Origin of the sequence: Sphingomonas sp. 37zxx, from assembly GCF_000786205.1 — a bacterium.
In the GTDB taxonomy this organism is placed as follows: domain Bacteria; phylum Pseudomonadota; class Alphaproteobacteria; order Sphingomonadales; family Sphingomonadaceae; genus Sphingomonas.
Genome location: NZ_JROH01000010.1, coordinates 1 through 114,463, shown reverse-complemented (window position 1 = coordinate 114,463; position 114,463 = coordinate 1). Strand labels below are relative to the sequence as shown.

Annotated in this window: 104 protein-coding genes and 3 pseudogenes (1 of these 107 cut by a window edge); 47 read left to right on the top strand and 60 right to left on the bottom strand. The window is 64.4% G+C overall.

Translation table 11 applies throughout. The features are described 5' to 3' along the window. From rplN to QU44_RS06670, 20 genes are all read left to right on the top strand, one after another. Window positions 1-191 carry the 3' portion of a 50S ribosomal protein L14 gene (gene rplN, locus QU44_RS06765; RefSeq protein ID WP_033921107.1) on the top strand. The gene continues 178 nt to the left of window position 1, outside the view, so only the last 191 of its 369 coding nucleotides appear in the window; its start codon lies off the left edge, out of view; it ends in the stop codon at window positions 189-191. Continuing rightward, window positions 191-508 carry a 50S ribosomal protein L24 gene (gene rplX / locus QU44_RS06760; protein WP_033921105.1) on the top strand — a complete coding sequence of 106 codons (318 nt, stop codon included), beginning with the start codon at window positions 191-193 and terminating at the stop codon, window positions 506-508. The genes rplN and rplX overlap by 1 nt, the downstream gene beginning before the upstream one ends. After that, window positions 501-1,082: a 50S ribosomal protein L5 gene (rplE, locus tag QU44_RS06755; RefSeq protein ID WP_037526463.1), complete on the top strand. Its 582-nt coding sequence runs from the start codon at window positions 501-503 to the stop codon at window positions 1,080-1,082. Before rplX ends, rplE begins: the two co-directional genes overlap by 8 nt. 161 nt (window positions 1,083-1,243) lie before the next feature. Beyond that, on the top strand, window positions 1,244-1,549 hold the full coding sequence (gene rpsN / locus QU44_RS06750) for a 30S ribosomal protein S14 (protein WP_033921104.1): 306 nt from the start codon (window positions 1,244-1,246) through the stop codon (window positions 1,547-1,549). A gap of 9 nt (window positions 1,550-1,558) precedes the next feature. Next, window positions 1,559-1,954 (top strand): 30S ribosomal protein S8, encoded by a 396-nt coding sequence (gene rpsH / locus QU44_RS06745; RefSeq protein WP_033921102.1) that lies wholly within the window; start codon window positions 1,559-1,561, stop codon window positions 1,952-1,954. Continuing rightward, on the top strand, window positions 1,954-2,487 hold the full coding sequence (rplF, locus tag QU44_RS06740; protein WP_033921101.1) for a 50S ribosomal protein L6: 534 nt from the start codon (window positions 1,954-1,956) through the stop codon (window positions 2,485-2,487). Before rpsH ends, rplF begins: the two co-directional genes overlap by 1 nt. Then, a complete protein-coding gene (gene rplR, locus QU44_RS06735) occupies window positions 2,487-2,843 on the top strand; it encodes a 50S ribosomal protein L18 (RefSeq protein WP_033921100.1) in 357 nt (118 codons plus the stop codon). The genes rplF and rplR overlap by 1 nt, the downstream gene beginning before the upstream one ends. Before the next feature lies 1 nt (window position 2,844). After that, on the top strand, window positions 2,845-3,573 hold the full coding sequence (rpsE, locus tag QU44_RS17150; protein ID WP_037526460.1) for a 30S ribosomal protein S5: 729 nt from the start codon (window positions 2,845-2,847) through the stop codon (window positions 3,571-3,573). A gap of 5 nt (window positions 3,574-3,578) precedes the next feature. After that, window positions 3,579-3,755 (top strand): 50S ribosomal protein L30, encoded by a 177-nt coding sequence (gene rpmD, locus QU44_RS06725; protein ID WP_033921099.1) that lies wholly within the window; start codon window positions 3,579-3,581, stop codon window positions 3,753-3,755. Window positions 3,756-3,859: 104 nt separating this feature from the next. Next, a complete protein-coding gene (gene rplO, locus QU44_RS06720) occupies window positions 3,860-4,417 on the top strand; it encodes a 50S ribosomal protein L15 (protein ID WP_033921097.1) in 558 nt (185 codons plus the stop codon). Window positions 4,418-4,643: 226 nt separating this feature from the next. Beyond that, window positions 4,644-6,017 carry a preprotein translocase subunit SecY gene (gene secY, locus QU44_RS06715; protein WP_033921096.1) on the top strand — a complete coding sequence of 458 codons (1,374 nt, stop codon included), beginning with the start codon at window positions 4,644-4,646 and terminating at the stop codon, window positions 6,015-6,017. 32 nt (window positions 6,018-6,049) lie between these two features. Next, on the top strand, window positions 6,050-6,697 hold the full coding sequence (locus QU44_RS06710) for an adenylate kinase (RefSeq protein WP_033921094.1): 648 nt from the start codon (window positions 6,050-6,052) through the stop codon (window positions 6,695-6,697). 20 nt (window positions 6,698-6,717) lie between these two features. Beyond that, a complete protein-coding gene (locus QU44_RS06705; protein ID WP_156141000.1) occupies window positions 6,718-7,329 on the top strand; it encodes a Uma2 family endonuclease in 612 nt (203 codons plus the stop codon). Window positions 7,330-7,487: 158 nt separating this feature from the next. Then, window positions 7,488-7,856 carry a 30S ribosomal protein S13 gene (rpsM, locus tag QU44_RS06700; protein ID WP_033921093.1) on the top strand — a complete coding sequence of 123 codons (369 nt, stop codon included), beginning with the start codon at window positions 7,488-7,490 and terminating at the stop codon, window positions 7,854-7,856. Between the two features lie 63 nt (window positions 7,857-7,919). Further along, entirely contained in the window at window positions 7,920-8,309 is a 390-nt protein-coding gene (gene rpsK, locus QU44_RS06695; RefSeq protein WP_033921091.1) for a 30S ribosomal protein S11, read from the top strand. Window positions 8,310-8,411: 102 nt separating this feature from the next. Continuing rightward, window positions 8,412-9,476 (top strand): DNA-directed RNA polymerase subunit alpha, encoded by a 1,065-nt coding sequence (locus tag QU44_RS06690; protein WP_033921090.1) that lies wholly within the window; start codon window positions 8,412-8,414, stop codon window positions 9,474-9,476. Between the two features lie 255 nt (window positions 9,477-9,731). Beyond that, window positions 9,732-10,154 (top strand): 50S ribosomal protein L17, encoded by a 423-nt coding sequence (gene rplQ / locus QU44_RS06685; RefSeq protein ID WP_033921088.1) that lies wholly within the window; start codon window positions 9,732-9,734, stop codon window positions 10,152-10,154. A gap of 97 nt (window positions 10,155-10,251) precedes the next feature. After that, on the top strand, window positions 10,252-12,408 hold the full coding sequence (locus QU44_RS06680) for a prolyl oligopeptidase family serine peptidase (protein WP_033921086.1): 2,157 nt from the start codon (window positions 10,252-10,254) through the stop codon (window positions 12,406-12,408). Window positions 12,409-12,553: 145 nt separating this feature from the next. Further along, the gene (gene guaA / locus QU44_RS06675; protein ID WP_033921085.1) at window positions 12,554-14,110 is read left to right on the top strand and encodes a glutamine-hydrolyzing GMP synthase; all 1,557 of its coding nucleotides are present in this window, start codon (window positions 12,554-12,556) and stop codon (window positions 14,108-14,110) included. Between the two features lie 292 nt (window positions 14,111-14,402). After that, on the top strand, window positions 14,403-15,659 hold the full coding sequence (locus QU44_RS06670) for a tyrosine-type recombinase/integrase (protein WP_033921083.1): 1,257 nt from the start codon (window positions 14,403-14,405) through the stop codon (window positions 15,657-15,659). Here the strand turns inward: QU44_RS06670 and QU44_RS17725 are convergent. After that, window positions 15,613-15,909 (bottom strand): helix-turn-helix transcriptional regulator, encoded by a 297-nt coding sequence (locus QU44_RS17725; RefSeq protein ID WP_033921081.1) that lies wholly within the window; start codon window positions 15,907-15,909, stop codon window positions 15,613-15,615. The two genes, QU44_RS06670 and QU44_RS17725, sit on opposite strands and share 47 nt — an antisense overlap. A 246-nt stretch (window positions 15,910-16,155) precedes the next feature. Here QU44_RS17725 and QU44_RS06660 point away from each other — a divergent pair, with 246 nt between their 5' ends. After that, complete coding sequence (locus QU44_RS06660; protein ID WP_033921079.1) at window positions 16,156-17,148, top strand: IS481 family transposase; 993 nt, start codon at window positions 16,156-16,158, stop codon at window positions 17,146-17,148. 98 nt (window positions 17,149-17,246) lie between these two features. Here the strand turns inward: QU44_RS06660 and QU44_RS06655 are convergent, their stop codons facing one another. Both QU44_RS06655 and QU44_RS06650 read right to left on the bottom strand, forming a co-directional pair. Beyond that, window positions 17,247-18,881 carry a peroxidase family protein gene (locus tag QU44_RS06655; RefSeq protein ID WP_052134404.1) on the bottom strand — a complete coding sequence of 545 codons (1,635 nt, stop codon included), beginning with the start codon at window positions 18,879-18,881 and terminating at the stop codon, window positions 17,247-17,249. 19 nt (window positions 18,882-18,900) lie between these two features. Continuing rightward, the gene (locus QU44_RS06650; protein ID WP_033921078.1) at window positions 18,901-20,160 is read right to left on the bottom strand and encodes a cytochrome P450; all 1,260 of its coding nucleotides are present in this window, start codon (window positions 20,158-20,160) and stop codon (window positions 18,901-18,903) included. Between the two features lie 159 nt (window positions 20,161-20,319). On the opposite strand from QU44_RS06650, the pseudogene QU44_RS18180 reads away from it, so the two are divergent. Then, window positions 20,320-20,406: pseudogene (locus QU44_RS18180) on the top strand (IS5/IS1182 family transposase); the annotation flags it as partial. Here the strand turns inward: QU44_RS18180 and QU44_RS17720 are convergent. Next, window positions 20,406-20,925: pseudogene (locus tag QU44_RS17720) on the bottom strand (IS630 family transposase); the annotation flags it as partial. The pseudogenes QU44_RS18180 and QU44_RS17720 overlap by 1 nt on opposite strands. A 547-nt stretch (window positions 20,926-21,472) precedes the next feature. Between QU44_RS17720 and QU44_RS06640 the strand changes: the two are divergent. After that, window positions 21,473-22,372 carry a LysR family transcriptional regulator gene (locus tag QU44_RS06640; protein ID WP_197054267.1) on the top strand — a complete coding sequence of 300 codons (900 nt, stop codon included), beginning with the start codon at window positions 21,473-21,475 and terminating at the stop codon, window positions 22,370-22,372. On the opposite strand, the gene QU44_RS06635 is transcribed toward QU44_RS06640, so the two are convergent. The 29 genes from QU44_RS06635 to QU44_RS18480 all read right to left on the bottom strand — a co-directional run bounded on the left by QU44_RS06635 (window position 22,345) and on the right by QU44_RS18480 (window position 44,896). Then, window positions 22,345-22,587, bottom strand: a complete 243-nt coding sequence (locus QU44_RS06635) for a DUF2274 domain-containing protein (RefSeq protein WP_033921075.1) — start codon at window positions 22,585-22,587, stop codon at window positions 22,345-22,347. The two genes, QU44_RS06640 and QU44_RS06635, sit on opposite strands and share 28 nt — an antisense overlap. A 3-nt stretch (window positions 22,588-22,590) precedes the next feature. Further along, a complete protein-coding gene (locus tag QU44_RS06630; RefSeq protein ID WP_081987899.1) occupies window positions 22,591-23,727 on the bottom strand; it encodes a TrbI/VirB10 family protein in 1,137 nt (378 codons plus the stop codon). Between the two features lie 68 nt (window positions 23,728-23,795). Further along, window positions 23,796-24,851, bottom strand: coding sequence for a P-type conjugative transfer protein TrbG (trbG, locus tag QU44_RS06625; protein WP_081987891.1), 1,056 nt, complete (start codon window positions 24,849-24,851; stop codon window positions 23,796-23,798). After that, window positions 24,848-25,531, bottom strand: coding sequence for a conjugal transfer protein TrbF (gene trbF, locus QU44_RS06620; protein WP_033921073.1), 684 nt, complete (start codon window positions 25,529-25,531; stop codon window positions 24,848-24,850). The genes trbG and trbF overlap by 4 nt, the downstream gene beginning before the upstream one ends. Further along, window positions 25,531-26,877, bottom strand: a complete 1,347-nt coding sequence (trbL, locus tag QU44_RS06615) for a P-type conjugative transfer protein TrbL (protein WP_033921072.1) — start codon at window positions 26,875-26,877, stop codon at window positions 25,531-25,533. The genes trbF and trbL overlap by 1 nt, the downstream gene beginning before the upstream one ends. Window positions 26,878-26,881: 4 nt before the next feature. After that, the gene (gene trbK-alt, locus QU44_RS06610) at window positions 26,882-27,232 is read right to left on the bottom strand and encodes a putative entry exclusion protein TrbK-alt (RefSeq protein WP_033921071.1); all 351 of its coding nucleotides are present in this window, start codon (window positions 27,230-27,232) and stop codon (window positions 26,882-26,884) included. An 8-nt stretch (window positions 27,233-27,240) separates the two neighbouring features. Continuing rightward, the gene (gene trbJ, locus QU44_RS06605) at window positions 27,241-28,002 is read right to left on the bottom strand and encodes a P-type conjugative transfer protein TrbJ (protein WP_033921070.1); all 762 of its coding nucleotides are present in this window, start codon (window positions 28,000-28,002) and stop codon (window positions 27,241-27,243) included. Continuing rightward, window positions 27,999-30,458 (bottom strand): conjugal transfer protein TrbE, encoded by a 2,460-nt coding sequence (gene trbE / locus QU44_RS06600; RefSeq protein WP_033921069.1) that lies wholly within the window; start codon window positions 30,456-30,458, stop codon window positions 27,999-28,001. The genes trbJ and trbE overlap by 4 nt, the downstream gene beginning before the upstream one ends. An 11-nt stretch (window positions 30,459-30,469) precedes the next feature. Then, window positions 30,470-30,733, bottom strand: coding sequence for a VirB3 family type IV secretion system protein (locus QU44_RS06595; protein ID WP_033921068.1), 264 nt, complete (start codon window positions 30,731-30,733; stop codon window positions 30,470-30,472). Next, the gene (locus QU44_RS06590) at window positions 30,733-31,065 is read right to left on the bottom strand and encodes a TrbC/VirB2 family protein (protein WP_033921067.1); all 333 of its coding nucleotides are present in this window, start codon (window positions 31,063-31,065) and stop codon (window positions 30,733-30,735) included. The genes QU44_RS06595 and QU44_RS06590 overlap by 1 nt, the downstream gene beginning before the upstream one ends. After that, a complete protein-coding gene (trbB, locus tag QU44_RS06585) occupies window positions 31,062-31,997 on the bottom strand; it encodes a P-type conjugative transfer ATPase TrbB (RefSeq protein WP_443018079.1) in 936 nt (311 codons plus the stop codon). Before trbB ends, QU44_RS06590 begins: the two co-directional genes overlap by 4 nt. Window positions 31,998-32,217: 220 nt before the next feature. Next, window positions 32,218-32,664: a CopG family transcriptional regulator gene (locus QU44_RS06580; protein WP_033921065.1), complete on the bottom strand. Its 447-nt coding sequence runs from the start codon at window positions 32,662-32,664 to the stop codon at window positions 32,218-32,220. Between the two features lie 9 nt (window positions 32,665-32,673). After that, window positions 32,674-34,662 carry a conjugal transfer protein TraG gene (locus QU44_RS06575; RefSeq protein WP_033921064.1) on the bottom strand — a complete coding sequence of 663 codons (1,989 nt, stop codon included), beginning with the start codon at window positions 34,660-34,662 and terminating at the stop codon, window positions 32,674-32,676. A 143-nt stretch (window positions 34,663-34,805) separates the two neighbouring features. Continuing rightward, window positions 34,806-36,569: a relaxase/mobilization nuclease domain-containing protein gene (locus tag QU44_RS06570; RefSeq protein ID WP_033921063.1), complete on the bottom strand. Its 1,764-nt coding sequence runs from the start codon at window positions 36,567-36,569 to the stop codon at window positions 34,806-34,808. 250 nt (window positions 36,570-36,819) lie between these two features. Beyond that, complete coding sequence (locus QU44_RS06565; RefSeq protein WP_081987898.1) at window positions 36,820-37,608, bottom strand: lytic transglycosylase domain-containing protein; 789 nt, start codon at window positions 37,606-37,608, stop codon at window positions 36,820-36,822. Window positions 37,609-37,612: 4 nt separating this feature from the next. After that, the gene (locus QU44_RS06560) at window positions 37,613-37,951 is read right to left on the bottom strand and encodes a DUF736 domain-containing protein (RefSeq protein WP_033921062.1); all 339 of its coding nucleotides are present in this window, start codon (window positions 37,949-37,951) and stop codon (window positions 37,613-37,615) included. A gap of 35 nt (window positions 37,952-37,986) precedes the next feature. After that, window positions 37,987-38,532, bottom strand: coding sequence for a S26 family signal peptidase (locus tag QU44_RS06555; RefSeq protein ID WP_033921061.1), 546 nt, complete (start codon window positions 38,530-38,532; stop codon window positions 37,987-37,989). Next, complete coding sequence (locus tag QU44_RS06550) at window positions 38,529-39,038, bottom strand: DUF2840 domain-containing protein (protein ID WP_033921060.1); 510 nt, start codon at window positions 39,036-39,038, stop codon at window positions 38,529-38,531. Before QU44_RS06550 ends, QU44_RS06555 begins: the two co-directional genes overlap by 4 nt. Beyond that, on the bottom strand, window positions 39,035-39,289 hold the full coding sequence (locus tag QU44_RS06545) for a hypothetical protein (RefSeq protein WP_033921059.1): 255 nt from the start codon (window positions 39,287-39,289) through the stop codon (window positions 39,035-39,037). Before QU44_RS06545 ends, QU44_RS06550 begins: the two co-directional genes overlap by 4 nt. Continuing rightward, complete coding sequence (gene parA / locus QU44_RS06540; protein WP_033921057.1) at window positions 39,286-39,924, bottom strand: ParA family partition ATPase; 639 nt, start codon at window positions 39,922-39,924, stop codon at window positions 39,286-39,288. The genes QU44_RS06545 and parA overlap by 4 nt, the downstream gene beginning before the upstream one ends. 199 nt (window positions 39,925-40,123) lie before the next feature. Next, window positions 40,124-40,999, bottom strand: a complete 876-nt coding sequence (locus tag QU44_RS06535; RefSeq protein ID WP_033921056.1) for a replication initiator protein A — start codon at window positions 40,997-40,999, stop codon at window positions 40,124-40,126. 15 nt (window positions 41,000-41,014) lie between these two features. After that, the gene (locus QU44_RS06530) at window positions 41,015-41,296 is read right to left on the bottom strand and encodes a helix-turn-helix transcriptional regulator (RefSeq protein ID WP_033921054.1); all 282 of its coding nucleotides are present in this window, start codon (window positions 41,294-41,296) and stop codon (window positions 41,015-41,017) included. A 138-nt stretch (window positions 41,297-41,434) separates the two neighbouring features. Next, entirely contained in the window at window positions 41,435-41,929 is a 495-nt protein-coding gene (locus QU44_RS06525) for a DUF2285 domain-containing protein (RefSeq protein WP_231621644.1), read from the bottom strand. Further along, on the bottom strand, window positions 41,880-42,206 hold the full coding sequence (locus QU44_RS18950) for a transcriptional regulator domain-containing protein (RefSeq protein WP_443018078.1): 327 nt from the start codon (window positions 42,204-42,206) through the stop codon (window positions 41,880-41,882). Before QU44_RS18950 ends, QU44_RS06525 begins: the two co-directional genes overlap by 50 nt. A gap of 121 nt (window positions 42,207-42,327) precedes the next feature. Beyond that, window positions 42,328-42,591, bottom strand: a complete 264-nt coding sequence (locus QU44_RS06520) for a DNA -binding domain-containing protein (RefSeq protein WP_033921052.1) — start codon at window positions 42,589-42,591, stop codon at window positions 42,328-42,330. A gap of 132 nt (window positions 42,592-42,723) precedes the next feature. Further along, window positions 42,724-42,957, bottom strand: coding sequence for a helix-turn-helix domain-containing protein (locus QU44_RS06515; RefSeq protein ID WP_033921050.1), 234 nt, complete (start codon window positions 42,955-42,957; stop codon window positions 42,724-42,726). Between the two features lie 271 nt (window positions 42,958-43,228). Then, window positions 43,229-43,552 (bottom strand): DUF736 domain-containing protein, encoded by a 324-nt coding sequence (locus QU44_RS06510; protein WP_033921048.1) that lies wholly within the window; start codon window positions 43,550-43,552, stop codon window positions 43,229-43,231. A gap of 579 nt (window positions 43,553-44,131) precedes the next feature. Continuing rightward, entirely contained in the window at window positions 44,132-44,656 is a 525-nt protein-coding gene (locus QU44_RS06505) for a hypothetical protein (protein ID WP_269429165.1), read from the bottom strand. A gap of 66 nt (window positions 44,657-44,722) precedes the next feature. After that, the gene (locus QU44_RS18480; RefSeq protein ID WP_197054266.1) at window positions 44,723-44,896 is read right to left on the bottom strand and encodes a hypothetical protein; all 174 of its coding nucleotides are present in this window, start codon (window positions 44,894-44,896) and stop codon (window positions 44,723-44,725) included. Between the two features lie 306 nt (window positions 44,897-45,202). Between QU44_RS18480 and QU44_RS18175 the strand changes: the two genes are divergently transcribed. Both QU44_RS18175 and QU44_RS06500 read left to right on the top strand, forming a co-directional pair. Beyond that, window positions 45,203-45,874, top strand: a complete 672-nt coding sequence (locus QU44_RS18175; RefSeq protein WP_156140998.1) for a hypothetical protein — start codon at window positions 45,203-45,205, stop codon at window positions 45,872-45,874. Beyond that, window positions 45,864-47,102: a hypothetical protein gene (locus QU44_RS06500; protein WP_033921046.1), complete on the top strand. Its 1,239-nt coding sequence runs from the start codon at window positions 45,864-45,866 to the stop codon at window positions 47,100-47,102. The genes QU44_RS18175 and QU44_RS06500 overlap by 11 nt, the downstream gene beginning before the upstream one ends. 62 nt (window positions 47,103-47,164) lie before the next feature. Here the strand turns inward: QU44_RS06500 and QU44_RS06495 are convergent, their stop codons facing one another. The 6 genes from QU44_RS06495 to QU44_RS06470 form a co-directional block, all read right to left on the bottom strand. Continuing rightward, complete coding sequence (locus QU44_RS06495) at window positions 47,165-48,103, bottom strand: DUF2493 domain-containing protein (RefSeq protein ID WP_269429164.1); 939 nt, start codon at window positions 48,101-48,103, stop codon at window positions 47,165-47,167. A gap of 309 nt (window positions 48,104-48,412) precedes the next feature. Beyond that, a complete protein-coding gene (locus QU44_RS06490; protein ID WP_033921043.1) occupies window positions 48,413-49,471 on the bottom strand; it encodes a DUF7146 domain-containing protein in 1,059 nt (352 codons plus the stop codon). Further along, on the bottom strand, window positions 49,472-53,803 hold the full coding sequence (locus tag QU44_RS06485; RefSeq protein ID WP_033921041.1) for a bifunctional class I SAM-dependent methyltransferase/DEAD/DEAH box helicase: 4,332 nt from the start codon (window positions 53,801-53,803) through the stop codon (window positions 49,472-49,474). Window positions 53,804-53,896: 93 nt separating this feature from the next. After that, on the bottom strand, window positions 53,897-54,193 hold the full coding sequence (locus QU44_RS06480) for a DUF4326 domain-containing protein (RefSeq protein WP_197054265.1): 297 nt from the start codon (window positions 54,191-54,193) through the stop codon (window positions 53,897-53,899). Between the two features lie 365 nt (window positions 54,194-54,558). Beyond that, window positions 54,559-56,691: a ParB/RepB/Spo0J family partition protein gene (locus QU44_RS06475; protein ID WP_033921038.1), complete on the bottom strand. Its 2,133-nt coding sequence runs from the start codon at window positions 56,689-56,691 to the stop codon at window positions 54,559-54,561. A 145-nt stretch (window positions 56,692-56,836) separates the two neighbouring features. Beyond that, window positions 56,837-57,790, bottom strand: coding sequence for an ArdC family protein (locus tag QU44_RS06470; protein WP_033921037.1), 954 nt, complete (start codon window positions 57,788-57,790; stop codon window positions 56,837-56,839). Window positions 57,791-58,048: 258 nt separating this feature from the next. Between QU44_RS06470 and QU44_RS06465 the strand changes: the two genes are divergently transcribed. Genes QU44_RS06465 through QU44_RS06440 form a run of 6 tightly spaced genes read left to right on the top strand, consistent with a single transcriptional unit; the run spans window position 58,049 to window position 68,128 of the window. Then, window positions 58,049-58,693 (top strand): type IV toxin-antitoxin system AbiEi family antitoxin domain-containing protein, encoded by a 645-nt coding sequence (locus QU44_RS06465; protein ID WP_331377433.1) that lies wholly within the window; start codon window positions 58,049-58,051, stop codon window positions 58,691-58,693. After that, window positions 58,683-59,603, top strand: a complete 921-nt coding sequence (locus tag QU44_RS06460; protein ID WP_033921034.1) for a nucleotidyl transferase AbiEii/AbiGii toxin family protein — start codon at window positions 58,683-58,685, stop codon at window positions 59,601-59,603. Before QU44_RS06465 ends, QU44_RS06460 begins: the two co-directional genes overlap by 11 nt. A 53-nt stretch (window positions 59,604-59,656) precedes the next feature. Further along, window positions 59,657-60,985, top strand: a complete 1,329-nt coding sequence (locus QU44_RS06455; protein ID WP_197054263.1) for an SIR2 family protein — start codon at window positions 59,657-59,659, stop codon at window positions 60,983-60,985. 7 nt (window positions 60,986-60,992) lie between these two features. Further along, entirely contained in the window at window positions 60,993-63,101 is a 2,109-nt protein-coding gene (locus QU44_RS06450) for an ATP-binding protein (protein WP_033921162.1), read from the top strand. Between the two features lie 5 nt (window positions 63,102-63,106). Beyond that, the gene (locus tag QU44_RS06445; protein ID WP_033921160.1) at window positions 63,107-64,339 is read left to right on the top strand and encodes an exonuclease SbcCD subunit D; all 1,233 of its coding nucleotides are present in this window, start codon (window positions 63,107-63,109) and stop codon (window positions 64,337-64,339) included. A gap of 3 nt (window positions 64,340-64,342) precedes the next feature. Further along, a complete protein-coding gene (locus tag QU44_RS06440; RefSeq protein WP_033921033.1) occupies window positions 64,343-68,128 on the top strand; it encodes an AAA family ATPase in 3,786 nt (1,261 codons plus the stop codon). 368 nt (window positions 68,129-68,496) lie between these two features. Here QU44_RS06440 and QU44_RS17395 read toward each other — a convergent pair whose 3' ends face one another. The 15 genes and pseudogenes from QU44_RS17395 to QU44_RS06370 form a co-directional block, all read right to left on the bottom strand. Continuing rightward, complete coding sequence (locus QU44_RS17395) at window positions 68,497-69,750, bottom strand: copper chaperone PCu(A)C (protein WP_052134396.1); 1,254 nt, start codon at window positions 69,748-69,750, stop codon at window positions 68,497-68,499. 3 nt (window positions 69,751-69,753) lie between these two features. Beyond that, window positions 69,754-70,110, bottom strand: coding sequence for a copper resistance CopC family protein (locus QU44_RS06430; RefSeq protein WP_033921032.1), 357 nt, complete (start codon window positions 70,108-70,110; stop codon window positions 69,754-69,756). Then, window positions 70,107-71,297 carry a methanobactin export MATE transporter MbnM gene (locus QU44_RS06425; protein ID WP_033921030.1) on the bottom strand — a complete coding sequence of 397 codons (1,191 nt, stop codon included), beginning with the start codon at window positions 71,295-71,297 and terminating at the stop codon, window positions 70,107-70,109. The genes QU44_RS06430 and QU44_RS06425 overlap by 4 nt, the downstream gene beginning before the upstream one ends. Window positions 71,298-71,299: 2 nt before the next feature. Further along, complete coding sequence (locus QU44_RS06420) at window positions 71,300-72,190, bottom strand: MbnP family copper-binding protein (RefSeq protein WP_156140996.1); 891 nt, start codon at window positions 72,188-72,190, stop codon at window positions 71,300-71,302. Further along, entirely contained in the window at window positions 72,187-72,813 is a 627-nt protein-coding gene (locus QU44_RS18475; RefSeq protein WP_231621643.1) for a DJ-1/PfpI family protein, read from the bottom strand. The genes QU44_RS06420 and QU44_RS18475 overlap by 4 nt, the downstream gene beginning before the upstream one ends. A gap of 358 nt (window positions 72,814-73,171) precedes the next feature. After that, window positions 73,172-75,133, bottom strand: a pseudogene (locus tag QU44_RS17715) (TonB-dependent siderophore receptor); the annotation flags it as partial. A 53-nt stretch (window positions 75,134-75,186) separates the two neighbouring features. After that, window positions 75,187-75,906 carry a superoxide dismutase gene (locus QU44_RS06405; protein ID WP_033921027.1) on the bottom strand — a complete coding sequence of 240 codons (720 nt, stop codon included), beginning with the start codon at window positions 75,904-75,906 and terminating at the stop codon, window positions 75,187-75,189. Between the two features lie 24 nt (window positions 75,907-75,930). Next, complete coding sequence (locus tag QU44_RS06400) at window positions 75,931-78,078, bottom strand: TonB-dependent receptor (protein ID WP_033921025.1); 2,148 nt, start codon at window positions 78,076-78,078, stop codon at window positions 75,931-75,933. Then, window positions 78,075-79,217 (bottom strand): PepSY-associated TM helix domain-containing protein, encoded by a 1,143-nt coding sequence (locus QU44_RS06395; protein WP_033921024.1) that lies wholly within the window; start codon window positions 79,215-79,217, stop codon window positions 78,075-78,077. The genes QU44_RS06400 and QU44_RS06395 overlap by 4 nt, the downstream gene beginning before the upstream one ends. Further along, a complete protein-coding gene (locus tag QU44_RS06390; RefSeq protein WP_033921023.1) occupies window positions 79,214-79,657 on the bottom strand; it encodes a DUF2244 domain-containing protein in 444 nt (147 codons plus the stop codon). The genes QU44_RS06395 and QU44_RS06390 overlap by 4 nt, the downstream gene beginning before the upstream one ends. Before the next feature lie 83 nt (window positions 79,658-79,740). After that, the gene (locus QU44_RS18170; RefSeq protein WP_156140990.1) at window positions 79,741-79,905 is read right to left on the bottom strand and encodes a hypothetical protein; all 165 of its coding nucleotides are present in this window, start codon (window positions 79,903-79,905) and stop codon (window positions 79,741-79,743) included. Continuing rightward, entirely contained in the window at window positions 79,902-80,696 is a 795-nt protein-coding gene (locus QU44_RS06385; protein ID WP_033921156.1) for a DJ-1/PfpI family protein, read from the bottom strand. Before QU44_RS06385 ends, QU44_RS18170 begins: the two co-directional genes overlap by 4 nt. Window positions 80,697-80,764: 68 nt before the next feature. After that, window positions 80,765-82,861, bottom strand: a complete 2,097-nt coding sequence (locus QU44_RS06380; RefSeq protein ID WP_052134393.1) for a TonB-dependent siderophore receptor — start codon at window positions 82,859-82,861, stop codon at window positions 80,765-80,767. 106 nt (window positions 82,862-82,967) lie between these two features. Further along, window positions 82,968-83,414 (bottom strand): DUF2946 family protein, encoded by a 447-nt coding sequence (locus QU44_RS06375; protein ID WP_231621642.1) that lies wholly within the window; start codon window positions 83,412-83,414, stop codon window positions 82,968-82,970. Window positions 83,415-83,975: 561 nt separating this feature from the next. Then, window positions 83,976-84,866, bottom strand: coding sequence for a LysR family transcriptional regulator (locus QU44_RS06370; protein ID WP_033921019.1), 891 nt, complete (start codon window positions 84,864-84,866; stop codon window positions 83,976-83,978). 103 nt (window positions 84,867-84,969) lie between these two features. Between QU44_RS06370 and QU44_RS06365 the strand changes: the two genes are divergently transcribed. From QU44_RS06365 to QU44_RS06345, 5 genes are all read left to right on the top strand, one after another. Continuing rightward, window positions 84,970-86,523, top strand: a complete 1,554-nt coding sequence (locus QU44_RS06365; protein ID WP_443018077.1) for an NADH-quinone oxidoreductase subunit L — start codon at window positions 84,970-84,972, stop codon at window positions 86,521-86,523. A gap of 20 nt (window positions 86,524-86,543) precedes the next feature. Beyond that, entirely contained in the window at window positions 86,544-88,961 is a 2,418-nt protein-coding gene (locus QU44_RS06360) for a YbcC family protein (protein ID WP_033921150.1), read from the top strand. Window positions 88,962-88,964: 3 nt separating this feature from the next. After that, window positions 88,965-89,870, top strand: a complete 906-nt coding sequence (locus tag QU44_RS06355; protein WP_156140986.1) for a DUF6671 family protein — start codon at window positions 88,965-88,967, stop codon at window positions 89,868-89,870. Next, complete coding sequence (locus QU44_RS06350) at window positions 89,867-90,115, top strand: hypothetical protein (RefSeq protein ID WP_231621641.1); 249 nt, start codon at window positions 89,867-89,869, stop codon at window positions 90,113-90,115. Before QU44_RS06355 ends, QU44_RS06350 begins: the two co-directional genes overlap by 4 nt. A 115-nt stretch (window positions 90,116-90,230) precedes the next feature. Then, window positions 90,231-90,788 (top strand): septal ring lytic transglycosylase RlpA family protein, encoded by a 558-nt coding sequence (locus tag QU44_RS06345; protein WP_033921013.1) that lies wholly within the window; start codon window positions 90,231-90,233, stop codon window positions 90,786-90,788. 23 nt (window positions 90,789-90,811) lie between these two features. On the opposite strand, the gene QU44_RS17140 is transcribed toward QU44_RS06345, so the two are convergent. The 5 genes from QU44_RS17140 to QU44_RS18470 all read right to left on the bottom strand — a co-directional run bounded on the left by QU44_RS17140 (window position 90,812) and on the right by QU44_RS18470 (window position 96,078). After that, entirely contained in the window at window positions 90,812-91,192 is a 381-nt protein-coding gene (locus QU44_RS17140) for a DUF4168 domain-containing protein (RefSeq protein WP_052134392.1), read from the bottom strand. A gap of 146 nt (window positions 91,193-91,338) precedes the next feature. Beyond that, the gene (locus tag QU44_RS06335) at window positions 91,339-92,574 is read right to left on the bottom strand and encodes a dipeptidase (protein WP_052134391.1); all 1,236 of its coding nucleotides are present in this window, start codon (window positions 92,572-92,574) and stop codon (window positions 91,339-91,341) included. Between the two features lie 112 nt (window positions 92,575-92,686). After that, window positions 92,687-95,008, bottom strand: coding sequence for a TonB-dependent receptor (locus tag QU44_RS06330; RefSeq protein WP_033921012.1), 2,322 nt, complete (start codon window positions 95,006-95,008; stop codon window positions 92,687-92,689). Between the two features lie 139 nt (window positions 95,009-95,147). Continuing rightward, the gene (locus QU44_RS06325) at window positions 95,148-95,594 is read right to left on the bottom strand and encodes a vgr related protein (protein ID WP_033921147.1); all 447 of its coding nucleotides are present in this window, start codon (window positions 95,592-95,594) and stop codon (window positions 95,148-95,150) included. Window positions 95,595-95,637: 43 nt separating this feature from the next. Beyond that, entirely contained in the window at window positions 95,638-96,078 is a 441-nt protein-coding gene (locus tag QU44_RS18470) for a copper chaperone PCu(A)C (RefSeq protein ID WP_052134390.1), read from the bottom strand. Between the two features lie 173 nt (window positions 96,079-96,251). Between QU44_RS18470 and dnaK the strand changes: the two genes are divergently transcribed. The 5 genes from dnaK to QU44_RS06295 all read left to right on the top strand — a co-directional run bounded on the left by dnaK (window position 96,252) and on the right by QU44_RS06295 (window position 103,806). Next, window positions 96,252-98,159, top strand: coding sequence for a molecular chaperone DnaK (gene dnaK / locus QU44_RS06315; RefSeq protein ID WP_033921010.1), 1,908 nt, complete (start codon window positions 96,252-96,254; stop codon window positions 98,157-98,159). A gap of 121 nt (window positions 98,160-98,280) precedes the next feature. After that, window positions 98,281-99,402 (top strand): molecular chaperone DnaJ, encoded by a 1,122-nt coding sequence (dnaJ, locus tag QU44_RS06310; RefSeq protein WP_033921009.1) that lies wholly within the window; start codon window positions 98,281-98,283, stop codon window positions 99,400-99,402. Between the two features lie 142 nt (window positions 99,403-99,544). Next, entirely contained in the window at window positions 99,545-101,650 is a 2,106-nt protein-coding gene (locus QU44_RS06305; protein ID WP_052134389.1) for a TonB-dependent siderophore receptor, read from the top strand. 2 nt (window positions 101,651-101,652) lie between these two features. Continuing rightward, window positions 101,653-102,906 (top strand): PepSY-associated TM helix domain-containing protein, encoded by a 1,254-nt coding sequence (locus QU44_RS06300; RefSeq protein ID WP_033921008.1) that lies wholly within the window; start codon window positions 101,653-101,655, stop codon window positions 102,904-102,906. A gap of 81 nt (window positions 102,907-102,987) precedes the next feature. Continuing rightward, a complete protein-coding gene (locus QU44_RS06295) occupies window positions 102,988-103,806 on the top strand; it encodes a glycoside hydrolase family 16 protein (protein ID WP_033921141.1) in 819 nt (272 codons plus the stop codon). A gap of 12 nt (window positions 103,807-103,818) precedes the next feature. Here QU44_RS06295 and QU44_RS06290 read toward each other — a convergent pair whose 3' ends face one another. After that, window positions 103,819-105,027, bottom strand: coding sequence for an MFS transporter (locus QU44_RS06290; RefSeq protein ID WP_033921006.1), 1,209 nt, complete (start codon window positions 105,025-105,027; stop codon window positions 103,819-103,821). A 257-nt stretch (window positions 105,028-105,284) separates the two neighbouring features. On the opposite strand from QU44_RS06290, the gene QU44_RS06285 reads away from it, so the two are divergent. From QU44_RS06285 to QU44_RS06260, 6 genes are all read left to right on the top strand, one after another. Continuing rightward, complete coding sequence (locus QU44_RS06285) at window positions 105,285-108,317, top strand: TonB-dependent receptor (RefSeq protein WP_231621640.1); 3,033 nt, start codon at window positions 105,285-105,287, stop codon at window positions 108,315-108,317. A gap of 105 nt (window positions 108,318-108,422) precedes the next feature. Then, window positions 108,423-109,982 carry a tryptophan halogenase family protein gene (locus tag QU44_RS06280; protein WP_052134388.1) on the top strand — a complete coding sequence of 520 codons (1,560 nt, stop codon included), beginning with the start codon at window positions 108,423-108,425 and terminating at the stop codon, window positions 109,980-109,982. Next, window positions 109,982-110,692, top strand: a complete 711-nt coding sequence (locus QU44_RS06275) for a SapC family protein (RefSeq protein WP_033921004.1) — start codon at window positions 109,982-109,984, stop codon at window positions 110,690-110,692. Before QU44_RS06280 ends, QU44_RS06275 begins: the two co-directional genes overlap by 1 nt. Next, on the top strand, window positions 110,685-111,716 hold the full coding sequence (locus tag QU44_RS06270; RefSeq protein WP_033921139.1) for a cupin-like domain-containing protein: 1,032 nt from the start codon (window positions 110,685-110,687) through the stop codon (window positions 111,714-111,716). The genes QU44_RS06275 and QU44_RS06270 overlap by 8 nt, the downstream gene beginning before the upstream one ends. Before the next feature lie 11 nt (window positions 111,717-111,727). Continuing rightward, a complete protein-coding gene (locus tag QU44_RS06265; RefSeq protein ID WP_033921003.1) occupies window positions 111,728-113,230 on the top strand; it encodes a tryptophan halogenase family protein in 1,503 nt (500 codons plus the stop codon). A 3-nt stretch (window positions 113,231-113,233) separates the two neighbouring features. Further along, entirely contained in the window at window positions 113,234-114,289 is a 1,056-nt protein-coding gene (locus QU44_RS06260; protein ID WP_033921002.1) for a LacI family DNA-binding transcriptional regulator, read from the top strand. The last annotated feature ends 174 nt before the right edge of the window (window positions 114,290-114,463 follow it).

Below are 114,463 nucleotides of genomic sequence, written 5' to 3'. Positions count from 1 at the left end.
CTGTCATCGTCCGCACACGCAAGGATATTCGCCGCGCCGATGGCTCGGTCATTCGCTTCGACGGCAACGCCGCGGTGCTGGTCAACAAGAACGAGGAGCCGATCGGCACCCGTATCTTTGGCCCGGTCGTTCGCGAGCTGCGCGGCCGTGGCTATATGAAGATCATCAGCCTGGCGCCGGAGGTTCTGTAATGTCTGCCGCAAAGATCAAGAAGGGCGACCGCGTTGTCGTCCTGTCGGGCAAGGACAAGGGCAAGACCGGTGAGGTCGTCCGTTCGATGCCGCGCGACGAGAAGGTCGTGGTCCAGGGCGTGAACATCGCCGTTCGCCACAAAAAGCCTTCGCAGGGTCAGCCGCAGGGCGGCCTCGAGCGTTCGGAAGCACCGCTGCACATCTCGAAGGTCGCGCACGTGACTGCCGACGGCAAGGCGACGCGCGTCCGTTTTGAAGAGCGCGACGGCAAGAAGGTTCGCGTTGCGGTCAAGACCGGGGAGGTCATCAGTGGCTGATAAGTATATTCCGCGGATGCGGGCCAAGTACGACGCGGAAATCGTCAAGGCGATGACCGAGAAGTTCGGCTACAAGAACGCGATGGAAATTCCGCGCATCGACAAGATCGTCCTGAACATGGGCGTTGGCGAAGCGACGCAGGACAAGAAGAAGGTCGAGCAGGCGGCTTCTGAAATGGAGCTGATCGCCGGCCAGAAGCCCGTCATCACCAAGGCGAAGAAGTCGGTCGCGACGTTCAAGCTGCGTGAGGGCATGCCGATCGGCGTGAAGGTAACGCTTCGCCGCGAGCGCATGTACGAGTTTCTCGACCGTTTCATCACGATCGCGCTGCCGCGCGTTCGCGATTTCCGCGGGCTGAACCCCAAGAGCTTCGACGGACGCGGCAACTATGCATGCGGCCTGAAGGAGCAGCTGGTGTTCCCCGAGATCAACTATGACCGCATCGACAAGGTGCGCGGCATGGACGTGATCGTGACCACCACCGCGCGCACCGATGACGAAGCGCGCGAGCTGCTTCGTCTGTTCGGCTTCCCCTTCCCGAAGGTCGAGGAAGAAGAGAAGCAGGCGGCGTGATGCTTTCCCTCTCCCGCAGGCGGGAGAGGGAGCGAGCCGCGCAAGCGGCGAAAGGGTGAGGGCCAGGCCTTCACCAAATCAATGCTGGGGGTTACAGACCCTCACCCCGACCCTCTCCCGCCAAGCGGGAGAGGGAGCATAAGGAAAGAGAGCTTAAGTCGATGGCGAAACTGAGTTCGATCAACAAGAACGAGAAGCGGCGCAAGCTGGTCAAGAAGTATGCCCCGAAGTACGCGGCGCTGAAGGCCATTGCGAACGACCGCGATCTTGACGATTCGGAGCGCCTGATGGCGCGCCTGAAGATGGCCGAGCTGCCGCGCAACGGCAACCCGACCCGCATCCGCAACCGGTGCGAGCTGACCGGCCGCCCACGCGGCTATTACCGCAAGTTCCGTCTTGCCCGCGTCATGCTGCGCGATCTGGCCAACAAGGGCCTGATCCCCGGCGTCACGAAGTCGAGCTGGTAAGGACCTGACATGGCTTTGACCGATCCACTGGGTGACATGCTCACCCGCATCCGCAACGGCCAGCGCGCGCGCAAGGACTCTGTCCTGACGCCTGCCTCGAAGTTGCGTGCCCGCGTGCTCGACGTGCTTCAGCGCGAGGGTTATATCCGCGGCTATAGCGAAGAGCAGATGGGCCCTGCGGCCGGCATCCGCATCGAGCTGAAATATTTCGAGGGCCAGCCCGCGATCAAGCATGTCGCGCGCGTTTCGAAGCCCGGTCGCCGGGTCTATTCGGGCTCGCAGGAACTGCCAAAGGTCCGCAACGGCCTTGGCATCACCATCGTATCGACGCCGCGTGGCGTTCTGTCCGACGCCGAAGCGCGTGAACAGAATGTCGGTGGCGAAGTGCTCGCGGAGGTATTCTGATGAGCCGCATCGGCAAGAAGCCGGTCACCGTGCCTGCGGGCGTGACCGCGACGATCGACGGCGAGCAGATCAGCGTCAAAGGCCCCAAGGGCACGCTGACGATGCCGCTGTTCGAAGACATCAAGTATGAGAATGTCGACGGCGGCATTTCGGTGCAGCCCGCCAATGGCACCAAGCGCGCTCGCGCGTTTTGGGGCATGCAGCGGACCATGGTGCAGAACCTGGTTACCGGCGTTACCGACGGCTTCACCAAGAAGCTGATCATCACCGGCGTCGGCTATCGCGCAGCAGCACAGGGCAACAACCTGAAGCTGCAGCTCGGCTACAGCCACGACGTCAACATCGCGGTGCCCGAGGGCATCGAGGTCAAGACGCCTGACGCGACCACGGTCGAGATCAGCGGTACCGACAAGCAGAAGGTTGGCCAATTGGCCGCCGAAATCCGTCGCTGGCGCAAGCCCGAGCCTTACAAGGGCAAGGGCATCAAGTACGATGGCGAGTTCATCTTCCGCAAGGAAGGGAAGAAGAAGTAATGACCAAGGGCATGTCTCTCTTCGAGAAGCGGCGCCGCCGCAACCGTACCGCGCTTCGGGCGCGTGGCGGTGGTCGGCCGCGTCTGTCGGTCCATCGTTCGGGCCAGCATATCTATGCGCAGGTAATCGACGACGTCGCCGGCCGCACGCTGGCCATGGCATCGAGCCTCGACAAGGACTTCCGCGACAGCGCGAAGGCCAATGTCGAGACCGCAGCCGATGTCGGCAAGCGCCTGGCCGAGGCGGCGAAGGCCGCCGGCGTCACCCAGGTCGTCTTCGATCGCGGCGGCTTCCTGTATCATGGTCGCGTAAAGGCGCTGGCGGAAGCCGCGCGTGAAGGCGGATTGGAGTTCTAATATGGCGGACGAGAACAACCAGACCGGCGCTCCGGCAGCCGCTGCCGCTCCTGCTCAGGATGCACCTTCGCGCGGTCCGCGCGGCGGTCGTGGTCGTGGCGGCCCTGGCGGCGGCCCCGGCGGTAACAACAACCGTGGTGGCGGTCGCGACAATCGCGGCGGCAACCGTCGCGACAATCGCGGCGGCAGCGACGATGGCGGCGAAGAGCTGATCGAGAAGCTGGTCCACATCAACCGCGTTTCGAAGACGGTGAAGGGCGGCAAGCGCTTCGGCTTTGCAGCGCTCGTCGTCGTCGGCGATGGCAAGGGCCGCGTTGGCTTTGGTCATGGCAAGGCGCGCGAAGTGCCCGAGGCGATTTCAAAGGCGACTGCCGCTGCCAAGAAGGCGATGATCCGCGTGCCGTTGCGCGATGGTCGCACGCTGCATCATGACGGCGTCGGTCACTTCGGTGCGGGCCTGGTGTATCTGCGTTCGGCACCTGCAGGTACCGGCATCATCGCAGGCGGTCCGATGCGCGCCGTGTTCGAGGCGCTTGGCGTCGCGGACGTGGTGACCAAGTCGACCGGCACGTCGAACCCGTACAACATGATCCGCGCAACCTTCGAGTCGCTGGGTGAGCAAACCTCGCCCAAGAGCGTCGCGCAGCGTCGCGGCAAGAAGATCGCCGACCTGCTCGGCCGTGGTGGTTCACAAACCGCCGAGGCCGATGCCGCAGCGGTCGTGGAGTAAGCGACATGGCCAAGGTTAAGATCACCCAGACGGGTTCGCCCATCCGCCGCGACCCGAGCCAGCGTGCAACGCTGATCGGGCTGGGGCTGAACAAGATGCACAAGACGGTCGAGCTGGACGACACCCCCGAGGTGCGCGGCATGATCCGTAAGGTGCATCACATGTTGTCGGTCGAGGAATAATTCCTCCGCTGCCAGTGACAGAATGAGGGAAGGGGGCTATCGGCCCCCTTCCTGTTTTTACCCAAATGTCTTTAGCGCGACAAAAGCGAAAGCGAGTGCAACACATGAAACTCAATGACATCCGCGATAACAAGGGCGCTCGTAAGGAGCGCGTGCGCGTTGGCCGTGGTATCGGTTCGGGCCTGGGCAAGACCGCAGGTCGCGGCCAAAAGGGTGCCAAGGCACGCTCGGGCGTTGCGATCAACGGCTTCGAGGGTGGCCAGATGCCGCTCCACATGCGCTTGCCAAAGCGCGGGTTCAACAACCCGTTCGCCAAGGACTATGCCGAGATCAACCTGGGCATGATCCAGAAGGCGATCGACGCGGGCAAGATCGAAGCGGGTGCGACGATCGACCAGGCGCTGTTGACCGCGACCGGGCTGACGCGCGGCGGCAAGGACGGCGTCCGCCTCCTGGCCAAGGGCGATTTCTCGGCCAAGATGTCGTTCGTCGTTGCCGGTGCTTCAAAGGGTGCCAAGGCAGCCGTCGAAAAGGCGGGCGGTTCGGTGCAGGTGATCGAGCTGGTCTCGCCCGGCGAGAAGGCTGCCGCCAAGAAGGGCAAGGTTCGCCTCGAGCGGATCGCCGATAAGGAAGCCAAGAAGGCCGCCGCCAAGAAGGCGTAGCCTTCTGTCTCCCCTCCCGCTTGCGGGAGGGGGCGGGGGAGGGGCTATCTGCTCGAGCGCTTCGGTTGCTCGCGGACAGGCTCTCCCTCAACCCCTTCTTACCGTACGGGAGGGGATTTTGCGCGGCAGCTTTGGCCGGTCGGGTTAGACAACGCGCCCCAACCGCCTATATGCACTCGCGACATGGGCGAAAGTTCCGCCCGCTGATTCCCGGGACACACCACATATGGCATCCGCAGCCGATCAAATGGCATCCGGCCTGAACCTGTCGAAATTCGGCAAGGCAACCGAGCTCAAGAAGCGGCTCTGGTTCACGCTGGGCGCGCTCATCATCTTCCGGATGCTCAGCTATGTGCCGCTGCCCGGCATCGACCCGACCCAGCTCGACCTACTCGCGCAGCAGACTCAGGGCGGCGTCATGGATTTCTTCAACACCTTCTCGGGCGGTGCGCTCGAGCGGATGTCGATCATCGCGCTTGGCGTGATGCCCTATATCACCGCGTCGATCGTGGTGCAGCTCGCCTCCTCGCTCAGCCCCACGCTGGCGGCGGTCAAGAAGGAAGGCGAGAGCGGGCGCAAGAAGCTCAACCAGTACACGCGCTACGGCACCGTCGGCCTTACCGCCGTGCAGGGCTATTTCATCGCGGTCGGCCTTGAGGCATTCGGTGCCACGCAAGGCGCGCAGGCGGTGGTCGAGCCCGGCATGTTGTTCCGCATCAGCGCGGTCATTTCGCTGATCGGCGGTACGATGTTCCTGATGTGGCTGGGTGAGCAGATCACCAGTCGCGGCATCGGCAACGGTATTTCGCTGATCATCATGGCAGGCATCGTCGCGCATCTGCCGACCACCTTGGTGCAGTTGTTCGAGGGCGGTCGCACCGGCACGATGGATCCGGTTCGCCTGCTGGGGATTCTGATCGCGGTCGTCGGGCTGATCCTGCTGATCTGTTTCATGGAACGGGCACAGCGCCGAATCCTGATCCAGTATCCCAAGCGACAGACCGCGCGCGGCGTGCAGGCCGAGCGCAGCCATTTGCCGCTCAAGATCAACACCGCCGGCGTCATCCCGCCGATCTTCGCATCGTCGCTGCTATTGATGCCGCTGACCGTCAGCCAGTTTGCCGGCCAGAATGTTGCCGCCAATGGCGATGGCGGGTTCATGAACGACGTGGTGATCGGGCTGAATCAGTATCTGACGCATGGCAGCCCGGTGTACATGCTGCTGTACGGGCTTGGCATCGTGTTCTTCTCGTTCTTCTATACCTCTGTGGTGTTCAACCCAGAAGAAACGGCGGACAATCTGAAGCGCTATGGCGGGTTCATTCCGGGCATTCGTCCGGGCAAGAGCACCGAGGCGTATTTCGATTATGTGCTGACCCGCATCACCGTGATCGGGGCGGCTTATCTGACCTTCATCTGCCTTGTGCCCGAATATCTGGTGTCGGCGCTCAGCATCCCCTTCTACCTTGGTGGTACTAGCCTTCTCATCGTGGTCAACGTAACCATGGACACGGTTACGCAGATCCAGTCGCACTTGCTGGCGCACCAGTATGGCGACCTGATCAAGAAGGCGAAGCTCAAGGGCGGTCGGGCGCGCTGAACCGCGCCTGACGATCGAATAGGGGAAGAAGCTTGAATATCATCCTGCTGGGACCGCCGGGCGCGGGCAAGGGCACCCAGGCGAGCCGGCTAGAGCGCGACCACGGCATGGTCCAGCTATCGACCGGCGACATGCTGCGCGCGGCGGTGAAGGCGGGCACGCCGGTTGGGCTAGAGGCGAAGGCGGTGATGGATTCGGGCGGGCTGGTGTCCGACGCGATCGTGTCGGGGATCATCGGCGAGCGCCTGGACGAGCTGGCTGCCGACACTGGCGTGATCTTCGACGGCTATCCGCGCACGGCCGCACAGGCCGAAGCGCTCGATACGCTGCTGGCCGAGCGGAACCGCGAACTTCATTATGTGATCGAACTGGTGGTCGACGAGGATGCGCTGGTCGAGCGTATCACCGGGCGTTTCACCTGCGGCAATTGCGGTGCCGGCTATCACGATGTGTTCAAGCCGACGGCAGTCTCCGGGGTTTGTGACGTGTGCGGTGCCACCGATTTCAAGCGCCGCCCCGACGACAATGCCGACACCGTTCGCACCCGCATGGGTGAATACCGCGCCAAGACCGCGCCGATCCTGCCGATCTACGACGCACGCGGCCTGGTGACCCGAATCGACGGCATGGCCGATATCGCGCATGTGACGGCGGCGATCGAGGATGTGCTGCGCAGGTAGGGGCAGGCCCGTTCGGCCCGTTGTCGATCGGCCCGACGAATGATATTGTGGCCGTTATGGGCCAAGAGCATTTCCCTGTTTCCGAACCGACTTTGCATAAGTTGACGGTGGAGGAATTCGTTTCGCTCGATGCAGCTGGCTTTTTTCTGGGCAAGGGCCGGTTCGAACTGATCGAGGGGGAAATCTATCAGATGAGCCCGCTGCACCGCCCGCATGGCCGGGTGATCATCGAAATCGGATCACAATTTCATCGGGCGGTTGAGGCCGCTGCACTCGATCTGGAAGTGCTGTCGCCGGTGTCGATGCGGCTTGGGCCGCATAGCCTCCCCGAGCCCGACTTGCTGGTCGCCGCACCCGATCCGGATGATCAGTTCGTCGAACTGGGGTTTGCCCGGCTTGCCATCGAAGTCGCCGATTCATCTTTGCGACACGATTTCACGCGAAAGGTGCCGCTGTATGCGCGGCATGGCGTTCCGGAATTGTGGATTGTCGACCTGAAGGCGCGAGTGATCCACCAAATGACCGACCCTGGTGCTGAAGCCTATTCCACCGTCGAGGTTCACCCGTTCGGCGGGCGCGTTGCATCGAAATTGGTTCCGCAAATCGCACTTGACAGTGCCCGGCTCGCTTGACAGCCGCCGACTCGCAGCGTAACTGCCTGTCCTTCCGAAGCACCGGTCACTCCGGCGGCGCGTTTACGCGACCGTCGGTGTCGTTCGTTTCGGTATTAACGCTACGAGATGGGCGCGTGCTGCCATGCCGTGCCCGTGGAGCTGGGAGAATATAGTTCATGGCTCGTATTGCGGGTGTCAACATCCCGACCAACAAGCGCGTCGTCATCGCGCTGCAGTATATCCACGGCATCGGCCCCGCAAAGGCCAAGCAGATCACCGAGGCATTGAGCATCGTTCCCGAACGCCGGGTACAGGACCTCACCGACAGTGAAGTGCTGCAGATCCGCGAGACGATCGACGCCACCCACACGGTGGAAGGTGATCTTCGTCGCCAGACCGCGATGAACATCAAGCGTCTGATGGATCTGGCCTGCTATCGTGGGCTTCGTCATCGCAAGGGCCTGCCGGTCCGCGGCCAGCGCACGCATACCAATGCGCGCACCCGCAAGGGCAAGTCGAAGGCGATCGCCGGCAAGAAGAAGTAAGCTTGAAGCCGCGGCGGGATCGTCGCGGCTCGCTTACGCTATTCAGGATATCAGGACAGTAAAATGGCACGTGAACCGCAGCGCCTTCGTCGGCGCGAACGCAAGAACATTTCCTCGGGCGTCGCGCATGTGAACGCCAGCTTCAACAACACGATGATCACCATCACCGACGCGCAGGGCAACACGATCTCGTGGTCGTCGGCCGGCACGATGGGCTTCAAGGGTAGCCGCAAGTCGACTCCCTATGCCGCCCAGGTCGCTGCCGAAGATGCAGGCAAGAAGGCTGCCGAGCACGGCGTCCGCACCCTCGAAGTCGAAGTAAAGGGGCCGGGTTCGGGCCGCGAGTCGGCGCTTCGCGCGCTGCAGGCGGTCGGTTTCCAGATCACGTCGATCCGCGACGTGACCTCGATCCCGCACAACGGCGTTCGTCCTTCGAAGCGCCGCCGCGTCTAATTCGATTATGCGTGGGCGGGCGGCTTCGCAGCATTGCGAGCCGCGTGCCCACGCGGCTTTTCGGCGGGAGAGTCCCATTCCCGCCCAACCCAGGGGAAGCCTGTGTCTGTCAATGCAAAGAACTGGCAGGAGCTGAAGAAGCCCAGCGGTCTCGAAAAGAAGGCCGGTGGCGATACCAAGCGCAAGGCGACCTTCATCGCCGAACCGCTCGAGCGGGGCTTTGGCCTGACGCTCGGCAATGCGCTGCGCCGCGTGTTGCTGTCGTCGCTGCAGGGTGCTGCGGTCACCTCGATCAAGATCGAGAACGTGCTGCACGAATTCTCGTCGCTGGCGGGAGTCCGCGAGGACGTCACCGACATCGTCCTGAACGTCAAGCAGCTGGCGATCCGCATGCAGGGCGAAGGCCCCAAGCGGCTCCAGCTGTCGGCGACCGGTCCCGCGACCGTCACTGCCGGTGACATCGCCGTTTCGGGCGACATCGAAGTGATGAACCCCAAGCTGGTGCTGTGCCACCTCGATGAAGGCGCGACGCTCAACATGGAGCTGACCGCCGATGTCGGGAAGGGCTATGTGCCTGCCGCTGCCAACCGTCCGGCCGACGCACCGATCGGGCTGATCCCCATCGACGCGCTGTATTCGCCGGTTCGCCAGGTCAGCTACAAGGTCGAGAATACCCGCGTCGGGCAGGAACTCGATTACGACAAGCTGACGCTGACGATCGAGACCGATGGCACCGTGACCCCTGACGATGCAGTGGCCTATGCCGGTCGCATTCTTCAGGACCAGCTGTCGCTGTTCGTCCACTTCGACGATTCGGCGATGACCCGCAGCGCGCCTGTTTCGGCGGGCCTGCCGGTTGCCGCTGCCGAAACGCCTGGCGATACCGCGACGATCAACCGTTACCTTCTCAAGAAGGTCGACGAGTTGGAGCTGTCGGTGCGTTCGGCCAATTGCCTCAAGAACGACAACATCATCTATATCGGCGATCTGGTTCAGAAGACCGAAGCCGAGATGCTGCGCACGCCGAATTTCGGCCGCAAGTCGCTCAACGAGATCAAGGAAGTGCTTTCGGGCATGGGGCTTCGCCTGGGGATGGAAATTCCTGGCTGGCCGCCCGAGAACATCGAAGAGATGGCCAAGAAGCTCGAGCAGGAAATCATGGGGTGATTGCAGTCGGATAGCAGTTGCTATCCGGCGGCTCGGCAATCACCTCGGCCGGCGGGCTGCAAGCCCGACCGACGGCGCGGCTTTGCCGCGCCGACCCCTCCACCGCCTTTCGGCGGTCCCCCTCCCCAAGCAAGCTCGGGGAGGATCGCATAAGGCCCCAGCTTTCGCCGGGGTGACGGATAATTTGGGTGGGCTGCCGTCCCCACCTGGTCTGGGGTCCCGTCGAACGGCCCCTTAACGAACGAAGGAAATATCATGCGTCATCGCGTAGGCGGCCGTAAGCTGCAACGTACCTCGGCACATCGCATCGCGCTGTTCCGCAACATGTCGGCCGCGCTCATCAAGCATGAGCAGATCACCACCACTGTCGCCAAGGCAAAGGAGCTTCGCCCCTATGTCGAGAAGCTGGTGACGCTGGCGAAGAAGGGCGGCCTGTCGAACCGCCGCCTGGCACATGCCCGGCTGCTCGACGATGCCCAGTTGATCAAGCTGTTCGACGTGCTGGCATCGCGCTACGCCGACCGGCCCGGTGGTTATACTCGCATCATCAAGGCCGGCCCGCGCGCTTCGGACGCATCGCCGATGGCGATCATCGAATTCGTCGACCGCGACGTCAGCGCCAAGGGCCAGGATTCGGGTCCGGTGATGTCGGACGACGATTACGGCGACGAGGGCTGATCCCAACATCCTTCGCTTAGGAGGATTTGAGCAGGACTTGCCAGAAAGGCCGTGCCCATTAGGGTGCGGCCTTTCTCGTTTCTGCGGAGATTAGTTCATGCGTCGCGTCTCGCTCGCCCTCTTGCCGCTGCTGTTCGCCGCCCCGACCTATGCCGCTCCCCCCGCACAGGAGAACCGCGCCGCGATGCCAGCCCCGCTCGATTACCCGCAGTCCCGCCGCACCGACGTCGCCGACGAACAGTTCGGCCAGAGGATCGCCGATCCCTATCGCTGGCTCGAGAACGACGTGCGCAACGATGCCGAGGTCGCCAAGTGGGTCGCCGATCAGAACAAGCTGACCGACGCCTATCTCGCGACACTGCCCGGCCGCGACCTGTTTCAGGCGCGGTTGAAGGCGCTGTTCGATTATGAGCGCTTCGGCGTGCCGACCAAGAAGGGCGGCCGCTATTTCTACAGCTATAACTCGGGATTGCAGAACCAGGCGGTGCTGTATGTCCGCGACAGCGTGAACGGGCAGGGGCGGTTGCTGCTCGATCCCAATGGCTGGTCGAAGGACGGCGCGACTGCGCTTGGCGAATGGGAGCCTTCGGAGGACGGCAAGCATCTGCTGTACAGCGTCCAGGACGGTGGTTCTGACTGGCGGACGGTGCAGGTGCTCGACGTGGCAACCGGCAAGCCGATGGCCGACAAGGTCGAATGGGTGAAGTTCTCGACGCTGGTCTGGGCCAAGGACGGATCGGGCTTCTTTTACTCGCGCTTCCCCGCGCCCGCCGCCGACCAGCAGTTCCAGGCGCTGAACGAGAATCAGGCGGTATATTTCCACAAGCTCGGCACCGCACAGGCCGTCGATCCGCTGATCTATGCCACCCCCGAGACCCCCAAGCGCAGCCATACGGTGCAGCTCACCGACGATGGCCGCTATCTGGTGGTCACCACCACCGAAGGCACCGACAATCGCTACGAAGTGACGCTGATTGATTTGCAGGATGCCAAGCGGACCCCGCGCAAACTGGTGAAGGGGCTTGAGAATGAATGGAGCCTCGCGGGCAACCGGGGCACGACCTTCTATTGGTCGACCAACAAGGGCGCGCCGCGATCGAAGATCGTGACGATGGACGTCAGCGCCGCGACGCCGACCGCGCGTGACCTGATCGCCGAGGATGCGGCGGTGCTGCAGGGCGCGAACATCGTCGGCGGGATGCTGATCACCAGCTATCTGGTCGACGCCAAGACCGAGGTGCGTCGCTATGCGCTGGGTGGCAAGATGGTGGGCAAGGTCGATCTGCCGGGCATCGGCACCGCGGGCGGCTTCGGCGGCGATCAGGGCGATCCCGAGACCTTCTTCGTCTTCACCAGCTTCGCAACGCCCAGCACCATTTATCGCTATGACGTGAAAACCGGCCAGGCGAGCCCCTGGGCCAGCCCCAAGGTGGCGTTCGACCCGGCGAACTATGTCGTCGAACAGCGTTTTTACGCATCGAAGGACGGCACCAAGGTTCCGATGTTCGTGGTGAAGCGCAAGGACGTTACCGGCCCGGCACCGACCTTGCTCTATGCTTATGGCGGCTTCAACGTGCCGGTGCTGCCGGGCTTTTCGGCGTCGCGCGTTGCGTGGATGGAGCAGGGCGGGGTGCTCGCGGTCGCCAACATTCGCGGCGGCGGCGAATATGGCAAGACCTGGCACGACGGCGGTCGCCTGGCGAACAAGCAGAATGTGTTCGACGATTTCATCGGCGCGGGCGAATATCTGATCGCGCAAGGCATCACCTGCAAGAGCCAGTTGGCGATCCAGGGTGGGTCGAATGGCGGGCTGCTGGTGGGTGCGGTGGTCAATCAGCGCCCCGATCTGTTCGCCGCCGCGCTGCCGGCGGTAGGGGTGATGGACATGCTGCGCTTCGATCGCTTCACCGCCGGGCGCTATTGGGTCGATGATTATGGCTATCCGTCGAAGGAAGCCGATTTCAAGGTGCTGCGCGCCTATTCGCCCTATCACAATGTCGCGGCCGGCAAGACCTATCCGGCGATCCTGGCGACCACCGCCGACACCGACGATCGCGTGGTGCCCGGCCACACCTTCAAATACACCGCAATGCTCCAGGCGAGCGACATCGGCCCCAAGCCGCACCTCGCCCGCATCGAAACCCGCGCGGGCCACGGATCAGGCAAGCCGACCGACAAGATCATCGAGGAAACCGCCGATCTTTGGGCGTTCGCGGCGAAATGGACCGGGTTGGAGGTTAAGCCGATTCGGTAGGGAAGGAGGTTGCGCTGGAAACGGCGCAACTTCGCTTCGGCCATAGTAGGGCAGGCGGGTTTGCGTCTGGTGCCACGCAAGGCCGCCTGACCCCGGCGGCGACAACCACCTTTCCCAACCCCGCCGGCCTCGCTATGCGCTTGTCATGCAGACGCCTTCGCAATCCATCCTGATCGTCGACTTCGGTAGCCAGGTCACCCAGCTCATTGCCCGCCGCGTGCGCGAAGCGGGGGTGTATTCCGAGATCGCACCGTTCACCACTGCCGCTGAAGCCTTTGCGCGGATGCAGCCGGCGGGTGTCATTCTGTCGGGCAGCCCGGCGTCGGTGCTCGACGCCGAAAGCCCGCGCGTGCCGCAGGCGATCTTCGACAGCGGGCTGCCGGTGCTGGGCATCTGCTATGGCCAGCAGGTGATGATGGAGCAGCTTGGCGGCACGGTAACGCTGGGCGAATCGGGCGAGTTCGGGCGCGCCTTTATCGAGATCGCTGATAGTTGCGCGTTGTTCGACGGCATGTGGGCAGAGGGTGAAACGCACCAGGTGTGGATGAGCCATGGTGACAAGGTGACGCAGCTGGCACCGGGCTTTCGCCCCGTCGCCGCGAGCGCGGGCGCACCTTACGCCGTGATCGCCGATGATTCGCGCCGCTATTACGCGATGCAGTTCCACCCCGAGGTGGTTCACACCCCCGATGGCGGCAAGCTGATCGCCAATTTTGCCCGCCATGTCTGTGGCCTGGCGGGTGACTGGACGATGGCCGAATTCCGCGACGCCAAGATCGCCGAAATCCGCGAGCAGGTCGGCAGCGGGCGAGTCATTTGCGGCCTGTCGGGCGGCGTCGACTCAGCCGTGGCGGCGGTGCTGATCCACGAGGCGATTGGCGAGCAGCTCACCTGCGTGTTCGTCGATCACGGGCTGATGCGCGCCAGCGAGGCCGATCAGGTCGTCAGCCTGTTCCGCAACCATTACAATATCCCGCTGGTGCATGTGAACGCCGAGACGCTGTTCCTGAGCGGGCTGGCGGGAGTTACCGATCCCGAGGCGAAGCGCAAGTTCATCGGCAAGACCTTCATCGACGTGTTCGAGGCCGAGGCCAAGAAGGTCGGCGGTGCCGAATTCCTGGCGCAGGGCACGCTCTATCCCGACGTGATCGAAAGCGTCAGCTTCACCGGCGGGCCTTCGGTGACGATCAAGAGCCACCACAATGTCGGCGGCCTGCCGGCGCGGATGAACATGAAGCTGGTCGAGCCGCTTCGCGAATTGTTCAAGGATGAGGTGCGCGCCTTGGGCCGCGAACTGGGGCTGCCCGACATCTTCGTCGGCCGCCATCCGTTCCCGGGGCCGGGCCTGGCGATCCGAATTCCGGGCGAAGTCACCAAGGAACGCTGCGACATCCTGCGCAAGGCCGATGCGGTGTATCTGGAGGAAATCCGTAACGCTGGGCTGTACGATGCGATTTGGCAGGCGTTTGCGGTGCTGCTGCCGGTACGCAGCGTCGGGGTGATGGGCGACGGGCGCACCTATGACAATGTGCTGGCATTGCGCGCGGTAACCTCGACCGATGGGATGACCGCCGAAGCCTTCAGCTTCCCCGGCGACTTCCTGCCGCGCGTCGCGACACGGATCATCAACGAGGTTCGCGGCATCAACCGGGTGACCTATGACTATACGTCGAAGCCGCCGGGCACGATCGAATGGGAATGATTTTGGCCTATCCGAGGCTATCCGAAACTACGCTAGAATACGACATAACTAACTGATAACAAACAAAGATATAGGCGGTCCCTATCGGCTGCTATCGGGGGGCAGAGTTCGACTCTGACGTGCTGGCTGACGGTACACGGACCTATTGCCCAACCCGGATTTTGAAAGTACCGTCAGAGTCAGAGTGGCTCTTGACGGTATTTTTATTCACCCAAGCCATTGGAAATAGACAGTTTTCCAGAGTCTTGGGTGACCAAAATGCCATGACGGTACTTTTGGAAGGAGGCGTGGGATGTTGACGGACGTTGCCATCAAGGCTTTGAAACCAAAGGATAAACCTTACAAGGTGGCAGACCGTGACGGGATGTACGTCCATGTCACGCCAACCGGCGGTCTCTCGTTTCGACTGGATTATCGGCTGAACGGGCGTCGAGAGACTGTACACCTTGGGAAATATGGCCCCGCCGGCTTATCTCTCGCCCGGGCGCGGGAGAAGTGCATCGACGCCAAGCGCGCCGTTGACGAAGGCATCTCTCCGGCGATCGAAAAGCAACGCGAAAAGCGGCGCCTGAAGGAGGCCAAAAGCTTCGGTGAGTTCGGAGAAAAGTGGCTCACTGCCGCTCCCATGGCCGACAGCACGCGCGCGATGCGTCGCTCGATCTTTGAACGCGAACTGCTCCCGGCATGGCGCAGTCGGCTCCTCACCGAGATCAGGCCGGACGATCTTCGAGCGCATTGCGCCGCGATCGTCGATCGCGGCGCACCTGCGACGGCCATCCACGTGCGGGACATTCTCAAGCAGATCTATGGATTTGCCATCCTGCACGGCGAGAAGGTCACCAATCCGGCCGACGAGGTCGGCCCGTCTTCGATCGCCACGTTCGTCCCGAAGGACCGCTCGCTTTCGCCCACTGAGATTCGAGTAATGCTCAAGCAGCTTGAGCATATCGCGACCTTGCCGACGATCCGACTTGGGATGCGGCTGTATCTGTTGACGATGGTACGCAAGAGCGAGCTTCAGGACGCGATCTGGGGCGAAATTGATTTTGAGAATGCTGTTTGGACGATCCCAAAAGAGCGAATGAAGCGCACGAAGGCGCACAATGTCTATCTGTCGCGCCAGGTTCTCGACATCATGATCGCGCTCAAGACCTGCGCCGGGAATTCAAGATACCTGCTGCCGTCCCGGTATGATGCGGACGCGCCGATGTCCCGCGCGACCTTCAACCGCGTGACCTATTCCGTCGTCGAACGGGCAAAGCATGAGGGTCTGCCGCTTGAGCCCTTTACGATTCACGATCTCCGTCGAACTGGATCGACCCTGCTCAACGAGCTTGGCTTCAACAGTGACTGGATCGAAAAATGCCTGGCTCACGAAGACGGCCGCTCATCGCGAGGGGTTTATAACAAGGCTGAATACGAAGTGCAGCGACGTCACATGATGCAGGAGTGGTCGGACATCATCGACGCCTGGGTTGCCGGGCGAAAGCACGTTCCCCTGCTCATTCCGTCGGCGATGCCCCTCTTGGCGCCGGATCCCGCCCTCTAACGGGCCGGGTGCGGCGTTGCTTGACGTCAGGATGTTGTGCGCGGGGTATGGGCGTCGCTCGACGCGATGCCAACCAGGCTTCGACTTCGGCCAAGTCCCAAACCACGCATCTGGGTGAAAGGGCGAAGCGCCGCGGAAACTCGCCGCGCTGTTCCATTTCGTAGATCGTACTTTCTGCCAGCGGCACGATCTCACGCAATTGGTGCCTCCGGATAGTGCGTTTGATCGGTGTATCACCCGGGCGAGGCATCTCGATTCTCCTCAGCGTTCAAAGCAGAAGAGGATTGAAGGCAATAGTTCTCGAAAGACGGAAGGCCTTAAATCACTTCGTAGGCTAGTAGAGGGCCATGGCGTAGAGATAGGACGGTTTAGAGGTCGGCTCGGCCTCTACCGCAAGGCTGCTTGATCGAGGCGACAGCCCGTGAGCGTGGGTGGCTAGATGTTTGATCCCAGGTTTTGATGGTGCATTGTTTTCGCAGGCAGCGAGGGATGCGCTATGGGCCAGATTCTTCACGGGAGCGCCACTACGACAGAGGCAGTCCGTCGAGCGATACAGCATAGTCAAGAGAGCCTGAGGACGCTGGCCAAGCGGCACGGGATCAACCCGAAGACGGTTGCGAAGTGGAGGAAGCGGAGCTCGGTCGCCGACCAGCGGACGGGGCCGAAGGATCCACGTTCGACCGTGCTGACGGTCGAGGAAGAGGCCGTGGTCGTCGCTTTCCGGCGGCACACGCTTCTGCCGCTCGACGACTGCCTCTACGCTCTGCAGGCAACCATCCCGCATCTGACGCGCTCGTCCCTGCATCGCTGCCTGCAGCGACATGGCATCGGCCGGTTGCCTGATGTCGACGGAGAGAAGGCCAACAAAAAGAAGTTCAAGTCCTACCCGATCGGCTTCTTCCACATCGACATCGCCGAAGTGCAGACAGCCGAAGGCAGGCTCTATCTGCTGGTGGCCATCGATCGCACCTCAAAGTTCGCCTTCGTCGAGCTGCACAAGAAGGCGACCCGTCGCGTCGCCGGCGACTTCCTGCGCCACCTCGCCGAGGCGGTTCCCTACAAGGTCAACATCGTGCTGACGGACAACGGCACGCACTTCACCGAGCCAACAGGCGACGGCTGGACACCAGAGGACATCAAGGCGATGCGGGCCGAGGGCGTGCTCTTCCGCTGTCATTCCTTCGAGGCGGCCTGCGCCGATCTCGACATCGAGCATCGTCTGACCAAGCCCGCGCACCCCTGGACGAATGGGCAGGTGGAGAGAATGAACCGGACGATCAAGGACGCGACCGTCCGGCGCTACCACTATGACGATCACGCCCAGCTCGAGCGGCACCTCACCGACTTCATCGCAGCCTACAATTACGGCCGCCGGCTCAAGACGCTGAAGGGCCTCACACCCTACGAGTTCATCTGCAAACGTTGGGCTGCCGAACCGCACCGGTTCAGAGCCAACCCGCTCCACCAGATGCCGGGACTAAACATCTAGCACCGCCGCGCTCTCGCGGAGCAGCGCGCGGCGGCCGAATCTCCATCGTCGTAAGCCTGCTGCACTGACGCCATGACGTCACGCAAGCCTATCTCACGCTACACCCGCACCCAATCCGGCCGAGTCATGCGGATTGCCTCGACAGACGCGCCGGGCGGGAGCGTCGTCCGCTGCCGCTGCCGCTGCAGCAATGCCGCGATACTCTGGGGCTGGCCGACCTCAGCGAACCCCCAGGCGCCGAAGGTGCGTACGTTGAAGACCTGGCGCGACATCAACGGGTTGGTCAGCGCCTGGGTGAAAGCGTCCAGCGCCACCATCCGACCGATCAGTGGTGGCATGGGCGTGTTCGAGCTCACATCCTCCGCAAAAAGCCCGACGTAGAAGTCCAGCCGGTCAGGCGAGCCATAGATCTCCCGGAGCGCCCGCAGGCGCTCGGGATCGGCGGTCATCTGCTCGAAACGCCGGACCCGCGGCATTCCCATGGCGGCGCGGTAATCGTTGTAACGGGCGACGCGGTTCGCCTGTCCCTGCGCGATCGCCCGTGCCTCGACGTCCAAAAGGAACTGTGGGGTGTTGAACAGGCCGAGCGCGCCGACCCTCTGTTCTGCGGCCCACACTAGAGCCCGCGCCATTCCCACCCGCGTAAGCCAGGTGTTGTCGAGCAGCATCGCATCCGCCGGTACGGCCCGCCCCTCCCAGCCGATGCTTTCAGGGATCATGGAGTGCCAGCGGTAGAGCAGGGCGAACTCCACAGTCATCCAATTCGGCCGGTTCCAGGACGCCGTCCAGGCGGCGGAGGGATCGGCGGCGAGACGCGGGATCGCCGAGGAGATGTGATTGATGTACTCCTCGATAACGATTCGGATGTAGATCACGATTAGGCAGTTGCGAGCGGTCTGGAAGATGCGCTCGTCGTCCCAGCATTGGTTCTCAGCCTCGATGCCGGCAGCGAGGCGGTTGTGCTCGCGCAGCAGCAGCGTGTTCAGCATGGCGACCAGCGGTGTCGCATTGGCGCGATCGCCGCCGACGGCAAAAATCTGCCTGGCGGCACCGTCGTCGCCCGGCTTGAGGCCGAGCGGCGGGTCGAGGATCGGCCGGCCTTCAGCGTCTAGGTAGCGGCCGCGGAGCGTCTTCCCATCGGCCTCGAACAGGAAGGGCGGGTACTCCTCGCCGGCCAGTTCCTGACTGTCGAGTCGACCGCGTCGGCCGGGGCTCTCGTCCCGCGTCCGCAGTACCTGGGTCTGCGCCCAGGTCCGGCCGTAGAGGGGCGAGAGATCGATGTCGTGGTTGCTGGTGGTGCGCTGACGGTCCGCCATGTCAGTGCGGAGGAAGCCGTCGGTGAGGTACTGCGCGAAGACGGGGAACAGTAGCGTGGACTTGGGACATTCCCGCATCCCGCCTTCGGCACGGCGGAACAGCGCGACCGCTTGCGCTGCCGTGGGAATGTCGGGCGGCGGATCAGCGGTTGGAAGATGCCGTGCGTAGAAGCTCCGGTCGGTCAGCGAGCGCCAGGAGGTGTAGTCGGAGACGGTGGCGAAGGGGTGCGGCCGCGGCGGGCCAACCGTGGCGGCGGCGTTGATCAGGGCCCGGTTCAGCAGACGCTGCAGCGGCGGCACCGCAGCGATGGCGCGCCACAACGGCGCCATATGCTGCAGGGCCCAGGCGCGGAGTCGAATCCACAGGCCGTCGGCGCTGGTGTCGCGGCCGGACGTGCGGGCGGGGGCTTCCAGCATGGTGGGGTGTCCCTCGTGCTCAGGCTGCGGCTGCGGCGGGTGGGTCCCACACGAGGCCAAGATGCTCGGGGAAGGGCCCGCCCGCGAAGTCGATCCGCCCCGCCGCGCCCTCGGCGAGGCGGATGCCCGGCAGGCGCATGACCTGTCGCACCGCCTCAGGGATGATGACCAGCCCGACGTGCTTACCGAGGCACTCATGGTGTCCGATGCCGAAGTGGAGATAGGCGCTGGCGGGGCGGGTGGCGTCGAAGTGCTCAGGCGCGGGGAAAAGGCCGGGATCGAACATCGCCGAGGCGGTGCATGCGGCAACCGGCGTGCCGGCAGCAACGGGCGTCGCGTAGTGCGTGCCGGCGCCGATCAATGCATCGCGCGCGGCAACGCGCAGTTGCAACCCGGTGATCGGATTGAAGCGCAGCGCCTCGAAGACAATGGCGTCGAAGCGCCCCGGATCGGCATCGCCGGCGGCGGTGATCGCCGCCTCGCGCACCTCCGGCCGCAGCAGGATCTGCTCGGTTGCCTGGGCGATGGCCTGGGCGGTCGTCTCGATGGCGCCGACCAGTAGGCCGCAGATGTTGCTCAGCACCCGGTCGGGCGGCATCGCCAGGTCGGCGTGACGCGACAAGCGCAATAGCCGTGCGACCGGTGTGTCGTCATCGGGCGGCGCCGCCCAGTGTCGCGCGAGGAAGGGCCAGAGCCAGGCCTGCATCTGCTGCCCCGCGGCGATCCCAGCGGCTAGCACCGCGGGGTCGGCCCCGAGATTTCGAAACATCGCGTGCTGCGTGGCAAAGGACCAGCGCAGCATGGCGGTGTCCGGGGCGGTGAAGCCGAAGCCGCGCTGCACCACCCGCAGCGGTACCAGTCGGGCGATGCGACCGACAAGGTCGATCGTGCCTGCTGCCCCACCGAGTTCCGCGGCCGTCGTCTCTGCTGCGATGCCGTGTAACCGCGGCAGATCGTCAATCCGCAGCACTGCCCGCATCACGCCCTTCTCGTGCCAGTTTAGCGCCGTTTCGTCGCGCGCGAGCATGAAGGGTCCGACCGCTGGGTCCATCGCCGGAACATTGGCCGCGACGGTGTAGAGGCTCGGCTGCGCGAGTACATCGAGCACGTCGGTCGCCCGCGTGACCATGGTGAAGACAGGGTTGGGAAAGACCGGGCGGGTGGAGCGAAGCTCGGTGAAGAGGCCGCGCCAGTCGGTGCGCAGCCACCGCACTACCAAGGCGGCGCGGGCGCGTGGGTCGTCGGCAGGCAGCGCATCGTACTCGGCAAGAAAGGACATGGGTCGCCTTCCAGACCTCGGATCAGTTCCAATCACATTGAGCCTCGCCAAGTCGCGACGCAAGACTATTGTTGCGCACTCAGAGCCCGATTGAAAAGTAGTTGAGCGATATCAGCAGGTTGTGATTCCCGTTTGTTGCTGAATCAAATGGGGTTTCCAATGACCTGGACCGATATCGCTCGTGCTGAGCATAACCGTGACCGCCTGCGGTTTCCAAGTGATCTGACCGACCGCGAGTGGGCTGTGCGGGCGGCCGCCTTCCTGAGGAGGGCCTTCATCTTCGAGAAGGCCAGCTCGATCGGGTTGAAGTCGGGGCTGTATGGCGGCAGGAAGAGCACGACGGCCCCTGCGGCCTCGATGGCCTCGCGGATGGCGGCCGGCTTGTGGGCCGGCAGATTGTCGAGGACGACGACGTCGCCGGGGCTGAGGGTCGGGACCAGGACCTGCTCGATCCCCGCCTTCGCGGGGACAGGCTCCGGCGAGGAAGGCGGCGCCGGTCATCGCGCCGTCGATGGTCATCGGTGCGACGATGCCGCCGAGCGTGAGGCCACCGACGAACGTCGTCGTCTTCCAGTGCCCGTGCGGAACGGGCGCCCGGCAGCGCTCGCCTCTGGCCGCGCGGCCGTAGCGGCGGGCCATCTTGGTGGACATGCCGCTTTCGTCGATGAAGACGAGGCGTTCGGGATCGAGGTCCGGCTGGCCGTCGAACCAGGCGTGTCGCCGGCGCGCTACGTCCGGCCGGTCCTGCTCGGCGGCGTGGGCCGTCTTTTTTTGCGCGTCACGCCGCCGCGCTTGAAGAAGTCGTGCATGTTTGATCCCGGGCTTTGATGGTGCAGTCTTTTCGCAGGAGTGGAAGGAGGCACTATGGGCCAGGTTCTTCACGGGAGCGCCACGACGACAGAGGCGGTCCTTGTAAAGGTTGTTGACCTCGTTCTTGTTGATGGCTCCAACGGTCACCACCATGATCTGGATGTTCGGACTGGTCGCAAGGTTTGTCGCCGCTGGGCAAGGGCTGGCGCTGGCCGAGGCCGGGCTGGAAAGCCGACGACCCTGAGCGGTCCGCCGGTATGGCGACGCTCTATGGAGAGAATATTTTTCGATCGTTGGAACTCTCTTATCGCAAATACGTCTTATTCGCATAGCCGCGACGGTTCGCCGGCCGGCGAGGATAGATCATCCCGAAATGGCCACAGATTCGGCACATACACTTTGAGGCTCTCACGGGCATTTTGTTCCCGCCATCAGGAGACAACGGCTGAACTGATCGTGGGCCGACAAGAAGGAGGCCGGATCACTGGCGGCGCCCCTTGAATTGAAGCATCTGCGTTACGCCGTTGCCGCCGCTCATCACCGCAGCTTTCGCCGCGCGGCTGACGCGCTTGGCGTAAAGCAATCGACGCTCAGCCGCTGCATTCGCCAGATGGAGGACAGTCTGGGTGTCGCGGTGTTCGAGCGGTCGAGCGGCGGCGTGCGGCTCACCGCGGCCGGCGACGAAATACTGCGTACCTCCCGGCATTTGGTCGAAGAGCTTGACCACATGATGGCGACGGCCAAGGCCGCCGGGCGTGGTGAGGAAGGCCGGCTGGCCATCGGCTTCTATACCTCGCTCTCGGCGGGGAACTTGCGCGCCAGTTTGATGGAACACGCGCGACGGTTTTCGCAGGTGGAGATCCGCACGGTCGAGGGAGCGCGGGCGTGCCTATTTGCGGGTCTGGAGCGTGGCACACTCGACATCGCCATCGTCACCGGGGAGCCGACCGCCCGCGAAGGGAAGTCCATGACCTTGTGGAGCGAGCGGATCATGGTCGCGCTGCCCGAGGGCCATCCACTGGCAGCGAACGAGATCGTCTATTGGACCGATCTCAGGGGCGAGACCTTCCTGCTGAGCCAGCGCGATCCGGGTCCGGAGATCCAGGATATCCTGTTGGCAAAGCTCGCTTCGCCCGGCGACCGGCCCAAGGTGGTCAGCCACGACATCACTCGTGAAAACATCAAGAGCCTGGTGGGCGCGGGCTTCGGCGTCAGCCTGATGTGCGAGGCCTGCGTCGGCGCCAACTACACCGGCGTCGTCTATCGCGAAGCGCGGGACGGCAATGGTCCGACCCGGATCAGCTACGCCGCCTATTGGCAGAGCGACAACGACAATCCGGCGCTGGCGCACTTCCTCAAGCTGTTGGAGGAACGCTATCCCTTGCCGTCCAACGGCGGCTGACGGACCCGCCGCGCTTTCGCGAAGGCGCGGTCGGTCGTCATGAACCGCTCGACCATCGGGGCGATCAGCTTGGCCGGTTCGCCAACAGGCTGACCAGTCTCCCGGCCGAGAACCTCGGCATAGGCGATGAGATCGCGATGGACGGCGGCGGGAAGTTCGACGGTGAGCTTCACCGGCCTGTCGTCGGCGATGACGCCGAGCTTCAGCTTTGCCATGGATCAACCTCCATAGGGTTCGAGCACGAGATCGCGGGTGACGATCACGCGGACGGGAAAGCCTGGCCGGATGGTAAGCGTCGGCTGGATGGAAAGCTGGCGGCGAACAATCTGCTGACCAGCATCGTTGATCGTGTCCTGGGCTCCGTCGCGGATGGCGCTGACCAAGCGGTCGCTGTCGTCGGTGGCCAGCTCCGCGCCGACGCCGAGCAGGGTCGAGAGCGCGGCCGCCTTGGCGAGATCCCACAAATGATAGTCGACGCCGTCTTCAAGTCCGGCATAGCCTTCGGAGTCCGCGCCTGGCTGGCGCTCGAGGACGATGGATTTGCCGTTCGGCAGGATGAGGCGGTTCCAGACCAGCAACACCCTCCGTTGACCGAAGCCGACGCCGTTATCGTACTGGCCGACAAGTCGCGTTCCCTGCGGGATAAGAAGGAGACGTCCGGTGGGGCTGTCATAGACGTTTTCGGTCACCTGCGCGGTGATCTGGCCTGGCAGGTCGGAGCGGATGCCGGTGATGAGAGCGGCCGGGATCACGGCACCCGCCTGCACGACATAGGGCGAAGGCGGCGCGGCGATCCGATCGGGAGCGACCGTGCGGCGATCGACCGGAGCGTTGATGAAAGCGAGCTGGCGATCCTGGGCGGTCGGCGTCGCTGGCTGCGGCGCCAGGCCGAGGCTCCCGAGGTTGGGAATGGCGGCCGGCGTGGCAGCAGGGGTTGTGGCTGGGGCCGATGGGCTCGTCCGCGTCTCGGTGCTGGCGAACAGCCGGCTGACCCTGGCCGCCTCGATCTCCTGAAGCCGCCGCTGTTCTTCGGCGCTGACACCAGGAACGGGCTGTGGTCCGGCGGCGGGAACCGGCTGGCCGCGGTCCTGCGCGCTGACGATCGGTCGGCCGAGATCGCCCGGCAGCGGGGGACCAAGCCGGGGAACGCCGGCATAGTCACGCGGAAGCCCCTGCAGGCCGTCGGCCGTGGTGCGGTTCTCCGTGCTGAACAGCTCGGTGGGTGCGTTATCGTGCCGTCCCTGCAGAGCGAAGATCAGCGCGCCGCCAACCCCGACGCCGGCGATGACGCCGAGGCCGGCCAGCACCTTACGCGACAGGCGGGTGACGCGCGGGGCCTCGGCCCGGAGCCGCATCGGGGCCTCGTTTCCGCCGCTGGACCCGCTCCCGGTCAGCGGCCTTTCGTCTTCATTCTGTTCGTCGCTCACGACGCCGGCCTCCCATCGGTGCGGACGATGCGAACGCGCTGCTGGCGATCACCCGAGCCGAAGCGAAGTTCGGCGGCGGCAAAGAGCCGGTCGACGACGATGTGGTTGCCGCGCACCCGGTAGTTCACCAGTTCTGAGGTGCTGCCTTCCGGTCCGATCACGAACAGCGGCGGCATCTCGCCCTGGCCGATGCCGCGCGGAAACCCGATGAAGACCTGCCGCCCGTCGTCGAAGGCGCGCAGCGGACGCCATGGCGGGTTGTCGCCCTCGATCGCATAACGGAAGTTCAACGCGGAAAGATCGACGCCGCTCGCGATCGGAGCTGCGGCTTGCGCGGCGGCGTTCTGGCGACGCAGCGCGATGAGCTGGTCCTGCGGATACTGCCAGGACACGGACGCCATGTAGGTGGAGGCCGTCGAGCGCAGCTCCATGTGATAGGTGCGGCGGTCGGTGTTGATGACGAGATTGGTGGTGAGGTCCGCCCGCGTGGGTTTCACCAGGATGTGGATCTGCCGAGTGGCTCCCGCCCCGCTCTCGGTATCGCCGATGATCCAGCGCACCGTGTCGCCGGCGGCGACCGGGCCGGAGCCGACAAGCAGCTCGCCCGGCTGAAGGGCGATATCGGTGATCTGCCCCGGCGCCGTATAGACCTGATAGAGCGCGCCCTGCGTGAAGGGATAGACCTGAACGGCGTTGATGAAGCCGTCGCGCACCGGCTGGACCCGCGCGGCGGCGTTGGCCTGGTTGACCCGCACGGCAGGATCGCGCGCTTCCGGGGTTTGGGTGGACGGTTCCACCGGCTTCAACTGCCCGGGCAGAGGCAACGGCCTCGGCAGTTCCACGATCTGTACAGGCGCAGGCGGATCGGTCTGCAGAACGGCCGGCTGCGGATCGTCATAGCTGATCTGCGGCGGCTTGTTGGTGGCGCAGGCGGAAAGCGCAATGGCGGAAACCAGCAGAATCGGAAGTCCGGGTTTACGGAAAGCCGCAAAGGCGGGATTCAGCGGAGCCGGAATGACGGCTCTCCTTGAATACGGATGCGGTGCGTTCATTGGCCCAGCTCCTTCGACCAGTTGATGGCGTTGACGAAGACGCCGAGGGGGTTCTTGCGCAGACGCTCCGCGTCACGCGGTTGTTGGATGGTGACGGTGAGAATGGCGGTCCAGCGCTCGGTTCCGGCGATCTGCCCGTTCTCGTAGCGGCGTTCGATCCAGGCGACGCGGAAGCTGTCGGGCGACGCGCGGATGACGCTCGACACCTCGACGGCGACCTGTACCTTGCCGACCTTGGTGAAGGGGTCGTTGGAGCGGGCATAGTCGTTGAGCGCGAGCGCGCCGCGATCGGTGGTGAAGTCGTAAGCGCGCAGCCAGTTCTGCCGCACGATGATGGGATCGGCCGGAATGGAGCGAACCTGCTCGATGAAGCGGGCCAGATGCCAGGCGACTTGAGGATCGGTGGGCCGATAGTCGGCCTGCGCCGGAGCGACGGCCTGCGCCTCGCCGATGCGATCGACCTGCACCACCCACGGCACGATCGTCCCGCGGGCGGACTGCCAGACCAGGCCGGAAGCAAGCCCCGCCGAGAGAAGCAGCGAGCCGAAGGCCATCAGCCGCCAGTTCTTGGCCTGAATGCGGGCCGAGCCGATGCGATCGTCCCAGACCTGGGCGGCCTTCTGATAGGGGGTCTCGGGCTCGGGCGTCTTGCCGTAGCGGACAGAGGGGCGTTTGAACATCAGCGGTCACTTTCGGCGAGATTGACGGAAGCCCCGCCGCCATGGCTGTCGCCGGAGCGGACGGCATGGGCGGCGGCGGTGGCGCCGTGGTTGATGGTCTGGGAGCGCCTCATGCGCTGCGCCCAGGCGGGCGGAGCGGATGCGGCTGTCATGGATGAGGCAGGGGCGGATGCGCCATCGCCGCTCGCGCCGCCGGTGAAAGCGCCGCCTGTGGCCTCGACGGCGCCCCTGGCTCCGCCGCGATAGCTGTCCCTCATGGATTCAGCCGCCTTGGTCGCGGCCCTCTTCAAGGGCTGGACAGCAGCGCCGGCGCCGGCCTTGGCGACCCCGCCGAGTCCGGCGGCGACACCAGCCGCGCCGCGTTGTCCGGCCGAGGCGATGCCATATGAGGTGGAGGCTCCGCCCGCGAGAGCGGCGCCGCCGCGCGCTGCGCCGGCCAGCGCTCCGCCCGCCGCACCCGCTGCCATTCCCATTCCGGCAGCACCCGCGGCGACCACGCCACCGGCGGCAAGGCCGGTTCCGATCGCCGCGCCGGCGCCGAGTTGCGGTCCGCCGGAGATCAGACCATTGGCGATGCCGGGACCGAAGATGCCGAGGCCGAGCAGCGACAACGCCGCCAGCACGATCGCCATGGCGTCCTCGATCGTCGGTTGTGCGCCGCCGAAACCGGCGGTGAACTCGGCGAACAGGGTCGAGCCGATGCCGATGATGACGGCGAGCACCAGCACCTTGACGCCGGAGGAGACAACATTGCCAAGCACCCGCTCGGCGAGGAAGGCGGTCTTGCCGAAGAGGCCGAAGGGGATCAGCACGAAGCCGGCGAGCGTGGTCAGCTTGAACTCGATCAGGGTGACGAAGAGTTGGATGGCGAGGATGAAGAAGGCGAGCAGCACCATCACCCACGCGAAGAGCAGGACGACGATCTGAAGGAAATTCTCGAAGAATCCGATGTAGCCCATGAGGCCGGACATGGATTCGAGAATCGGACGCCCGGCATCGAGGCCGACCTGGGCGACGCGGCCCGGGCGGAGGAGATCGGTTGCGCTGAAGCCGGTGCCGCTCGCTTTCAGTCCGAGGCCGGTGAAGCTCTCGAAGACGATGCGGGCGAGATTGTTCCAGTTGCCGATGATGTAAGCGAAGACGCCGATGAACAGCGTCTTCTTGACGAGGCGCGCGAGAATGTCGTCATCGGCGCCCCAAGACCAGAACAGGGCGGCGAGCGTCACGTCGATGACGATCAGCGTGGTGGCGAGAAAGGCGACTTCACCGCCGAGCAGGCCGAACCCGGAATCGATATAGCGGGTGAAGACTTCCAGGAAACGGTCAATGACGCCGGTGCCGCCCATGACGTTACTCGCTCTCCGGGGTGATGGCGGCGGGCGCGGTTTCCTTCCGGACCACGTCGTCGGCAGACGTCGGCGCTGCCGCCTGCGGCAGCCGCTCCATGGGCCGGGCGCCCGGCGCCATGAAGCGGCGGCGGTTCTCGGCCCAGGCGCGAAGGCAGGCCGTATCGCGGACGCCGGCCTCGCCGAGCAACTGGCAGCGAACGAGTTCGCCGCGCAGCGGATCGGCCGCCGCGATCGGAGCGTGCGGCGGCGAAGAGGGCGCATCCTCCTCCCGGCCGAACTCGATGGCCGTGGCGAGGATCGCGAGCAGCACGAAGGCCAGTGCGCCGACGCGGGCCAGCATCTTCATGTCCATGGCCGGCCTCAATTCTGGAACATCTTCGCGTTGCCCGGCTGGTAGCCCGTGCCCGGCGCAAGGAAGCGGCGAAGCTGCTCGCGGGCCTGTTCCTGGGCCGCGGCGCGCTGTGCGGACTCCAGGTTCTGGGCCCGCCCCTGCGCGGCCACGACGGCGGTGAGGTCGGCGAGTTGCTGGGCCTGGAGGGCGAGAATCTGGTTGCCGGCCTGGGTCGCCTGCAGCGCCCCGGTCGCGCCCTGGCTGGAGGAGACCAGCGCCGACATCTGGGTGCGGTTGGTGTCGATATTGCCGACGACGCCGGCCTGGACGCGCATCGCGTCCTGCAGCCCCGCCACCGTTGTCTGCCAGCGCTGCTTGGCGCCATCGATCAGCCCCTGATCTGAAGCCGTCGTCGAGGCCGCGCCGTAGGTGGTGGAGAAGGCCTGGTCGATCTGCTGAACGTCATAGGCGATGCGCTGCGCCTGGGTCAGGAGCTGCTGCGTGCGCTGAACCGACTGCTGAAGCTGCTGGAGGGACGAGTAAGGCAGGCTCGCCAGATTGCGGGCCTGGTTGATCAGCATCTGCGCCTCGTTCTGAAGCGAGGTGATCTGGTTGTTGATCTGCTCCAGCGCACGGGCGGCCGAGAGCACGTTCTGCACGTAGTTTGTCGGGTCGTAGACAATCCATTGCGCCGCGGCGGGCTGAACCATCAGGGGCGAGAGCGCCAACGGCGTGGCGATGAGGGCGGCGGCGAAAAACGCCGCGCGCGAGCGCGAGCGGACACGGGTCATGGCTGGATCTCCCGGCTGGCTTGAGGGATGAGGTTGACGAGATCGGGGATGAGGTCCGCGGCCCAGGCCGCGCCGCGTTCGGCGAGCCAGGCCGAGACGAAGGCGTCACGACCGTAGTCGGCGAGCACGCGCTCGATTGCGGCCTGATCGGATTTCGAGGAGGTGGCGGTGAAGGCGAGCGCGACATCGCCGAGGCCCAGCTCGAACAGGCGGTTGCCGCGCCGCGACTGGCAGTAGTAGTCGCGCTTCGGCGTCGCCCGGCTCAGGATTTCGATCTGGCGATCGTTGAGACCGAAGCGGCGGTAGATGGCGGTGATCTGCGGCTCGATCGCCCGCTCGTTTGGCAGGAACAGCCGCGTCGGGCAGCTCTCGATGATGGCCGGTGCGATGGCGCTGCCGTCGATGTCGGAGAGCGACTGGGTGGCGAAGATCACGCTGGCGTTCTTCTTGCGCAGGGTTTTCAGCCACTCGCGGAGCTGGCCGGCAAAGCCCTCGTCGTCGAGCGCGAGCCAGCCCTCATCGACGATCAGCAGCGTCGGACGGCCGTCGAGCCGACCCTCGATGCGGTGGAATAGGTAGGCGAGCACGGCAGGCGCCGCGCCGGTGCCGATCAGACCTTCGGTCTCGAACGCCTGGACGGAAGCCTCGCCCAGCCGCTCGGTCTCGGCGTCGAGCAACCGGCCATAGGGACCGCCGATGCAATAGGGCTGGAGCGCCCGCTTGAGGTTCTGCGATTGCAGCAGCACCGACAGGCCGGTCAGTGTCCGCTCGGCGACGGGAGCCGAGGCCAGAGAGGTCAGCGCCGACCAAAGATGATCCTTCACCTCGGGCGTGACGCTGATCTTCTCGCTGGCGAGGATCGCGACGATCCATTCGGCCGCCCAGCCGCGCTCGGCCGCGTCGTCGATGCGGGCCAGCGGCTGAAGCGCCACCGGTTCAGACGCATCGTCCGACAGCGCGCCACCGAGGTCATGCCAGTCGCCGCCCATGGCGATGGCGGCGGCGCGGATCGAGCCGCCGAAGTCGAACGCGAAGATCTGGGAACCAGCATAGCGCCGAAATTGCAAGGCCATCAGCGCCAGCAGCACCGACTTGCCGGCGCCGGTCGGGCCGACAACCAACGTGTGTCCGACATCGCCGACATGCAGGGAGAAGCGGAACGGGGTCGAGCCTTCCGTTCTGGCGAAGAACAGCGGCGGCGCGTCGAAATGTTCGTCCCTGGCCGGGCCGGCCCAGACCGCCGAAAGTGGGATCATATGGGCGAGGTTCAGCGTCGAAACTGGCGGTTGCCGGATATTGGCGTAGACATGGCCGGGCAGCGATCCGAGCCAGGCTTCGACCGCATTGACCGTCTCCACCATGCAGGTGAAGTCGCGGCTCTGGATCACCTTCTCGACAAGACGCAGCTTCTCGTTGGCGATGCGCGGATCGTCGTCCCAGACCGTGACGGTCGCGGTCACATAGGCTTGGCCGACCAGATCCTGACCAAGTTCCTGAAGCGCCGCGTCGGCATCCATCGCCTTGTTGTGGGCGTCGGTGTCGAGGAGCACCGACGACTCGTTGGTCATTACCTCCTTGAGGATGGCGGCGATCGACTTGCGCTTGGCGAACCATTGCCGCCGGATCTTGGTCAGCAGCTTGGTGGCGTCGGTCTTGTCGAGCATCACCGCCCGCGTCGCCCAGCGATAGGGAAAGGCGAGCCGGTTCAACTCGTCCAGGATGCCGGGTGTCGTCGCGGTCGGGAAGCCGACGACGGTCAGCACGCGCAGATGCGTGGACCCCAGACGGGGCTCAAGGCCGCCGGTCAACGGCTGGTCGGCCAACAGCGCGTCGAGGTGCATCGGCACCTCGGGGACGCGGACGCGCTGATGTTTGGTGGAGATGGTGGCGTGGAGATAGGTCAGCGTCTCGGCGTCATCGAGCCAGGCGCTCTCGGGCATGAAGCCCTCGATCAACTGCAAGACGCGATCGGTGCGGTCGACGAAGCCTCGCAGCACCTCGCGCGCGTCGGCGCCTTCGGCCCGCTCGCGGCCCTCGTAGAGGAAGCGTTCGGCGCGTGCCGCGTCCTCGGCCGGCGGCAGATAGAGCAGGCTGAGGAAGTAGCTCGACTCGAAGTGGACGCCTTCCTCCTCGAAGTCGGCTTTGCGTTCGGTATCGACCAGCGCCGATGCCGAATCCGGAAAGCGGCTTGCCGGATAGGAACTGGCGGGATGGCGCTGCGCTTCGACAAACACCGCCCAGCCGGAGCCGAGACGGCGCAACGCATTGTTGATGCGGCCGGCGACCGCGACCAGCTCGGCCGGAACGGCGCTGTCGAGGTCCGGTCCCCGGAAGCGTGCGGTACGCTGGAACGAGCCGTCCTTGTTGAGAACAACGCCGTCGCCGACGAGTGCCGCCCAGGGCAGGAAGTCGGCGAGGCGTGTTGTCGGACGGCGATATTCGGCGAGGTTCATCATTGGGGTCGGCCTCAGACGGAGAGATGGCCGGGGATGCGCAGATGGCGGCGCACAACATCGACAAACATCGGGTCGCGCTTGGCCGCCCATACGGCGGCGGCGTGACCGATGACCCAGAGCAGCAGGCCGACCAGCCAGAGCCGGAGCCCCAATCCCAGCGCCGCTGCGAGCGTGCCGTTGAGGATCGCGACGGCGCGCGGCGCGCCGCCGAGCAGGATCGGCTCGGTCAGCGCGCGATGGACCGGCGCGACATATCCGGGGACTGGCTCCTCCATCAGATCAGCGCCCCGCCGCCGAACGAGAAGAACGACAGGAAGAAGCTCGAAGCGGCGAAGGCGATCGATAGGCCGAAGACGATCTGGATGAGTTTGCGGGCGCCGCCGGAGGTGTCGCCGAAAGCCAGCGTCAGGCCGGTGATGATGATGATCATCACGGCGATGATCTTGGCGACCGGGCCTTCGATGGATTCGAGGATCGATTGCAGCGGTGCTTCCCAAGGCATGGAAGAGCCGGCGGCGTAAGCGGCGGGCGCAAGGGCAAGCGTCACGAAGGTCGCGGCAACGGCCGTGGCGACGTGACGGCGGATGCTTGAGGCATGGCGGTTCATGGCTGGTCTCCTCGATGGTCGGGGGTTGCGGGGGAAAGGGCGTAGTCACCGTCCGGGCCGAGCCCTTCGACGCGGGCGAGTTCGACGAGCCGTCGCGCGGAACCGCGTCCGGCGAGGACCGCGACGAGGTCGATGGTCTCGGCGATCAGGGCGCGCGGGACGGTGACGACGGCTTCCTGGATGAGCTGTTCCATCCGCCGCAGGGCGCCAAGTGCGGCGCCCGCGTGGATCGTGCCGACGCCGCCCGGATGGCCGGTGCCCCAGGCTTTGAGGAGATCGAGAGCTTCACCTCCGCGCACCTCGCCGATCGGAATGCGATCGGGGCGCAGGCGCAGCGAGGAGCGAACAAGATCGGACAGCGAGGCGACACCGTCCTTGGTGCGCAGCGCCACGAGGTTGGGCGCGGCGCATTGCAGCTCGCGCGTATCCTCGATCAGCACCACGCGGTCGCCGGTCTTGGCGACTTCGGCCAGCAGCGCGTTGGTGAGCGTGGTCTTGCCGGTGGAGGTGCCGCCGGCGACGAGGATGTTCTGGCGCGACGCCACGGCCGACCGCAGTACGGCGGCTTGGGTCTCCGCCATGATTCCGGCCGCGACGTAGTCATCGAGCGTGAACACGGCGACGGCGGGCTTACGGATCGCGAAGGCCGGCGCGGCCACGACGGGCGGCAGAAGCCCCTCGAACCGCTCTCCCGTCTCGGGCAGTTCGGCCGAGACGCGCGGAGCGCCGGCATGGACCTCGGCGCCGACATGATGGGCGACGAGGCGGACGATGCGCTCCCCGTCGGCCGGCGACAGGCGCTCGCCCGTATCGGACAGGCCTTCCGACAGCCGGTCGATCCAGAGCCGTCCGTCGGGGTTGAGCATCACCTCGACGACTTTGGGGTCTTCCAGAAACCCGGCGATGGCGGGGCCGAGCGCGGTACGCAGCATGCGCGCCCCGCGTGAAACCGCCTCGGATTGCCGGTGAGAAACCGCCACTGTCGTCCCCGTCTATTGGGGCTGCAAGATGAGCGGCCCTGGATCGGGGATGATTAGAAGAGGCAGCAATGGGGCCGGCGCAAGAAGGTCAAGGGCGTAGTAGCGCGCTGGCGTAGAAAGACAGGAGAACGGCGGAACGGCCGTTTTGAGAGCGCAGCAAGAGATGCTGCTTTCAGCTTTCCTTCGGCGAATCGTCCTCGGCTTCCGGCGGCATCTTCGCCCCGACATCTTCAGGGATCTCATGCAGCAGGCTCTGGCCCTTCTGCAGCCGTCGTCCCAATGTCTCGATGAAACCTTCATAACGCTCCCGACCTTTGGCTTGAGCTGCCGCTTGAGCGTCGCTCGGCAGTGGTGGCGTGATGGTCAGCCAGAAACGGACAAACAGCGCCAACGTTTCGGTGGAGACGCCGACATTGCGCTCCAACCGCTGAACCTGCCGGGACAGGCGGTCGAGACGACGGGTGAAGGCGGCCTCGCGGCGGTCGGCGCCATCGGGCGACAGGAAGGACGCCACGGCCGCCTCGACGATCGCCGAACGCGACAGCCCTTTGCGGTCGGCGAGATCGGCGATCTGCTTCAGCATTGCCGGCGGAAAATAGACATTCATCCGGTCACGCATGGCTGTCCCTTACATCTCGATGCCGTCGCCGGGATCCATCGACACCTGACGGGCGATGCCGCGCGCTTGCTGGCGAAGAAGCCGCGCCTGGCGGACGGTGTCCTCCGGCTCGTCGTCGATCACCGCGAATTCCTCGTGCGGACGTGGCTCGGTGGTTTCCTTCACGATCGCCACATGATCGGGAAGTTCGGGTTCCCGACGCAGACCGCTATTGGCGGCATCCTTCTCGGCCTGCTTGGCCTCGGCAACCAGCTCGGCCGAAGGTTTCTGCGGAGTGATCGCCGACCAACTGTCCGGCTTCGACGCAGCCTGTTTCGTCACAAGTTCCGGAGGGGGCAGAACCCGTTCGGTCAGACGCCTGTCTTCGAAATAGCGAGCCTTCTTCGCCCGGATCGGCGGGACACCCGCGATCATGACGATCTCGTCGGCCGGTGGGAGTTGCATCACCTCGCCGGGGGTCAGAAGCGGCCGCGCGGTCTCCGAGCGGGAAACCATCAGATGGCCGAGCCAAGGCGACAGCCGGTGGCCCGCATAGTTCTTCATCGCCTTCATCTCGGTCGCGGTGCCCAGCGCATCCGAGACGCGCTTGGCGGTGCGCTCATCGTTGGTGGCGAAGCTCACCCGGACATGGCAGTTGTCGAGGATCGAGTTGTTGGCGCCATAGGCTTTCTCGATCTGATTGAGCGACTGCGCTATCAGGAACGCCTTCAGGCCGTAGCCCGCCATGAAGGCGAGCGCGGACTCGAAGAAGTCGAGCCGGCCGAGCGCGGGAAACTCATCGAGCATCAAGAGCACGCGATGGCGCCGGTTCTTCGCGTGCAGATCCTCGGTCAGGCGTCGTCCGATCTGATTGAGCACCAGCCGGATCAGCGGCTTGGTGCGGCTGATGTCCGACGGCGGCACCACGAGGTAGAGCGTCGCCGGCCGATCGCCATCGATCAGATCGGTGATGCGCCAGTCACAGCGCCGCGTGACCTGGGCGACGACCGGATCACGATAGAGCCCGAGAAACGACATGGCGGTGGAGAGCACGCCCGAGCGTTCGTTGTCGGATTTGTTCAGCAGCTCGCGCGCGGTCGAGGCCACGACCGGATGCGGCCCGGCTTCACCAAGATGAGGCGTCGTCATCATCGCCTGCAGCGTGGTCTCGATCGGTCGTTTGGGATCGGAGAGGAAACCGGCAACGCCGGCCAGCGTCTTGTCCGGTTCGGCGTAGAGGACATGGAGGATCGCCCCGACCAGCAGCGAATGGCTGGTCTTCTCCCAATGGTTCCGCCGTTCGAGCGAGCCTTCCGGGTCGACCAGCACGTCAGCGACGTTCTGGACGTCGCGGACCTCCCATTCACCCCGGCGGACCTCCAGCAGCGGATTGTAGGCGGCCGACGCGGTGTTGGTCGGATCGAACAGCAGCACGCGGCCGTGCCGGGCGCGGAAACCCGCGGTCAGGCCCCAGTTCTCGCCCTTGATGTCGTGGACGATGGCCGAGCCGGGCCAGGTCAGCAGCGACGGGACCACCAGGCCAACGCCCTTGCCCGAACGGGTCGGCGCGAAGCACATCACATGCTCGGGGCCGTTATGGCGCAGATAGTCCCGCTCCAGCTTGCCGAGCACCACGCCGTCCGGGCCGAGCAAGCCAGCGCCCTTCACCTCGGCCGGCGTCGCCCAGCGCGCGGAGCCATAGGTTTCGACGTTCTTGGCTTCTCGGGCACGCCAGACCGACATGAGAATCGCGACGGCGATCGAGATGAAGCCGCCTGACGCGGCGATGTAGGCGCCTTGCACGAAAATGTGCGGCGCATAGGCGTCGTAAGAGAACCACCACCAGAAGAAGGCTGGCGGATAGTAGACTGGCATCCCCGCGAGCTCGAACCACGGCACGCCGAGCTGCGGCTGAAAGCCAAGCTGCCATGCCGTCCATTGGGTCGCGCCCCAGGTCGTGGAAAGCACGATCAGGAAGACAACTGTAATCTGGCCCCAGAGGATTTTGGTGGCGGACAAGACGGGTTTCCTCAACAGCAAATACCGTCAAGGTCGGTGTCGGGTCCTGTCTGTTACAAGGCGTCGGCAACGGTGGTCGAAGGATCGGCGGCTCCTGCGCGCAAAGACAGGTACGTTGCGGGAATGCAAGGTCGCCAACGGCCCTACAGACCGAGCCCTCGTTTCCGTCCAAAGCCCCACTCGATGTCGCCACCATCTTTGGCAACGCCGGCGACATGGCGACCCAGTTGCTTCTCCAACGGCGGCGACCACGGCACGAGCTGGAAGCCGAGGCCGTTGTCGATCATGGCGAAGCGACCCGACGACAGCGTCAGCCGTTGACGATAGGTGCCGGCGACATGCTCGCCGGCCGCCGATTGAGCGTAGGGCAGCCTCGTCTCGGCCGAGAGCTTCGTCCCGACCGCATCCAGCTCGCGCCGGCGCAGCGTGTTGAGCAGGTCGCGCTGCAGGATGATGCGTTGCCCTTGCCGGCGGGCGAGCCCTTCGTCGGCGAGATGGTCAGCGCGGGCCGTCATCGCGTCCCGCACCTCGCGCCCGAAACCGCCCATGGAAAGCGGCGTCGGCTCGCGCTCCACCAGCCGGTGATCGAGCCAGGTCGCGCCGGGCGCCGTCACCTGGGCGACAAGGTCGATGTCCGACCGTCCGGCCAGCACGAGCGTCGGTCGGCCATCGTCGGCGCCGCCGAAGCGGCGCACCTCGACGATGCCGCCGACGGGCGGTGAATGCTCGAAGGCCTCGACGCCGCGGAAGCGGACGTGGTGCGCGCGCCCGTCCGTGCCGTCGATCACGGCATAGGCCTCGCCGGTCAGCTCGTCATGGAGGCCCTTGTCCACCAGCCTGCCGACGATCGGCGAAGCCCCCGTGCCGATCTCGATCACATAGTCGCCGAAGGCCCGGTCCTGGCCCCGCTCGGTGAGGGCGCGGTGCATGGTCTTGATGATGTCGCCGCGCAGGCCGAGGTCGCGGAGGCTTCGCTCCGCTTCCAGGCCGACCATCCATTCTCCGGGTCCGGCCGGAGCGGCGAGCCCCATGCGCTCCAGCTTCTGCAACCGGCCGATCATCAGCCGGCGAGATTCCGCATCGCCCGCGCCGGGGCTCTCCGGTCTCAGGTCGATATAGCCGGTTTCGTCGGCGGCAATGCGGATCTCCAGGTCGAGGCGCGTCCAGCGCTCGGCGCCCACCTCCCGTTCGAGGGCGGAACGCACTTCACGCTCTGGCTTGGGGCCGAGTTCGATCGAGACCAGTTCCTCGGCACGAGAACGCAGGCCGCGACTGATATAGTCGCGGGAGATCACCAGGTCTTTTCCGTCCTGATCGACGCCGCGCACCAGCAGGTGGACGTGAGGATTGTCGGTGTTCCAGTGATCGACGGCGACCCAGTCGAGCCGCGTGCCGAGGTCCGTCTCCATCTGCCTGGCAAGGTCGCGTGTGAACGCCTTGAGGTCCGTCATCTCACTGGCGTCCTCGGGCGAGATGATGAAGCGGAAATGATGCCGGTCGTCCTTCGCGCGCTCGGCGAAGCCAGCGTCATCGGCGCGGTCATCGTCGGCGTCGAACATCCGAGCCTTCTCACCGTCGCGGGTGACGCCCTCGCGCTTCAGATAGGACAGATGCGCCGAGAGCGGCGCGGAGCGGAAGGCGCGACCCTGGTGACGCGCGATCCGCGCCTTCACGACGACGCGACGGCTGGCAGAGAACAGGCGATTGCGGCTGAAGGCGATGCGGCCTCGCCCAAAGGTCGAACGGCCAAGACCGGACGAGCGCTTGCCGCTGCCTGCATGCGACGCTGTATGCCCGGCCTTCTTCGCGGCGCGCAGCACTTGATTGATGAAGCTCTTGGGCTTGCCGCCGCTCTTGCTGCGGATGCGTCCTGGACGGACGCGGAAATCCTCGCCGCTGTCGTTCATCACCGCCAGTCCGATGGCAAGAATGGACGGGCAGTGCCGGAAAGATCGTTGAAAACATTGATGTCCTGCCTGCGAGCGGCACGCGACCCGACCGTCCGGCACGGAGAAAGACAAGTCATGTCAATGACTTGGATGGCGACCGGAGAGCCGCTTTTATCTCGCCGTCCTGTTGTCGCGCTTCCCTGCCACACCGGTCCCACACCCTGAAATGCGATCATCCACGACAAGCTGCGAAGGATTGCGCCCCTGGTCACTGTGGCTCTCCCGCACCGGTACGCCGCACGAACAGACCGTCCGATTGGGGCGCGATGGCCGAAAGATCGACGACAGAACGGCCGGTTTGCCTGCGATCCGGCTGCACGTCGGGCGATGGTTGATCGGCAGTCGGCGCGCTTTCGGCCCGTGCGATGAACAGCGGCGCGCGGGTCCAGGCTTGCGGTTCGGCGACCGCTACGACAGCGCCATCGGCCGGTTGGTCGCCGATCAACGGAGCCAGCGCCGCAACATAGGCCCGCGTCTCGGCGGGCAACGCCCGGCCGGTCGTCAGATGCTCCTCGTATCGTCCGGGTCCGGCATTGTAGGCGGCAAGGAAGCCAGGCGAACCGTAGCGGTCGTGCATCTCGCGGAGATAGGCCGTACCCGCCAGGATATTGTCGCGCGGGTCATAAGGATCGGCCCCGAGACCATGGCGGACACGAAGATCGGCCCAGGTCTGCGGCATGATCTGCATCAGGCCCACCGCACCGGCTGACGACACGGCCCGTACATCGCCCGCGCTTTCGACACGCATGACGGCGCGTATCCATGACGCCGGAATGCTGAAGCGTCGCGCGGCCTCGGCGATATGGACCGCATAGAGATCGGCGGGATTCGCGACAGTCGCGGGGGCGCTTTGAGCGTGGGCCGGTGACGCAGACGCCGTCGCCAGCGGCCCGCTGATCACCGCAACGACAAGCGCGGCAAAGGTCACGATGCGGATGCACGACCTGTCTCCGAATGGGTGGCGGAAATGCAGGACGAGAGGTTGATCGGTTCGCATGACATCACGCCCGATCGTCACGGCGAGATGGGCGGTTCCACAGCAGATGGAAGCTTGATCCATCAGCATCGGCCTGGAACAGATTGGCGTGGATCGGCTGCGGGAAAGCGGGATCGTCGATCAGCAACGACACATAGGCGCCAGCTTTCTCGCCGGTGCGTTTCCAACCGGCGCCGACCTCTGCGCCATCCCCATCTTCGCCGATGTATATGCGGTAATCCGGGGCCTTCTCGGCATCGGTCTTATCGGCCGGGACGAGGGTGAGTTCGACGTCGAGCGAGAGGGTCCGCAAGCGCCCCGAATAGCCGTCGGTGGTGCGCGTGAAGCTGCCGATATGCGCCATGATGGTTCTCCGATCGGATGGTTGTGGGTGGGAAATCAGCGGGTGGGCGCCAGCCACTCGAAACGGTCGTCGCCTTCCTCGTCGGTCCAGAGCGGTGTCGCTCGGCCGACGATCGACTTGGCCGGAAGCGGGCCGAAATAGCGCCCGTCGAGGCTGTCGGCCGACTGCCAGTTCATGAGGAAAACCTCACCCTCGGCGATGGTCCGACAGCCCTGCCAGACGGGCAGATCACGGCCATGGCTGTCGCGTTCGCGCGCCGTGCCCATGGCAATGCCGTCGACCGTGACGAGGAGGTTTTCCCGGCAGACTTTCTGCCCCGCAAGCGCCAGAACCCGCTTCATCAGAGGCACGCCGCGCGGGACGTAGCCGCCAGCCTCAAGGAAACTCGCGACCGGTTCGGGCGGCGCTACGACGGCAAGATCTGTGATCTCGATTCCGTCTGGCGGCTGCACGGCATAGAGCCCGATCGGCGCGCTGGCGGTGACGTTCCAGATGAGTTTTTTGGGCAGGTCCACGAAAGCCGAGACCGCGACGCCCATCGTGGCGAAATAGGTCGACATGACCCATGCGAAGCGCGTCATTGCTCGGCCCTCCGGCGCAATAGCCAGGCGCTATGGCGTTCGGCTGTGTAGGGGCGCGGTTCGTGACCAGCGGTCAGACGGTTGTGGACGTGCCGCCAGTGATCCGGCGCGGCCTCGATCGGGTCGACGTCGAGGGCCTCCACGGCGTCGATCGCTTGGAGCACCCGCTCGACCTTGGGCCAGCCGTCGATGCGCAGCAGGATATCGCCGCCGGGCCGGACGAAAGGCAGCGTCGCATAGGGTTCGCCCGGCGCGACGGCCCGCACGATGTCGATCCGCGAGATGACTGTGCCGAAGTCGTTCGACGCCCAGCGGACGAATGCGAAGATGCTATCCGGTACGAAGCTGACGATGCGCCGGCGGCGATCGAGGATTTTCTCCTCGGCGAAACGACCGAAGCGTATCCAGTGCTCGATGCGTTTCTCGTACCAGGTCAGTTCGACGTGGGTCAGGGTGGTCGCTGCGCCATGAACGTGCGGGCGACCGAGCGGTGTGCTGCCGATCATGGCGTGCCTCCATCGGTGTCGGGAAAGGTCCGGGAAAGGAGGTCGCGCAGCATGTCGGCGACGGTGATCCCTCGCCGGAAGGCTGCGACCTTGATGCGGCCACGCAGCTCGGAGGTGATGTCGACCGTCAGGCGCGCGGTAAAAGCGTCGGCGCTCGTGCGGCTCGCCGTCGACGACGGGGGCGCTTTCACCCAGCTCTCGGCATCGCTGGGACGGGACGCGAAGCCGCGCTTGGGATCGCGGCCGGTCATCGGATGATCCTCCCGATCTCGGCGGCGAGCGCGGCGATCTCGCGCGTGGCGGGACTGTCCGCGTCGAGGTCGGAGACCAGCCGGCCGGTGCGTGCCGTATCCGCGAAGGCGACGCGCTGGCCGATGGTCGCGGCAAGCAATGGTGGATCGTGATCGGCGAGTGTCTCGGCCGTCTCGCGGGCGATGACGGTGCGTGCGCCGCAGCGGTTCAGCACGAAGCGAGCAATGAGCTGGGGACGGAAGATGCGTGCTTCCTCGATCAGCTTCAGCATCTCGCCCGACGCCCAGCCGTCGAACGGAGATGGTTGAGCCGGGATCAGCACCAGATCGGCAGCGAGGAGCGCCGACCGCATCAGCCCGGCGACACGCGGCGGCCCGTCGATGACGATGTGGTCGACATCACGGGCAAGCTCGGGCGCTTCCCGGTGCAGTGTGTCGCGGGCGAGGCCGAGGACGCCGAACAGCCTCGGCAGCCCTTCACGGCTGCGCTGCTCGGACCAGTCCAGCGCTGAGCCCTGCGGGTCCGCGTCGATCAGCGTGACACGCTTGCCTTGCCGAGCCCATTGACCGGCGAGGTGCAACGCCAGGGTGGTCTTGCCGACGCCACCTTTCTGGTTGAGGAGCGCGACGATCATGACGCGCTTCCCCGCTCGGAGCGGGGTTTTCCACAGACCGCCGCGCCTCTACAGAAAAGGTTAGATTCTGAGTTAGATAGGTTAGAGTCGCCGATTATCGCGCGACGCCAATGGGTTAGGCCAGATTCCGGTTCCTGATAGCACGAGGAACCGGTTCCCGATGGCACGATGGGTCGGGTTCCCGATAGCACGAGATGATTCACAGCTTATCCCCAGGCGGCAAGACGCGATGCGGCGCGCGCGGAGCGGCGGGCATGGCGGCGGGTTTGAAGATCAGGATTTCACGGCCGAACGGGCCTGGAGCGAGCGTCAGCGCGTAGCCAGGCAAAGCCTGCCGGCGGACGATGGCGCGCAGCTCGAAGGCGAAGCGCTTGAGCGGCGAGAGGCTGCCGGATTTCACATAGAGGTGCGGAACTTCGAAGCTCCAGCCGCCGCTCTGGCGGCCTGCGTGCTTGCGCACGATCCGGTAGAGCCAGCGCTCCAGCCCGCCGGTCAGATCGAAATAGGTCCGGTCGATGGTGAGCACGAGCGCGTCGTCCATGACCGCGGCGTAGAACCAGTCCGGCAGGATCAGTTCGACCCCGAGCGGACGGCCGCGGCCGTCCACGCGCTCCTTCCATTCGTTGATCCAGGAGAAGCGATGCATCCGCCGTTCGGTCGGCTGGCGGATCGAGGTCGCAATCGTCGTCGATTGCAGGCGGTCAAGCGCGGCTTTCAGCCGGTCATAGTCGCGTAGCGACACGCCCCGGCCGATGAAGGTCAGGATTTCGTAGGGTGTCGCGGCCATAAGACGGGAGGTACGAAGTCCCGCATCGCGCGCCTCGACGATCTGGGACGCGGCCCACATCAGGACATCGGCGTCCCAGATGGTCGCCATGCCGTGCTCGGGCGTCGCTTCGACCCGGATCGTCACGTCCGCCATGCGGAAGTCGATCGGTTGTACGCGGCGCGACTTGGCCAGCGAGAAGAACGGCCAGGCCATCAGATCCTGCGCGTCACGTGGCGCGAAGTCGCCGGGCAAGGCCCGGAACAGGTCGAGCTGCTGACGCTCTATGGAGCTGAGGCGAGTGGACATCGGTCTCGCGCCGGCTCAGCGATGCCGTTGATGGCCGGATGCCGCCGGCGCCTCGATGCGCCTGGCCGGCAGAACGGTCCCGACGCCTGGATCGGAGGTGGACGTCTTGGCGCCGCGATCGGCCCAAGCCTGCAGGTCATCGATGGCATAGACGACGCGTCCGCCGAGCTTCCGATAGGCCGGGCCGGTGCCGTAGGTACGGTGCTTTTCCAGGGTGCGACCCGACAGTCCGAGGAAGCGGGCGGCTTCGGGGGTTCTGAGAAAGCGTGGCGGAAGGCCGGATTGGGTATCGCGCATGGGGAGCCTCCGTGGCGGTTGCGGGCCGTCGCCGGGAACAGGCGGCGGATCGGGGCCACGTTGGCGGAGGGTTCTCGTCAGGGGGGATGGCGAAGACAGCTTCGCTAAATCGCACCCCCTCCCAGACGGCGTTCGGCGCTAGGTTCGGCGACGATGACGCAGCAGATCGCGATAACCGCCGCCCACCATTGCGAGGCCGTCACGGACGAGCCGGACGGTGGTGTCGCGCAGGGCCGAGGTTTTCCACGGATCGGAGGCGACGCGGGGCACGCCGAACATCACCTCCGCGATGTCGCGATAGGTCGCGCCGAAGGTGCGGCCATCGAGGGCCTGCAGCATGTGGCGGAGACGACGGCGACGCTGTGGCGTGAGCCGCATGTCGGCTGGTGGCGGAGGCGAATGCAGCGCGCGCCAGAGGCGCGAGATGGCGCTCAGACGGTCGGGCGCATCGGCGTCGAGCGGGACGAGCGCGGCCAGCGGCTGATCGGCGGCGGCTCCCGTGAGGCGCACGACGTGAACCGCGGAAGGACCAACGCCATGGATGAGATGAAGCCCGTCCGCGGCGAGGCGCGAGGCGCTCTCGTCAAGCGCGGCCGAGAGATCGCCGCCTGGGCCAGCGGTCAGCGGCGTCACTGTCAGCAGAACTTTTCCGAGATCCGCCTCCGGCGTCCAGTAGACCGGCTCCTCGAGTGCGGTCCGACTCGGGCGAGCTGGGAAATTGCAGCCCCCAGCGCAGGCGGAACGCATCGGCCGCCTGCGTGAGGTCATCCATCTGTCTTACGGTTTGGGCGTAGTCGCGCTGATAGTCGACGTTGCGGCGCAGGCACTCCCAGGCCAGGTCGGAGGCGCCGATGTCGTCGAAATAGTCATAAACGGCTGAATATCGCCACTGAGATGGGTCGGGCTCCATCGATTTCCTCCGGGCTCACATGCGTGGCGACTGCGGGGCCAGTCACGATTCCCGGTTGAGCGAGGGCGAGGAAGTCCCTGAGAGTGCAACGCGCGATCAGCCTGCGGCATCACCTCCGGGTTCAGTGCTGGCCCTGTCGGAGAAGGTGGCGATAACCATGTTCGGTCATCCATCGGGCGCGCGTGAGATGCGTTTCATGGATATGCCGGGCACGCGCGGGATCGCAGGCGGGGTCTAGGCCGAACAGGATGGTGACCGCCTCCCGCCAATCCGCGCCTTCGGTCTCGGCGTCGAGCAGGCGGATATAGAGCTTCAAATGCTTGCGGTCATACTCGGTCAGCGTCGCGCTTTCGGGCGGCTGATCGAGAAAATCCGGCGCAGTCATAATAGTCCCCGAGAGGTCCCAGCGGGGACGGCCACTGGTTCCGAAATTAACCATATTGGGTTGATGGAATTGTGGAAGCACCACGGAATTGCATCGCGTGATGCGCCGCGAGCATCGCTTAGGCCTACTTTGTCAGCGCCCTTCTGCTGCCGCGCCGTCCGGCTTCTCGAAGAAAACGATCGGATCGACCTCAAGCACCTCGGCAAGTTTTTCCAGCATGTCGATGGTGGCGGCGTGCTGCTCGCGTTCGAGCATCCCGACATAGTTGCGGTTGATGTCGGCACGGTCAGCAAGCTCCTCCTGCGACATGCCTTTCGCGTGTCTCAGCCGGCGTAGATTCTTGGCAACGATCTCCCGCAATCTCATGCGGTGAGGTCGCCATTTTACCTAATATACTGCCACCTAGTAAACTAGTGATTCGTACCCATCCGTGGGCGCGCACGGTTTTCATCACGATTGTCGCCGAGTGGACGGGCGTCGATCGGAGGCTGGCGGTAAAGCCAAGTCGACCTGCTCAACGAGCCTTGCGAGTCGGTTGGCGAACGGCGCGGTCGTGCATCTTTGTCGTCGTCATGGACCGCCGAGCGGGAAAAGGAGCCCCGCCCAGTGTGTCGGGCGGGGCGTCGCGGGGGCCGGTTCAGTCGCCGTTGGCCTTGCGGCCGCGGGACCAGATGAGGGCGTAGGCTTCGCCGTCCTCGTCGTCGAAGAGGTTGGCGTAGATCGGAGCGTTGAAGCTCGGATCGTCCAGCTTGACCGAGAGATAGTCGCGGCCCTCGCTGGAGCGCTTGGACCAGGCGGCGCCGATCTCGGCGCGGCCGACATAGACGCGGTGGCTGGGGGCGTTGTCGTTGGCCCGGTTGGCTTCGGGGACGATGCGGACGCCCTTGGTCTGGACGCTGAGGGTGACGATTTCGCCTTGGAACTCGTTGCCGGACTTCTTGAAGGTGCCGATGTTCGCCATGGTGGTTCTCCTTGATCACTGTTTTCGAGCCCGCGCCCATCGCGGCCTCGATGGCGATCGACAGGCCGAAGGCGATCGACGCCGCACCTGCTCGCAGGCCGTAGCGCAGCGAAGGATGCCAGCTGGGCGAGTTTCTTGCCTCGCGAGGAATGGGCGCAGCCCAGGGGAAGAAAGTCGCCCGGCGGCGTTGCGGCATAGGCGATCGAGGCGCGCCGTCCTTCGGCCAGATCACGCCATTGAAGAGGCCGTGTGGGCAGCGCGCGACCGAACAGGGAAATCTCAGGGAGAACCCGCGAGCATCGCCAGCACCGGACGGGAGGCTCAATGATTCAGGCGAGACGCCGCTCTGTCTTCAGCCATCGGCGCCACAACCGAAACCCGAGAACCGGCACGGACAACGCTGACGCTGACACCGACACCGTTGATCGGCGCGCCGTCGACGCCGACGGTTCCAAGTGTGACCGCCGGCCGAGGTCATCTCGTTTCAAGGTCCGGGCCGAGCATTCTGCAAGGCCCGATCCATGCCGATTTCGGAAACCGAGGGGGCGCCCGGTGCCCTTGTCGACCCCGGCCTCGGACTTACGGCAGAGCCGGTCCCCGCAACGCCCCGCCCGACGGATCGGGCGATAGCATCGCCATCCGCGCCCAGGCGGTCGCGCCGACGACGACGGCGCCCACACCCGCGAAGACTTGCTGCCAGATCCCGGACGGCATGGTCAGCGCGGCGATTCCATGGGTCGCGTGATAGCCGGCGAATGCAGCCGGCGCGGCGAACAGCAACGCGACGCCCAAGCGGATGAACGGCGAGCGCACAGTGGCGAAAACCACCTGTCCGGCGATCAGCGTGAGGATGCCAGCGAGCGCGCCGACGACGATGGCGCCGAATGGACCGGTGCCGCTGTCATGGACGAATATACCGGCGGACACGGCGGCGAAAAAAGGTAACGCATAGACGGCGAGCGTGAACAACAGCCAGCAAAGAAAGCCCAGCCCAACGATACTGAGAAGAATGCCGATGATGATTATGATGGTGGTCTCCGCGACAATAGTCGAACGGTCGCGCCTTCCACCACCACCACGGCGCTGGAGCGACCATAGCCGCAAATGAGGAGCGGCGGGAGCGAAAATCTTCGCAGGATCTCCGCGCCGCCTGGCGTGACCGCCGCCCCTTCACGGTTGGAAGGGGTCGAACTCGTGGATGATGGCGGCTTCATCGCCGTCATACTCAGCCGAAGGCATGACACCAAACTCGCCGTTGCCGGCCTGGAAGACGATGATGCAGACCATCAGGGTGGTGGCGAGGTTCCAGCCGCGGGCGTGGGCATTTGAGAGGGTTTGCGACATTGTTCCGGCTCCTGTCTTGGAGGCGGGAGACCATCCCCCGCGCGACAGGCGCCCGATGTGTCCGGCCCATGGCCGCAATCACCGCAGGGGCGAAGCCGCAAGGCCGCACGCTCGCGTAGCGGACCCTTTACGGGTTGATGGCGTCAGGCCATGGGCCGGACCAAGGATCAGCGCTATTGGAAGCGGGGGGTGGGTCGCCGGACCAAACAGGCTGGGTCAGTGCTGACGCTGGATGGTAGGAGAAAGCCCGGAGTGGTATGAACGACCTACGTGATTAGTTCGCATCGAAGCAGGGAGGGCTGACCAATGTACTATGATGCAGTGAAAGCGGCGTTCGATTTGTTCCCATTGGACCCCCCGGGCAATCTAAGTATAGGTGATTACATCCGCATTGGTAGCGGTGGTCGTGTTAAGCATTATGGTAACCTAAGAACGTTGATAAACGCTGAAATTGAAGAAGAGGAAACGGCTCATATGCTGGAATACTTCAGTAACGGCGTTAGGAAGGGAGGAGTTTCAGGAAATGCTACTGGAGTGGCTGAGGCCAGTGTTATGTTCTCAAATCAACCAGGCATTTACATCAGAGGAAAACGCATTGTTCGGCGAGTAAAGAATCTGCATCCCGTTTTGGCCAAGCTGGCAAACTCGACGAGTAAAGCGAACTGGAGCCTATTTTATCGGATAGTTGTTGAAACGCATGTGGTCGAACATGCTGATATTGTCTGCTCCGGGCAATCTGAAGCTGACATTAAAGTCAAGTACGACGCTGGCGGACTCCCGTTGGCGCTCAACGCTGACTATGCGCGACAGCAAACCGGCCTACTCCATCTTCCCGACATCTCCGGTACGATAGCTTTTTCACCTATAAGATTTGTTTTTGGAATGGCGTTCGGGACCAATCCTTTGGCGCCGTATCAATCCGACGTAATGGACGTGAACGATCCTGAGAGTTTTGCGGACGAAATTGATGATAAATGACGTAATTCGGCGTGCAGAAGTCTCGGAGTATGTCCGGGCGATGCAGCAGGATTACTCGGCTGCGAGAATTCTCAATCCAGACGCCGCAACGAAGGTTGAAACCGAGCGACGCCTATTGTCCAAACAATTAGAGGACATTTTTGAAACGATATCCCCGTTTCTCCCCGGGGAGACAAAGTACGAAATCCATATCGCCGATAATATTGACGTCGGATCGACAATAGGTGTTGACGACGGTGGCCAGGTAATACTCCTAAGTCGGCACTACATCGCCTTTCTAAGAAACCTCATCGAAATGCTTTTTTCCGGGGTGACGGTTGGTCCAGACGGTGTCGGCGCAGTAAAATTTGCGATGACCCAAGAGGAACGTGAAGTATATGGGAAAACTCTTGGAGAGTATCTCGAAGTTGGCGTACCACTGACATTTCCTAAGTCAAAGTCAGATCACATCGGTCCAGCCGTATTTGTGGCAGCGATTGAATTTATAGTTGGACACGAGTTGGTTCACAGGATTGAGGCGCACGGCGACCAATCCGATCTAAGCCTTACCGGATTCCAAGATTTCTGTAGGCTGCGAGGTCGCGAGTACGATTGCGATAGAAGAGCGCTTGGCCTTGTGCTCCTTCAGCGAAAAAATACGGATTGTCCTGAGCTTGCATTCGCAGGTGGAATTGCAGGATTGCTCGCCCTGAGTTGGCTTGAGCAATTCACGCCAGGATTCGTCCCGGGCGGTGAGGCCAGAATGTACCATCCAGGAAGCGATAGCCGCGTCCTACGGCTCCACACAGAAGAACAGCTATTCTGGCGTGCAGCAGGTCTGGAAGGAGTTCCGTCCGATTTTAGTGGCGCCATCCTCAGAAGAGCTTTCCTTTTCATGGGAGCTTTGGAACGGGAACCAAAACTTATTGCGTCACCGCTGAACCACCTCGTCAGAAGGTGCATATCGAGCGGTCAGCCAAATCACGCCCTATTTGCTTCTTTGTCTGGAGAACTGTTCGCCCGAGGAAAGGTTCGGCACGTTGCGCGCTCGTTAGGTGCCTTGTGGGGGGCTGCGGAGATGATGGCAGCCGAGGAGCACGCAGACGCCACCATCACCGACATTGTGGGTGGGCCGGCGATGGAACTGTTTCACGCTCTTTGCGCTCGCCTTCATGCTGGAAGCCATGGAGCACGAGCTGTCGCAGCTGAAATGATGGATGCCAAGGCGCTGCGGCAAGAAGATGCATAGCGTGCTCGAACGTAAAATAATGTTCCTGAGTTGCACGGGGGTCGGCGAGGTCTGACAGGCGCTTACGCGCCGCCACTGCCGAACTTCCAGACCGGGATGCCGAGCTTGCGCGCCTTGTCGGCGAGGTTGTCCTGGATGCCGGTGCCCGGAAAGACGATGACGCCGATCGGCAGGACGTCGAGCATCTGGTCATTGCGTTTGAACGGTGCGGCCTTGGCGTGCTTGGTCCAATTGGGCTTGAAGGCGACCTGCGGCACTTTGCGATTGTCGGCCCACTTAGATGCGATAAGTTCGGCGCCCTTGGGCGATCCACCATGCAACAGCACCATGTCCGGGTGCTTGGCGTGGACCTTGTCGAGCGTGTCCCAGATCAGGCGATGATCGTTGAAGTCGAGCCCGCCGGTGAAGGCGATCTTGGGCCCGGCCGGGAGCATCACCTCGGTCTCGGCCCGCCGTTTGGCGGCGAGAAAGTCGCGGCTGTCGATCATCGCCGAGGTCAGGGCGCGATGGTTGACCATCGATCCGCTGCGCGGCCGCCACGATGACCCGGTGTGACGCTCGAAGTGCTCGGCGGCCTGGTCGCGCATCAGTTCGAAGGCGTTACGGCGCTCGATCATGGTCTGACCCTCGGCGGTCAGGCGCTCCAGTTCGACCGACTTCACCTCGCTGCCGTCCTGTTCACGCTGGCTGCGGCGCTGCGCCTGCTCGTTGTCATCCAGCTCGCGCTCGATCCGGTCGGTGGCGCGGTGGAAGAGATTAACGGTCGACCACAGCAGGTCGTCGAGGTCGGGTTCGAGGCGCGTGTCGCTCATGCTCACGATCAGGGCGTCGAAGATGTCGGCGATGGCGCCGGCGACGACGTTGCCTTCGGGGAGCGGCCTCGGGTCGGGTTCGTCCTGGAAGGGCCTGTAGCCATAGAGCTGGAGTTCAGAGAGGAGATGGTCGGTGGGCGATGAGGCGTGATGGGGCTCGAAGCCGGTGTCGTCATGGTCGATGATCATGAGGTGCTCCTTCGTCGGATCAGCCGCGACCGCCGCGGCCTTCATGGCGACGAAAGACGGCGGGCGGACCAGTCCTGCACCCGGAGCAAAGCGGAGGGCCGAAGCGCAGCGGAGGATGGCGAAGGCTGGCTATTTTGCCTCGCGATGCAAAGGCGGCTTGCCCGCCGGCGGAAAATAGCCGGGCGCAGCCATTGCCGGACCGGGCCGTTTGCCGTCCCGATCGCCCTCTCAGAAGGCCGTGGTCGCGGCTCTCTCCGATGTTGAGGTGCAACCCGTAGCCCATGCAGGACACCGGTCACGGGACGCCGCTCACATCTCCATGCCGACCAATGTCGGCGTCGCCATGAAGCGGGCGACATCTTCCGGTGCGATCTGTACCCGCAGGGCTGCCCGAAGTGCATCGATGCCGAACGCGCGGAGATCCTCGTTGAAGTCCCCGACCCGTGGCGACAGGGTGATCGCCTCGATCCCGACCGCCTGCGCCCGTTCGATCAGGCTTTGCACCGCCCCGTCACCGGCCGGATCGTCGTCGCGCGCGATGTAGAGACGGCGCAGTGTTGCCGGGAACAGGGTGGCGGCGAGATGAGCCGCCGAGAGCGCCGCCACCACCGGCAAGTGGGGCAGTACCATTCGCAGCGACAGCATGGTCTCGATGCCTTCGCCGGCCGCCATGATATCGTGCGCGACGTCGAAGCGGACCGCGTTGCCGAGAAGGTCGCCCATCGCGCGCCTCGGCGTGTCCACCGGCGCCTTGCCGCTGCCATCGGGCGCGATCCAGGTGCGATGCGCGCCCGTGATCCCGCCGTTCAGGTCGGTGACGGATGCGATCATCGCCGGCCAGGTCTCGGTCGGCGAATGCCTGTCCGGCCGGTAGTAGCAATGCGGATGGAAGCGCAGGGCTCCGGTTCCGTGCAAAGTCGCAATGCCGCGTTTGCGCAAATATGTCTCTGCGCGAGTGCCCAAAATCGGCTGCGACATGGCGAACAGCCGCCGCGCCGATTCCGGCGATCCAGCCGGTGCCGATGCCGGTCGCGGTTTCTGTTCGGGTTCAGGCTCGGGTCGTGGCATGGCAAGGAAACTACGGGCCTCATCGGCGACGTCCTTGAAGTCGATCAGGCCGCAGCTCTCACGGATGACGTCGAGCAGATCACCGTGCTCGCCTGTAGCGGCGTCGGTCCATTTGCCAGCCGCACCCTTGCCGGACTCCGGCCCTGTCAGCCGGACGAACATCGACCGGCCGGGGCAGTTATGGACGTCGCCGACCAGCCAGTAGCGGCCTTCGCGGCGGCCGTTGGAGAGGTAGTGGCGGCAGACCGCCTCGGCGTTGCGCGCAAGACGATGTGCCAGTTCAGAAGCGTCGCGGGCCATCTATGCGGCCCCCCGCTCTGCGATACGCTCGACTGGATAGCGTTCCAGCACCCGCGCCAGAATGGCGGGGCCGCTCGCGTCGGTCGGCACGAACATGCGCAGCTTCCAGGAGATGATCTCGTGGAACAGGCCGTAGGCGCGCAGGCGATCCCGCATCGTGTCGGTGAAACCGGACAGTTCGATGCGGTTGGCCCCCATGACGCGGACCCGGCGAAGCTGCAGGCCTTCGGCGAGATCGAGGACGGTGCGACCCTCCAGCAGCGCGGTGAAGGCGTCCTCGGATGTGAGACTCGAAGCGCCGGTCGCGGTGGCGGTCGCGGCCCAGGCCGGGGAGACGCGCCGACCGACGATCCGCTCGCCGGTGTCGGTCTGGAGCCGGTAGACGCGCGTCGATTCGTTCGGTAGCCGCTTCCAGATCGGCAGCAGCAAGCCGCTGACAACGTGGATGGTGCTGTCGGTGAACGCCGGCACCTCGGCAAGTTCGGCGTTCCAGGCGGACGCGAAGGCGTTTCGGTCGGCCTCGCGCCAATGGGTCTGGGGCATCATTGCCAGCGGTAAGGCGGGACGCTCCATCGGCCGGGTAAGCCGCACCCGGCGTTCGACCTCACCGTCGTCGAGCATCAGGCTGGTGGTCGGAACCTGCACGGCGGCGCGGCCGGACTGCTCGTTGATGAGCAGGATTGCGCGTGGATCGGAGAGAAGATCCAACGCCGCATCGAGCGTGACGGGCCGATTGCGCTCGCGCTGGGTGATGGTGAGGAGCCGGGTTTCGGCGGAGGTGCCCGGATGGGCATAGATGGCCCGCCGATCTGTGACGACGAAACTCTCGGCCGTGAGCGTTTCGAGCCCGACGTCGTAGACGCCGGATGCGATGGCGCCCTCGATGCGGGTGGTCAGCAACTGCTCGAACGCCGTGAACAGGATGTTCTGCAGGTCGATGGTGAGCGCCAGCAACCTGTTCAGGAACGTTGTGACCGGCGGCAACTCGTCCTTGATGCCGCCCGCATCCATCAGCGAGAGGCCGGTGGCGTCCTCGAACACCTGGAGCGAGCATCCATCGACCTTGCCCCGGACCAGCAATAGATAGAGCTGGCGCAGGGCGTCGCGGGCGTAGTGGCTCTCCAGATTGTCCTCGGGGCGGAACAGGCCCTGGCCGCCGGTCTGGCGCTGGCCCTTGGTGATCGCGCCGAGCGTGTCGAGACGGCGGGCGATCGTGGAGAGGAAACGCTTCTCGGCTTTGACGTTGGTCGCGATCGGCCGGAACAGCGGCGGCTGCTGCTGGTTCGTCCGGTTGGTGCGACCGAGACCCTGGATGGCGGCGTCCGCCTTCCATCCAGCCTCGAGCAGATAATGGACCCGCAGCCGCCGGTTCCGAGCCGACAGTTCGGCGTGATAGGAGCGCCCGGTGCCGCCTGCTTCCGAGAACACGAGGATACGCTTGTTGTCATCCATGAACGCTTGCGTCTCGGCGAGGCTGGCGGAACCGGCGCGGTTCTCGACAACCAGTCGATCGCCCTTGCGCACGATCCGACGCGAGCGGCCCGTCACCTCGGCCACTGTGTCCGCGCCGAAGCGCTGGACGATCTGGTCGAGCGCGCCATGCACCGGCGGCAGGGAGGCGAGCTTTTCGATCAGCCGGTCCCTGCGGGCGACGGCTTCGCGGCTTTCGACCGGCTGGCCATCGCGATAGACCGGACGCGACGACAGGTTGCCCTCGCTATCGGTGAAGGGCTCGTAGAGCTGCACCGGAAAGGAATGGGCAAGATAGTCCAGCACGTACTCCCGCGGCGTGATGTCGACCCGCACGTCGTCCCATTCGTCGGTCGGGATCTCCGCCAGCCTGCGTTCCATCAGCGCTTCGCCGGTCGAGACGATCTGGATGACGGCGGCGTGGCCGTCTTCCAGATCGCGCTCGATGGAGCGGATCAGGGACGGCGTCTTCATGCTGGTGATCAGGTGCGAGAAGAACCGCTGCTTGGCGCTCTCGAAGGCGGATCGGGCGGCGGACTTGGCCTGCGCATTCAGCGTGCCAGTCGAGCCGGTGATGTTGGCGGCCTGCATCGCCGCGTCGAGATTGTTGTGGATGATCGCGAAGGCGTCGGCATAGGCGTCGTAGATGCGGATCTGCTCGGGCGTAAGCGTGTGCTCAACCAGCTCGTATTGGACACCCTCGTAGGAGAGCGAACGGGCCGCATAGAGGCCGAGCGCGCGTAGGTCGCGGGCGAGCACTTCCATGGCCGCCACGCCGCCGGCCTCGATCGCCTCGACGAACTCGGCCTGTGTGGCGAAGGGAAAGTCCTCGCCGCCCCAGAGGCCGAGGCGCTGGGCATAGGCGAGATTTTGGACCGTGGTGGCGCCGGTCGCCGAGACATAGACGATGCGCGCATTCGGGAGTGCGTGCTGGAGCCGGAGGCCGGCACGACCCTGTTGCGAGGCGGCATGGTCGCCGCGTTCTCCCTTGCCGCCAGCGGCGTTCTGCATGGCGTGGCTCTCGTCGAAAATGATCACTCCGTCGAAGTCGGAGCCCAACCATTCGACGATCTGCCGGACGCGCGAAACCTTCTCCTCGCGCGCGTCGGAGCGCAGCGTGGCGTAGGTGGTGAAAAGGACGCCCTCCGCCAGCCGGATCGCGGTGCCCTGGCGGAAGCGCGAGAGCGGCGTGACCAGCAGGCGCTCCATGCCGAGGGCCGACCAATCGCGCTGCGCGTCCTCGATCAGCTTGTCGGACTTCGACACCCAGACGGCGCGGCGGCGGCCCTTCAGCCAGTTATCGAGCAGGATGCCGGCGACCTGGCGGCCCTTGCCGGCGCCGGTGCCATCGCCCAGGAACCAGCCACGGCGAAAGCGGACGGCGTTCTCGGCGTCATCGCGGGCGGCCGAGACGAGATCGAACGTCTCATCCACCGTCCATGATCCGGCGAGATGACCGGCATGGGCTTCGCCGGCGTAGATGACGCTTTCGAGCTGGGCGTCGGACAGCAGGCCGTCGGTGACGACGTTGCAGGACAGATGCGGCCGATAGCTCGGCTTGGGCGGGGCGATGGAGGCCATGGCCGCCGACTGCACCAGCTTGGTCGGATGGGCCTGAGAGCCGGAAATACGGATCGCCTGCAAACCGTATTCTTCATAAAGCGCCTCGGTGATGCGGTCGCCCTCGGCCGGCGTCCAATCGACCGTCTCATAGGCCAGTTCCCTGGCCTCGGGCTCGATCGTGTTCGCGGGCGCCGATGACGGGCGCACCGTATAGGCGCGCACCGTTCGCGGGAGCGCCGGGCGTGCGATCAGGGGGACGGCAACGGACGCCACGACAGGCAGACGCGCCGGGACATGATCCGTGATCCAGCCGAGCAGCGTGGCGGCGTCGGGTGCGATCCCGGGCGAAGCCGGAAAGGCGGTCGGATCAACGGCCGGAGCCTTGTCGATCACCGTCAGCCGGGTGTCGATGGTGGTGCCGTGTTTGGCGTAGACGGAGCCGTCGATCGCGGCCGAGAACACCACGCGCCCGCGTTCCTGCAGCCGTGCGAAGGCGTCGCGCCAAGCTGGGGTGTCGGGCGCGAAGCTCGCGCCGGTGATGGCGACCAAACGGCCGCCGTCGGCAAGACGCGACAAGCTGGAGGCGATATGGCGCAGCGCGGCGTCCGCCATGCGACCATCGACGCGGGCCAATGCCGAGAACGGCGGGTTCATCAGCACGACGCTCGGAACTATGCCATCGTCGAGGTGATCGTCGATCTGCGCCGCGTCGAAGCGGGTGATGGCGATGTTCGGGAACAGTCGGTCGAGCAGCCCGGCGCGGGTCTCGGCCAACTCGTTGAGGATGAGCGATCCGCCCGCAAGCTCGGCCAGAATGGCGAGCAGGCCGGTCCCGGCCGAAGGTTCGAGCACGCGGTCTGTCGGCGTGATCGCGGCGGCCGTGCTAGCGGCAAGTCCCAAGACAATCGGCGTCGAGAATTGCTGGAGCGTCTGGCTCTCCTCGGATCGGCGCGTATGGGTGGGGAGAAGGCCCGCGATCTTGGCCAGCATCGGCAGCATGGCGGCGGGCGATGCGGCCTTGGCGCGGATGGCCGGGCCGAACTTGCGCAGGAAGAGCACTGTCGCCACTTCGCAGGCGTCATAGGCGGCCTTCCAGTCCCAGGCGCCGGAGGCGTCTGACGACCCAAAAGCCGCCTCCATCGCAGCGCGGAGGTCGGTCGCGTCCACACGCTGGCCGCGTTCGAGATGGGGAAGGAGAAGCCGCGCAGCCTCGGCAACGGCGGCGGCCGGATCGGCAACAGAGGCGAAGGGGAGGGACGCGGGCGCAGGGTCGGCCGCGAAAGCAGAAGCACTCGTCATGGGGGAAACCTCGGGAGAGCGGGAAGGACCGAGCCGACCGGCGCTCTCTCTCGACCGCATCGGCTCAAACCCGTCCCGGCCCCACTCTCCCTCTCAAGCCGAAGCCTTGACGCTGCGCCACCACGCGATGCGCTGGTCGCGGCTGGCATTGGCGAGCCGGCGCAGCAGGTCGCCGTGGCAAGCGAGTGGTGCGCAAAAGCATACGAGGTCGCGGCCGCGCAGTTCGTCGAGCGCCCGCAGCAGATGATGCTCATCGGCCAGCCAACGCTCGTGCTTGACGATGACGGCGGCGCGGTCGCCGTCGAGGCCGATGCGGAGTGGATTGCCCCACTTGCTGCCCCGGCCGATGTAGAGGGCCCCGGCAGGCACGCCGACCTCGCGTTTGTTCAAAACCCTGCACATCGCTGTCACCTCCTGATCCCATTGCGGCGACCCGTCGGCCGGGCGCGGTCAGGCGGCGCCGGTCACGCGAGACCGGATGGTCGATGCGGCAACGGCTTGTCCGTTGACCGGCGTTGCGCCGCGCCCAGACAAGAGAGCCGTCATGGGTTCGAAAGGGAGGTGAGCGGCAGGGCGAGAACGACGGGCGGCGTGCCGCCATCGAGAAGGCACGAGAAGTGGGTGAAGAAATCAGCCGGCAAGGACTCCTGAAACGACGAAAGCCCGGCTGATCCCTGTGATGCAGGGGGCCGGGCTTTCGGTTGGATTTGATAGTGGAAGCGGATGCGGGGCGGCCGGAGCCGCCCCGGCGGAGGCTATTCGGCCGCGATCATGCGGGCCGGATCGTCTTCGGTCTCGACAGCAGCGTCCTCGTCGTCGTCGGCGAGGAAGTCGGGCAGAGTCTCGGCCTCGCCAGTCGGCGCATCCGTAGCGGTCTCGATATCGACCAGGCGCAGCGGCTCGGGCAGCCAGCCGGTGCCGTCGAGTAACCGCTCGGCCTCCCGGGCCATGTCGGCCTTCTTGAGGTGGTCGATGAGCTGGGTTGACTGCTCGCCCTTGGCCTCGCGCACCGCTTCGAGGATGCGTGGCTTGGTGACGCGGCCGAGGTAGTTGTCAACGGTAGGCCGCCACCCGGCATCGACCATGTCGAGTCCCACGGCGCGGGCCAGGCGATCCGCGTGCTTCATGCGGCGTTCGAGGCCGTGCTGCGAAAGCCCGGCTCCGCCATAGCGATCGACCTTCTCATAGAGGGCGTTCACGCCGTAGGAGACGCAATGGGCAAGCAACGCTGAACGGCTGGCGTCGTCGAGGCCGTCCAGCCAATCCCACAGTGCATCCTCGTCCGTGGGCAGATCGGCCTTCCATTCCTCCTGCCGCGCGGCGATGGCCTTGGCGGACTGGCTGTCCTTCAGGTCGGCCGCCTGGACGGGGAAGAAGACATGCCGCACCGAGGCTTCTAGGCATCCGCCCGACGCCGCCGTGCGCTGGAAGGTGTCGAGCACCAGCTTGTGCAGCAGCGTCGTGAGAGCGACGTGCGGATTGGTGGCGAGGGCGTCACGCAAGGCCAGCGTCCGATGCGCGGTCAGCTCGGTGACCAAACGTTCCGGTAGCGGCTTGATGACGCCGTCTTCCTCGTCCTCCGGCTCGGCCTGGCCGCCGATCGTGATGATCGCGCGCTGGACGACCGGGGCGGTGGGGTCGGATGCTTCGGGCGTCGCGCCCTCGGCTCCGGTATCGCCTTCGCCATCCACTGTGACCGGCGCCTCGTCCTCGGGGCGAACATAGCCGCGATCGACCGACAGCTTGCCTTCGCTGTCGATGCTGACGAACGCGCCGGCACGGGTGATTTCGCTCGGGTCGTAGACGACGGGACGGTTGTCAAAGGCGGCGAGCGCCGTCTCGATCTCGCCGAGCCGTTCATCGACCTCGTCCGGCAGTTCGTCGGCGCCTTCATAGTCGGCTTCGAGCTTGGCGTATTTGGCGTTCAGCGCCTCGATCGTCGCCTGCTCCTCAGCGCTTAGATCGGCAGTCGTGCCGGATAGCTGGCGCAGGCCGTGGTCGTATCCGTAGGGCGTCTCGACCGCGACCGAGATCCACTTCCAGCCCTCGGCGGCGATGGTTTCGGCCTCCACCTTGAGCTTGTCGGCGACCAGGCGATCGAGGAGAGCGACGTCCTCCAGCCAGCCGCCGTCGTCGTTCTGGAACAGGTCGCGCATGACGACGCCCCCGGCCTCGGAGTAGGCGTCCAGGCCGACGAACTGCGCGCGCTTGTCGGAGGCGCGCACCGTCGTCTCCGTCAGCATGCGGCGGATCTGGTAGGCCTCCTTGCTGTAGGAGCGCTGGATCACCTCCCAGACCTGCGCCTGACGGGCGTGGTCATGGGTGACGGTGAACGCCATGAGCTGCTCCAGCGTGATGCCGTCCTCTGCGTAGAGGTCGAGCAGGCTGGGAGCCACCGCGGCCAGGCGGAGGCGCTGCTTCACGACATTGACCGGGACGAAGAAGGCCGCGGCGATGTCCTCCTCGGGCTGCCCCTTCTCGCGCATCGCCAGGAAGGCGCGGAACTGGTCGAGCGGATGCAGCGCAACACGCTGGACGTTTTCCGCCAAGGAATCCTCCTCGGCCGAGGTAGCGGCGTCGGCAGATTTCGGGATGCACGGCACGGGCGCGGTCTTGGCGAGGCGCTTCTGCTTGACGAGGCGTTCGAGCGCCCGGTAGCGGCGACCGCCGGCCGGGACCTCGAACATGCCGGTCTCGGCGCCTTCGGCATCGAGCACCGGCCGGACGTTGAGGCCCTGAAGCAGACCGCGCCGTGCGATGTCCTCGGACAGCTCCTCGATCGAGATGCCGGCCTTCACGCGCCGGACGTTGGACTGGCTGAGCACCAGCTTGTTGAAGGGGATGTCGCGCGAGGCGCTGAGGGTGATTTTCTGAACGGCAGTAGCCATGGGGGTAGTCTCCGCGACGGGCGTCGAGAGCCTCTCTCTCGACCTTCAACCCGTCACGAAAACCCGGCACTCCTCTCACTCTTCCAGCCGCCGAACCGGGATGCCGGAGAAGCGTATTTCCGGCTCCACGTTTCGGCGTGGCCTGTCACGCCGCCGCCCGCTCGTCATCCGCCACCGCGTGCTGGTCGATGCCCGGCTGGAAACCGAGGATGAACTCGGCGGCCTTCGACGCGGCGCTGGCGGCGCGGACAATGGCGCGATTGTCCTCGCGCAGAACCTCCAGCCACGAGCCGATGTAGTCGGCATGGCGCACAGTCGGCGCGATGGAGAGCGAGGCGCAGATGAAAGCGCCCGCGATTTCCGCCACCAGCTCCTCGCGTGCGTAGGATTTGGAGCCGAAGGAACCGGCCATGTCACGGCCAAGCCGGGAGGGATGACCCGACCAATGCCCCAGCTCGTGGAATGCGGTGCGGTGCCAGTTGATCGGTTCGAAATAGGCGGCCGGCGGCGGGACCTGCACGAAGTCGTGCGACGGGTTGTAGAAGGCGCGGCCGCCGCCGATGCGGAAATCCGCGCCTGTGGCCCGGATCAGCGCCTCGGCTTGCGGCTCGATCATGCCCGGCGGAGGCGGCGGCACGACAGCGGCGATGTCCTCCGGTAGGTTCTCACACTGGTCGGTATTGAAGACGGTAAAGCGCTTGAGGAACGGAATTGCCTGTGCCTCCTCGCCATGCTCGGCGGCCCGCTTGCGTTCATCATCGGGCACGAAGCGGTCGGCATAGACGACGGTGGTGCCGCGCTCGCCCTTTCTGACATTGCCACCGAGGCCGAGCGCTTGGCGGAATGTGAGCCAGCTCTGACCGGCGAAGCCGTGCTCGATGACCGCGCCCCACAGGATCAGGACGTTGATCCCGGAGTAGCGACGGTGCGTTGACGCATTCTGCGGCATGGCGAGCGGCGCCTTCGCCGCGGCCGTCCCCCAGGGTTGCACCCAGGGGATACGTCCGGCTTCCAGCTCAGCGATGATCTTGTCGGTGATTTCCTGATAGAGGCCCGTCCGGTCATTGCCGGAACGGGCGCGAGCGGTGTTTCTGGACATCGCGGTTCTCCGCGACGGGCGCCGGAAGCCTCTCTCCCGACTTTCAACCCGTCACGGCAAACCCGGTCCGCACTCTCCCTCTAAAGGGGGCGTTGCGGGGTCTCCCCGCAGAAGGGGGTGCGCCGGCGACCTTGGTGCCGGCCAGGGGGAAGGCTTTCCCCACCAAATGGCTGGCCGGCCGAAAAGACCCCGCCATCCTCCCGAAATTAGGATTTCCGAGTAGGCGATGTTGTGATAAAACCTCTGCTATATATTTCTATGACAGAGGAAACGTCACCGACAATGACATCCGCCACCGCCCAGAGACTTCGTGCGCTCGACCTCCTGAAGGCCCGGGGCATGCTCCGGCTGAAGGAGTTCGTTGCCGAAGGCATTGGACCGGAGACGCTCGCTCGTCTCGTTCGGGAGGAAGCGGTCGTCCGCCCGGCACGCGGCCTCTATCAACTGCCGGACACCCAGGTTGACGCTGCCCATGCGCTCGCCGAAGCGGCTGTTTTAGTCCCAAAGGGCGTGGTCTGCCTGACCTCGGCGCTCCAATACCACGAACTGACGCTGCAGATGCCCTCGGTTGTGTGGATGGCGATCGACCGTACCGCCTGGCGTCCCAAGATCGACTATCCACCTATCCGATTCGTGCGCTTCACTGGGTCGGCGCTGACCGAAGGGGTCGAACGCCACCGCATCGAGACTATCGACGTTCCGATCACGGATCCGGCCAGGACAATCGTCGATTGCTTCCGCTACCGGACCAAGGTCGGTCTCGATGTAGCGATGGAGGGACTGCGCGAAGGCCTCCGCCGCCGCCGATGCAAGCCGGATCAGCTCTGGCGTTACGCGCGCAAGGCGCGGGTCTGGTCGATCATGCGCCCTTACGTCGAAGCAATGGTGTCCGATGCCGCGTGAGCCCCGCAACATCGGCGCATCAGTGCGGGCGCGGCTCCTCGACCGGGCACGTGCCGAACGATCGGATTTCCAGATTCTCCTCACGCGCTATGCGCTCGAACGTCTGCTCTACCGGCTGAGCGTGTCGCCGCATCGCGACCGATTCATCCTCAAAGGTGCGATGCTTTTCGTGACGTGGGTCGCCGACCCGTTTCGGCCCACTCGCGATCTCGACCTGCTTGGCCACGGCGACAACGACGCCGAGGCCCTCGCGGAGACCTTCCGGGCCATCTGTGCGCAGCCGGTCGCCGAAGATGGTGTGACGTTTGACGTCGCCGCGTTGACGGCGGCGCCGATCCGCGAGGAGGTGGAATATGGTGGCGTGCGTGTCCGCACGATAGCAACCATCGCCGGGGCGCGTATTTCGATCCAGGTCGACATTGGTTTTGGCGACGCCATCACCCCTGCGGCTGTCGAGATCGACTATCCCGTCCTGCTGGACGCCCCGGCGCCGCATCTTCGGGCCTATCCCGTCGAAACGGTAGTGGCCGAGAAATTCGAGGCCCTGGTCACGCTCGGCGTGGCCAATAGCAGGCTCAAGGACTTCTATGATCTCTGGGTGATTTCCCGAACATTCGAGCTTCGCCAGGCCGCCCTTGTCGAGGCCGTTCAGCGGACTTTCGAACGACGCGGAACGGCCCTTCCGTCCGAAATTCCGGCTGGCCTGACCGATGAATTCGCGGAGGCATGGGGCGCTCAATGGCGCGCCTTCCTCAGCCGCGATCGGATGGCGGCAGCACCAGATGCTTTCGCCGTTACCATCGCCGATCTTCGCGTCTTCTTGATGCCGCTGGTCGTCGGATTGAAGGAAGAACGAATTTGGTCGCCGAGCGGGCCGTGGTCGCCGGGAGCAGCAATCGAAGAGGCATAGCGGGATGACAAATTACTCCGTCCCGAGTGCTGCAATTGATGAAGAAAAGGGCCGTGATCGCGGTCTCGGGGGAAAGCATGGATAAGAAGCACTTTTATCGCGTGGGCAGCCATTCAAGCGCCTGGGACGATCTGCCTACAGACCCCGATAAACTGGACACCCTGATCAATAGTGCTCGAAAGCACATCGAGCCATGGCTCTCCGCTGTTTTCCAAGCCGAGCACCTCAATCTGCTTCTTGGCAGTGGGTTCACCACCGCGGTCGGTTACATCGCGGGTGTAGGGGCCACCGGAATGGCCAAGGTTACATTTGGCACGACGTATGACGCCGCCATCGACGCGCACGCCCAGGCCGGAGCGACGGCCATGAAAAGAGGTGTGGCAAACATCGAAGATCAGTTTCGAAGTGCGCTTGCTCTGCTGGACGGCCTCGGAGTCATCGACAAGGCGGCAGAGCAAACCCTCAAGGACGGCATTGATGCTCAGATGTCCGGCTTTCTCACTTCATTGTTGAAGACGGAAAGCGGGATCGTCGTTGGAAAGGGTCCGACATCGAAGGATGCTGCCCAAGGAGCTCTGCAATCATTCCTACTGAGTTTTGCGAGCCGTGCTGCGTCTCGCGAGCGTTTGCACGTCTTCACAACCAACTACGACCGCTTGATCGAACATGGTTGCGATTTTGCGGGTCTTCGGATCATCGACAGATTTGTCGGCGCTCTGAATCCGGTCTTTCGGGCATCGCGCGTTGAAGTTGACGTCCACTATAATCCACCCGGCATTCGAGGAGAGCCTCGGTTCATGGAGGGGGTCATTCGCCTGACCAAGCTCCACGGCTCACTGGACTGGTTTTTCGATAAGGACGAACGGCGGATATATCGCAAGGGTATCCCATTCGGGGCCCCTGCGGATCATACCGACATTCCCAAAAAGCCCGTCGATACGGTGATGATCTATCCCAATCCCGCGAAGGACGTCGAAACAACACAATATCCTTATGCGGAGCTGTTCCGCGATTTCGCAGCCGGGGCCTGCCGACCCAACGCGGTTGTCGTGACCTACGGCTATGGCTTCGGTGACGATCATGTGAATCGAGTACTGCTCGATATGCTCACCATCCCGTCAACCCATTTGGTGATCATGGCCTATGAGGCTGATGATCGCCTCAAAGCCTTCGTGGAAAAGACGCGAGATGCACAGGTCTCTCTGTTGATCGGTTCGCATTTTGCGGATCTTGAAACATTGGTCGCGAACTACCTGCCAAAGCCGGCGCTCGATTACATATCCGGCCGAATGACCGAACTGTTGAAGCATCGTCCGGGCGACCCTAAAGCCGGCGACCCACCTGCGGCGCCGCCTCCAGCGTCCTCAACCGGTGCGGTATGAGGCGATCATGACGACTCCAATCGAACGTTTGTCGGGTCTTGTGGTCGGTGTCGTCGAGTCGGTCGCGCCTGACGAAGTTAGGGTGCTTCTTGAGCTGGACGCTCCGCACTCCACGGCGTTGAACACCGGGGTGCCGGCCGGGTTTCCGCGCCTCAATGGGTATGTGCTCATACCCAATGAAGCCGGTGCGACGGTTGCCTACATCACCTGGATTGGGATCGAGCGCTCGCCTTATCCAAAGCGCGCTGGGCTCAAAGATTTCGGCCTGATCGATCTGCCGTTTCCGCTGCGGAAAATGTCGCTATCCCCGGTCGGAACGCTGACATCCCGGCGCGACCGTGCTTCGGGAGCGACCATATACGAACTCTCCCGTGGTGTAGTCGCATTTCCGTCAGTGGGAGACCAGGTTCTCATTCCGACGCCCTCCCAGGTCGAAGCCATCGTAGGCGCGAGGGACGACGATAAGAGAGTCAGAATTGGCTCCTCTCCGATGGCATCGAATGCTGCCATCATGGTCGATCCCGACAAGCTCTTCGGTCGACACTTGGCGGTGTTGGGGAACACCGGCAGCGGCAAATCATGCACCGTGGCGGGTCTAATCCGATGGTCTATAGCGGCGGCCGAGAAAGCCATCCAGGACGCCGGCAAGACCGGCGTGCCCAATGCGCGGTTCATTGTTCTCGATCCCAATGGTGAATACGCCAGGGCCTTCGCTGATCGGGGAGACGAACTGCGATTGTTTCGCGTTCCACCCGTGGCAGAAGGGGAGCGACCGCTCGACGTCCCCGCGTGGCTCTGGAGCGGGCACGAATGGACCGCAGTCGCGCATGCTCAGCCCGGCGCGCAACGGCCGCTGCTGATGCAGGGGCTGCGAGAGTTGAAGGCCGGCCAGACGGAGGGTGTGCCGAGAGAGGCGATGATCCGCCGCTACCTCGGTTCCTATTCGATCCGAATATCGGCGATGTTGAACACCGGCACACAGGCCTTCGCGGGTGCTGCAAGAGCGAGATTCGAATGTGCGCGGCTCCTTGAAACGATTGCTTCAGATTGCTCCCAGTTTGGCGGAGAGGCTTTGGATACGGCGAGTGAGGCCCTTGCTACAATTGCAACCACAATCACGGGAATTGTCGATAGCCGGCGATCAGGAAGCTACTTCAACGATTTTGCGATTTCCGACCTGGAAACGATCCGCAGCGCGCTGGACACGTTAGCTCAGACTCTACCGGATATCGGCCACGCAGCGCCCATCAGCGAGGACGCCCCGCAGTTTTTTGACGTCAACATTCTTGCCGAACACCTCGACCAGGTGGCAACCGAGCAAGGGGGGAATCTTGCGGGGTTTATCTCAACACTGGGACTCCGCATTCGCGGAATGCTCGCCGACCAGAGACTTGGCGCCGTAATTGGCCGTGATCCGCCGACTTCCTTCGAAACTTGGCTAAAGGACTACGTGGGCGACGATGGCGCAAGCAACGGACAGATCGCGGTTGTCGACCTATCTCTCGTCCCATCCGAAATCGTCCACATCGTTGTTTCCGTTTTAGCGCGGCTGATCTTCGAATCTCTTCAGAGGTATCGCCGCAGTCACCCGAAGGGCCAGACCTTGCCGACCGTCCTCGTTCTTGAGGAAGCGCACACATTCGTTCGGCGCGGCAAGGACGATGACGGCCCTGCCTCATCTCCGACTCAGCTCTGCCGCGAAGTGTTCGAGCGTATAGCCCGCGAGGGACGCAAGTTCGGGCTTGGGCTAGTGCTTTCGTCACAGCGCCCATCGGAGCTTTCTCCGACGGTGCTCGCCCAATGCAACACGTTTCTATTGCACCGCATCGTCAATGATGCAGACCAGAATCTCGTCGCGCGCCTGGTTCCCGATAATGTAGGCGGGTTGCTGCGCGAATTGCCAAGTTTGCCGTCCAGGCAGGCTATCCTCCTCGGCTGGGCCGCACCGATCCCGGTTCTGGTGGAGGTAGATGAATTGCCCGATGCGCAGCGGCCGCAGTCTGCGGACCCGGATTTCTGGAAGGTGTGGACGCTGGCTGAGGAGCGCGGCGTCGATTGGGACGCAATCTCGAAAGCGTGGTCGGGCGCTCCTCCGGTGCAAGAGCCGGAGGGGTAAGGGCAATGATTCGTGTTCTGCACACGGCTGATTGGCACGTCGGTCAAACACTGCGCGGGTTTTCGCGCGAGTATGAGCACCGTAAAGTTTTTGAGCGTCTCGAGGAGATCGTCGTTGAGCGGAATGTCGACGCACTCATAATCGCCGGCGACGTGTTTGACAGTCAGAACCCTTCCGGAGAAGCGCAACAGCTTTTCTACAATGCGCTTGTGCGGCTGAGCCGCGCGCAGCCACGAATGACAACCGTGATCGTCGCCGGTAATCATGATGCCGCTGGTCGGTTGGAAGCGCCACGGCCTTTGTTGGAGGCATTCAAGATCCGCGTCGTGGGAAATGTGCGGCGGCATGAAGGGGTGATCGAGGCGGCACGTCACCTCGTGCCGATCGCTGACGCCAGCGGTGCGGTGGCCGCGCACGTTTTGGCGGTTTCCTACCCGACTGCCGCGTGCCTTCCAAATTTGACCCGGCTGGATGGCGAGTCCGGCTCGCCCGTCATCGCCGGGGTGCGCAGTCTCTACGCGGAATTGCTCGACACGTTGCGGGGGCAGATGGACAGTTTGCCGTTTGTCCTTACAGGGCATCTCCATGTCGCGGGCGGTATCGAGTCGGAGGGTGCCGAGCGGAGAATCTTGGTCGGCGGTCAACACGCCGTGCCGCATGACGTATTCCCAACGGAAGCGAGCTACGTGGCGCTTGGTCATCTGCACAAGGCTCAGGCCATAGGCCGCGACAACGTTCGCTATTCGGGATCATTGATCCCCTTGTCGGCGACGGAGCAGCCATACGCTCATGGGGTCACGCTTGTGACCCTCGACGGCGCGCAGGTCACGTCTGAGCATATCCCGGTTGATCGGCCAGTTCCTTTCCTGCGCCTCCCAGAGGCCGGCGATATGCGTTTGACGGAACTTGGCGATTACCTGACGGCATTGGGTCTCCAGCCGGATTTGCCGATCACCGAGCGGCCATTTGTCCAGATCAGGCTTGCCCGCGACGGGCTGCCGCCCGGATTCAGGGAGGAGATCGACCGCATCGCCGGGAACTTTCCTGTGCGCATCGTCGATGCCCGTGTCGCCGCGATCCCCGGCGCGCTGAATGAGGCGGTCCTCACCGATCCTTTGATCCGGTTGGCGGAACGAGATCCAGAGGACTTGTTCAAGCTTGCGTTCGAGCGCGAGTTTGGCGCGGCGCCGAATGCTGCGCATTTGGATGTTTTCCACCGCGCGCGGGCGGAGGCTTGACCCATGCGCATCCTGGCCATCCGCGGCGAAAATCTGGCCAGTCTTGCGGCACCATTCGAAATCGATCTTGCGGCAGAGCCGCTTGCGGGTTCCGGCCTCTTTGCCATCACAGGCGAGACCGGTGCCGGGAAATCCACCATTCTCGATGCGCTATGCCTCGCGCTCTACGGCGAATATCCGCGCGTCTCCGTCGGTCGGCGCGAGAATGCTCCCGATCCCAGCGGCGAAGCGATGTCGATTCATGATGGCCGCGCGATCCTGCGCCGAGGCGCCGGCGGTGGATATGCCGAAGTAGATTTCGTCGGGCAGGATGGCGAGCGCTACCGCGTCCGCTGGGAGGCCAATCGCGCGCGCGGCCGGGCAAATGGGCGGCTCCAGAATGAACAACGCGCGCTGTACCGGCTTGACGACGGGAGCGCCGTGGCGACAGGCAAGACTCAGGTTCGCGACGCGGTAGAAGCGAGAACCGACCTTACATTCGATCAGTTCCGGCGAACGGTTCTCCTCGCTCAGGGCGAATTCGATGCCTTCCTTCTCGCTGCCGAGAGCGAGCGCGCGGAATTGCTTGAGAAGATCACAGGTACGGAAATCTACGCAATAATCTCGATCCGCGTCCATGAAGGCACAGAGGTTCGACGAAGGGCCGTCGAGCAGTTGGAGCAGCGCCGGAACGACATCGGCCTTCTCGATGACGACGCCAAGCAGGAGCTGCTGAACGAACAAAGCCAGCTTGCTGCTACCATCGCCCAGAAAGCCGCCGAGCGCGATCAACACAATAGGCGGCTCGATCATTACAAGCGTGTCGCTACCGCCAGAAGCGATCTCGCTCAGGCGGCGGCTCGAGCGGCGACGGCGCGTTCAGCGCGTGAGGCGGCCGCCGATGAGTACCGGTCGCTTGCCGAGTTCGATCTGGTCGAACCGCTACGCCCACTATCGGTCGATATGGACAATGCGCTGCGGGCTGCGGCGGAGGCCGAATCACGCCTCGGTGATTTGCTTGTTGCCCGTGAAGAAGCGCGGACGATCGACGAAACGGCTGCCACTCAACTGACGGATGCGACAACGGCCGACGAGGCCGCGGAAGACCTCTTCAAGCGCTGTGGGCCTCTCTGGAGCGAGGCCGAAAAGCTCGACGCGGAGCTGGCAACGGCCCGAATCGAGTTCATTGATGCGACGGAGAAATCGCAGCAGGCGGAAACGACGTTGCGATCTAGCGTGGACGCGCTGGCCGCGCTTGATCAGACTCTTGGCCAGGCCACAGAGTCGCTCGGCACAACAGCCGCCCAATTGAGAGATCAATCGGGTCGCGGTCTCCTTGCCGATCGCCTCGATGACGCGACGGTTCTGCTGGAGAAGCGGGTCAATCTCAAACAGAGCCGCGGCACGGCGGTATCCGGGGCGGCTGAGTCCGCGGAAGTAACGGCGCGTTTGGAAGGTGAAATAGCCGAGCTGTCGGAGAAGCTATCGGCGGATCGTGATCGGAGAGGCAGCCTTAGTCGCGACGTCAGTGAACGTCGAAGCAGTCTTGCCGCAATCGACGAGCCGACGCTCCATGAACGTGACACAGATCTCCAGCGCGCGCTTGAGGCTCTGCGTGAGGCGAGCGCCATCTGCGAACGGCATATCCGCGCATCGGCGGACCTAACGCGCGGGGAATCGGAACTCGCCATCGCGGCGCAGGAGGTGACGACGGCGACTAGCCAAATCGCCGGAGCCGAATTCGATCAACTCCGCGAACGGACTGCGCGCGCAGAAATCGTGCCTCTCGCGGAACTCGTCGATGAAACTGTCTCGTCTGAGGCCGTTCATCTGCGCAGCCTGCTGACCCCGAATTCGGCCTGCCCGGTATGCGGCAGCACAGACCATCCCCATCTTGCGCACCCCAGTGCGCTGAACGAGATGGTCGCTACGGTTCGCCGCCGTCGCGAAGAACTGGATACGGCGCTGGCTGCGATAAGCGAGCGTCTAGGCGTCGCCACGCGCGCACTCGCCGCCGCAGAGGTGCGCCGGGCAGAGGCGAACCGCGGAATCGATGTCGCGCGCGGCCAAGTTTCGGCTGCGGAGAGTGCCTATATCGAACAGAGGCCGATATTGAGCGATCTCTGTTCGAAGGCGAGAGTGGAGGGGAGTGTGCCCTTCGCGCCTGATAGCCAAGGCGCGTCCGAATTGGCGGCGCTTGCCTCGGCCGCGAAGGCGGAACGGATCACTATCGCTGGTCCACTTTCAGACGCCCAGCGTCTTCGGGCAGAGACTGATGGTTTGCAGCGGGAGCATGACGGGCTCGGTGGAGCAATCGAGTCGACCACCCAGGCCATCGATCAACGACGTTCTGAGCTGCACGCGGCGCAATTGAAAGCAAAGGAACACACGGTTCGGGAAGCTGCTCTTGCTGAGAGCCTCGGTTCCATCGACCGTGAGATCATGCCGTTTCTCGCTGCGGCAGGTCAAACCGTCGACGTACTCGATGCCGACCCCGCCGGCGTTGCCGTCAGGCTCGCAGTGGTCGGACAAGAGTACGATGCCCTGCGTAAGCAGGTTGGCGAGCTTGAAATGACGCTGCAGCGGCTGGCACCTGACCGCGCGGCGGCTGCCGCCTCGCTTGCGCATGTGCAGGCGCAGATGAAAGAAACCTCGACCCGTCTCAATCAACGTCGTTTGGTCGTCGATGAGAAGGCGCGCGTCCGAGCCGAACTCCTTGACGGCGAGGCGACGGCCACTCACCGGACAAGGATCAATGAAGCTCGCCGGACGGCCCGCGAAACGCTTGCCAAGGCGCGCGAGGCGAAATCGGCTTCCGCCGCCGCGTTCCAGTCGGCCGGCGCTCGTTGCGAGGAAGCCGCCTCTGGGTTGGAGACCGCAAAGAGCCGTCGCGCTTCAGCCGAGGTGGCATTAAACGCGGCCTGTCAGGATGTTGCTCGGTCGCCGGATCAGGTTTCTGCGCTGATTGCCACCGACCCGGCCGTGTGCAGAGCGCTGCGGACGCGAATTCAAGAGATCGAGCGGACTGTGAACGATGCGGACGCCGCGGTGCTGACGCGCCAGAATGACTTAGGCCGGGCGCTCGAAGGATTCGACGAGGCGACCGACGCGGAGGCGTTGACCGCCATCGTTGCTGTGCTGGCAACTGAAATCGGCGACTTGCATCAACGAACCGGTGTTCTCTCCGCCGCGCTCGCGCGAGACGACGGCGCGCGCCGCGCAGCCGCAAACCTATCTGCTGAAATCGACACAGCAAGGGTGGAACTCGCAATTTGGCAGGCGGTCGATGACGCTGTCGGCTCTGCCAGCGGCGATCGTTTCCGTCGCTTTGTACAGGGCATCACGCTCGATCACATGATCCAACTGGCGAATGATCACCTCAATGCGTTGAGTCCCCGCTATAGGCTCGCGCGGGGGACAGCGTCCGATCTCACATTGTATATCATCGATCGCGACATGGGCGACGAGGTCCGTGGGACCCGAAGCCTTTCAGGCGGAGAACGTTTCCTGGTCTCGTTGGCGCTCGCGCTAGCTCTGTCGGGCCTCGAAGGCCGGTCGTCCTTTGTCGATACCCTGTTCATCGACGAGGGCTTCGGATCGCTCGATGCCGACACGCTCGATTTGGCGGTAGATGCGCTGGAAACCTTACAGGGCCGAGGTCAAAAGGTTGGTGTCATCACTCATGTCGCCGCCATGATCGAGCGGATCGCCGTCCAGGTTCGCGTAGAAAAGCGCGGCGCGGGACGCTCGGAGATCCGAATTTCTGCCGGGACCGGAACGGCGTGGCCTGCGATCGGCACCGTGCAATAGACGCTGGCGTGGTTGACGGTATAATCAAGGGCCGGCGTGAAGCCTCTTTGGTCGTTCACGATTCGAAAATCGACCGATCGCTGTCGATAGTCCTCGAAATCGAGGAATTTTCGATCAGCCAAAATTCTTCAATGAAATCAGCAGCGTAAGTTTTTGACGGTCCAGCCGCCGGTAAACGGGACAGGTGAAAAATAATTTGTCCTGTAAAATCAACGCGCTATGATGCGTCCGAACAATCGAGTGGGAATGAGGGGTAGTAGAAACGGGGGCGTTCGGTGGTAAACGGCGGGCTCGACATCCAACTTCGGAGGGATAGATGCCGATAGGAAATGGGCGACCCTGATAGCTGCCGTGTCCGAGCCTTGCCGCTAATGGTTGTGTTCTGCAACAGGCCGGCTGCCGAGCTGCTGAACGCTCAGCTGGACCGCAACTGATCCGGCGCGTTCAAACACCAATGTCAGCGGGACGACGTCTCCTGCGACGAATGGTGCGTACAAGCCGGTGAACATCAGGTGCAGTCCGCCGGGTGCCATCACAATTTCGGTCTTCGCGGAAATGCTGAGTCTGTCCACCTCGCGCATGCGCGATACACTGTCGATCGTGGAGGAACGATGCAGCGTCACCTGCTCCGCCCACGGGCTGCTGGCCGAAATCAGACGATCCTCGACCGGCTGGTTGTTCAGAATGGTCATATAGCCGGCACCTGTACTCGCACCGCTTGGCATGGCGGGTGCCCACGGCTGGATGATGGCAACAGGTCCGCGCGCGCCCGGCTGACCTTCGTGATGCACGGGCTGCTCGTTCGCATCGTGCGGCGACAGATAGGTCGTGACGAAAGCGGTGGTCGCCATGATTGCCGAAAACAGCAAAAGCTCCAACAGGACCGTGCGTCGCAACCATGAACCGGCCGCCGGCTGCGAGACAAGACGCGGCGCGACGATCAGCTTGTTGAAGCCCGCCAGTGCGAGCAGTGCGAGTGTCAGGCCCAGCTTGGTCAGCAGTGCCCGATCATAGTCGCGTGCAAGATCGAACTGGAAGTCGAGGATCAACGCTGCGGTGGTCAGTGCAGCGAGTAGCAGAACAGCGACGATCCACACGGCCTGGCGGCTGAATAGGACGACCAGTTGCGGCAAAGATCTTTCCGGCAGTCTTCGCTTTGCGAGCAGCAGTGCCCACAGACCGCCGAGCCACCATGCAGCGGCAGCGACATGAAGTACCACCGTGGCGGAGGATACGACGCCGCGTGTCGCTGAATGACCGACCACGCCGAATGCGATTATGACAAGCAGCGCGCCGACGATTGCGATCGGGCGATGGGCGGTGAAGGCTAGCCAAAGCCCGCCCGCAAATTGCATCGCGAGGGCGAGCCCGAGTGGAGATAGGAAGATCGCACCTAGCGTTTCGGTATCTGCATCGCCGCCGAGCCGCAGGAAAAAGAGCAGCGCAGTGCCTGAAATCGCAGTTGCAAGCGGCAAGCCGGCCCAGCGGATCAACCGGTCCAGGGAGGGTATGGGCATGGGCAAGCCGCGCGCCAGCGTCGACCGCGCAAGCGTGGTCCCGGCCGCGGTCAGCGCGGCCGCATAGCCCAAGCCCTTGATGACGGCCGCAAGGGCTTCTAACATGCGTTATGCCGGTGCGTGCAGCACGACGATGATGCTGCCTTCGATCACGTGGCCATCGCGGGATAGGGCTCGCCAGCGTATCTCGTTGCGACCGCGCACGAAGCCGGGCTTTTGCGCAGTAAAGGTCACTCCGCTGCCAGTTGGCCCGAATGGCAAGCGTCGTTCGCCCGTCGCCGTGACGACGACAAGCGATGTCAGCCGCGATGGCTCGATAAAGTTCAGCACGAGCGTCGGCGGCGATTGCGTCAGGACACTTCCGCTGGCCGGATTGGAACTCTTGAGCGCCGTATGGGCGAACGCCGATGAAAACGGCGTCGACAGCATCAACATGGCGGCGATTGCGTAGCGTGCACCGGTCATTTGGGTTTCTCCGTCTTGAGCCAAGGATCGCTGAACCGCGGATCGGTCAGGAACCGCTCGTCGGTCAGCGAGGTCAGGAAAGCGATCAAGTCCGCGCGTTCCGCTTTGGTAATGCTGAACCCCGGCACGAACGAGCTTTTGAGCGGATTGGTTCGGCCGACACCGGCATTAGGGCCGGACGCGATCGTGCGCCCACCCGCTGCGTAATGGTCGATGACCTCATCCAGCGTGGCGATCGATCCGTCATGCATATAAGGTGCCGTGACCGTGACGTTTCGCAGGCTGGGCGTTCGGAAACGACCCATGTCCTCGGGCCGTCCGGTGATCTCGGCGATGCCGAAATTGGGGGCGGGATAGCCGCCCTTGCCGTCGATATTGTAGAGGCCCGTGTTGTGGAAGGCGACCTCGCCAGCCTTGTTGCGTTCGTGCAGCACCGTGTCGGCGAAATTGATACCGTTGTGGCAGTGATGGCATTCGAGCCGCTCGGAGAAGAACAGCGCCTCACCACGGATCGCGCTTTCCGGGATCGCATCGACATCGCCTTCATAGCGATATCGGTCATTGGGCGAGCGCAGCGAGATCAGCGATCGCTGGAACGCCGCCAGTGCGCGCACCACCGTTGCTAGTGAAATCTCGCCCCTCGCTTCGGGGAAGGCTTCGACGAACAGCTTGCCGTAGACCGGCTCTGCGGCGAGCCGGCGGATCATCTCGCCTTCCTTGCCGGCCAGGCCCAGTTCGACCGGTTCCTGCCCGATCAGCGGAACGAGCGCCTGCTGCTCGAGATGTTTTAGCAGCGGATTACCCCAGGTCAGGACCGGGAAATAGGCGACATTGGCAAGCGACATAGCGTTGCGGGGCGTCATCTGGCCGGTGACGCCGGGTGATGTCGCGCGGCCATCGGTAAAGGCCAATGCCTGTTGATGGCAGCTTGCACACGCCATCGATCCGTCGAGCGACAGTCGCTTGTCGTAGAACAGGTGCCGACCAAGCTCGACCTTCGCCACCGTTGTCCGGTTGGCAGCGGGCTCCAAAGGCTTTGGTGCCCAGCCGGGCAGTCCGAAATCATAGGCGCTGGCGACCAGCGCATCGATCGGCCCCAGACCGGTCGCGCGCTGCTGGGCGTGGGAGACGCTGAACGCCAGAATCAGTGCCGACACCAGCAGGGCAAGATGCGATATCCGTCGCATCGTTAATCGGCCCGCACCCACTTCTGTCCGCCCGAGGCCTTTCCTTCCCAGGCAAGCCCCAGTCGGTCAAAGATTGCGCCGCAATCGCCATCGCCGGGAAACGACATGCAGCCCGATGCCGATTTCGGCGCGTTCACGGTGATGTCGGTGCCCGCCAGCAGCGCGCCGATGTCAAGAACGACCACGGATCTTGCCGGATCGAACCCGCTTAGCCGGTAGGTCGGGCGATTGGCGTTGGCACAAGCGATCTTCGGTGCGGCCATGGGCGGACCGTCGGCGCATTCGGTGCTCCCCAGATGAATGGAAAAGCCGGTCGCGGCACTGGGTCCGCCCGCACCGCCGCTGGTTTCCATATCGACGCCGGTGAACTTGTAGCCGATCCGCCACGGCCAGGTCATGCCGGTGACGTTGAGCGGCGATGCCGCGAGCGTCGGATCCTGATGATTGATCGCTTGCGGTACGCCAATTTCGAATACAACGCCGCGATAATCGCCCTTGGGCACGGTTCCGCGGACCGCCATGTTGGTGCCCGCGCTGCCGTTGCAGTTGCCGGTGCGGTCCTCGAAGTCCAGGAGCGTCACTTGATCGTTCTGCCACTGGTCATCGGGGATCAGGGTGACCGGCACCTCTCCCCCGCGCGCGTCGATCAGCCGCACCGCCGACACATAGAAGCGGATGTCCTGAAACCGCAGCCCCGCCTTGGACGTGCCAACGCCGGCATAGGCCTGTCCGCAGCGTGCCGACGCGGCGCCGACTCGCGCATCGAAGCGGATTTCAACAGGCTGGGCCTGCTGCGCCAGTGCAGGGGCAGCGAGGCCCAGGCTCACCGCTGTCATAGCGGCCATGAGGACAGGTCGCATTTGAAGTCTCCTGAAGTTGTTGAGGCTGGTCACAATGATATCCCGAGCCGCTTGCCCGCTGCCTCAGCCGCGCCGCGGGCCTGCGACTGCATCCACGGCGTCGCTTCGCGAATGGCAGCCGCGATTTGCGGTGCCTGCGCGGGCGTGCCGCTCTGGAACGGCGGCTCTGGGGCGTATTCCATGATGAGCTGGACGCGCTTAGCCGCGTCTTCGCCGCGCAGTTTCGCGGCAAGCGTCAGGCCAAGGTCGATGCCGGCGGTGACGCCGCCGCAGGTCATGCGGTTGCGGTCGATCACCACGCGCTTGTCGACATGGCGCGCGCCCATCAACGGCAGCAGGTGCGAGATCGTCCAGGTGGCATTGGCGTCATAGCTCTTGAGCAGCCCGGCCGCAGCAATCGTCAGTCCACCAGTGCAGATGCTCGTCACCCACTTCGCGCGCGATCCGCGATCGGCGAGGAAGGTCATCACCTCGGGATCGTTCATGCACGCCACCGAACCCAGCATGCCGCCTGGCACCATCAGCACGTCGAGATCGCGGGGACACTCGACGAAGGTCTGCGTGGCAGTGATCGGCAAACCAAGCTCTGTCACGACGGGTACCTTGTCCTTCCAGACGAGGTTGATCCGGCAGCGCAGAATGTTGAGCGCGGTCATCGGCCCGATCAGGTCGAGCATCACCATGCGTGGGTGGATCAGGATGGCGACCACCGGCGCGTCCGGCGGGGTCGCCATCGGATCGCGGGCACCCGGCGAAACGGCGGGCGGCGTCTGCGCATCGGCAAGCGCCGGCAGGCCGATGCCCGCGACTCCGGCGAGCGCAAGCAAAGTGCGACGATCTAGTTCGGTAATCGGGCGTCTCCAAAGCGATAGGCGAGGCTGAACGTCGCGCGGCGCAGGTTGGCTGAGTAGCAGGTGCCGGCCGAGGGGCAGGCACCCACATAGGCCTTGTCGAACAGGTTGGAGACGTTGCCCGCGATGCGAAATCCACCGAGGTCGTAGTGAATTCCGCATCGAATACCGTTGCGGCGGGCACCGGCAACGTGTTCGCGGTGTCGGCCCAACTCCGGCCGACATGACGCACGCCAGCGCCGAGCCCGAAGCCAGGCAGGAAACTGCCGTCGGGCAATGTGTAATCCACGAAGGCAGAGGCCGTGAATTCGGGCGTCGCGGTTGGCGTCTTGCCCACTGTCCCGGCGAGAGTGTTGGACGATGCACGGTTTCTGATCTCGAACCGGGTCAAGGCGGCGGTTATATTGAGCGTAGGCACCGGGCGCGCCTGAACCTCGATCTCGCCGCCGCGCGAACGGACGAGGCCAAGCTGACTCTGGTTGGTGGGGAAGCCGGCTATCGGATTGGACACGACGACCCCGTCGCGTTCGATCGAGAACAGGGAAGCGGTGGCGAGCAGCGGGAAGCCACTGGCCTGATATTTCAGGCCCGCTTCCCACGCCTCACCCGTCTCGGGACGGAAATACTGCCGCGTCGCCAGCTCGACGCCGATGACCGGCGTAAACGAGGTCGCATAGCTGACGAACGGTGCGAGACCGAACGACGTCGCATAGCTCAGACCGGCACGATACGTCGTTTTCGCAGGCTCGCCGCGTGTCGCCGCGCCGCTCGCGGCGATCGCGGTGATGCCGACCCAGTCGTGACGGGCTGAAAGCAGGGCATTCAGACCGCCAATAGTGATCCGGTCCTGCAGATATAGCCCAGTCTGGTCGAGATTCTGTCGTGTCGTGCCGGCTGCACCCAACGCCGGAATGACCACATTGTAGACCGGTGCTAAGATGTCGAGCTGTGGCGCGGTCCCCATCCGGTTGGTGTTGCGCGCGCGAGAGTAACTGTAGTCGATGCCGCCGAGGATCTGATGTTTCAAAGGCCCCGTCGCGAACGTCGCGTCGAGGTGGTTATCGACCGTAATGTTGTCGAGTTCGGCATCCAGCGTCGAATTGCCGCGGTTAAGGACATAGCGGCCATCGACCAGCGCCGGGTTGCCAGTGAATGATCCGAACAGCCCCGCATAATAGAGGTCAATCTCGGCATAGCGGCCGTTGGATACGAAGCGCAGATTTTCTCCGAGCTTCGTTTCGAGCGTATACCCCGCCTCGAACTGGTCACGGTCGTAGGCATCGACCGAAGGATCGCTGACGAACAGGTCGATCGGGATGCGCCGGCCGTCTGGCAGCGGGGTGACGAAGCCGGCATAGGGCACGAACCCGGTCGGCCGTTGCGACCGGTCGCGCGTATAGCTGGTGCGTAGCGTCAGGGTCGTGTCGCTGGTCGGCGTCCAGCCGAGCGCCAGAGCGCCAAAAGTGCGGTTGTCCTCCGCTAGTTCGACTTGGGTGTCGCCACGCCGGACGAGCGCGTTCGCGCGGACGGCAAGTGTGTCGAAAATCGCGCCGCCAACGTCTGCCGAGCCATAGACGCTGCCATATTCGTCGATGCCAGCCTCAACGTTTGCGATCGTGCGGCGCGTCGGTGCTTTTGAGACGATGTTGACGATTCCGCCGGCGCTGCCGCCGCCGTAGAGGACCGATGACGGACCCTTCAGCACCTCCAATCGGCGGATCCCTTCGGCGGGCGTAGTCCACGACAGGAACGCGCCCGAATTGTAGAGAACCAGACCGTCCTTGTAGAAGTTTGAGCTCGCGAAGCCGCGCAGCTGATAATATTCGATCCGCGTGTCGCTGCCAAATGCCTGAGCACGCACGCCGGAGGTATAGTTGAGCGCTTCCGCCACCGTGCGCAGGTTGAGCGCATCGATGAAGTCGCTGTTGACCACCGAGATTGCTTGCGGCGTCGTCAGGATCGGGGCGTCGGACTTTGTGGCGGCGCTGCTGTCTGCGACCACAAAGTTCTGGCCGATGACGACGATGTCGTCGCGACGCGTTGCATCTTCGGAAGGCGTCGTTTGCGCGAACGCCGGTGTGGCAAGACAGGTCGTGAGCAACAGCAATCGTCGGGAAAAGGTCATGAACGGTCCAGTTTGGTCAAGCGCAGATGGGTTGAGGAGTATCAGCGGAAAACTCAGCGCTTGGTCGCGGCAGCAAAGCGATCGGAGACCGCCTTCCAGTTGACCACCTGCCACCAGCCATCCAGATAGTCGGCGCGACGGTTTTGATATTTGAGGTAGTAGGCATGCTCCCAGACGTCGTTGCCCAGGATGGGCGTGCCCTTCACCTCGGCCACGTCCATCAGCGGATTGTCCTGATTGGGTGTCGAGGTGATCGCGAGCTTGCCGTCCTTGCCGACGATCAGCCACACCCAGCCCGAGCCGAAGCGGCCTGTGCCGCTGGCCTTAAACGCCGTCTTGAAGGCATCGAGCGAACCGAAGCCTTTTTCGATCGCCGACCGTAGCGCGGGCGAAGGCTGGCCGGTCTCGGCGGGCGGTGCCATCGTCTTCCAGAAGAAACTGTGGTTCCAATGCCCACCGGCGTTGTTGCGCACGATGGTCGGAAGCGTGCCTGCACGCGCGACGATCTGTTCGAGCGTCTGGCCAACCAGCGTCGGGGTCTCGCTCACAGCCTTGTTGAGCGCATCGACATAGGCCTTGTGATGCCTATCATGATGGATGGTCATCGTGTCAGCATCGATTGCGGGCTCGAGCGCGTTCGCGGCGTAGGGTAATGGCGGCAGGTTGAACGCTGCCGGTTGCGGTGACGCTGCCGGTGCCGCCTGCTGGGCCGATGCGATGGTTGGGGTCAGCAGCGCAGCGGCAGTGGCCAGGACCGTGGGAAAGATACGCATGAGATAGGTTCCTTTTGCCGAGGATCAGAATTTCCGGGTGAACGACAGCTCGACGCTGCGCGGCGCGCCGATGAAGACGAGACCTGAGGCGTAGCCCGACCAGTCGGCGTAGAATTCGTCGGTGAGATTGCGACCGCGCAGCGTCAGCGTGCCGAATGACGCGTTCGACGACACCGCCGCATCGACCGTCGTGAAGCCGTTGACCTTCGTGACGTTCGCGGTCTCGGTGTAGAAATCGCCATTGTGGCGAACGCTGCCGACCAGCGTAATCGGCAACGCCTTGGGCGAATAGGTCACGACAAGATCGGCGAGCTGCTCGGGCACGTTTTGCGGCCGGTTGCCGGCACGGTTGAGGCCCCCGGCTTCGATCAGCTGCAGATATTTGGCGTCGAGCAACGTGCCGCTCGCCGTTACGTTCAGTTCTGGCGTGACTGGCAGGTTCAGCGAAAGTTCCGCCCCGCGCGATCGCTGGGAACCACCTTGCAACACTACCGCAGGGTTGATCGGATCGCGGGTGAGGATATCGTCCTGCTCGATGTTGTAGACCGAGGCGGTCAACTCAACGCCGCTACCGGTCAGCGAGGTCTTAATTCCGGCCTCGTAAGAACGGCCGGTGGTCAGTTTGTAGCTGGCGTTGGTCGCGCTCAGGAACAGCAGGCCGCTGACCGGCGTCACCGCATATGTGTATTGCGCGAACAATTGGGTCCGCGGTGTGATGCTATAGACCGTGCCCGCCCGCCATGAGATCGGGTGATAGCTCTGGCCGTAGGTCTGGACCGCGCCGTTGGTAGCGTTGAGAACGCGGCGGTCGAGCTTCACATAGTCATAGCGAAGGCCGCCGACGACCAGCCACTCGTCGGTCAGGTTGAGTGCGTTCTCGGCGAAGATCGCGACCGCATCGACCTTCGCGGTGACGTCTTGGCGGGTCGCGAAATTGGCGGGCGTGTCGGCGGGGAAGGTGCCGCGGACCGGGTTGAACGGGTCGAGCGGGGTGCCGGTGCCAAAGCGGCGCACAGTGAAGAAGTCGGTCTCGCCATATTCGGCACCGATCGTGAACCGATTGCGAAGCCCGGCGATCTGGCCGTCAAAGGCGAGATGCAGGCGCTGGTTCCAATATCGGTGATCGTGGCTGATGAACGTCGCACCGCGGCCGATCCGTCCGGTACCCGCGTTGAAGCTATACTCATCGGCATTCTTGTAGTCCCGGAAGCTGTCGTAATAGCTGGTGTCGCTGACGATCTTCAGCGTGTCGGTGAGTGCGTATTCGCCGCGCGCGCGCAGCCAGGTCGTTGTCGATCCGTCGCTGCCGTCTGTATAGCCGAAATTCGTCTTGCGCATCGCCTTGTCGAGCACCAGCCCGGAGCTGCCCGACACCGCCGACGATGGATCGCGCGCCAGCGCCCGTGCAATGACCGGCGTACCATAATAGGCCGTCTTGAACCGGTCCTCGAAATGGGCGACCGAAACCACGAGCGAGAAGCGGTCGCTAGGCTTGAATAGCAGCGACCCCGTTGCGGCGAAGGTGTGGCTGTCGGTATCGTCGATCCAGCCGGAAGACCGCGAGAACGAGACGTCGCCGCGCACGGCCACGGTCTTGCCCAAAGGCAGGTTTACGTCCGCGGCGAGCCGTCCGGTGTCGAAGCTGCCGTAGTTGGCCAGCATTTCGCCGCTCGGCCCGTCGAGATTGGGGCGGCGGGGCACGAAGTTGATCGCGCCGGCAAGTGCGCCTTCGCCCGAGGTTACCGAGGCCGGCCCCTTGATGACCTCGATCCGCTCGAACGACCACGCATCCCAGTTGCGTAGGCCGACGTCGGAATTGGCCATGCGAACGCCGTCATAGAGATAGTTAACCGCGCGGTGGAAGCCGCGTATCGAGACCGAGCCGATCGAGCCCGGCAGGTTACCGGAGGCGACGCCGGGTGCTGCGTTCATCGCCTCGATCGCGTTGCGGACACCCTGGATCTGGAAGTCCTGCTGCGTGACGACATCGACCACGGCCGGGGTCTCGCGGATGGTCAAGCCAAGGCGACCCGACACTTCCGTCTCCTTCTCGAGTTGCTGGCCGGTGACGATGATGTCACGATCAGCGCGGTCGGCTGAGCCATCTGCGGTCTGAGCTAGCGCAGGCGACGCGACAAGGCAGGTGGCGATGGCGATGAACGATGACTTCACGAGAAATTCCCTGTTGCATGTGATTGGGCGCGGGCAGCAAGGTGCCGGCGCCAGTGGAGGAACCCGGTCACGAAGAGCGCGAGGGGCACGAGACCGAGGATGATGGCGAGGATGCGGGTGCCAAGACCCGCGACCGATCCGTCGTGGAGGACGCGGATCCATTTGGCAGTGGTTGTCCCGGCATTGCCGCGCCGGACGTCGTGGACGGCAAGCACGGCACCGGAATACTGATCGACGAAGACGAAGCTGCTCGGGAAGCGGTAATGCGGGTCGCCGGGAAACTGGACGCGCATGCGAAATGGCTCGGACCCCATGCCGGGCACGTCGATGAAGGCGAGCCGCGCCTCGGGAACAGCACGGTGCGCAGCGGCCAGCGCTTGCGATACCGCGATCTGCCGACCGCTCGATGCCTTCGATTGCGGGTCCGGCACCTCGTCGGGCGCGGTGATTGCGGCGGTCAGCACCTGGGTCTTGACCGCTGGCAACGCCAATAGAGCCCCGGTGCCGACAAGGATGAAGAGCAATGCCATGCTCCAAACACCCGCGAGCTTGTGAAGATCGCGCAGGCGGCGGATCGGCGGAGCCCTTCGCTTGAACGCAAGCGCTTTGCGCCAGCTGCCTCGTGGCCACCACACGATGATGCCGCTGACCAGCAGCACCAGCATCGCGAAGCCCGCCCAACCGACGATCTGGCTGCCGATTTCGCCGGCGAGCAGGTGCATGTGCAGCTCATAAAGCCAGCTCATCAGATAGCCGCCCCACGGTTCGGCACGCAGCACGCGGGCGCCGTCGGCCGAAAACCAGACCATCTCGCGCTCGGCGTGATGACTGTGATGATCTGATGGGTAATAGCGCGCAGGGATCGCGCCGCCTTGTCCGGTGGCTTCGAGCGACCAGCTGCCATGCGGATCGTGCCAGCGTGCTCGCCCGGTGGCGAGCGCACGATCCCAGACCGGCGAGGTCCAGCCCGGTGCTGCCGTGCTCACTCGCTCCTCGACGGCTGGATTTAGCGCACTGTCGATTTCGATGTAAAACACCAAGGCTGAGCCGGTCGCACCCAGCAACGCGAATAGTCCGCCAAGCGACAACCCTAGCCAAAGGTGGAATTGTCGCAGCACGATGCGTGTGCGCGTTCTCATGCGTCGCGGCTGCGTGCGCTGGCGAGCGCGGCGCTGATGCGCGGGATCAACACCCGCCGTTCGGCAGCCGAAACGCATGACCCGACAGCATGGCGCTCGTGGCGGAACACCAGCCACAGGTTGCAGTCGCATTCGGAGTAGCTCGATACCTCAAGCCTGGTCCAGAAAGCCGGCAGCGAGATCCGCGACTGGCGACCGCGCCCGTCAAGCCGGAAAAGCTCGACCTTGCCGTCCGCGACGCGCAATCGCTCCTCAGGCACCGCTGCCTTGCCGAAGATATGCAACGCTACCGCCAGCGCGCCCATATCGAGCACCATGAAGATGAGCACGGGCCAGGCGCCGAGTACCACGAATCGTAGCGACAGCAGCGTGGCCACGATGCCGAGCGCCCCCAGCAGATACTTGCCCTGAACGGGCAATGCGGAGCGGGGCGCGGTCATCCGGATTTCGCGATCGGACGCTAGAATTGGGTTCCACGGGCCAGCGCGCAAGTCCCGCTCTTGCGCGGGCATGGCATCGGAACTCATTGCGTCACCGCTGCGACGGCGGGATTGCCGACGTTGATCGAGAGCATGTCGCCGATCACCGCATCGCCTACGCGGCCCACCACGCAGATCCCGATCAGCAGCCAAGCCGATCGGCGTGTCTGCCGAAGCCAGGCGATGAACCCATTCGGAGCGCGGGTCACTTGGCGGCTCCTGTGGCGCGCAGGGCGTCGCGCACCTGACCGGGGAATGCGGAGTACATCGATGCCATGATCGACTTCACCTCGGCCGGCGCAGTGCGGGTCGAGCCTGCGTTGAACGGCGGCTGCGGATCATATTCGCAGCCGAGCTGGACGCCTTGCGCGTAGGTCGCGTCGCGCAGTTCTGCGACCATGGTCAGCCCAAAATCGAGACCTGCGGTGACGCCCGCGCCGGTGATGCGATTGCGATCGCGCACGATGCGCTCGGACACCGGCGTCGCGCCACAGTCGGTGAGCGTTTCAAGCGCCGCCCAGTGCGTGGTGGCGCGATAGCCTTTGAGCAGCCCGGCGGCACCCAGCACGAGTGCGCCGGTGCAGACCGACGTCACATATTGCGCGCGCGCACCGCGATCGGCGACGAAGTTGCGCGTCGTGTCATCGCGCATCGCCGCCAGCGTGCCGGCGGTGCCGCCCGGCACGAACAGGACGGTCAGGTCCTTCGGGCACTGCTCGAATGTCGTGGTCGGGATCATCGTGACGCCGGTGTCGCTGGTCATCGGATCGCGCGTCTTGCCGACGAGATGTACCGTCGCCCCCATCAGAGCCGCGAACATATATTGCGGACCGATTAGGTCGAGGATCGTCATGCCGGGATAGCAGAGCATTGCGATCTGGTCGGGCTTCACCCAGCCCGGCGGCATCGCGTCCATTGCATTCCCGGCGTGCGGGTCAGCAGCCGGTTTGTCCTGCGCGCTGGCCCCACTGGCGGCAAGCGCACCGAGAAGTGCGGTCATCAAGGCAGCGCGCCGATCGATCGGCGCGTTGAGGGCGGATGCGACGGGGCCGCGCGGATCACGGGCGATCACAGGTCGAACCCCACGGTGACGAAAGCAGAGCGCGGATTGCCTGGCCGCACGACGTCCTGCGCAAGATACTGGTACGGGATGAAATAATCGGTGTTGAGCAGGTTATCGACGCGAAGGCCGATCCGCGCCTGCCCAATCCGATAGCTGGCGAGCGCGTCGACGACCGCATAGCCGTCCGTCTTGGCACCGGTCGGCAGGGTCATGACCGCGCCCGAATTGGCGGTGACGCCCGCACCCAGCTCAAGGCCTTTCAGACCGCCGTCCTGAACGCGATAGCGCGCCGCAAGGCGTCCGCTATGCTTGGGCACGCGCGGCAGGCGACTGCCCGCCGGAATGGCGTTGTCTGCCAGCACGCGCGCATCGGTATAGGCATAGCTCGCCAGCAACGAGAAGGCAGGCGTCGGCTCGAAGATCAGGTCCGCCTCGACGCCTTCGCTCCGCTGCTTGCCGACCTGCACGGAACTGCCGAACGTATTGGGGTCCGGCGTTGGCACGTTGCTGCGATCGATGCGATAGGCGGCGATCGTGCCCGACAGGCCGACGCTTGCCAGCGCGAACTTGAAACCGCCCTCGAAGCTTTCCGATCGTTCGGGAACTGGTGGTTCCGCGCCGCTGAAGAAGATCGCGAGACGCGAGCCGGTCGCATAGCCCGCGAACAGCGAAATCCCCTCGGTTAGATCGAGGGTCGCGCCGATCCGGGGGTCCCACTCATGATAGCTGCGGTTGTTGCCCGCGCCGCCCGCCACTTCCTCCAGCCGCAGCTCGCTATAACGGATCGACCCAAGCAGATGGACCGGACCGATCGTCACCTGATCCTGAAGATAGGCGGCATTGGTCTTGTAGCGGTTGGTAATGAACTGGTTCAGCGTCGGCTCGGTGAAGCCGCCAACCCGCGCAGGTCCGGCATAGTCCAACGCGAAAGGCGTGAAGAGGGTGAAGCCGATCGCGGCGTCATAATCGGTGCGGTCGGCTTGCACGCCTGCGAGCACGACATGCTCGATTGCGCCTGTTGTGAATTCGCCGGTCAGCGAAAGGTCACCGGTCCATTCGCCGATATCGGCGGGCAGGCGTGCGCTGACCTGCGGGCAGGAGGTGTCGTTCAGGAACGAGGCCGCACCGCAGGGGTAGAAGCCGAAGAACGGCGTGGTCGCCCGCTCGTCGAACGCGCTCTCATAGCGACGCAGGCGCGCATTCAGCGTCAGGCCCTCGGTCAGTTGCTGCTTCAGCTCCAATTGATAGGTCAGATTATCGATCGTCGTGCGGGGCGCATCGACCGCGCCGGTGAAGCGGGCACGATCCACACGCGGGTCGTCGCGAAACTGGGCGGGAAGACCGGCATATTCGAGCTGCTCGACACGGGTATGCGTCAGCCGCGCGACAATGTCGGTGCCGTCCGAGGGGGCAAAGCGGATCGATGGCGCGATCAAGGTGCGATCGACCTTCACGGCGTCGATATAGTCGCCGTTGGTCTGCGCCTCGCCGACCAGACGGATGGCGAGCGTCGAGGAGAGCGGCACATTGGCATCGGCCGCCGCCGAATACTCGTCGAAGCTCCCGGCACGCACGCGGAAGGCAAAGGCTCGGGTGTCATTGGCGGTCTTCGACACGATGTTGATCAGCCCGCCGAGTGGCGATCCGGTGCCGCCGCCGAACAAGGTAGAAGTGGGGCCTTTGGCGACCTCCACCCGTTCTGCATTCCACAAAGACGCGGGATCGATGACGGCGGTGTCACCATAGCCAATTAGGCCATCGGTAAAGATTTCGGCCTCGAACCCGCGGACGATCGGGTTCGCCAGCACGGCTTCAGACGGGAGCGTCGGCACTACGCCCGACACGTTGCGCAGCGCCTCGTCCAGTGTGTTCAGTTCCTGGTCGCGGATGAAAGCACGGGTCAGCACCTGGATAGACTGCGGCGTCTCGATCAGCGGCACGGGCGTGCGGGTGACGCTGGCTTCATCAGTGCGATAGGTTTCGCGCTCGCCGGTGACGACGATATCATCCGGCGTCCAGCGCTCGGGCGGCGCATCCTGGGCATGGGCGATGGCGGGCAGGCAAAATGCGGCGACGGACGCCAGCAGGCAGGTCTTGGTCATTGGAAACTCCGGCAAGATCAGGAGCGCGCCTTTGCGCGCGTCGTTGCCGGAGAAGTGGACCGATGCCGCAGATAGGCGGCCCAGTCAGATCATGCGACTCCGGCGATCAAGCCAGAGCGGGCGGCCCGCGCAAGGGCGGGGTCAGGAAATCGGCCGAGACCGGTGCGCGACTGACGGGCGGCGGCAGCGCAATCTCGCGCAGCGGCAGGGCAGGCAGTGCGAGGACGGGCGGAAGACCGCCCGCCAAAACCGGTGCTGACAGCCCTGCAAAGGCGCAGGGAGCCGGTTGCTTATGATGGTCGGACGGATGCTCGCTGTCATCGGACCGCTGCAGATCGATGACCATCGTCTTGCCGCTGGCCATGCCGTCGCAGATGGTGACGACGATGCCCTGAGCGGTCTGAACCGGCATGAAGCCGGAAGGAACGACGACTCGGAGGGCCAGGGCCAATGCAAAAAGCGCAGCAAACAGGCTGCGCGCGCTTCCCTTTTGTCGAATGGCCCCGAACATGACCGTGCTGATAGCGGCGACCTTTGTCCTTGTCATCAACAACTGAGGCGCGCTGAGCCAAGGCATTGATATGGCTGGAATCTTATCGCACTTGCTTTCTAATTGCGCGCGATATGAGCTACAGGCGCACACTCGGTCGCCTCCCGCGCATTTTGATCACGATTATTGAACTGCGACGTCGAGAGCGCGCTTGATGGGGTGACGTTCTGAGCGGGCAGGTTGGTAGGTGGCCGGAATTATCGCGCATTTGACATGCGCGATAATCCTACGGTGTTAACAGGATGAGCGACGTGCTGACGGTATTTCCTGACGTGATTTTTGGGAGAAAAAGGGTGGATTGACGGTATTTTTGAGAGGCAATTTGTGAGACTGGTACGCATCAGATCTTCGCAGGAATGCGACCAACGGGGCGAATGATAGCGAATGATCTCGACACGCCGATTTCGAGAAGAGCGGAAAATTCGTCAATAAAATCAATAGTCCGACTTTTTGACGGCGTGGGTAGCGGCATCCTGAAATGCAAAAATATTTTGATTAGGAAAATCAGATAGTTATGATGGTGGCGCACAATCGAGTGGGAATGAGCGTGCTCGCTAACCCCTGCTAATCGTCGGGTTGCCTGAACCTGGGCAGCAGATCGCCGAGCAATTGGTTGGGAAACCGGCGGTTTAGGGTGATCGCATAGAAGCGTTCGGCCAGGCGCGGGATGCGGCAGTGTTCGACCAATATCCCGGATTCGAGCTCGTCGCGGACGACGATCGGCGGCACCAGCGTCAGGGCGTCGCGCTCGCGCGCCAGCAGGCGCAACATCGCCATGTCGTCGACCTCGGCCAGGATGATCGGGCGGATTCCGTCCAGTTCGAGCAGCCGATCGAAGCCGATCCGGATGTCGCTGTCGAGGCTGGGCAGCAGGATCGGCTCGACGCGCAGATCGTCGGGAAAGCGGAAGGGGGGCCTCCCCGGCCTTGGCCGCCCGACCAGACTGACTGGCTGTTCATTGAGCAGATGGTTGCGGAAGGGCGCGTGGGCATCGCGCGGGGCTGCTCTATTGGATAGAACAACGTCGATCGCATGCGCTTCGAGTTGCGCCAGCAAGTCGCGGATGGTGCCCGATCGCACGATCAGTTCGACATCGGTTCGCCCCACCAGCGGGTGCAGGAATTCGAGCTGGAAATTGCGCGACAAGGTGGTCAGCGCACCGACGCGCAGCACCTGGCGGCTTGCCACCGGCATGCCGACGAGCGTGCTCATCAGTTCGTTGCCGGCGTGAAACACGGTGTCGGCATAATCGAGCGCGATCTGCCCCGCCTCGGTCAGCACCAGTCGTTTGCCGACCCGCTCGAACAATTGATGCCCCATCTGATGCTCAAGCTTTTGAATCTGAACCGATAAAGCCGATTGCGACAGGTTCAGCCGCTCGGCTGCCTTGGTGAGGTTGCCCGCATGCGCCACCGCCCAGAAATAGCGCAGATGGTTGAAATTGAGCGTCTTCATATCGTTCTATAAAACAGAACGATCTGTAAGGAACAATGAATTTTTCAGCGAATTATTTAGCCGATACTCGGGCCGCACCGTTTTATGGGCTGCGAAGGAGCCGGTGTTGCCGATCGATTATCTACCGCATGCTGCACCCTTGGTGCTGGCGCTCGCTGCCGGGGCTTGCTTCCGACAGGGCACCCGCCGCGTTTCGCGCTTGGCCGAAGTGGCGGCGCTCTTCGCGCTCGGCATTGCCGTGTTTTCGGCGCTGCTGCCCGCATTCACCGCGACCGGCAATGCTGGCGCGATCGCGGCGATGGGGCTGGAGCGCTCGCACAGCCTCGACACGCTGAACATCGTGATGCTGCTGCTGGTATCGTTCATCGGTTGGGTCGTGGTGCGCTACACCGCGACCTATCTCGACGGCGAAGCGCGGCAAGGCGCCTTTACTGGTTGGCTGTGCCTGACGCTGGCGGCGGTGCTGCTGCTGGTGCTGGCGGGCAATCTGGTGCAGCTTGTCCTTGCCTGGATCGGCACCAGCCTGTTCCTGCATCGGCTGCTGCTCTTCTATCCGGGGCGAGTAGCGGCGCAGCGGGCGGCGGCCAAGAAATATGTGACGTCCCGCATGGGGGACACGGCACTGGTCATCGCCGCAGTGCTGCTGGCGCTGGCCTATGGTACCACCGACATCGCCGCGATCCTGGGAGCCGCGCGCGCGGGCACCGGCGGCGGGCTGGCGATGGCGGCGGCGGGTTTCCTGGCGATGGCGGCGCTGCTGAAATCGGCGCAATTCCCGATGCACGGCTGGCTGACCGAAGTGATGGAAGCGCCGACGCCGGTGTCGGCGCTGCTCCACGCGGGCGTCATCAACGCCGGCGGCTTTCTGCTAATCCGCTTCGCCGATGTCATGCTGCTCGCGCCCGGCGTGCTGGCGGTGCTGGTGATGGTCGGCGGCTTTACCGCCTTGTTCGCCGGGCTGGTGATGCTGACCCAGCCCGCGGTGAAGACCGCGCTGGCATGGTCGACCGTGGCGCAGATGGGCTTCATGATCCTCGAATGCGGGCTGGCGCTGTTCCCGCTGGCGCTGCTGCACATCGTCGCGCATTCGCTGTACAAGGCGCATGCGTTTCTCTCATCGGGCGGCGCGGTCGAGCAGATCGCCGCCAATCGCCGCCCCGGACCCGTCGCGATCCCAAAGGTGGGGGCGGTCGGGCGGGCCTTTGTGCTGGCGCTGGTCATTTACGGCGTCGTCGGCTTTGGCTTCGGGTTTCAGCATAAATCGCCCCAGGCCATCGCGCTGGGGGCGATCCTGATCTTTGGCGTCGCCTATATGCTGGCGCAGGGGCTGGCCGATGCCGCGCCCAAGGCGTTGACGCAGCGCACCCTGGGATATGCCCTCGCCACCTCGACCGGCTATTTCGCGCTCCAAGTCTTTGCGATGTGGCTGACGGCGGGAGTGCTGCCCGCGCCGCCCGCACCCGGGCCGCTGCAATGGGGGCTGATCGCGCTGGCGGTGCTCAGTTTCGGGCTGGTCGCGGTGGTGCAGGCGATGTTCCCGCTATGGGCCTATCACCCCGCCGCCGCCGGGCTGCGGGTGCATCTCTCGAACGGCTTTTACGCCAATGCGGTGTTCGACCGGCTGCTGGGCGGCTGGCGGCTGCGTAACCACCCCTGATCCGAACGGAAACGATCATGATGAACGCACAATCTGCATCGTCGAAGGATGGTGTCTCCCTTGGCGCAGCCGTCGATCGCGCGGCCAGGGCAGTCCCGCCGGTCTGGCCGCTGGCGTCCAGCGTCGCGGTAAACCCTTTCCTGGGGCAGGCTGGCGAAAGCCTGGCGATGGTCGCGGCCCGGCTTGGGCGCGTGGCGGGTGCCGCCGTCACCATGCCGCGCGACTGGTATCAGGCGCGAATCGCCGATGGGGGCATTACCGATGCCGATCTTGCCGACGCGCTGGCCAGCGCCCCCGTGTCGACGCGACCCGCCAACCTCTTTGCATTGAAACTGGCCGCCCGGCGCGCTTCGGCCGATGCTACCGGCGCACTGCCGACGATCGCCAATCTGGCGGCGGCGGTGTCGGGCATCGATTGGCCCGGCCTCATCGCCGAGCGCTTCGGTGCCTGGGCGGCGGGATATTTCGACGAAGGGCAGGCGCTATGGGCCGCCCCGCGCGACGGCGGTGCTTACGGCGTCTGGCGGGCGATGGCGACTCACGACATCACTCCCGAAATCGCCGGGTTGCCGGGCTTTGCCGCCTATGTGGCAAAAGCACCCGAAGCGGCGGCGGATGCGATTGCCCGCGTCGTCGAGACGATCGGCTTGCCGGCGGCGGCGACCGAAACCTATTTCCACCAGATGCTGATGACGCTGGGCGGCTGGGCGCAATATGCCCGCTATCAGCTTTGGCAGGCCGAGCTTGGCGGTGGCACCGACACGACGATCGAGGCGTTTCTGGCCATTCGCCTGATCTGGGAAGCCGCGCTGTTCGAGCGTTATGCCGACCAGATCGAACTACGGTGGCAATCGGCAATGGTGCTGCATGCCGCGCCGGTGACGCCGACTGCCGATCAGGCCATCGATTCGATCCTGCAAGAGGCGGCGGAGCGCGCGGCGCAGCGGCTATTGGCCGAAACGCTGGCGGCACCCGGCATCGCTCCTTCGGCTGACCGTGCGGCATTGCAGGCCGCGTTTTGCATCGACGTGCGATCGGAGGTGTTCCGGCGCGCGCTCGAATCGGTCAACCCGGCGATCCAGACGCTGGGCTTTGCCGGATTTTTCGGGATCACCGCCTCGCATCGCCGCTTTGCTTCGGATGTGGCCGAGCATCGCCTGCCGGTGCTGCTCAATCCGGGCCTGACCAGCCGGTCGGGCGGGCCTGAGGAGGCTGCGGCGGATCTCGCTGCGCGTTTCAAGGCGCGGGCAGAGCGCGCCTGGGGCCGGTTTCGGCTGGCGGCGATCTCGTCCTTTGCCTTTGTCGAGGCGATGGGGCCGGTCTATGCTGGCAAGCTGGTGAGCGACGCGCTGGGGCTGCGCGCCAAGCTGGCACCCAACGATCCGATGCCGCGCCTCGATCCCTCGCTCGATCTGGCCGCGCGGACCAAGGCGGCAGCGGCGGTGCTGCGCGCCATGTCGCTGACCAGCAATTTCGCGCCGTTGGTGCTGCTGGCGGGGCATGGGGCCAATGTCGTCAACAATCCGCATGCCAGCGGCCTGCATTGCGGCGCGTGTGGCGGCTATTCGGGCGAGGTGAATGCGCGGCTGCTGGCTGCGCTGCTCAACGATGCCGATGTCCGGCAGGGGCTGATGCCGGAGGGGATCGAGATACCGGCGGACACGCGGTTCATTGCCGCTTTGCATGATACGACCACCGACGCGGTGACGCTGTACGCACAGGACGGCGGCGCGGCACCGCATCCCGACCTGACGGCGGTGCGGACCTGGCTTGCCGCCGCAGGAAAGATCGCGCGCGGCGAGCGCGCGCTGCATTTGCCGCGCGCGACGACCGGGGCCGAATTGGTCAAGCGCAGCCGCGATTGGGCCGAGGTTCGGCCCGAATGGGCGCTGGCGGGGTGCAAGGCGTTCATTGCCGCGCCGCGCCGCCGGACGGCGGGCAAAAGCCTGGAAGGGCGCGCGTTCCTGCATGATTATGACTGGCGAGGCGATGCCGGCTTCGGCGTGCTCGAGCTGATCCTGACCGCGCCGGTGGTCGTCGCAAGCTGGATCAGCCTGCAATATTATGGATCGACCGTAGCCCCGGCGGTGTTCGGCGGCGGCAACAAGCTGTTGCACAATGTCGTTGGCGGCATCGGCGTGGTCGAGGGCAATGGCGGCCCGCTGCGTGCCGGGCTGCCGTGGCAATCGGTTCATGACGGCGAGCGCTATGTCCATGAACCGCTGCGGCTGTCGGTTTGCATCGAAGCACCGCGCGAGGCGATGAGCGAGATATTGGCGCGCCATCCGGGGGTGCGCGCGCTGTTCGACAATCGCTGGCTTCACTTGTTCGCGCTGGACGATGCCGGGCGGATGGCGTGGCGCTATGCCGGGGATCTGGACTGGACCCCGGTGCTTCAGGATGCGCCATCTGCCGCTGTCGCCGACATGGCGGCCTGAACGATGGCCATTCAGGCGATTGCCATCCCGCCGGGTTCCGTAGCGGCGGGCCTTTCAGTGACACCCTATGCCGGCGAACGCGCGATCCTGGCGACGATGCACGCCAAGGAGCGGGCAATCGCGCCGATCGCCGCGCGTTTCCTGGGCCTGCGCGTCGAGGTTGCCAGCGGGATCGACACCGATGCCTTTGGCACGTTCAGCCGCGAGGTGCCGCGCACCGGGTCGGCCCTGGCCGCAGCGCGCGCCAAGATCGACGCCGCCTTTGCCGCGATGCCCGATGCCCATATCGCGCTGGCGAGCGAAGGCAGCTTCGGCCCGCATCCCTATCTTCCCTTTTGCCCGCTACAGCAGGAGATCGTCGTGCTGGTCGATCGCGTGGCGGGTATCGAGCTTGTCGGGCAATATGCCACGCCCGACACCAATTTTTCGCACGCGGTAATCACCTCGATCGAGCAGGGGCTGGCCTTTGCCCAGCGGATCGGCTTTCCCGATCATGGCGTCATCGTCATGGGCTGCCGCGACGGTCAGCCGGCGCATGAGCTTGGCCTGGTCAAGGATGCCGTCACCTGGCCGGCGCTGACCGCCGCGATCGAGGCATGTCTTGCCGGGGGCGGCGGTGCCTTTGTCGAAACCGACATGCGCGCGCATCGCAATCCGCGCCGCATGCGCGCGATCCGGCGCGCGACAATTGATCTGGCGCGGCGTGGCCGCAGCCAATGCCCCGATTGCCGCCGTCCGGGCTTTGCCGTGACCGAACGTCTGCCGGGACTGCCCTGCGGCTGGTGCGGCGAGCCGACGCTGTTGGCGCGGGCAGCGCTATGGTCGTGCGCCGGATGCGGGCGGCGCGAGGAGCGCAGGGGCGATGCCGACAAGGCCGACCCCGGCCAATGCGCGGAGTGCAACCCATGAGGGCGGACGAGCGGGTAACCAGTGTGCGGCAGGAGCCCGAGGTCAAGCTTTCGATCGCCGATGCCCGGATCGCGTGGGTGCTCAATCATCCGCACATGAGCGACTGGGTGAAACAGGCGCTTCGTTCGGCGGACGGGCTCGATCCGATCGCGCTGCAAAATGATGTCGAGATGCTCCGGCATCTGATCGCCCCGCGTGCCGAAGCGCAGATCGAAATCGCGGTCACCTCGGTGTTCGTCGATTGACGGCGTGGCGGCACGCACACCGCCATAGGTTTTGCCGGGGCACGCGGTATAATCGGCGGCGATGGCAGGGTATTGGTGCAGGGTTGCGTTGAGGCGCGGATCGGTCGGTCGGGGGATGGCGATCGCTGCCGGCACGCTCGCGCTGGCGGGGTGTGCGGGGCGTGACTATCGCCCGGTCGCCGATACGCCGGTCAAGATCGGGCGTCCCTATACGGTGCGCGGCACGACCTATGTGCCCGCCGCCGACCCGCGCTATGACGAGCTTGGCTATGCCAGCTGGTATGGCAATGAATCGGGCAAGCAGACCGCCAATGGCGAGCGGTTTCGCCCCAAGGGCATCAGCGCCGCGCACAAGACCCTGCCATTGCCAAGCTATGTCGAGGTGACGTCGCTGGAGACTGGCAGGACGATCCTGGTGCGGGTCAATGATCGCGGCCCGTTTGCGCGCGGCAGGGTGATCGATCTGTCGCGCGGGGCAGCGGACCTGCTCGGCATGCGCTCTGCGGGGGCGGCGGCAGTACGGGTCCGCCGGGTCGATCCGTCCGCGCGCGACGCTGCCCGTTTGCGCGCCGGCAAGCCCGCCCAGGATCGCCCTGCCGCTTCGGGCCGCGTGCTGGAAAGCCTACAGGCACAATTGGCGGCGGGGGAGCGGGCGGGGCTGGTGCAGCGCTAGCCGCCCCGACCCCCACCCGAACCCTATCGAGCCGGGGCAGCACCGCTGCTTTCGGCCAGCACCGCAGCGGAAACCTTCGCCTGCAAGGCCGGGTCGCTTTGCATGGTCTGCGCGATCTGGTTGAACTTTGCGGGTTCCAGCCCGGTGGCTTGCACCTTTGCCGCCATTTGTGCCTGTTTTTCGGCGGGCGCGATCGCGGTATCCTTTTGCACTGCTTCGACCGCGACGACTGCTTTTGCGAACCGGGTAACGTCCGCGTCACTGATCGGGCCGGTGCTGGTGGCGGGCGCGGTCTGCGCCTGGGCTTCGGGCGCGGCCTGACCGCTCGCCATCGCTTGGGCAAAGGCGGGGCTGTTCACGGTCAACAGTCCGGCAGCGACGATCGTGAAATGTCGGATATTCATCAGGGTTCTCCAGGGTAAACGAGAGACTATGCTCCAGATACACCATGACGATCGCCGCTTGATTTGCTAAGGGCAACCGTATCGCGGTGGATCGGTGCTTGGCCGCGACCAGAAAAACCATTGCATCGTCTTGTCGATGCTATCGCTCAACCCATCGTGTCGTTCGCGATGTCGCGGGCAGGGGACGCGACCGCTTCGGCCTTCGCGAGTACGCGCAGGACGTTGCCGCCCGCCAGCTTCGCCAGATCGGCATCGGACCAGCCGCGCTGGATCAGCTCGGCGAACAGCAGTCGCCAGCCATCGACGCCCGCCATCCCCTCCGGCCCGGTGCCGCCGATGCCGTCATAATCGCCGCCCAGGCCGACATGATCGCGCCCGGCGATCCGCGCGATGTGTTCGACATGGTTCGCGACATCGGCGGCGGTCACGCGCGGGGCGGGGTTCGCAGCTGTCCACTGGGCCATGCCGGCATCGTTGGTAGCGATGCCCAGCCGCTTCGCCTCGGCACCGCGCCGCGCGTTCCAGTCGGCATAGGCCGCCGACACGAACACCGGATAGACATTGACCATCACCACGCCGCCATTCGCCGCGGTCAGCCGCAGCACGTCGTCGGGCACGTTGCGTGGGTGCGGGTTCAGCGCGAAGGCATTGGAATGTGAGAAGATTACCGGCGCGCGGGTGGCGGCGAGCGCGGCCTTGGCGGTGTCGGCGGATACGTGGCTCAGGTCGACCAGCATGCCGATCCGGTTCATCTCGGCAATCACCTCGCGCCCGAACGGGGTCAGGCCGCGCACATTGGGGGTGTCGGTGGCGCTGTCGGCCCAGGAGACGTTCTTCGTGTGCGTCAGCGTCATGTAAAGCACGCCCGCCCGGCGATAGTCGCGCAGCACCGACAGGTCGTTGTCGGCGATCTGGTGCGCGCCCTCGATCCCCATCAGCGATGCGATCCGCCCGGCTTGCTGCGCGGCGCGGACTTCGGCGCTGGTGGTGGCGAGCGCCAGATCATCGGGATAGCGCGCGACCAGCCGGCGCACGAGCGCGATCTGCTCGCGCGTGGTCTTGACCGCTTCGGCCCCGGTGATGGTCGCAGGAATCCAAAGCGACCAGAACTGCCCGCCATAGCCGCCGGCGCGAAGCCGGGCGATGTCGGTCTGGACGGGAGGCACCAGCTTGTCGCCATTGGCTGACAGGTCGGTGGTTTCGACCCGGCTGCCATGCCGTTCGCGCAATTCCCAGGGCAGGTCGTTGTGACCGTCGACCACCGGGCGGGTGGCGAGAAAGCGCTCGAGACGGGCGGCGGCATCTTGCGGGGGGCTGGTGGCCTGGCCCAGCGCCGGCGCGGCGAGCAGCAGGGCCAGCGAAATCCCAAGCATGTTCGTCATATCGTGCTCACCCCGGCCATGTCGCGTAAAGCACGCATCATGTCGCGGGGCGAGCGCGATGGATAGACCCGAACTGCCCCGGCCCGAAAAGGGCAGGGGCACCTCGCTTGCCTTAGAAGCGCGCGGTCAACTGCGCGCCATAGAAGCGCGGTTCGGCACGGATGAACGTCGGGATGCCAAAGAAACCGCCGGTGTTGCCGGCGTCGAGCAGATATTCCTCGTTGGTCGCGTTGCGGATGAAGCCTGCCAGTTCGAACTGTTCGTCCATGAAGCTAAGGCCGGCGCGCGCATTGACCAGCGTGACCGGCCCTTGCGAGATCGCCCGGTTGTTCGGCACTTCAAAGAAGATGCGGCTGCGATAGGTGACTGTCGGCGTCGCAAAGAAGCGCATGCCGTTGCCGACCGGCGCATTGACGGTGAAGCCAGCCGCCGCCTGCCATTCGGGCTGAAGCCGGAAGCGTGCACCCGAGAATTGGGGCGCAAAGTTGTTGCCCTCGTCGATGCCGCCGTCGATGTACGATCCGTTGGCGAAGACGTTGAACCACGACGTCGGCCGGATGCTTACTTCGGCTTCGACACCCAGGTTGCTGGCGGTGCCGGCGCTTTGGGTCTGGGTCATGCCGTTGGGCAGCAGGACGCTGACCTGGAAGCCGTCATATTTCTGGTAATAGACGCCGAGCGTCCCCGAGACCGGGCCAACGGTCCCCTTGATGCCGCCTTCATAGTTCCAAACAATTTCCTCGGGCACCGACTGGAGGTTTGCCGCCGGGCCGGTCGGCGTGCTGCGGGCGTCGAGCTGCACCACCGGCGAGCGACGGCCCTTCGATACCGTGCCATAGATGTTGATATCGTCGGAAAGGCGAAGCAGCGCGTTGAAGCGCGGCAGGATCGCGGCAAAGCTGTCCTGCGCCGTGAAGGTCTGACCACCGGTATCGACCTGGCCGATCAGCGATGCGGCACCGGTGAGGGTGACGCGGGGGACGCGGGCGAAATAGCCCGATTTGCGCTGCTCGATCAGCACGCGCACGCCAGCGGTAAGCTCAAGCGCTGGAATAGGAATCCAGGTCGAATCGGCAAACACCGAATAGGTGTCGTTCTGACCCTGGTTCTCGAACACCGAGCTGTAGGGCACCTGCGTCAGCCGCCCGCCCGACAGGATCGCGGTGGCCTGCGCCGCCGTCACCGTGCCCTGTGCGTTGATGCAGGGAAGCCCAGGGATTACCCGCGCCGCGCATTGCAGGAAAATACCTTCTTCGGTCGAGAACGGTATGTTCTGGAAACTGTCCTCGACGAACACATTCCAACCGAACGATGCACGCAGCTTTTGGCTGTTATAGGCAAAGCGGCCTTCGTGGCTTACCTGCCATCCCTTCGCCAGTTCGGCGAACTCGAGATACCAGGCAGCCGATCCATCGGCGTCGAAAATCTCTAGGCTGTCGAAGTCGCGATAGCCGTTCACCGTGGTGAAGGTCAGGCTGTCGGACAATTCGTAGCTCGCGGTCAGGTTGAAGTCATAGACGTCGCGATCAAGGCCAAGCTGCGCCGCGCCCAGCACTGCTTCGGACACCGGCGAGCCGCCCAGATTGGCCTTACCGAACGGATTGCCCGGCCCCGCCTGCGTCGGCAATGCGCGCGAGACGAACGGGGTGCCGCCGTTGCGCTGGCGGTCATAGGTGCCGATGACGTCGAGCGTGAAGCGATCGGTGGGGGCGTAGCGAACCGAAGCACGGATGCCGAGCTGGTCCTGCGCATAGAGTTCCTCGTCCTGATTGGGCGAGAGGTTTTCGACGAACCCGTCGCGCTTCTTATATTCAAACGCGATACGGCCTGCGAACACGTCCGACCCGCCATTGATGAAGCCCGACAGCAATTTGGCGTTGTAATTGCCATAGCCTGCGGTCAGCGCGCCCGAAAAACCTTCGCGTGGGCGGGCCGAGGTCATGCTGATCGCGCCGACTGCCGATGCGGTGCCGAACAGCGTTGCCTGCGGCCCCTTGATAACCTCGACCCGCTCCAGATCGTAGATAGCCTGATACGAACCGCGCGAGCGCGCGATGTCGACGCCGTTGTAATACAGGGTGACGCGCGGCCCTTGCTGTGCCGAGCCCGAATCCGAGGTGATGCCGCGGATCACGATGCCGGGATTGTTCGCGCTCTGCTCCTGGACGTTGAGGCCGGGAATATAGTTCGACAGTTCGTCGAGATCGCTGACGCCCAGTTCGGCCATGCGCGCGCCCGACACCGCCGAAATGGTGATCGGCACGTCGACCAGACGCTGTTCGATCTTTTGCGCGGTGACGACGATCTCGTTCGTGTCGCGCGACGAGTCGGTCGCGCTGTCACTGGTGTCCTGCAGTGCAGCTTGTGCAAATGCCGGTGCCGCGATGGTGGTGGATGCGAGCAGCATGGCTGCCAGCGAAAGGCGATGTTGCATTGGTAACCCCCATTTGTGTTCTGGGGGGCGTTTGCGCGCGACTTGTGAACGCTGCGCTGCATTGTCATGACGTATGCGTTACAAAGCGTGACGCATTGATGACAGTATGCCTTAAAACAGCGAACGCGCCCGGCAACGATCAGAACGGCAGGATGCCGCGATACTGTTCGAGTGGTGGCGCACCCGGCAATATCGCCCCCCGGCGTAGCAGAAACACATGCCTGACGATTTCGGCCTGTTGCTCCAGGCCATAGCGCCCCAGCCGCCATCCGGGCTTGAGGCTGTAATCATAGCGGCAGAAGGGATGGCGCTTGAGCGGCAGGAAAATGCCCTGCTGATGCTGCCAGATATGCGTCATTTCATGCAGGAACAGCCCCTGCAAATCGCGGTCGCTGTCGCCGAAATCCTCAGCATACAGGCCGCTTGCGGGATGGAAATGGATGCAGCCCATCGGGGCCATCGTCACCCGGCGCGGCTGGAAGAACGCCCATTTGCGGTTGGCGATCGCTGCCCGGCGATAATCGATCGCATTGCCGAAGATGCTGCTGGCGAGCGCGATCTCGCCCGGCGTCAGGGGTCGCTTCATGCGGCGGATTGGCTGGCGGTCGCCGCGCGGGCGACCGGCCCGCTCACTTTGGCGCGCTTTCGCCGGCTGCGACGATGCGCGCGGGCACATCGATTTCGCGGCCCGAGGCGAAGCTGAGCTTCAGCCGGGTCTCGTTGCCAGGCTGCAACCCCCTGGTCATGTCATACAGCATCACATGGCGGCCACCGGGCGCAAAGTTGGCCGGCTGGCCTGCCTTCAGCGGCACTGTTTCAAGCGCGTTCATCGTCATCATGCCGCCGGTGCCCGCCATGCTTTCATGCAGTTCGGCGCGCTTGGCGACCGGCGTTGATGCAGCGGTCAGTGCATCGTCGCGGCCAGCGGCTTCGATCGTGAAATAGGCGGCACCCGGACGTCCCGCGACCGCCGGCAGGCGAATCCATGCCTCCTCGACGCTAATCTGATCGGAGGGGCCGCAGCCGGCCATCATAGCCATCATGATGATGGAAAGGGAAAAACGGCGCATTTTGTGCCTTCCTGGGAACGCTTGGGAATCCGCGATTTCGTGTAACGACGCGCCAATCTTGCGGCAAGCCGAACCCCACCTATATCGCGGTCTGGATCTGGTTCCATGGCCGGCGGGAACGGGCATGGGGCTTTCATCAATCTGTTCAGACCTTTGGGGGCCTACGAGGGAATATGGCAAAAGTAATCGGTATTGATCTCGGGACGACCAACAGCTGCGTTGCGGTAATGGAGGGCGGCAAGCCCAAGGTGATCGAAAATGCGGAAGGTGCGCGCACCACGCCATCGATCGTCGCCTTCGCCAAAGATGGCGAACGACTGATCGGCCAGCCGGCCAAGCGCCAGGCGGTCACCAATCCCGACAGCACGATCTTTGCGGTCAAGCGGCTGATCGGCCGCCGCTTCGACGATCCGGTGACCAAGAAGGACACCGAGCTGGTTCCCTACACCATCGTGCGCGGGCCGAATGGCGATGCCTGGGTGAAGGCGGGCGGCGAGGAATATTCGCCGTCGCAGATTTCGGCGTTCACGCTGCAGAAGATGAAGGAAACCGCCGAGGCATATCTGGGCGAGACCGTCACGCAGGCAGTCATCACCGTGCCCGCCTATTTCAACGACGCTCAGCGCCAGGCGACCAAGGACGCGGGCAAGATCGCGGGCCTGGAAGTGCTGCGCATCATCAACGAGCCGACTGCGGCGGCACTTGCATATGGCCTCGACAAGGACACCAACAAGACGATCGCGGTCTATGACCTTGGCGGCGGTACCTTCGACATCTCGATCCTCGAGATCGGCGACGGCGTGTTCGAGGTAAAGGCGACCAACGGCGACACCTTCCTGGGCGGTGAGGATTTCGATTCGACCGTGGTCCAGTTCCTGGCCGACGATTTCAAGAAGGCCGAGGGGATCGACCTCACCAAGGACAAGCTGGCGCTCCAGCGGCTGAAGGAAGCCGCCGAAAAGGCCAAGATCGAGCTTTCGAGCGCGCAGACCACCGAAGTGAACCTGCCCTTCATCACCGCCGACGCCAATGGGCCGAAGCATCTGGTGAAGGCGATCACCCGCGCCGATCTCGAGCGGATGGTCGACGGGCTGATCCAGCGCACGCTTGAGCCGCTCAAGAAGGCGATGGCCGATGCCGGCGTCAAGAATGACGGCATCGACGAAGTGGTGCTGGTCGGCGGCATGACCCGCATGCCCAAGGTGCGCGAAGTCGTGAAGAACTTCTTCGGCGGCAAGGAGCCGCACACCGGCGTGAATCCCGACGAAGTCGTGGCGATCGGCGCGGCGATCCAGGCTGGCGTGCTGCAGGGCGACGTCAAGGACGTGTTGCTGCTCGATGTGACCCCGCTGTCGCTGGGCATCGAGACGCTGGGCGGCGTGTTCACCCGGATGATCGATCGCAACACCACGATCCCGACCAAGAAGAGCCAGGTCTATTCGACTGCCGACGACAATCAGCAGGCGGTGACGATCCGCGTGTTCCAGGGCGAGCGCGAAATGGCCGCCGACAACAAGATGCTCGGCCAGTTCGACCTGGTCGGCATTCCGTCGGCCCCGCGCGGCGTGCCGCAGATCGAGGTCACCTTCGACATCGACGCCAACGGCATCGTCAACGTGTCGGCCAAGGACAAGGGCACCGGCAAGGAACAGCAGATCCGCATCCAGGCATCGGGCGGCCTGTCGGACAACGACATCGACCAGATGGTGCGCGATGCCGAGCAGTTCGCCGAGGAAGACAAGAAGCGCCGTGCGGCGGCCGAGGCAAAGAACAACGCCGAAAGCCTGATCCACACCACCGAGCGCCAGCTTGCTGACAATGGCGACAAGGTCGACGCTTCGCTCAAGAGCGAGATCGAAGCCAAGATCGCCGAAGCCAAGGCTGCGGTCGAGGGCGGCGATGCCGAGGCGATGACCGCCAAGTCGGGCGAACTCGCGCAGGTCGCGATGAAGCTGGGCCAGGCGATTTATGAAAAGCAGCAGGCCGAGGAAGCCTCGCCCAAGGATGCAACGGACGCGCCCGCGCAGGAGGACGTCGTCGATGCCGAGTTCTCAGAGGTAGACGACAACCAGAAAGCGTAAAACTATGATCCCAGACCGTCATTCCAGCGCAAGCTGGAATCTCGTGCGGCAGGCGAGCGGGTCCGGTCGCACGAGGCTTCAGCGTTCGCTGGGGCGACGGTTTGGGGCATAGGGGGCAGATATGACCACCGAAGATTATTACGAAGTGCTCGGCTGCGAGCGCACCGCCGATGGCGCGACGATCAAATCATCCTATCGCAAGCTGGCGATGCAGTATCATCCCGACAAGAATGGCGGCTGCAAGGACAGCGAAGCCAAGTTCAAGTCGGTCAGCGAAGCCTATGAGGTTTTGAAGGATCCGCAGAAGCGCGCCGCTTATGATCGCTATGGCCATGCCGCGTTCAAACAGCATGGCGGTGCGGGCGGTGGCGGCGGCGGTGCCAATGATTTCTCGGGCTTCAGCGATATTTTCGAAAGCATGTTCGGCGAGTTCGTCGGCGGCCAGGGCGCGCGGCGGCAGGCGCGGCGCGGCGCCGATCTTCGCTACGACATGGAAATCACGCTCGAGGATGCCTTTAACGGCAAACAGACCGAAATCACCGTCGACGTATCGGGACTGTGCGACACCTGCGGCGGCAGCGGGGCCAAGCCCGGCACCGCCGCGCGCGGCTGCACCACTTGCGCCGGCCACGGCAAAGTGCGCGCGCAGCAGGGCTTTTTCGTGGTCGAGCGCACTTGCCCCGCCTGCCACGGCGCGGGCGAGGTGATCGCCGATCCGTGCAACACCTGTCGCGGCGACGGGCGTACCGACAAGACCAAGACACTCAGCGTCAACGTCCCCCCCGGTGTCGATGAAGGCACGCGGATTCGCTTGACCGGCGAGGGTGAGGCGGGACCGCGCGGCAGCCCGGCGGGCGATCTGTATATCTTCCTGCATGTCGCGCGGCATGCGATCTTCACGCGCGAGGGCACGACGCTGCACGCGCGCGCGCCGGTCAGCTTCACGACTGCAGCGCTGGGCGGTGAAATCCACATCCCCGGGCCAGACGGCACCCGCCACACGATCCGCATTAACCCGGGCACGCAGAGCGGTCGCGAGGTGCGCCAGCGCGGCAGCGGCATGCCGGTGTTGCAGGGGCGCGGTCGCGGCGACCTGGTCGTGCGGATCGAGGTGGAAACCCCGACCCGCCTGACCGCCCGCCAGCGCGAATTGCTCGAAATGTTCCGCGAAACCGAAACCGGGGAGGAATGCCCCGAAACCAGCGGCTTCTTTGCCAAGATGAAGGCCGCACTGGGCGGCTGATTGCCTGACCGCCGGGCTGGCGAAGGGCGAGATCGCGCCGCTTTGCCAGCCCGGCGCACCACTTTCGACAAACATCGTTACCGATATTGCTAGTCGTTCTCACTAAGGCTACGGGGCTGAGAATGATTCGCAAGGGGAGGCGATGTTGCAGCGTTGTTGGATTGCCGGCCTGATTTGTTTCGCCTGTTCGCCCGCGACGGCGCAGGAGGTGGCCGACGAAGAAGCGCAGGCCGATATCGTCGTCACTGGCCGGGTCGAGAATCTCTATCGTGCCGACGAAGTGCAGGTCGGCAAATTGCCGGGCGATCCGCTGACCAGCCCGCTGGTGGTGACGACCCTAACCGAACAGTTGATCCGCGATCAGGGCGCGCGCGACGCGCAGGACATTTATCGCAACATCTCTGGCGTCAGCGCTTTCAGCTATGCCGGGGTGACCGCGCGCGGATTTCGCCAGGAAGAAATCTTTTACGACGGGCTGCGGGGTGATCCCTATGCTGGCTTTTCGGTGCCGCAATTGTTCAACGTGCAGCAGCTCGAGTTTCTAAAAGGGCCTGCGGGCATGTTGTACGGCCCCGGCGCGCCGGGCGGCTTGTTCAACTATGTCACCAAACAGCCCAGCCGCACCGGCTTTGCCGAAGTCCGCGTCGTGGGTGGCAATTTCAATCGCTTCGGCGGCCAGGCCGAGGCCACCGGCGCGATCAGCGAAACATTGTCGGTTCGCGGCGGCGCATTTTATGAAAATCGCGATTTGCCGCGCTGGAACGCCGACAATGAAACCCTTATTGTCGATGGCAGTGTCGCGATGGACCTGCCGGGTGCGCGGATCATCGTGCAGGGCACGCGCTATGAGCAGAATCTGGGCGGCAACCGGCTGCGCGGGGTGCCGGTCGACAATGACGGCAATTTTCTGGCGGATCGGCAGTGGAACCACAACGAGGCCAGCGACTTTCTCGATTTGAAATCCGCCGTCGCACAGGTGCGCGGCGAGTTTCAGCCGACGCGCAATCTGAAGCTGGATATCGGCTTTCGCTATAATGACGCCCGCGAGGTGCAGAATTATCACGAGCCGCGTCTGTTGGTCGATACCGACGGCAATGGCGTGATCGACCTGATCACCCGCGAATTTCGCGATCAGCTTCGGACCCAGGAAACCTATTCAGTGGGGGGCAATCTGGTCTGGTCGGCCAATTTGGGCAGCATCGCGAACCGGGTGCTCGCCGGCTTCGATTATTTCACCGCCGATACGGTATTCGGTGGCCGTGCGCTGCGCGGTGCGGCGACGCCGCGGCCCGGCCTGCCTGGGCCGCTGACCCTGAATAATCCGGTATATGGCCAGACGGATCCGAAAAACTATGCGCTGCCCGCCTATGCGCAGACGGTGGGCAGCGGCTATCGTCGCGGGGTCTATTTGCTCGATGAGGTGACGATCGGGCGGGTGATCCTGACCGGCGGCATTCGTCAGGACAAATTCGAAGACGACAGCGATGGCACCAGCTTTGCCGATGATTCGATCAGCTACCGCGGCGGCGCGGTTTGGCGCGTGCGCGAGGATATCTCGCTGTTCGGGCAATATGCCACCAGCTTCGAGCCGCAGGGCATTGGTTCTCAGGATGTACGGGCGGGTGGCCCGTTCGGGCCGACGACCGGTGATATAATCGAAGGCGGCGTGAAGACCGCGCTGATGAACGGTCGGGTGCAATCGAGCCTGTCGGCTTATCGCATCAAGCGGCAGAACATCCTGCAACCCGATCCGCGCGGCGATGTTGCCGGCGACGGTATCGATGATTTCGTGTCCTTTGGCGAAGTGGTCAGCAAGGGCGTCGAACTCGACATCGCTGCCGACATCACGCCCAATTGGCTGGCGACGATTGCCTATGCGTATAACGATACACGGATCACGCGCACCAACGGCTCGGCTGGTTTCGTCAACAATGTCGGCGACAGGTTCGCAAATGCGCCCGAGCATCAGCTTGGCTTTTGGACGCGCTATCAATTGCCTGCGCCCGGGTTGGCATTTGCCTTTGGCGGTGACTATGTTTCCGAACGCATCAGTCTGAGCAATCAGCGAATCCAGCCCTATTTTGTGTTCGATGGATCGGTCACCTTGGCGCGCGGGCCGGTCAATCTGATGCTGCGCGTCGATAACATCTTCGACAAGACCTATGCGGTTTCGGGATTCAACGATCGCGGGGGGCATTTTCCCGGTGAGCCACGATCGTTTTTCCTCGAGGCCGGCTATCGGCTCTGACGATGGCGACGTTGACGCGCCTGCGTCCATCGACCGGGGGCACGGTCAAGCGGCGCAAGACCAGTCGAATCTGGTGGCGGGTGCATCAATGGACCGGGCTGAAGTTGTCGCTGTTTTTGAGCTTCATCTTCCTCACCGGCACGCTGGCAACGGTCAGTCACGAGATTGACTGGCTGTTGCAGCCAGCGCTGCGGGTGTCGCCGGCTAGTGTCGAAGGGCCGGTCGCATGGGATCGTATCGCCGAACAGGCGAGCCGCCATCCCAATGTGAAGCGAATCCTCGACATCCAGAAACCCGTCGCCAGCGCCTTTGCCGCGCAAGTGTTGATCCTGCGCGCGAATGGCGATTACGGGTGGATTTATGCCCATCCCACCACCGGCGCCTTGCAGGGGGAGGGGCATTACGTCGGTGCGGCGCGCGTACTGCGGAACATGCATCGCCACCTCAATTTGCCCACCGCCATCGGCGTGCCCATCGTCGGCGCGCTGGCGTTCCTGATGCTGGTCAGCCTGGTCACCAGCCTGGTCGTGTACAAGAAATGGTGGCGGGGGTTTTTCAAGCCGATCCGATGGCGCGATGCGCGCACCGCATGGGGCGATATTCACCGCCTGTCGGGGCTATGGAGCCTGTGGTTCGTGGCGCTGATCGCGGTGAGCGGAATCTGGTATTTCGCCGAAAGCGTCGGCCTTGCCGCGCCGCCGCCGCCACGCCCGGTGGTTGCGCCCGCCAGTCCTGCGGTTGAAACACCGATGCCGCTGGTGGGGGACAAGGTTGCGGCGGGGCTGGCGGCGGTGCGCGCTACCGATCCTTCGTTGCAGATCGAAATGCTGATCTTCCCTACCGACAAGCTTGGTGCCTTCGCCTTTCAGGGCCAGCGAGGGGCCATGCTGGTGCGCCCCCGCGCCAACGCCGCATGGACCGACATGGCCAGCGGCAAGCTGTTGCTCCAGACCGACGCGACCGACATGACCCTGCATCAGCGGATCAGCGAAGCGGCGGACCCGCTGCATTTCGGCACCTTCGGCGGCTATTGGACCAAGATACCCTGGTTTTTCTGCGGGCTGCTGCTGACCGGGCTGGCGGTATCGGGGGTGATGATCTTCACGCAGCGAATTGCGCGCGAATTGGGCGAGGCAGCGCCGTCGTTCTGGCGCGGGTCATGGACCGGCATGGGACGGTGGCGCTGGCTGTCGGTCGCCTTGATCGCGACAGGCTTCGCGTTTCTGCCGTTTCTGTTCATCCTATCGGGAGAGTGAGGCAGCGAATCGACAGCGCCATGGCGTGATGCCCGGTTTCGACTATGCTGCGCGGCAGACACAACATCGATGGAAACGCCAATGATATGGTTCGCAATTGCGTTGCAGGCGGTCACGCTCGGCGCGACCAACTACACCGTCGATGCGCCGATGCAGGTGCCCGCAAGCCAGCCGACGCTGGCCGATGAGTTCGATGCTTCCGCGATCGACCAGAATCTGTGGCGGTTCGACACCCATCGCAATGCGCAAGGCTGGTACAATAACGAGCTGCAATATTATTCGGCGGCGCGCGCTGAAAATGCCCGGATCGAAAATGGCGCGTTGGTGATCGAGGCGCGGCGCGAGCCGATGTCGAAGGCGATGTTCCCCGATTGGGGCGGACAGCACTATAGCTCGGCCAAGCTGGTGACGAATGCGCCGCTCGGGCATGGCTTCTACCAGATCCGCGCCAAGCTGCCATGCGGACGCGGCGGCTGGCCGGCGATCTGGATGCTGCCCGAGGGCGGAAGCTGGCCCGAGATGGGCGAGATCGACATCATGGAAATGGTCGGCTGGGACGCGAATGTCGTCCATGCCACGCTGCATTCGGGCAGCTATAACCACGCCAAGGGCACCCAGCGCGGCGCGCAGAGGCGGATCGATACCGCCTGCACGGCATTCCATAATTACCAGCTCGAATGGTCGGCGGAAGCGATCACCATCGGCGTCGATGGACGCGCCTATATGCGCGTCACCAATCAAGCTCCGGGCGACAAGGGAGCATGGCCGTTCGATCGGCCCTATCATCTGATCCTCAACTTGGCGGTGGGCGGTGATTGGGGCGGCAAGGAGGGGGTCGACGACGCGGCGATGCCGGTGCAGTTGACGATCGACCATGTCCGCTATTGGAAGGCCGACTAGCCAAACGCCGTTTCAGGGGCGGCGGGGTGCCGCCAGGATGGTGAGGCCGCCGGCCAGTGTCAGCAGTGATAGCGTCACCAGCACGTGGCTGAAATCCTGGGTCGTCGCCAGTGACCAGGCGATGATCGGCCCGATCAGCGCGGGCAGGGTGTTGGTGAGGTTGATGATCCCCAGATCGCGTCCGCGATGCCGGCGATCGGGCAGCAGCAGCATCGCAAACCCCGAATGCAGCGCCAGGAACACCGCCGACCCGACGATATAGACGATATAGCCCGCCGCGCCTTGCCGCCAGCCGCTGGCCGATGCCATCGCCAGCAGCCCCGCCGCCCCCAGCGCCGCCGCCGCGCATAAAATGGTCCTGCGGCGCCTGGAGCGATCCGACAGGCGACCGAAACCAACCGCCACCGGCAGCGCCACCACCGATGCCAAAGCCAGCAGCGATCCCACGGCAGCGGTGCCCTGATGATCGCGAAGGCTCTGAAAATAGAACAGGACATAAAGCGAAACGACGACGCCGGCGGACTGCACCAGCAGGCGGGCGGCCCAGGCGATGGCCAGGTCACGCCGACCGGGCGGCGCTGCGGGCAAGGACGAGGTTGCCGGGGCGGGCGGATCGCCGATCGCGATGCTGCGCGTCGCCAATAGCGGTGCAACGCACATCGCGACCATGACCGGAATGGCGATCAGCCGCGCGGCGGTGCCGAGCATCGGCAGGTTGACCAGCAGCGCGGCGAACCCGGCGGCAAGCGGCGGGCCGAGTGCGAGCAGGCCGCTCGCCACCCCCTTTTGCGCGTCGGGAATTTCATCGGCCATGATCGCCAGCAGCGGTGCCAGCAGCATGTTGCCCGCCAACTGCACCAGCACCACCGACACGACGACCAGCATCGGCGTGGTGGCAAAGGCGGTGGTGGCATAAGCGGGCACCAGCGCCACAGCGCCCAGCATCACCCATTGGCGGCGACCCCGCCCGCGTTCGACCGAACGATCGCTTGCCCAGCCGAACAGGATATTGGCGACGCTGGCGACCAGCGCACCGAGTACCGCCGCGAGGGTGAAATAGCCGAGCCGGCCTCCGGCGGCGACTTCGCCCATCCGCTGCGGCAGCAACAGCGACAGCAATGGCATATAGGCAATCACCCCGCCGGTGCTGGCCAGCGCATAGAACGCGATGAACCAGCCGGGGCGGCGCGGTGCAGCAAAAGGATCGTAGACAAGCGCCATCGCCGACAACGTATCGGCGGCTGAGACGCGGGAGGCAATGCGCTGCTCTCTCGTGAGAGCAGTGTTAGCGATCACATCGATGAGAACGTTCTCAACCAGAGTGTGCCCGGCGTGCAACAGCGCGAATGATACCGTTCGGGCCGATATTGACATTCTTTTGCATGCAGTGAAGTGAACGTTATCAACGACAATATGGCGCGCCCGATCGATGCGCCGCAGGGGAGGATTTGGGGATGCTGAGCGCTCAAGCACGCATGATGTCACGATTGGTTGCGGGCGTTTCGGCGATCGCGATGGTCGGCGCGCCGGGCATCGCCTGGGGCCAGGATGCCGCAGCCACGATCGACACAGGTGGCGCGGCGGAAATCCAGGACCAGTCGGCCCCCGAATCGGCCCCCGAATCGACTGACGACGAAATCGTCGTCACCGGCATTCGCGCGTCGCTTCGTCAGGCAATCGACATCAAGCGCAACGCACAGGGCGTGGTCGATGCGATTTCCTCCGAAGACATCGGCAAATTCCCCGACACCAACCTGGCTGAATCGTTGCAGCGCATCACCGGCGTTTCGATCGACCGGTCGAACGGTGAAGGCTCCACCGTCACCGTGCGCGGCTTTGGTCCCGAATATAATCTGGTGACGCTCAATGGCCGCCAGATGCCGACCTCAACGCTTGGCGACGGTGCCAGCGCGCCGGCGTCGCGATCGTTCGACTTCGCGAACCTGGCGTCCGAGGGTATCGCCGGGGTCGAGGTCTACAAGACCGGTCGCGCGGCGGTGTCGTCGGGCGGTATCGGTTCGACGATCAACATCCGCACCCCGCGCCCGCTCGATCGGGCGGGAACCCGTGGCTCGCTGGCGGCGCGCGGCGTGATCGATACCTCGCAAAACTCGGGTGAACAGATCACGCCCGAGGTTTCGGGCATCATCTCGACCACCTTTGGCGACGATCGCTTCGGCATCCTGCTCACCGGCACCTATCAGCGGCGCAAGGCGAGTGTGAACTCCGCCGATGTCGGCTTTCGCGACGGATTTCTGGGTGCCGAAAACAACTGGGGTACCTTGCCGCAGCCGGGCAATCCTGGCGCGGATCGCATCACCAACCGTCCCGGCCCGACCGACGTGTACGAAATCCCGCAAAGCGCCAGCTACGGCCTGGTCGACATCGATCGCGAGCGGATCAACGGCCAGCTCGTCCTGCAATCGCGCCTGACCGATACGCTGACCGCGACGCTCGACTATACTTATTCGAGCAACCGTATCGAGGCGCGCAACAGCTCCGTCGGCATCTGGTTCAACTTCGGCAACACGTCGAGCGAGTGGACCGACGGCCCCAATGCCGGGCCGGTTTTCTATTCGGAGCAGTTCGATCCGGGCAAGGATCTGTCCTATTCGAGCGCGCTGACCGCCAATAAATCGATCAATCGGTCGCTGGGCGGCAATCTGACATGGGAAGCGCCCGGCGGGGTTACCATGACGCTCGACGCGCATAGCTCGAGCGCCGAATCCAAGCCGACCAACGATTATGGATCGAGCACGTCGATCGGCGGCGCGATCTTTGGCGTCCAGTCGCAGCGGCTCGATTTCACCGGCGACCTGCCGGTGTTCAATTACACCATGTATCCGGGCGTCGATCCGCTGAACCCGGCGCTGATCACGCCGACGGGCAATGCCTTCCGCAACGCCTATTTCCGCAACGACCTCGACCAGATCCAGCTCAAGGGCCGGTATGAGCATGATGGCGGCTTCCTCGACAGCATCGATGCCGGCTTCTCGTTCATCAACAACGAGGTGCGATCGGCCTATGGCTTTATCCAGAACGAAACCTGGGGCGGCGTCGATCCGCGCGGCCAGTCGTTCGGTGCAGGCGCGGTGCCCGATGATTTCTTCACGCGGGTGAGCTTGCCCGACAAGTTCAAGGGGTTCGACGGCAGCGGCAATCTGCCGAGCGCGATCTATACCTTCAACTTCGAGCAGATGGCCGAATTGCTTCGCGCGCAGTATAATATCTGCGAAGGCGCACAGACCGGCGTGGTGGCTCCCGGCACCTGCCTAGCCAATTACATCGTCGATCGGCGGATCCAGGAACAGACGATTTCGCCGTTCGTCCAGTTCAACAACAGCTTCCAGGCGTTCGGCAATCGCGCGAACGTCATCGTCGGACTGCGCTATGACGAAACGCAGGTCAATTCGTCGGCGCTGGTGCCGGTGCCAACCGGCGCCCGCTGGACCGGAGCGAACGAGTTTGCGCTGACCTATGCGCCCGATGCGGACTTCACCACCTTCAAGGGCCGATATGCGAACTGGTTGCCCGCGATCGATTTCGACATCGAACCGATCCGCAACGTAAAGCTGCGCGCATCGTACAGCCACACCATCACCCGCGCCGACTATGGCAGCCTGCAAGGCGGCCTCGAGCTTGATGCAAACCCGCGGATCGGCGGCGGTACCGGGCGATTGGGCAACCCCAATCTGGTGCCGTTCAAATCGATGAACATCGATCTGTCGGCCGAATGGTATTACACGCCTGAAAGCTATATCTCGGTAGGCTATTTCAACAAGGATGTAGAGAATTTCATCGCCAACACGCAGGTTGATCAATCGGCGTTCAACCTGCGCAATCCCGGATCGGGGCCGCGTTTCCGTCAGGCGGTGGCTGCGCTGGGGACATCGGATGCGGTTCGCGTCCGCGACTATATCCTGCGCAACTTCCCGACATCGTCCGAAGTAACCGGCACGACAGAGGCGGGCGGCGTGAATTACCTGACCGGCAACATCTTTGGCTTGCCCGAGGATGACCTGTTCAACTTCCAGGTGACGCAACCGTTCAACAGCGACCAGACCGCCAACATCAATGGCTGGGAATTCGCGGTCCAGCACCGTTTCTGGGAAACCGGCATCGGCGTTCAGCTCAACTATACGATGGTCAATGGCGATGCGACCTATGACAACGAGCTGAACCCCAGCGAGGGCCAATTCGCGCTGACGGGCTTGAGCGACAGCGCCAACGCCGTCGCTTATTACGACAAGAACGGCATTCAGGCGCGCGTGGCGTATAACTGGCGTGCCGAATTCTATAACGGCGGCGCGTTCGATCCGGTCTATGTCGAGGCCTATGGCCAGGTCGACGCCAGCGCGAGCTGGGAGTTCAAGCGCGGCCTGACGGTGTTCGCCGAGGCGATCAATCTAACCAACGCCAGTCGGCGCGGGCATCGCCGATCGGATAATTTCGCGACCTTCGCCCAGCCGGGCTTTGCCCGCTACATGGGCGGGCTTCGCTTCACCTTCTGATCGCAGGCGCGCCACCCCCGGCATAAGCAGGGGGTGGCGTTATGCCGTGGTGGCGGGCACGGTAGGGGTGCAAGATCGCGCAAGGACAGGGAACGGGCGGTTCAGGTGACGGATCGGGTGCAGCATGTGGTGATCGTCGGCGGGGGCACCGCCGGATGGCTTGCCGCCTGCCGGATCGCCGCGGCGGTCGATCGCGACGGTCCCGATCCGGTGTCGGTGACGCTGGTGGAATCGTCCGATGTGCCGACGATCGGCGTGGGCGAGGGGACGTGGCCGACCATGCGGCGCACCCTGGCCCGGATCGGCATTGGCGAGGCCGATTTCCTGCGCGCCTGCGATGCCTCGTTCAAGCATGGCTCACGATTCCTGGGCTGGCGCGACGGGTCGGATGCCTATTTCCACCCCTTCATGGCCCCGGTCGAGGGCACTGGCCGGACGCTGTTGGCTGCCTGGCAGCAGGAGCCGTCGGCCTCCTTTGCCGACACGGTATCGGCACAGCCGCAGGTCGCGGTGCGCGACTTGGCTCCGCGCCAGCCGGGCATGCCCGATTATGCCGGGGCGGTGAATTACGGCTATCATCTCGATGCCGGCAAGTTCGCCGATCTGCTGCGCCGGCATGGCACCGAACGGCTGGGCGTTCGGCATGTGCGCGATCATGTCGATAGCGTGCAGATGGCCGAAACCGGCGACATCGCTGCGGTGGTCACCCGGGCCAATGGAGCGGTGCCGGGCGATTTGTTCCTTGATTGCAGCGGCCATGCGGCGCTGCTGATCGGTGACCGGTGCGGCGTTCCCTTCATCGATCGATCGGACGTGCTGTTCAACGATCGCGCGCTAGCGGTGCAGGTGCCGGTCGCTGCCGGCTCGCGTATCGCGGCGCAGACCGATGCGACGGCGCACGGCGCGGGCTGGATCTGGGACATCGGCTTGCCCAGCCGGCGCGGGGTGGGGTGTGTCTATTCCTCGGCGCATTTGACCGATTCGGCGGCCGAGCAGACCCTGTCGGCGTATCTGCAGCGGACCGCGCCGGATGTCGATCCGGCGGCGCTGTCATTCCGGCAGCTCGCGTTTCGATCGGGGCACCGCGCGCGGTTCTGGGAGCGCAATTGCCTCGCGGTCGGTTTGTCGGCGGGGTTTCTGGAGCCGCTGGAGGCTTCGGCGATCGTGATGGTCGAATTGTCGATCGACGCGCTGATCGACAATTTCCCGGTGGCCAGGGCATCGATGCCGCTGCACGCACGGCGTTTCAACACGCTGCAACGCTATCGCTGGGACCGGATCGTCGAGTTTCTGAAGCTGCATTATGTGCCGAGCATGCGCGATGAGCCCTATTGGCGCGACCATCGCGCGGGCGTGTCGATCCCCGATCGGCTGGCCGACCTGCTGGCGCTGTGGCGCGAACAGCCGCCATCGCCGCAGGATTTCGGCGCGGCGGAGGAGATATTCCCGGCGGCCAGCCACCAATATGTGCTGTACGGCATGGGCTGGCCGCTGCCCGGACACGCGGCGATGCGCGCCGAGGATCATGGCGATGTCGCCCAGCGCATCGCCCAGGCGGCGGCGCGGACGCGCAGCCTGATCGCCAGCCTGCCCACCGTGCGCGCCTATCTCGATTCGCTGCACCGCCAAGTCGCGCCGCGAACGGCGATGGAGACCTGTCACTAATGCCCAATCACGCCACGCTCGACCCCGATACGCATTGCGATCTGCGCGTCAGCTTTGCGCGCGGCGCGCATCTGGGCGATGCGGTGATGAGCGCGATCGCGGTGCCCAGCGAGTTTCGCCGGGTGCAGAATGATTATGCGATCCTGTTCCGGCTCGATCTGGCGACCGACCGGTTCGACGCGCATGCGATGTTCGGGTTCGAGCCGGGGGAGAATCTGTATCTCGACGGCGATCGCTGGGATGCCGGGGCCTTGCCGCTGGCGATCGACATTCAGCCGTTCCTGATCGGCAGGACGCGCGAGGGCGATCTGCGGCAAGTGCATATCGACCTGGACCACCCCCGGATCGATGCCGCCGGGGTGCGGCTTTTCGACGAGGATGGCCGGTCGACGCCGTTCCTGGAGGCGGCGATCGAAAAGCTGCGTGCGCTCGATGCCGGCTATCAGGCGGCCCCCGATTTCTTTGCGGCATTGCGTCGCCACGACCTGCTCGAACCCTTCACGCTCGAAGTGACGCTGGCCGATGGCGCGGTCCACCGGCTGGTCGGCTATCATGTGATCGACGAGGAAAAGCTTCGCGCGCTCGATGCCGCTGCGCTGGGCGAACTTCATGCCGCCGGCCATCTGATGCCGGCGTTCATGGCGCTTGCCTCGCTCACCAATTTGTCGGGGCTGGTGGCGCGCAAGAACCGACGCGATGGCAATGGCTGACGCCGATCCCGGCCTGTTCGCGGCGTTGCCGGCGGTGCGCGAGGTCGAGGCAAAAGATGCCGCCGCGCTCGATACGCTGCTGCGCGAGGCGACCGAACCCTTCATCGTCCGCGGGCTGGTCGCCGATTGGCCACTGGTGCAGGCGGGACTGGAATCGGCGGTGGCGGCGCGCGCCTATCTGCTGCGGCACGCCCGCGACCGCGCCTTTGCGGTATCGGTTGGCGCGGCGGGCACCGGCGGGCGGCTGTTTTACGACGACGGCATGGCGATGAACTTCCGCATGATGAAGGCTGGCCTGCCCGAGATATTCACGCGGATCGACGACGGAGAGGGGCAGGTCGACGCCCCGACCATCTATCTCGGCTCGGTCGATGTGCATGAATATTTCGACGGCCTGCACGCCGCCAACCAGGTCGATCTGGGGCAGCGCGATTGCCTGGCCAGCATCTGGATCGGCACGCAGACCCGGATCGCCGCGCATAACGACGTGCCGCACAATCTGGCCTGTGTTGCGGTGGGGCGGCGGCGCTTCACGCTGTTCCCGCGCGATCAATTCGCTAATCTATACCTTGGGCCGATCGATCATACCCCGGCTGGGCGTGCGGTGAGCATGGTCGATTTTCACGCCCCCGATCTGGGCAGGCATCCCGGCTTTGCCGATGCACTGGCCAGCGCGCAGGTTGCCGATCTTTCGCCGGGCGATGCGCTGCATATTCCCGCGCTCTGGTGGCACCATGTCGAGGGGCTGGATGCGTTCAACGTGCTGGTGAATTATTGGTGGCGCGATACGCCGCGCTGGCTGGGCCACCCACAGGACGCGCTGAACCACGCGCTGCTGGCGATCCGTGACCTGCCCGCCGACCAAAAGGCGCATTGGCGCACGATGTTCGATCATTATGTGTTCGACGCGGACGATACGACGGCGGCGCATATTCCGCCGCCCGCGCGCGGGGTGCTCGATCGGCTGACGCCAGAGACGGCGGGGCGGCTGCGCGCCTATCTGTTGCGCCAGTTGAGCCGATGATGGGACAGGATATGGACGGTCGACAGGTGAAGCGGATCATCGTCGCGGGCGGCGGCACCGCCGGATGGATGGCGGCGGCGGCGATCGCGCGCACGATGGGCCGCGCGGCGCAGGTGATCTTGGTCGAATCCGAAGCGATCGGCACCGTCGGGGTGGGGGAGGCCACGATCCCGCCGATCGTCACTTACAACCGGCTGCTCGGCATCAACGAAGCCGAATTCATGCGCGCGACCAATGCCACCTTCAAGCTGGGCATCCTGTTCGACGGCTGGCGCGACGGGCGCGACCGCTATTTCCATTCGTTCGGCAATACCGGCAACGATCATTGGGCGGCGGGCTTTCAGCATTATTGGCTGAACGGGCGCACGCGCGGACACGACGCGCCGTATGACGATTATTGCCTGGAGCTGGTGGCGGCATTGCAGGGCAAGTTCGCGCACCTGCCCGACAATGGGCTGAACTACGCCTATCATCTCGATTCGACGCTCTATGCCCAGTTCCTGCGGCGGATGGCCGAGGATGACGGCGCGCAGCGGATCGAGGGCAAGATCGCGCGGGTCGAGCTCGATGCCGAGCGCGGCGATATTGCCGCCCTGGTGCTCGAGCGCGGCGAGCGGATCGAGGGCGATCTGTTCATCGATTGCACCGGCTTTCGCGCGCTGCTGATCGAAGGCGCGCTGCACGCCGGCTTCGACGATTGGTCGCACTGGCTGCCTTGCGATTCGGCGATTGCGGTGCAGACCGCCAATGTCGGGCCGCCGCTGCCCTACACCCGCGCGATGGCGCACGACGCCGGCTGGCAATGGCGGATTCCGTTGCAGCATCGCACCGGCAATGGCCTGATCTGGTGCAGCCGCTATCTCGATCGTGAAGCGGCGCTGTCGCGGCTGCTTGGCAATGTCGAGGGGCAGGTGCTGACCGAGCCGAACCATCTGCACTTCGTCACCGGAGTGCGGCGGCGGCAATGGCATCGCAATTGCGTGGCGATCGGGCTGTCGGGGGGCTTCATGGAGCCGCTCGAATCGACCAGCATCCACCTGATCCAGCGCGCGATCCTGCGGCTGATCCGGATGCTGCCGCTGGGTGAGGTCAACCCGAGCGACGTCGCCGAGTTCAACGAGCAGCAATTGCAGGACATGGTGCAGATCCGCGACTTTTTGATCCTGCACTACAAGGCGACCGAGCGGCGCGATTCGCCATTCTGGCGGCAATGCGCGGCGATGGCGGTGCCCGACAGCCTGGCCCAGAAAATGGCACTGTTCGCCGAAACCGCGCGCGTGTTTCGCAAGAATGAGGAACTGTTCGCCGAAAACAGCTGGGTACAGGTGATGATGGGGCAGGGGATCGTGCCGCGCAGTTGGCACCCGATCGCCGCCCGCCTCACCGACGAGGAACTGGCGCGGCTGCTGGACGGCATTCGCCAGAAAGTGACTCAGACCGCCGCGTCGCTGCCCGCGCACGGGGCGTATGTCGCGCGCTATTGCGGTGCGGTCGCTGCGGGCAAGGCAGCCTGATTGATGGCACGACGCCGGCAGGCGGTGACGATCAAGCATGTCGCGGCCGATGCCGGCGTTTCATTGCAGACCGTCAGCCGCGTGATCAACAAGGAGCCAAATGTCCGCCCGCACATGGCCGAGCGCGTGCGCGAAGCGATCGACCGGCTGGGCTATGTGCCGTCGATCGCGGCGCAGCGCATGAGCGGGTCGCGGTCCTATCTCATCCTCGCCCTGAACGATCGCGAGCGCACCATCGCCGATTGGCGCGAGCGGCAGGGCGCCGATTGGGTCGATCAGATGATGCTGGGCGGCATGGTGAAGGCAGCCGAGCATGGCTATCGCCTGATCATCGAACTGGTCGATACGCATAGCGACCATATCGATCGCGAGCTTGCCGCCGCGCTTGCCGCGCTGCGCCCCGACGGCGTGATCCTGACGCCACCGCATTCGGAAAATCCGACGATCCTGCGCCGGCTGGAGGATGAGCATATCAGCGTCGCGCGGATCGGGTCGCTGCGGCCGGGCTACGGGTTTGCGTTGACGATGGACGATGAGCGCGCGGCCCGGATCGCGACCGAGCATTTGCTTGGGCTTGGCCATCGGCGGGTCGGCTTCATCGCGGGGCCGGAAGCCTATGAATTGAGCCAATGGCGAATCCTTGGCTGGCAACAGGCAATGGCCGCAGCGAAGACCGGGTCCGATGGTCTGATGGCGCGGGGCGATTTCGGCTATGATTCGGGGATCGTCGCGACGCGGCATTTGCTGGATCGCGATCAGCCGCCCAGCGCGATCATCGCCAGCAGCGACCGCATGGCGCTGGCGGTCCTCGAAGTCGCGCGGCAACGCGGGCTGTCGGTGCCCGATGACCTGTCGGTCATCAGCTTCGACGACACCCCCATCGTTCGCTTCACCCACCCGCCACTGACCGCCGTGGTCCAGCCAATCGCCGAAGTGGCATCGCGCGCAGTCGAACGGATCATCAACGCCTGCGCCGGCCGCGACAGCGATCTGGCCCCAGAGATCATCCCGGCCAGCCTGGCGGTGCGAGCGTCTACAGGCCCGCCGCGAAGCGGGTAAGGGGGGGCGAAGCAGCCACCGTTGCCCCGAGGTAGCGTTGTGCGATTGGGCTGTGGCGTTTGCTTGGCGGAGGCTTGCGTTGGTGTGCTGGCGGTGCGGCACTTCAGCCGCATTGCCGGTGCCGTATGCACGAAACCGGGCGCGCCTAACAGGCTGCTGAAAAATCCCACGGTT

What these genes read in the sequence shown, in the direction of transcription:
- trbE (WP_033921069.1), bottom strand. Translation starts at nt 30,458, where the DNA reads ATGATGAACCTCGCCGAATATCGCCGTCCGACAACACGCCTCGCCGAC.
- dnaJ (WP_033921009.1), top strand. Translation starts at nt 98,281, where the DNA reads ATGACCACCGAAGATTATTACGAAGTGCTCGGCTGCGAGCGCACCGCC.
- QU44_RS06460 (WP_033921034.1), top strand. Translation starts at nt 58,683, where the DNA reads ATGCCGCGTGAGCCCCGCAACATCGGCGCATCAGTGCGGGCGCGGCTC.
- QU44_RS06350 (WP_231621641.1), top strand. Translation starts at nt 89,867, where the DNA reads ATGAGGGCGGACGAGCGGGTAACCAGTGTGCGGCAGGAGCCCGAGGTC.
- rplX (WP_033921105.1), top strand. Translation starts at nt 191, where the DNA reads ATGTCTGCCGCAAAGATCAAGAAGGGCGACCGCGTTGTCGTCCTGTCG.
- trbJ (WP_033921070.1), bottom strand. Translation starts at nt 28,002, where the DNA reads ATGACCCGTGTCCGCTCGCGCTCGCGCGCGGCGTTTTTCGCCGCCGCC.
- rpsN (WP_033921104.1), top strand. Translation starts at nt 1,244, where the DNA reads ATGGCGAAACTGAGTTCGATCAACAAGAACGAGAAGCGGCGCAAGCTG.
- rplF (WP_033921101.1), top strand. Translation starts at nt 1,954, where the DNA reads ATGAGCCGCATCGGCAAGAAGCCGGTCACCGTGCCTGCGGGCGTGACC.
- QU44_RS06535 (WP_033921056.1), bottom strand. Translation starts at nt 40,999, where the DNA reads ATGTCCACTCGCCTCAGCTCCATAGAGCGTCAGCAGCTCGACCTGTTC.
- QU44_RS06345 (WP_033921013.1), top strand. Translation starts at nt 90,231, where the DNA reads ATGGCGATCGCTGCCGGCACGCTCGCGCTGGCGGGGTGTGCGGGGCGT.
- QU44_RS06360 (WP_033921150.1), top strand. Translation starts at nt 86,544, where the DNA reads ATGAACGCACAATCTGCATCGTCGAAGGATGGTGTCTCCCTTGGCGCA.
- QU44_RS06295 (WP_033921141.1), top strand. Translation starts at nt 102,988, where the DNA reads ATGATATGGTTCGCAATTGCGTTGCAGGCGGTCACGCTCGGCGCGACC.
- QU44_RS06590 (WP_033921067.1), bottom strand. Translation starts at nt 31,065, where the DNA reads ATGAACCGCCATGCCTCAAGCATCCGCCGTCACGTCGCCACGGCCGTT.
- QU44_RS06425 (WP_033921030.1), bottom strand. Translation starts at nt 71,297, where the DNA reads ATGCGACGGATATCGCATCTTGCCCTGCTGGTGTCGGCACTGATTCTG.
- QU44_RS17140 (WP_052134392.1), bottom strand. Translation starts at nt 91,192, where the DNA reads ATGAATATCCGACATTTCACGATCGTCGCTGCCGGACTGTTGACCGTG.
- QU44_RS06450 (WP_033921162.1), top strand. Translation starts at nt 60,993, where the DNA reads ATGACGACTCCAATCGAACGTTTGTCGGGTCTTGTGGTCGGTGTCGTC.
- QU44_RS06305 (WP_052134389.1), top strand. Translation starts at nt 99,545, where the DNA reads ATGTTGCAGCGTTGTTGGATTGCCGGCCTGATTTGTTTCGCCTGTTCG.
- QU44_RS06500 (WP_033921046.1), top strand. Translation starts at nt 45,864, where the DNA reads ATGATAAATGACGTAATTCGGCGTGCAGAAGTCTCGGAGTATGTCCGG.
- QU44_RS06475 (WP_033921038.1), bottom strand. Translation starts at nt 56,691, where the DNA reads ATGGCTACTGCCGTTCAGAAAATCACCCTCAGCGCCTCGCGCGACATC.
- rplO (WP_033921097.1), top strand. Translation starts at nt 3,860, where the DNA reads ATGAAACTCAATGACATCCGCGATAACAAGGGCGCTCGTAAGGAGCGC.
- QU44_RS06440 (WP_033921033.1), top strand. Translation starts at nt 64,343, where the DNA reads ATGCGCATCCTGGCCATCCGCGGCGAAAATCTGGCCAGTCTTGCGGCA.
- trbL (WP_033921072.1), bottom strand. Translation starts at nt 26,877, where the DNA reads ATGGGCGGCACCGGCGTCATTGACCGTTTCCTGGAAGTCTTCACCCGC.
- QU44_RS18950 (WP_443018078.1), bottom strand. Translation starts at nt 42,206, where the DNA reads ATGGAGCCCGACCCATCTCAGTGGCGATATTCAGCCGTTTATGACTAT.
- QU44_RS18175 (WP_156140998.1), top strand. Translation starts at nt 45,203, where the DNA reads ATGTACTATGATGCAGTGAAAGCGGCGTTCGATTTGTTCCCATTGGAC.
- trbF (WP_033921073.1), bottom strand. Translation starts at nt 25,531, where the DNA reads ATGTTCAAACGCCCCTCTGTCCGCTACGGCAAGACGCCCGAGCCCGAG.
- rpmD (WP_033921099.1), top strand. Translation starts at nt 3,579, where the DNA reads ATGGCCAAGGTTAAGATCACCCAGACGGGTTCGCCCATCCGCCGCGAC.
- QU44_RS06630 (WP_081987899.1), bottom strand. Translation starts at nt 23,727, where the DNA reads ATGCGGCTCCGGGCCGAGGCCCCGCGCGTCACCCGCCTGTCGCGTAAG.
- QU44_RS06545 (WP_033921059.1), bottom strand. Translation starts at nt 39,289, where the DNA reads ATGACCGGCCGCGATCCCAAGCGCGGCTTCGCGTCCCGTCCCAGCGAT.
- QU44_RS06355 (WP_156140986.1), top strand. Translation starts at nt 88,965, where the DNA reads ATGGCCATTCAGGCGATTGCCATCCCGCCGGGTTCCGTAGCGGCGGGC.
- QU44_RS06290 (WP_033921006.1), bottom strand. Translation starts at nt 105,027, where the DNA reads ATGGCGCTTGTCTACGATCCTTTTGCTGCACCGCGCCGCCCCGGCTGG.
- QU44_RS06260 (WP_033921002.1), top strand. Translation starts at nt 113,234, where the DNA reads ATGGCACGACGCCGGCAGGCGGTGACGATCAAGCATGTCGCGGCCGAT.
- QU44_RS06335 (WP_052134391.1), bottom strand. Translation starts at nt 92,574, where the DNA reads ATGACGAACATGCTTGGGATTTCGCTGGCCCTGCTGCTCGCCGCGCCG.
- QU44_RS06515 (WP_033921050.1), bottom strand. Translation starts at nt 42,957, where the DNA reads ATGAGATTGCGGGAGATCGTTGCCAAGAATCTACGCCGGCTGAGACAC.
- QU44_RS06300 (WP_033921008.1), top strand. Translation starts at nt 101,653, where the DNA reads ATGGCGACGTTGACGCGCCTGCGTCCATCGACCGGGGGCACGGTCAAG.
- QU44_RS06470 (WP_033921037.1), bottom strand. Translation starts at nt 57,790, where the DNA reads ATGTCCAGAAACACCGCTCGCGCCCGTTCCGGCAATGACCGGACGGGC.
- QU44_RS06270 (WP_033921139.1), top strand. Translation starts at nt 110,685, where the DNA reads ATGGCTGACGCCGATCCCGGCCTGTTCGCGGCGTTGCCGGCGGTGCGC.
- guaA (WP_033921085.1), top strand. Translation starts at nt 12,554, where the DNA reads ATGCAGACGCCTTCGCAATCCATCCTGATCGTCGACTTCGGTAGCCAG.
- rpsM (WP_033921093.1), top strand. Translation starts at nt 7,488, where the DNA reads ATGGCTCGTATTGCGGGTGTCAACATCCCGACCAACAAGCGCGTCGTC.
- QU44_RS06265 (WP_033921003.1), top strand. Translation starts at nt 111,728, where the DNA reads ATGGACGGTCGACAGGTGAAGCGGATCATCGTCGCGGGCGGCGGCACC.
- rpsH (WP_033921102.1), top strand. Translation starts at nt 1,559, where the DNA reads ATGGCTTTGACCGATCCACTGGGTGACATGCTCACCCGCATCCGCAAC.
- QU44_RS06680 (WP_033921086.1), top strand. Translation starts at nt 10,252, where the DNA reads ATGCGTCGCGTCTCGCTCGCCCTCTTGCCGCTGCTGTTCGCCGCCCCG.
- QU44_RS06385 (WP_033921156.1), bottom strand. Translation starts at nt 80,696, where the DNA reads ATGACCGCACTTCTCGGTGCGCTTGCCGCCAGTGGGGCCAGCGCGCAG.
- dnaK (WP_033921010.1), top strand. Translation starts at nt 96,252, where the DNA reads ATGGCAAAAGTAATCGGTATTGATCTCGGGACGACCAACAGCTGCGTT.
- QU44_RS06565 (WP_081987898.1), bottom strand. Translation starts at nt 37,608, where the DNA reads ATGCGAACCGATCAACCTCTCGTCCTGCATTTCCGCCACCCATTCGGA.
- rpsK (WP_033921091.1), top strand. Translation starts at nt 7,920, where the DNA reads ATGGCACGTGAACCGCAGCGCCTTCGTCGGCGCGAACGCAAGAACATT.
- QU44_RS06325 (WP_033921147.1), bottom strand. Translation starts at nt 95,594, where the DNA reads ATGAAGCGACCCCTGACGCCGGGCGAGATCGCGCTCGCCAGCAGCATC.
- QU44_RS06580 (WP_033921065.1), bottom strand. Translation starts at nt 32,664, where the DNA reads ATGCGTGACCGGATGAATGTCTATTTTCCGCCGGCAATGCTGAAGCAG.
- QU44_RS06490 (WP_033921043.1), bottom strand. Translation starts at nt 49,471, where the DNA reads ATGGCCCGCGACGCTTCTGAACTGGCACATCGTCTTGCGCGCAACGCC.
- QU44_RS18475 (WP_231621643.1), bottom strand. Translation starts at nt 72,813, where the DNA reads ATGACCGCGCTCAACATTCTGCGCTGCCGGATCAACCTCGTCTGGAAG.
- QU44_RS06285 (WP_231621640.1), top strand. Translation starts at nt 105,285, where the DNA reads ATGTCACGATTGGTTGCGGGCGTTTCGGCGATCGCGATGGTCGGCGCG.
- QU44_RS06570 (WP_033921063.1), bottom strand. Translation starts at nt 36,569, where the DNA reads ATGAACGACAGCGGCGAGGATTTCCGCGTCCGTCCAGGACGCATCCGC.
- QU44_RS18470 (WP_052134390.1), bottom strand. Translation starts at nt 96,078, where the DNA reads ATGCGCCGTTTTTCCCTTTCCATCATCATGATGGCTATGATGGCCGGC.
- QU44_RS06370 (WP_033921019.1), bottom strand. Translation starts at nt 84,866, where the DNA reads ATGAAGACGCTCAATTTCAACCATCTGCGCTATTTCTGGGCGGTGGCG.
- QU44_RS06485 (WP_033921041.1), bottom strand. Translation starts at nt 53,803, where the DNA reads ATGACGAGTGCTTCTGCTTTCGCGGCCGACCCTGCGCCCGCGTCCCTC.
- QU44_RS06275 (WP_033921004.1), top strand. Translation starts at nt 109,982, where the DNA reads ATGCCCAATCACGCCACGCTCGACCCCGATACGCATTGCGATCTGCGC.
- QU44_RS06650 (WP_033921078.1), bottom strand. Translation starts at nt 20,160, where the DNA reads ATGTCCTTTCTTGCCGAGTACGATGCGCTGCCTGCCGACGACCCACGC.
- QU44_RS06550 (WP_033921060.1), bottom strand. Translation starts at nt 39,038, where the DNA reads ATGATCGGCAGCACACCGCTCGGTCGCCCGCACGTTCATGGCGCAGCG.
- QU44_RS06445 (WP_033921160.1), top strand. Translation starts at nt 63,107, where the DNA reads ATGATTCGTGTTCTGCACACGGCTGATTGGCACGTCGGTCAAACACTG.
- QU44_RS06530 (WP_033921054.1), bottom strand. Translation starts at nt 41,296, where the DNA reads ATGCGCGATACCCAATCCGGCCTTCCGCCACGCTTTCTCAGAACCCCC.
- secY (WP_033921096.1), top strand. Translation starts at nt 4,644, where the DNA reads ATGGCATCCGCAGCCGATCAAATGGCATCCGGCCTGAACCTGTCGAAA.
- QU44_RS06595 (WP_033921068.1), bottom strand. Translation starts at nt 30,733, where the DNA reads ATGGAGGAGCCAGTCCCCGGATATGTCGCGCCGGTCCATCGCGCGCTG.
- trbB (WP_443018079.1), bottom strand. Translation starts at nt 31,997, where the DNA reads ATGCTGCGTACCGCGCTCGGCCCCGCCATCGCCGGGTTTCTGGAAGAC.
- QU44_RS18480 (WP_197054266.1), bottom strand. Translation starts at nt 44,896, where the DNA reads ATGTCGCAAACCCTCTCAAATGCCCACGCCCGCGGCTGGAACCTCGCC.
- QU44_RS06510 (WP_033921048.1), bottom strand. Translation starts at nt 43,552, where the DNA reads ATGGCGAACATCGGCACCTTCAAGAAGTCCGGCAACGAGTTCCAAGGC.
- QU44_RS06380 (WP_052134393.1), bottom strand. Translation starts at nt 82,861, where the DNA reads ATGACCAAGACCTGCCTGCTGGCGTCCGTCGCCGCATTTTGCCTGCCC.
- parA (WP_033921057.1), bottom strand. Translation starts at nt 39,924, where the DNA reads ATGATCGTCGCGCTCCTCAACCAGAAAGGTGGCGTCGGCAAGACCACC.
- QU44_RS06465 (WP_331377433.1), top strand. Translation starts at nt 58,049, where the DNA reads ATGACAGAGGAAACGTCACCGACAATGACATCCGCCACCGCCCAGAGA.
- rplQ (WP_033921088.1), top strand. Translation starts at nt 9,732, where the DNA reads ATGCGTCATCGCGTAGGCGGCCGTAAGCTGCAACGTACCTCGGCACAT.
- QU44_RS06330 (WP_033921012.1), bottom strand. Translation starts at nt 95,008, where the DNA reads ATGCAACATCGCCTTTCGCTGGCAGCCATGCTGCTCGCATCCACCACC.
- trbK-alt (WP_033921071.1), bottom strand. Translation starts at nt 27,232, where the DNA reads ATGGACATGAAGATGCTGGCCCGCGTCGGCGCACTGGCCTTCGTGCTG.
- trbG (WP_081987891.1), bottom strand. Translation starts at nt 24,851, where the DNA reads ATGAACGCACCGCATCCGTATTCAAGGAGAGCCGTCATTCCGGCTCCG.
- QU44_RS17395 (WP_052134396.1), bottom strand. Translation starts at nt 69,750, where the DNA reads ATGTTAGAAGCCCTTGCGGCCGTCATCAAGGGCTTGGGCTATGCGGCC.
- QU44_RS06430 (WP_033921032.1), bottom strand. Translation starts at nt 70,110, where the DNA reads ATGACCGGTGCACGCTACGCAATCGCCGCCATGTTGATGCTGTCGACG.
- rplR (WP_033921100.1), top strand. Translation starts at nt 2,487, where the DNA reads ATGACCAAGGGCATGTCTCTCTTCGAGAAGCGGCGCCGCCGCAACCGT.
- QU44_RS06390 (WP_033921023.1), bottom strand. Translation starts at nt 79,657, where the DNA reads ATGACCGCGCCCCGCTCCGCATTGCCCGTTCAGGGCAAGTATCTGCTG.
- QU44_RS06670 (WP_033921083.1), top strand. Translation starts at nt 14,403, where the DNA reads ATGTTGACGGACGTTGCCATCAAGGCTTTGAAACCAAAGGATAAACCT.
- QU44_RS06560 (WP_033921062.1), bottom strand. Translation starts at nt 37,951, where the DNA reads ATGGCGCATATCGGCAGCTTCACGCGCACCACCGACGGCTATTCGGGG.
- QU44_RS06555 (WP_033921061.1), bottom strand. Translation starts at nt 38,532, where the DNA reads ATGACGCGCTTCGCATGGGTCATGTCGACCTATTTCGCCACGATGGGC.
- QU44_RS17725 (WP_033921081.1), bottom strand. Translation starts at nt 15,909, where the DNA reads ATGCCTCGCCCGGGTGATACACCGATCAAACGCACTATCCGGAGGCAC.
- QU44_RS06635 (WP_033921075.1), bottom strand. Translation starts at nt 22,587, where the DNA reads ATGGCAAAGCTGAAGCTCGGCGTCATCGCCGACGACAGGCCGGTGAAG.
- QU44_RS06660 (WP_033921079.1), top strand. Translation starts at nt 16,156, where the DNA reads ATGGGCCAGATTCTTCACGGGAGCGCCACTACGACAGAGGCAGTCCGT.
- QU44_RS06520 (WP_033921052.1), bottom strand. Translation starts at nt 42,591, where the DNA reads ATGACTGCGCCGGATTTTCTCGATCAGCCGCCCGAAAGCGCGACGCTG.
- QU44_RS06395 (WP_033921024.1), bottom strand. Translation starts at nt 79,217, where the DNA reads ATGAGAACGCGCACACGCATCGTGCTGCGACAATTCCACCTTTGGCTA.
- QU44_RS06495 (WP_269429164.1), bottom strand. Translation starts at nt 48,103, where the DNA reads ATGATCATCGACCATGACGACACCGGCTTCGAGCCCCATCACGCCTCA.
- QU44_RS06405 (WP_033921027.1), bottom strand. Translation starts at nt 75,906, where the DNA reads ATGCGTATCTTTCCCACGGTCCTGGCCACTGCCGCTGCGCTGCTGACC.
- QU44_RS06655 (WP_052134404.1), bottom strand. Translation starts at nt 18,881, where the DNA reads ATGCTGGAAGCCCCCGCCCGCACGTCCGGCCGCGACACCAGCGCCGAC.
- rpsE (WP_037526460.1), top strand. Translation starts at nt 2,845, where the DNA reads ATGGCGGACGAGAACAACCAGACCGGCGCTCCGGCAGCCGCTGCCGCT.